This is a genomic window from Priestia sp. VA7 (genome assembly GCF_055710015.1).
Genome location: NZ_JBVQPN010000001.1, coordinates 576,218 through 691,560, shown reverse-complemented (window position 1 = coordinate 691,560; position 115,343 = coordinate 576,218). Strand labels below are relative to the sequence as shown.

Genomic DNA, 115,343 nt, shown 5'->3' with positions numbered 1-115,343 from the left:
TACACCATTGTTTTGACTTTTATTGATTTCGGAGTGTAAGAGGGACGAAAAAGAAGGCGAACGATCAGACTGCATGACAACCATTTTTCTTTTATAAGGCTGCCACTCACCATTAACGTACGTCCCTCTTGTCGTTTCAGCATTCGCCATATTAGATGAAACAACGTCCATCCTTAAACGATTGGCAGTTAAAGCTGAAGATGTAATATTCATATTTTGAAAAATAGTCAAACTTATTTACCTCCTCTAATGACTGTTTGAAGAGAATTAAATTTTCCATTTAAACGATCTACTAGCGCCTCATAGTAAATTTGATTTTCAGCCATATCCGCCATCTCTTTATCCATATCCACATTATTTCCGTTTGCTTGATAAGAAGTGTTTCCTTGCTGGGTAATCATCCTCTGGGATGAATTGGAAAATGGGATATGTTTTGAATCAGTCTGATATGCTTCTAACTCGTTATGTAATAAATCTCGAAATTCACTCGTACGCGTTACTGTTTTCGATTTATAATTTGGAGTATCAACGTTTGCGATATTTTGTGCAATCGTCTGCTGCTTTTGTGACGCGTAGCTAATTCCATTTTCAATTGTTTGAAAAGTAGTTGAAAACAAACTCAATTCTTACACCTGCTTATCTATTCTATTTTTCTCAAAATGAGACAAATTTCGACTTTAGTACCATAGAACTTATTGTAAGAAAAACTTCATGCAATGTCTATCCTTTTTTAAGAACTTTTGGACTATAAACCAAAATTTTCATTCATTTTCCAAGCATATTTTAACATCAATGCTATACTTTAGCTCTATTTTTTTAATTTAAAATCAAAATATATACCATAAGTCCTGAACAATATGTAATAAAAGTAACGATTTGTAATCAACTAGTATCTTTTTACTATTTAAAGATTCTATAATATAATTTTTAGATTTTTATATGAAGCTTGTTAAAGTTTTATAAAAATAGTGAACGAATCGTCTTAACCCACAGCGAATCTTTTTGTACTGAGAGCATACAAAAAAGCACACGGGCTTTGCCCGTGTGCTTTTTTGTTCATAAACTTAGTTAGATTTTAATTTTTCAAGCTCTACTAAGAATTTGTTGTTAAGAACTTTAATGTAAGTTCCTTTCATTCCTAAAGAACGTGATTCGATAACGCCAGCACTTTCTAATTTACGTAGCGCATTTACGATTACTGAACGTGTAATTCCAACGCGGTCAGCAATTTTACTTGCTACTAATAGTCCTTCATTTCCATTTAACTCTTCAAAGATGTGCTCAATAGCTTCTAACTCACTGTATGATAATGAGCTAATTGCCATTTGTACAACAGCTTTGCTACGTGCTTCTTCTTCAATTTCTTCTGCTTTTTCACGAAGAATTTCCATACCTACTACCGTTGCCCCGTATTCAGCAAGGATTAAATCATCGTCTTCGAACTGACGGTCTAAACGAGATAGTACAAGCGTACCTAGACGCTCTCCGCCTCCGATAATTGGAACGATTGTTGTTAGTCCTGCATCAAATAAGTCTTTATTTTCAACTGGGAAAGCTGTATATTGACTTTCAATGTTTAAGTTAGAAGATGTTTCTTGAATGTTAAATAAGCTTTGAGTATATTCTTCTGGGAACTGGCGTGCTTCTAACATATCTTTCATGCGCGCATTCTCAATTTGCTGTTTAACAGCGATTCCTAATAATTTACCGCGACGGCTTACTACGAATACGTTTGATTCGATCACTTCGCAAAGTGTTTCAGCCATTTCTTTAAAGTTTACTGGTTTACCAGCTGCTTTTTGTAGCATTGCATTAATCTTTCTAGTTTTCCCTAATAAATCCATTAGTACTCTTCCTCCTGCGATTTCAGTTCTATAAAATAAATTGACTCAAATCTTTGTTTTTAGCGATTTTTTCTAATTTTTCTTCCACGTACTGCGGAGTAATCACAATTTTCTCTAATGTTACTTCTGGTGCTTCAAACGATAAATCCTCTAGCAAACGTTCTAAAATCGTATGAAGTCTTCTTGCACCAATATTATCTGTATCTTGATTTACCTGATATGCAATTTCTGCAATCTTACGTATAGCATCGTCAGAAAATTCAATTTGTATACCTTCAGTTTCCAATAATGCCGCATATTGCTTTAATAACGCATTATCTGGCTCTACTAAAATGTTTATAAAATCTTCAACGGTTAGCTTCGTTAATTCAACGCGAATTGGGAATCGACCTTGCAATTCTGGAATTAGATCTGACGGTTTTGATACATGGAAAGCACCGGCTGCTACAAATAAAACATGATCAGTTTTGACTGCGCCATATTTTGTAACAATCGTTGACCCTTCTACAATTGGTAAAATATCTCGCTGTACGCCTTCACGTGAAACATCAGCGGAAGATGAATTACCACTTTTCTGAGCAATTTTATCAATTTCGTCAATGAAAATAATTCCGTATTGTTCTGCACGATTCACAGCTTCTTGCGTCACTTCATCCATATCAATCAATTTTTGCGCTTCTTCATTTGTTAATACTTTTCGTGCATCTTTAACAGTAAGTTTGCGCTTTTTTTGTTTTTTAGGCATAAAATTGCTTAAGGCATCCTGCATGTTCATGCCCATTTGTTCCATACCCGAACCTTGTAACATATCAAACATAGAAGGCTGTTGCTCTTCTACTTCAATTGTGACATAATGATTTTCAAGCTCTCCTAAAGCAAGCTGATGAGCAATCTGCTTGCGCTTCGTTGCAATATTCGTTTCCTCATCTTGATCAGGATCCGCATCGCTTGACTGTGTACCGTTTGAAAAAATCATTTCAAACGGATTTTTAAACGATTGCTGCTTCTTTTTGCTCGGAACAAGAAGCTCTACTATCCGCTTGTTTGCATTTTCTTCTGCGCGATCACGCACGCCGTTCATTTTTTCTTCTTTCACAAGTCGAACTGACGTTTCCACTAAATCACGAACCATTGATTCTACATCGCGCCCTACATACCCAACTTCCGTAAATTTTGTTGCCTCAACCTTAATAAAAGGTGCACCGACAAGCTTAGCTAAGCGGCGTGCAATCTCGGTTTTACCCACACCTGTAGGACCAATCATTAAAATGTTTTTCGGCACAACTTCATCACGTAAAGATTCGTCTAGCAGACCGCGTCGATAGCGATTTCGCAGCGCAACAGCGACCGCTTTCTTTGCCTTCGTTTGACCAATAATATACTGATCGAGCTTTTCTACAATTTGTCGAGGTGTTAAATGAGAATTCATAAAAAAATCCCCTTTCCTACAGTTCTTCTACAATAATATGATCATTTGTATAAACACATATCTCACTTGCTACATCTAAAGCTGCTTTTGCAATTTCTTTAGCTGTTAAATGTTCGCCTGCATGTTGTTTTAATGCACGTCCCGCTGATAAAGCATAATTTCCGCCTGATCCAATTGCTAAAATGCCGTCGTCCGGTTCAATAACTTCACCCGTTCCTGATACTAACAGTAAGTTATCTTTGTTCATAACAATAAGCATTGCTTCTAACTTTCGCAATACTTTGTCACTTCTCCATTGTTTAGCAAGCTCAACGGCTGCACGCTGAAGATTTCCGTTATACTCTTCGAGCTTCGTTTCAAATAATTCAAAAAGAGTGAATGCATCAGCTACTGAACCTGCAAAGCCGGCAAGTACTTGCCCTTGAAATAGACGTCTTACTTTTCGAGCAGTATGTTTCATCACAACAGCATTACCGAACGTTACTTGTCCGTCCCCAGACATGGCACATTGACCGTTATGCTGAACCGCAAAAATCGTAGTAGCATGGAAAGTAGACAAATTAACTCCTCCTTTTATGCGCGAGGATGGTGATTCATGTAAACTGCCTTTAAACGATCCTTCGTCACATGTGTGTATATTTGAGTGGTTGATAAATGTTCATGACCTAGCATTTCTTGAACTGTACGTAAATCTGCCCCTTCATTTAACATATGAGTCGCAAAAGTATGTCGCAAAACGTGTGGACTAATATGTATATTCTCAGCGGTCTTCTTTACTAACTGATCAATGACTAAGCGTATGCCTCGGTCTGTCAACGGTGTCCCTTTATAATTTAAAAAGAGTGAATGAGTATCAGAAGGAGCCTTTTTTAAAAGAAGCTTTCTTCCATTATCTATATATACTCTAAGAGCGTCCTTGGCATAACAGCCAAATGGCACGTACCGTTGTTTTTTCCCTTTGCCATATACGAGCAAAGTTTGAAGTGAAAAATCTATATCGCTAAGCTTAATAGATGCACATTCACTCACCCGTATTCCGGTGGCATACAGCAATTCTAATAGAGACTGATTACGCTGTCCTAACGAAGTTGTTAAGTCATTCATTTGAAATAATTTCACAATCTCCTCTTCATAAAGGAAGCGAGGATTTCTCTCTTCCTTTTTAGGAAGGGTAACGAGCGCAAATGGATTATCTTCTACTAATTCTTCTCTATTTAAGTAACGATAAAACGTTCTCAAACAAGAAATTTTGCGTGACATCGATCTTTTTGAATACTGCTTTTCATATAGGCGTGTTAAAAACAGCCTTGCATCAGCATATGTAACACTTTGTAGGTTTTGTATTTGCTCTTCCTGCATAAAAGACATGAAGATACCTATGTCTTTTTCATAGCAGTCAACTGTATATTTTGAATAGTTTTTCTCAATTTGTAAATATTCTAGAAAGGAATTTAATACATCTTTAACAAATTCCAATGTTATCACCTCACAAGGGCTACTAAATATTATCACAATTAAGTAGCCCTTGCAAACAATTTTGATTATTTTGTTGTAAAATTCTGAATAGTTTCCAATGCTCGTTTAGCAAGCGTTTCATTTCGTTCTTGTTTGTTTTTGATTCGCACTTCCAATTCTTTGAATAAGCCAAAGTTGGCATTCATCGGCTGGAAGTTTTTAGCGCTTGTATGTGTGATATAGTGAGCCATACTGCCAATCGCCGTTTCCTGCGGCATTACAACCAATTCTTCACCAAGCACAAGTCGAGCTGCGTTCATTCCTGCCATTAATCCGCTCGCAGCTGATTCTACATATCCTTCTACTCCCGTCATTTGTCCAGCAAAGAATAAGTCATCACGCTCACGATATTGATACGTAGGCTTTAACAATTTAGGAGAATTAATAAACGTATTTCTATGCATAACTCCGTAGCGTACTACTTCTGCATTTTCTAAACCTGGGATTAAGCTTAATACTTCTTTTTGTGCTCCCCATTTTAAATGTGTTTGGAAACCTACGATATTATATAGTGTACCTGCTGCATCATCTTGACGAAGCTGAACAACTGCATAAGGTCGCTTTCCTGTTTTCGGATCTTCTAACCCAACTGGTTTCATTGGTCCAAAAAGCATTGTTTTTTCTCCGCGTGAAGCCATTACTTCAATGGGCATACATCCTTCAAAATAAATTTCTTTCTCAAATTCTTTTAAAGGAACCGTCTCTGCATTGATTAATGCTTCATGAAAACGGTGGAATTCTTCTTTTGTCATCGGACAGTTTAAATAGGCAGCTTCCCCTTTGTCATAGCGAGATTTAAGATATACTTTATCCATATCAATGCTGTCTTTTTCAATAATAGGTGCAGCCGCATCGTAAAAATATAAATAATCTTCACTTGTTAACGCGCGCAGCTGTTCTGATAAATCTTTTGACGTTAACGGACCTGTTGCAATAACAGTTGGTCCTTGTGGAATTTCCGTAATCTCTTCATTAACAACCGTTACGTTCGGATGGTTTTTAACACTTTCCGTTACACGAGCGGCAAATTCGTGACGATCAACAGCCAGTGCTCCACCTGCTGGAACCGCACACTCGTCTGCTGAACGAATAATTACAGAGTCTAATAATCGCATTTCTTCTTTTAAAACACCCACTGCATTTGTTAATGTATTCGCACGCAGTGAATTACTACATACTAATTCAGCAAATTTGTCCGTATGATGAGCAGGTGTTTGCTTCACTGGTCTCATCTCATAAAGACGGACTTTCAAACCGCGCTTTGCGATTTGCCAAGCTGCTTCACTTCCAGCAAGACCTGCTCCGATAACATTAATTACTTGTTCATTCATTGTAAATCCTCCAACTTCATTTCTATCTTTTCTATCATTTTCCTTATTCATTCACTTGTCTTTTCTTTTTTAACGGGACAAAGAAAATGCGACATTACTCAATGTCGCTAATAACGTTTCCATTTTAGCACATGAAGCAATGTCGCCGCATCTTATATAACTGCTATTTTTTAATTTAAAGTGTGGGAATTCATCCCATTCTCTTTTACTGCTGAGCTTCCTCTTTATAATCACAACTTGTACAGACGACTTGAGTTCCTTTTTTCTGTTTCTTCTCCACAAGCAGATTTTCACATTTCGGACATTTTCTTGCAATCGGCTTATCCCAAGATACGAAATCACAGCCCGGGAATCGATCACAGCCATAAAATGTACGCTTTTTCTTCGATTTTCGCTCAACGATATTTCCTTCTTCACATTTCGGACACTTTACACCAATCTCTTTTACAATTGGCTTTGTGTTGCGGCAGTCAGGGAAATTAGAGCATGCCATAAATTTTCCGTAGCGTCCCATTTTGTATACCATAGGTGAACCGCATTCTTCACAATCTTCTCCGGCAGGTTCATCTTTAATCTCCACTTCGCGCATTTCTTTTTCAGCATGTTCTAAGCGTTTTTCAAAATCACTGTAAAATTCGTCAATAACATGCACCCATTGAACATTACCATCTTCCACTTCATCCAGATCGTTTTCCATTTTAGCTGTAAACTCTACATCTAAAATTTCCGGGAAAAACTCCAATACAAGCTCCAGTACAATTTCTCCAAGTTCTGTTGGAACAAAACGCTTGTTATCGAGCGCTACGTACCCGCGCTTTTGAATCGTGTCAAGTGTTGGAGCATATGTAGACGGTCGTCCAATGCCTAGCTCTTCTAATGTCTTGACTAAACGAGCTTCAGTATATCTTGGCGGCGGCTGTGTGAAGTGCTGCTTTTCATCGATGTCCTTAGAATAAGCTACTTCTCCTTCTTCTAAATCTGGAAGAAGATTTTCTTTTTCCTCCACTTGATCATCATTGCCTTCAACATACACTTTCATAAAGCCTGGAAATTTAACTTTCGAGCCGTTTGCTCTAAATGTTACGTCCCCATTTTTCAAATCTACAGCCATTGTATCCATAATTGCAGGTGCCATTTGACTAGCAACGAAGCGCTCCCATACTAACTTATACAGTCGATACTGATCACGCGATAAGAACTCTTTTACCTCTCCTGGTTTACGAAGAGCTGAAGTTGGACGAATCGCTTCGTGGGCATCTTGCGCGTTCGAATTTTTCTTTTCTTTGCGCTTTTCCGTTGCCACAAACTGATTTCCGTATGCGTTCGTAATGTAATCTCTAGCTTCTGTTTGAGCTGTTTCTGAAATACGAGTAGAATCGGTACGCATATACGTGATAAGACCTACTGTACCTTCTTTTCCTAAATCAATTCCTTCATATAATTGCTGCGCAATCATCATTGTTTTCTTCGCTCGGAAGTTCAGTTTCCGCGCTGCCTCTTGCTGTAATGAAGACGTGGTAAAAGAAGGAGCCGCATTACGCTTTCGCTCACGTTTTGTTACTTTAGAAATTGAAAATTCATTTCCATCTAATTGTTTAACAATGTTGGTTACATCATTTTCATTCGATAGCTCTACTTTTTTCCCTTGATATTCGATCAACTGGCCTTCAAATTGGTCGTTTCCTTTTTGAAAAGTTGCTTTTACCGTCCAGTATTCTTCTGGGATAAACTTTGCAATTTCTTTTTCACGATCAATAATTAACCGCACTGCAATTGATTGAACCCTTCCGGCACTTAATCCTTTTTTCACTTTTTTCCACAGCAATGGACTGATGTTGTAGCCAACCAGTCTGTCAAGAATACGGCGTGCTTGCTGAGCATCTACTAAATCCATATTAATTGCTCGTGGATGTTTAAAAGATTCTTTAATCGCTTCTTTTGTAATCTCGTTAAATACTACGCGGCAGTCCGATGCAATGTCTACATCCAAACTGTGCGCCAAGTGCCATGCAATCGCTTCTCCTTCACGGTCTGGATCGGCTGCTAGGTAAATCTTTTTTGCTTTTTTAGCCGCTGTTTTTAGTTCTTTTAAAACCGGGCCTTTCCCGCGAATTGTAATATATTTCGGATTGTAATCCTGTTCAATATCAATTCCCATTTGACTTTTAGGTAAATCGCGAACATGTCCCATCGATGCTTTTACTTTATATTTCTTTCCTAAATAACGTTCAATTGTTTTAGCCTTTGCAGGCGATTCTACAATTACTAGGTAGTCAGACATCTATTTGTTCCTCCTCAAGAGGTAGAATAAAATCTTCATTATTATTAAATATTTGGTTCTTGTTTGTCAAATGTCCAAAAGATAAGTCATACGATTTTACTACGTATCTCACTAGTATTTCATACCATGCAAGATTATGACTGCTTTGAAACATTCATCTTATATACATCATTTCATCTGTAATATCAGCAGCGCTTTGCACAAGTTTTGCCCCTAATTGGATTAACTTATTCGTTCCACATGATGTTTCTTCAAAAATAGAACCCGGTATGGCAAATACTTCTCTTCCTTGCTGAAGCGCCTGGTCGGCGGTAATAAAAGATCCACTTCTTTCTTTTGCTTGCACCACCAACGTGCCTCCTGTTAATCCGCTAATGATTCTGTTTCTGCGAGGGAAAAACCATTTCGTCGGCTTCATAAACGGGGCATATTCAGAAAGCAGCAAATGATGCTGCGCAATTTCTCTTGCTAAATTTTGGTTTACTCTTGGGTAAATATTATAAAACCCTCCGCCTAAAACTGCAATCGTTTTAGCTTTTTCAGCGATAGCCAGTTCATGAGCAGCCTGGTCAATCCCTAAAGCTAGTCCACTTACAACGACAAATTCTTCATGCAGCATCGGCTTAACAATATGAGTCAGAGCTGCAGTTCCATATGAAGTGGGGTTCCTTGTTCCTACAATGCTTAAGCTTTCTGGAGCGTGTAGAAGAGAAACCTTTCCTTTTGCAAATAATACCCAAGGCGGATCATAAATATGGCGCAAAAGTTCAGGATATTCATCATCTAGGATGGTGACACATTGAATATTCTCAGCGTCATATTTATCTAGAATATCTCGTATTGGAATAGTTTGCAAATCTTTTTTTATTTGATTAGCACGTTCAATCGAGAGAGTCAATAGTTTTTGAAGCTGTGATGGAGAGTACTCGTAGAGATTTTGTAATGAAGAATTCTGTTGAAGTAGCGTAAAAATTTGTTTCCAATTAACAGATGGACAATGTGCTAAATGAATTAATTTTTCCCGTAAATCAGACATTCTACAATCTCCTTTTTAAATGGACAAAATAGCCCCCGGTCAAAGGAGGCTATATGTCTTCTATTAATGAGTCTTACACTGCTCGTAAATGCCTTGTTCTTTTAACACTTTAATAAGTGTTTCTCCCATAACAGATGGTGTTTCAGCTACTTGAATACCGCACTCATTCATTGTTTTAATCTTTTCAGACGCTGTCCCTTTACCACCTGAAATAATAGCACCAGCATGGCCCATACGTTTTCCTGGAGGTGCTGTTTGACCACCAATGAAGCCGACCACAGGTTTTGTCATATTTGCTTTTACCCATTCTGCCGCTTCTTCTTCTGCTGTACCGCCGATTTCACCAATCATAATTACTGCATACGTATCTTCATCTTCATTAAATGCTTGTAATACATCGATAAAGTTCGTGCCGTTCACTGGGTCACCACCGATACCAACAGCTGTTGATTGGCCAATGCCAGCTTCAGAAAGTTGATGAACAGCTTCATATGTTAATGTACCAGAACGTGAAACTACACCTACATGACCTTTTTTGTGAATGTACCCTGGCATAATTCCAATTTTACATTCTTCCGGTGTAATAACACCTGGGCAGTTAGGTCCCACAAGGCGCGTACGTTTTCCTTCCATATAACGCTTTACTTTTACCATATCTAATACTGGAATACCTTCCGTAATACAAATAACTAAATCTAAATCTGCGTCAACTGCTTCAATAATGGAGTCAGCTGCGAATGCTGGCGGAACATATACAACAGAAGCCGTTGCACCTGTTTTTTCTTTTGCCTCGGCAACCGTATTAAATACCGGAACACCTTCTACTTCTAAGCCGCCTTTACCTGGCGTTACGCCACCAACAATTTTCGTTCCATATTCTAACATTTGCTGTGTATGAAAAAGGCCAACTCCGCCTGTAATTCCTTGTACAATTACTTTTGTATCTTGATTAATAAATACGCTCATTCCTATCCCCCAGCCTTTCTATTTCACTAGTGAAACGATTTTTTGTGCGCCGTCTGCCATAGATTCAGCAGCTGTGATATTTAAGCCTGATTTTTGTAAAATTTCTTTTCCAAGTTCAACGTTTGTTCCTTCTAAACGAACAACTAATGGAAGGCTTAATCCCACTTGTTTCGTTGCTTCAACAACACCTGTTGCAATAACATCACATTTCATAATCCCGCCGAAAATATTAACAAAAATACCTTTTACATTTTGGTCAGATAAAATAATTTTGAATGCTTCTGTTACTTTTTCAGCAGTTGCGCCGCCCCCAACATCCAGGAAGTTAGCAGGGTCGCCTCCGTAATGTTTAATAATATCCATCGTTGCCATTGCTAAACCTGCACCGTTTACCATACAACCGATATTACCGTCTAGTGAAATGTAGCTTAAGTCGTATTTAGATGCTTCAATTTCTTTAGCATCTTCCTCTTCAAGGTCACGATATTCAAGAATATCTTTTTGACGATACAGCGCATTTGAATCAAAGTTTAACTTCGCATCCAATGCCATAACGTCTCCGTCACCTGTTACAACTAGAGGATTAATCTCTGCGATTGAGCAGTCTTTTTCAACAAATACTGTATATAAACCTGTCATGAACTTAACTGCTTTTCCAACTAATTCTTTTGGAATATTAATATTAAATGCAAGTCTGCGAGCTTGGAATGCTTGTAAACCAATCGCAGGATCTACATATTCTTTAAAGATTTTTTCAGGCGTTTTTTCCGCCACTTCTTCAATTTCAGTTCCACCTTCTTCAGAACCCATCAATACAACTTGAGACGTTGCACGATCAAGAACTAAACCGATGTAGTATTCTTTCTTAATATCGCATCCCTCTTCAACTAACAAGCGCTTAACTTCTTTTCCTTCAGGGCCTGTTTGGTGTGTTACGAGGGTCTTTCCTAAAATATCTTGTGCATATGTACGAACTTCATCTAAGTTTTTTGCTACTTTGACACCGCCCGCTTTACCGCGTCCACCAGCATGGATTTGTGCTTTCACCACTGATACTTGTGAACCTAATTCCTTTGCTGCTTCAACTGCTTCTTCAACAGTAAAAGCTACTCGACCGTTTGGTACTGCAACCCCATATTTTCTGAGTAGTTCTTTTCCTTGATACTCATGGATATTCATTTCCCATCCTCCTAACATAATCAACCACAAAACTATACTGCACAAAATAGACTGCGCTTTCATTGTATAAAAATAATTGTCTAATTGTCTACTATTCTAGTGAAAAATATTGAAATAATAAGAAAATTGATATTTTTATGGAGATAGTACTTAACCATACCTTATGAAGTCGATGAGGCTCTGCGGACGTTAAACGTATGGTTGATCATGTAAATCAACCTTCACAACTGAAGCGAACTGAAAGGAAAATAATTTACGAACTTCACCCGTAGCAATACCTCCACTTAAATAGGCTATATTCTTTTTGAACCTAAAATCCCGCATGTGAAACATGCGCTAAAAAGCAGGGATATGCTCGGGTATCATGTTCTAGTTTACTTGGTTTTTTATCGGTGCAAAAGATCGGCGGTGTTCTGGCAAAATTCCATATTGTTGGATTGCTTCTAAATGTTGTTTTGTTCCATATCCCATATGTTTTTCGAATCCGTATGCAGGATAGCGTTCACCAAGTTCTTTCATCATTCGATCTCGCGTCACTTTTGCAATAACAGAACTTGCAGCAATCGAAATGCTTGTAGCATCGCCTTTGATGATTGATTGCTGCGAAATAGGCACCGGCAGCTTCATCGCATCAATAAGCAGTTCATCAGGCTGAACAGCTAGAAGTTCAATTGCTTCAGTCATTGCCTTTTTTGTTGCTTCATAAATATTAATAGAATCAATGACCTCTGCGTCTATAATACCTATACCGATAGCGACAGCGCTTTTACAAATTTCTTCATAAAATTCTTCTCGCTTTGCCTCTGATAACTTCTTTGAATCCGTCAAACCAGGGAGAAAAAAATCCGGCGGCAAAATAACAGCAGCAGCTACTACCGGTCCTGCTAACGGTCCTCTTCCTACTTCATCTACTCCGGCAATATAGGTTGCTCCCTGATTGTATAATTCGTTTTCATATGCCATCATTTCATCAAACTGTTTCTTCAAGCGCTCAGCGGCTTCAAATTGCCTTTGTTTTTGAATAATAACCTGTTGCACACCTTTACGCTCATCTTGCGCATATACCTTAAATAAAGCATCTTCCGGGCTTCTCACTTGCTTTAGTTCTTCTTTTATTTCTTTAATACTCTTTTTCATTAGCTCCACCTTCTTTATATCAACATTTTCACGCGGCACTTTTACATAAAAAACGCCTCATGCTAAAAAGGCAGAGGCGTTTTTTGTTTCAGTTCGCAATGTATTGCTTACAGCTGCTGTTCAGCTTCACTTGGATCATCAAATGTAAAGGTGCCAATTTTATCCGTTCGAATTTCTCGAAGAACAAGCTCAGCCGTTTTATCGTAATCCACCATGCCGCCACCCATTAAACAGCCGCGGCGCGACCCAATTGCATCAAAAAGCTCTACAATGTCTTCAGGGATTTCATTTAAATCATAACGCTGCTTTAATTGTTCTGGGTAATGGCTAGTTAAGAAGCGCAGCGCATAAACAGCGACATCTTGCATATTTAAAATGGTATCTTTGATAGCACCCGTTGTCGCAAGCTTATATCCAACTGTTTCATCTTCAAACTTAGGCCACAAAATACCTGGCGTATCAAGTAGCTCCAGCTCATTTCCTACCTTAATCCACTGCTGTGCTTGCGTCACACCTGGACGATCTCCGGTCTTGGCGATTTTTTTGCTGGCAAGGCGATTAATCAGCGTTGATTTACCGACGTTAGGAATCCCTACAATCATCGCACGGATAGCGCGGGGTTTTTTAACTCCTTTTGCGCGCATGCGGTCAAACTTCTCTTGAAGAAGTTCTTTGGAAGACGAAACAATTTGTTTCATTCCTTTACCTGCTTGTGCGTCAATAGCTAAGGCATAAATACCTTGTTCTTTGTAATAATCTAGCCACTGCTGAGTAACGCGCGGATCAGCTTTATCCACTTTATTCAGCAATACGATTCTCGGCTTGTTCACGATAATCTCATCAATCATTGGATTTCGCGATGATTGCGGAATGCGTGCATCAACCAGTTCGTATACAATATCAATCAATTTTAGCTTTTCAGTTACTTGTCTTCTGGCCTTGGCCATATGGCCAGGAAACCATTGAATTGTCATATTTTACTCACCTTTTATATTTTACTTTGCAAAACGCGCTTCTTTAATCGGCCAGTATACGGCACTCGTTTTACCAAGCACCTTGTCCATGCTCACAAAGCCAATCTGACGGCTGTCTTTACTGTAGCGTCGATTGTCTCCCATCACGAACAAATATCCTTCTGGCACGGTCTTTTTACCCGTTACGTCTTCTAGCTTAAAGTCTTCGGTTAAATTACCGTCAATCACTTCTTTTTTATACTGATCTAAATAGGGCTCTTTATAAGCTTTTCCATTTACATATAGCGTATCATTTCGATACTCAATATGATCACCCGGCAGTCCAATAATACGTTTTATGTAATCTTTTTCCGCTGTAGCATGAAAAACAATAATATCAAAGCGATCAGGATCACCAATCTTATAGGAGAACTTATTTACAATCATTCGATTTTGGTCATGCAGCGTAGGCATCATAGAAAGTCCATCTACTACAATCGGTGCAAACAAGAAATAGCGAATTACAACAGCTAACAGTACGGCAATGGCGATTGCTTTTATCCATTCCCACAGTTCATTTTTCTTTCGAGCCATCTTCAGTCCTCCAACTCTTATGTCATACCTTTATTTTAAACGATAATGTTTGAAACGCCTAATAAATAAATAGAATAAAAAAATGATGACTTGTACGTCTATTTTTTACTGTCAGAGAACGAATCGTTCTAAAAAAACATTTGAAAAAAGGAGCTTGTATAAACAAGCTCCCCTTTACTATTATCGAATTTCTTTAATACGCGCAGCTTTACCACGTAATTCACGTAGGTAATAAAGTTTCGCACGGCGTACTTTACCGCGGCGCATTACTTCGATTTTTGCAATTTTTGGCGTATGAAGTGGGAATGTACGCTCTACACCTACACCGTAAGAAATCTTACGTACTGTAAATGTTTCGCTGATACCACCGCCACGACGCTTAATAACAACACCTTCAAATACCTGAACACGTTCACGAGTACCCTCAACGATATTTACGTGTACACGTACAGTATCACCAGGACGGAACGTAGGAAGATCTGTTTTTAATTGTTCTTTTGTAATCTCTTCGATTAATTTTTGCATCGCGTGTTTCAACTCCTTCCAACAGACGCTCATACCAATGCTTTTCAATCATTGCAGCGGAACATCGTTATAGGTGACCAGACATCTGCCCAAGCCACAAAATCTATCTTAGCACACTCTTATACCGTATGCAACAGAGTTTATGCATAAATTTTATGGATTTATGAAAGCTGATTTTCTTCTTTTAATTGAGCTACTAGTTTCTTTTGCTCTTCTGTTAGCTCCATCTTTTCAAGCATATCCGGTCTTCGAAGCAGCGTGCGCTTTAAAGACTCTTTTTGGCGCCACTGTTCAATTTTTTTATGATTTCCTGACATAAGTACTTCAGGAACCGTTAAGCCTCTAAAATCAGCAGGACGCGTATAGTGGGGGTGCTCTAGTAAACCTGTACTGTGTGAGTCCTGTACAGCTGAATGATTATTGCCAAGCACATCGGGAAGCAGGCGAACAACGCTATCGATCACAACCATTGCACCAAGCTCTCCTCCAGTTAATACATAGTCACCAATTGAAATTTCATCAGTTACCAACTGCTCACGAATGCGTTCATCATATCCTTCGTAATGACCGCAAATAAAAATTAAATGCTCTTCTGCTGCTAGCTCTTCTGCTTTTGCCTGTGTATAGCGTTCGCCCTGCGGACAAAGCAAAACTACCCGGGGCTTCTCAGCTGTTTCAGTCAGCTTTTCTACAGCGTCAAAAATAGGCTGAGGCGTCAATACCATTCCAGCACCTCCGCCGTAAGGATAATCGTCCACATTTTGATGTTTGTTCGTAGAATATTCTCGGAAATTAACTACATTCAGTTCAACCGCATTTTTTTCCTGTGCTTTTTTCAAAATTGATTCACCAAAAACACCGTCAAACATAGAAGGAAATAGCGACAGTACATCAATTTTCATTAGTCCAATAACCCTTCCATTACTGTAATAACAATCTCTTTTTCATCTATATCAATAGATTGTACAACGTCGTCGATGTAAGGAATAAGAACTTCTTTTCCGCCTTTTTTAACAACCCACACATCATTAGCTCCCGGCGTTAAAATTTCTTTGACCGTTCCTACCTCTACTCCGTCTTCTGTTTTTACTGTACAGCCAATAATTTCGTGGAAATAGAATTCACCGTCTTCTAAATCCGTTAGCTGCTCCTCAGGAATTTTCACTTCGCAGTTTTTATACTGCTCAACATCATTTACGTTTTGATAGCCTTCGAATGTAAGCAAATCAAAATTTTTATGCCTGCGGTGGCTTGCTACCGTTACTTCTACCGGCTCGCTTTGCTTTTCTTTGAAGATATAAAGTTTATTTCCTTTTTCATAGCGCTCGTCAGCAAAATCCGTAGTTGATACAATACGAACTTCTCCTTTTACGCCATGGGTATTCACAATTTTTCCAACCTTAAACCATTTCATACTTCTTCACCTCTATCTAATCTCAACAACTTTGCTATCTTTTATAATAATTGTTTTACTTTCTTTTATCTTTTCCCAATCATCGCCGATTTTTACCTCTACTAAGGCATCAAGTTCCGTTTCAACGAGTTCGCTCCCTAAAGGAAGCTTTTCTAATTGCGTCAGCTGAAAGTTCAACACTTCAATTTTTTCAAGGCGAGCGGATTTTTCTTTTTCAAACTGACTATGTAATAAAGAAGAACCTTTATTGGCTTTTTCCATATGCTTTAACTGAAATTTCAGCTGTTCCATTTCTTTTTCAAGCGCCTGCTTGCGGTTTATAAAACGATTTTCAAGATCTTGTTTGCTTGCTTCAGTTAACACTTGTTTCACAACCACTTTTTGAATAATGTTCAAAACGTTCCCTCCGCTCCCAATATAGTGACCTTGTGCTTTTTACATGCATATTGAAATAGCTGCTTCTGCTCGCAAAAGACTTACTGTGATCAAAACGTTCATCTTATCATAACATAAAAAAAGGGCGAGGTTATCCCTCTCCCTTTTGATTACTCTTGAATTTTCACATACACTTTTTTACCTTGCTGTGATGCTGCTGCATTCACAACAGTTCGAATCGCTTTTGCAACGCGGCCTTGTTTGCCGATTACTTTGCCGACATCTTCTTGGTGAACAGTAAGGGTGTACGTCACTTGACGTTCATCTTCTTGTTCCTCCACTTTAACATCAGCTGGGTAATCAACAAGCGGCTTTACAATTGTTTCGATTAGTGATGTCATCTCGAGTGAAATTATTTTCCTAATTTAGCATTATGGAATTTTTCCATGATGCCTTCGTTAGAGAAAAGGTTACGTACTGTATCAGATGGTTTAGCACCATTTTGTAACCATTTAAGAGCTAGCTCTTCATCGATTTTAACTTCAGCTGGTTGAACTACAGGATTGTAAGTTCCAACTACTTCGATGTAACGTCCATCACGTGGTGAACGAGAGTCTGCTGCTACGATACGATAGAAAGGAGATTTTTTAGCTCCCATACGTTTTAAACGAATTTTTACTGCCATTTTATAAAGCACCTCCGAATATGTTTCAACAAGATAATATAATATCAAATAGGTAAAATGTTTGTAAAGGTTTTTTTCTTAACACTAGAAAAATATTTTATTTTCTTTGATTTTTCAGTCCGAATCAAGCGTTTTATCATGAAAAGAATGGAAGTTTCATACCCTTTTTCTTGCCTTTTGACATATTTGTCATTTGTTTCATCATTTTTTTCATGTCTTCAAATTGTTTAAGCAAACGGTTGACTTCTTGTACAGAACGTCCGCTTCCTTTTGCAATACGCTTTCTTCGACTTGCATTAATGATTTCAGGGTTTGTTTTTTCCGCTTTCGTCATAGAACGAATGATTGCTTCTACATGATTAATTTGCTTTTCATCCACCTGCAGGTTTTTGAGCCCCTTTACTTTATTGGCGCCCGGAAGCATACCAATTAGCTCATCAAGCGGTCCCATTTGACGCACCTGAGCAAGTTGATCTAAAAAGTCATCAAATGTAAATGACTGCGTGCGCAGCTTAGCTTCAAGCTCTTTTGCTTTTTCAGCATCTACATTTGCCTGAGCCTTTTCGATAAGCGTCAGCACATCACCCATACCTAAGATACGGGAAGCCATACGCTCTGGATGGAATGCTTCAATAGCATCCATTTTTTCTCCAAGACCGACAAACTTAATTGGTGTATCGGTTACTGCACGAATAGAAAGCGCTGCACCACCGCGCGTATCGCCGTCTAGTTTCGTTAATACAACTCCAGTTAATCCTAATTGCTTATTAAAGCTATCCGCAACGTTTACTGCATCTTGACCCGTCATCGCATCGACAACAAGGAAAATTTCGTCTGGGTTAGAAAGCTCTTTGATCTGTTCTAACTCCTCCATTAAATTTTCATCAACATGCAAACGTCCCGCTGTATCAATTAATACATAATCGTGATGCTCTTCTTTCGCATGAGCAATAGCTTGTTTCGCAATCTCCACAGGACTTACTTGATCACCTAATGAAAAAACAGACATGCTAAGCTGTTTTCCTAGTGTTTCAAGCTGTTTAATAGCTGCCGGACGATAAATATCTGCTGCTACAAGCAATGGATTACGGTTATATTTTTTACGTAATAAATTGGCAAGTTTACCGGTTGTTGTTGTTTTACCTGCACCTTGAAGTCCAACCATCATAATTACAGTTGGAGCTTTTGGAGCTACTGCAATCTTGCTTTGCTCTCCGCCCATAAGTACAGTTAATTCTTCTTGTACAACCTTAATAACTTGTTGTCCAGGCGTTAAGCTCTTAAGAACGTCTTGACCTACAGCACGTTCGCTTACGCGCTTAACAAAGTCTTTTACTACTTTAAAGTTTACATCGGCTTCTAAAAGGGCAAGTCTAACTTCACGCATCATTTCTTTAACATCAGCTTCGTTAACTTTTCCTTTTCCTTTTAACTTTTGCAGTGTGCTTTGCAAACGGTCGGCTAATCCTTCAAATGCCATATACGCCGCCCCCTAATCTAATTTCTCGAGCGAATCAAGAAGAGAAGAAAGCTTACTATTCTTGTGTAAGTCGGCTGCAAGTTCGTCTTTCAGTTGTTGAACAATTGATTGACGCTCTTGAAACCGTTGAAATAACAATAGCTTTTCCTCATATTGTTCAAGCATTTGCTCTGTACGTTTTATATTATCATAAACTGCTTGACGACTCACATCAAATTCTTCCGCTATTTCACCGAGGGAATAATCATCCAAGTAATAAAGTGACATATAACTTCTTTGTTTGGGCGTCAACAGCGCCTGATAGAAGTCAAATAAGTAATTCATTCTTGTTGTTTTTTCGAGCATATGCACGCTCTTTTCAACCATCTGACCGCCCCCTTGTTAAGTGAAAAGCCTTTACATGTTATTAGTTTAACTAGGCGAGGTTTGAATGTCAAGTTTTTTCCTTAACACCTCACATTTTCCCACTTAAAAGAGATGGAAACATAACTAAATTACTTCAATTTAAAAACGAATAAATATGAAACCTGCGTCCCCCCTACTAATAAAAAAATCCGAACGATTAATCGTTCGGATCTCCCTTCAACTAAGATACTTATATCCCAGCCTCTTTTTAGATTACGCCTCTTTTTCTGTTTCTTCTTCTACAGCATTGGCAAATAACCCATAGATATATTGCTCCGTGTCAAACGGCTGAAGGTCGTCCACTTTTTCTCCAAGGCCAACGAATTTAACAGGAAGCTTCAGTTCGTTTCGAATGGCAAGAACAATTCCGCCTTTAGCCGTACCATCTAGTTTTGTTAACACAATTCCCGTCACGTTCGTTGCTTCTGAGAATGTTTTAGCCTGACTTAAAGCGTTTTGACCCGTCGTCGCATCAAGTACAAGAAGTACCTCATGAGGAGCACCAGGAATTTCTCGCTCAATAACACGCTTTACTTTCTCTAATTCTTTCATTAAATTTACTTTATTTTGAAGGCGCCCTGCTGTATCACATAATAAAACATCTGCTTTTCGAGCCTTAGCTGACTGAACAGCGTCATACATGACAGCGGCAGGGTCAGAGCCTGCAGATTGCTTAATAACATCCACACCAACGCGTTCTCCCCATACTTCTAACTGCTCAATCGCACCGGCACGGAACGTATCTCCTGCTGCCATTACGACTTTTTTGCCTTCTTGTTTGAATTTATGCGCAATCTTCCCAATGGTTGTTGTTTTTCCAACACCGTTTACTCCTACAAACAAAATCACCGTTAAATCATTTTGCTGCATATTCAGTTCACCAATCTGCTCTTCACCAGATTCATAAATATCAATTAATTTCTCAGAGATGACTGCCTGTACATCTTGAGGATCCTTAATATTACGGCGTTTCACTTCCGATTTTAAGTCATCAATTAAATCCAACACGGTAGCCACACCAACATCAGCACTGATTAAAATTTCTTCTAATTCCTCAAAAAACTCTTCGTCTACTTGACGATAGCGAGACACTAGATCATTCACGCGTTCTGAAAAAGAATTGCGCGTTTTTGATAAGCCATCTTTAAATTTTTGGGTAACAGAATCGGTTTGCATTGTAATTTTTTCTTTTAGTTTCTTAAAAAAGCTCATTCGTACCACCCTTTCATTCTATGAGTTAAACATATTGCTTTGATTCTTCTAAACGAACAGAGACTAATTTCGATACGCCAGATTCTTGCATCGTCACACCGTACAGTACATCAGCTTCTTCCATTGTACCTTTTCGGTGAGTAATAACAATGAACTGTGTTTGAGTACTAAATTTGCGTAAATACGTAGCAAAGCGATGAACGTTTGCTTCATCAAGCGCCGCTTCCACTTCATCTAGCACACAAAACGGCACCGGACGTACTTTCAAAATAGAAAACAGGAGGGCAATGGCTGTTAACGAACGCTCGCCGCCTGACAGCAACCCTAGATTCTGCAGTTTTTTCCCAGGAGGCTGGGCAACAATTTCCACACCTGTATTTAATAAATCTTTCGGATCTGTTAATTTCAAATCCGCTTTTCCTCCTCCGAATAGGGAAGAGAACACTGTACCAAATTCATTGCGGATACGAGTGAACGTATCAGAAAAACGTTTCTTCATTTCCTCGTCCATTTCTTCAATCACTTGATACAGGGTATTTTTCGCTTCGTCAAGGTCCGCTCGCTGCGTATTTAAAAATTCATAGCGCTCTGAAACGCGTTCGTATTGTTCAATAGAACCTAAGTTTACGGTTCCTAATTCATCAATTGCCAGCTTAATGAGCTTGATTTTTTTCCTCGCTTCTTGAATATCTAATGTTAAAGGATAATTTTCTTTTGCTGCTTCAAAGCTAATTTCGTACTCTTCTGTCAGCTGCTGCAGACGGCTGTCTAGCTCTACATCAATTCGATTGATTTTGACTTCTTCATCTTTTAAAGCATCCGCAATTTGTTTGTACTGACGCTGCAGCTCTTTTACAATCCTCTCTTCGTCTTCAAGTTTATTCTGGGCTTTCAACCGCTCTGATCTGGAGTCATCCATTAATTTTAACGTTTCTGTCTTTTCTTTTATTCGCTCATGCGCTGCTTCTTCGAGCTGAAGTTCACCCGAGTCGTTGCTCGTGATTTCACTCGTTAAAAGAGAAAGATCATCTGTAGTTTCAGATAAACGCTGAATGGTTTGATCAAGCTCAAAACACACTCTTTCATATTTTTCTTGCTGATTTGTGAGGAACTGTTCTTTTTTCGCAAGAAGCACTTTTACTTCTGTAAGCTCATGTTGAACCGTTTCTTTAGACGTTTGCTGTGTATGCTTGCGTGCAGCTAACTCTTCAATGTTTTTCTCTAATACATTTGCCTGCTGCTGATTTCCTTGCAAACTTGTATGCAGCTCATCAATTCGAGCGGACAAGCTCGTTTGATCTTGTCTAAAGCTAGCAATATCATGATCGTACATGGTTAAGCGGTCATTCACTGCTTTCTCTTCGATGTCAATTTGCTTTACTTCTCGGTCAGATTCCTGCTCTTTATCTTTCAAGCGTTCCACAAATGCCTGCTGTTTATTAATTTCCTGCTGAAGCTCCTCAATCTGTGACTTTTTATCTTTCACATCTTGCTCGAGCACAAGCGTCTTTTGTTCCATCTCTTCTATTTTTGCCGTAATGGCTTCCACTTCACGCTGACGGCCTAACAAAGAGTTAGACTTTTGCTTCATTGAACCGCCTGTCATCGAACCACCGGGGTTGACGACATCTCCTTTAACGGTCACAAAACGATAGCGGTGCTGCACAAGACGGGCAAGTTCATTTGCACCTTTTAAATCATTGACTACAATAACGGTTCCAAGCAAATTTTTAATAACTCGGTCGTAGGTAGCTTCGTACTTAACAAGAGATGAAGCGATTCCTACATACGCTTCATGGCTCTCTAGCATAGAAATAGTTTGAGCGGGAACATAACGGTCTTTTACAGACGTCAGTGGTAAAAATGTAGCTCTCCCGTAACCATTTTGTTTCAAAAAGCCAATTGCCTGACGTGCACTTTGTTCGTCTTGAACGACAATATGCTGAGCTGCTCCTCCAAGGGCAATTTCAAGCGCTGTTTCATACTCTTTTGGGACATTAATTAGCTCAGCAATCGCGCCTTTGATACCTGCAAGCTTCTCATCACGCGCTTTTAATACTTCTTTTACACCGTGAAAATAACCTTCATAGTCTTCTTGCATCTCTTCAAGCATTTCTTTTCGTGATTTTGTCTGCTGCACGTACTGATAAGCTTGATAAAGCGTAGACTCTTGTTTGCGATAGGCTTGCCTTAATGACTCAAGCTTCTCTCCTTGCTGCTTATACACTTGTACAGCTTGCTGAAGCTCTTGACGAAACTGAGCAAGCCTTTTGATCGCCGCTTCTTTTCGCTGCGTTAATTCACGGCGCTGTTCTACGTATTGCTCGTTGGATTTTGTTAAACGCTGCTCTTTTTCAAACGTTTGCATTTTTTGCTGCTCTAAAAATGAAATTTCATTTCGGGCGGATGTTTGAGCGTTCGCTAATTCAAAATACTCGCTTTTCATCTGTTCAAGTTTTTCTTCTAGATTCTCGCTGTACTGCCTGAACAGCTGTTCCTGCTCAGTAAGCTTCAGGCGTATCTCTTGTACTTCTTTTTGAGATTGCTCAAGATCTTTTCCTTCGCTGTCTTTTGCTTTACTTAGCTCTTGATGCTTATGAGTATACTCTTTTACTAAACGTTCCAGCTGCTCTTTATTTTGAAAGGCATTTTTCTTACGCTCTTTTAATACTTCTTTTTTGCCTTCTAGCTTTTCTACTTCTTCACTTACATATAGTAGTTTTTTATGTAAAGAGTCTAGTTGTTCATCTATTTGCTGAATGTGCAAACGAAGGGTCTGGATTTCTCCTTCACGCGTGCGAATATTCGTCGCGAGAGATTCTTCAAGCTGCTCGTGCTGAGCCATTTCAGCTTTTAATTTTTCCCATTTCTGATGAAGATCTTCAACTTCAAATACCGTAACAGCCACATCAATATGCTCTAATTCTTCTTTTTTCTGCAAATAATCTTTTGCAATAGACGATTGAATCTGTAAAGGCTCTAACTGACCTTCAATTTCATGAAGAATATCTACCACTCGATTTAAATTTTCTTGCGTTTCGAGAAGTCGAAGCTCCGCTTTTCGTTTACGCGTTTTGTATTTTAATACACCTGCAGCTTCTTCAAAGATTTTACGGCGCTCGTCAGATTTACTGCTTAGTACTTCTTCTACTTTTCCTTGACTGATAATCGAAAAAGCTTCTCTTCCAAGTCCTGAATCCATAAATAAATCGACAATATCTTTCAAGCGGCACGGCTGGTTGTTAATAAAAAATTCACTGTCTCCTGAGCGGTACACGCGCCTTGTAATACTAACTTCATGGTAGTCAAGCGGGAGAAACTGGTCATCATTTTCCAACGTCAGCGTTACGTCAGCCACGTTTACCGCACGGCGTGATTCGCTTCCCGCAAAAATAATGTCCTCCATTTTCCCTCCACGAAGCGATTTGGCTGACTGTTCTCCAAGCACCCAGCGTATGGCATCCGTAATGTTGCTTTTTCCGCTTCCATTCGGTCCTACTACCGCCGTTACACCTGGAACAAAATCTATCGATACTTTTTCTGCAAACGATTTGAACCCTGCAATATCTAATCGTTTGAGGAACATAGAAATCCCCCCTCACACTTGTAATCTTTTCATAGCAAATCCCCCTTTATAACGAATACGTTAAGAGGGGGATCATTTTATTTCGTTTGACTCGCTCTAATTTTCGTAATAGCTACTTGAGCTGCTTTTTGCTCTGCTTCTTTTTTCGAACGGCCTACACCAACGCCGAGCTCTTCACCATTTAACGATACGCGAGATAAGAATTCGCGATTATGCGCTGGACCTTTTTCTTGCAAAACTTTGTATTCTAACTGTCCAACTCCATCACGCTGAATCACTTCTTGAAGCTGGCTTTTGAAATCCATCACATGAGAAAAAGCACCTTCATTAATTTTTGGAAAGACAACTTTTTTTAGAATCGTTACTACCGTATCAAGCCCTTGGTCTAAATAAAGAGCTCCGATAAATGCTTCAAACACATCGGCCAGTAAAGCCGGTCTAGATCGGCCGCCTGTCATCTCTTCACCTTTTCCAAGTAACACTAGTTTACCAAAATCCATTTCATTTGCAAAAGTAACAAGCGACGGTTCGCACACAACTGCTGCACGAAGCTTTGTTAACTCACCTTCACTCATCGTTGGATATTTTTTAAATAAAAATTGTGATACGGTTAGCTCTAATACGGCATCTCCTAAAAACTCAAGACGCTCGTTGTCTTCATACGGTCTTCTGCGATGCTCATTCACATAGGATGAATGTGTAAATGCTTGAAAAAGAAGCGCTTCATTTGTAAACTGAATACCAATTTCCTTTTGAAACTCTGCAAAATTTTGCTTGAATTTCACGTTCATCTTTCGATCTCGATTTGAATATTGTTTAGGCATAAAATACCTCCGCTTACCTGCTTCAATTGTTTCGTAGTTTTTTCCTAACATCTCTCATTATAAAACGAGGTATCCTAAAAGATACACTACCTTTTCAAAAAAAGAGGTCTTTTTTTGAAATTCTTAAAAAGAAGAGAAAGCCCCGCTGTTTAACGGGGCTTTTCATACATATACTACAGATTAAATTTGGCTCTGTATGTAATTAACTGCATCTCCTACAGTTGAAATTTTTTCAGCTTCTTCGTCAGAAATTTCGATATCAAATTCCTCTTCAAGCTCCATTACAAATTCAACTACGTCTAGAGAGTCAGCACCTAAGTCTTCTTTGAAACTAGATTCTAGTTTCACTTCACTTTTGTCTACACCAAGACGATCAACAATGATTGTTGTTACGCGTTCTAGTACCTCTGCCATTGTTCTTCACCTCCCCTCAAGTCATTATAGATGATTTCCATCTAAAATACTATGGTTGAATAATAAAGTTTATCGGTCGCCTAGTAAACGTCCCTTTGTACTTTATCACCAAATTACACTTTTCGTAAAGTGCATTTTTTACATCACCATTCCACCGTCAACGTGAATCGTTTGACCCGTAATATAACGGCTTGCATCTGATGCTAAAAACGCAACTGCGTTCGCAACATCCTCAGGCTGGCCGAAGCTTGCAAGAGGGATTTGCTTTAACATTTCCGCCTGCACTTCTTCATTCAATTTATCCGTCATGTCTGTTGCAATGAAACCAGGAGCAACTGCATTCACTGTAATATTGCGGCTTGCTAATTCTTTGGCAGTTGTTTTTGTTAAACCAATTACGCCTGATTTTGCTGCTACATAATTTGCTTGTCCAGCATTACCGCTGACGCCGACAATTGATGAAATATTAATGATACGTCCTGCGCGCTGCTTCATCATTTGACGAGTAACCGCTTTTGTACACAAAAATACGCCTTTTAAGTTTGTATTAATAACATCATCCCATTCGTCTTCTTTCATACGCATAAGAAGATTATCACGTGTGATTCCCGCGTTGTTCACTAAAATATCTACTGAACCAAATGTAGAAATCGCTTCTTTTATCATTGCTTGTACAGAATCACTTTCTGCCACATTTGCTTGTACAGCAATTGCATCCGTTCCTAATCCTTTAATTTCATCCACAACTTCAAGAGCTTTCGCTTCGCTGCCAGAATAGTTTACAACTACTTTAGCACCAAGCTTTCCCAGCTCAATTGCAACGGCACGACCAATTCCGCGAGAAGCGCCTGTTACAACCGCAACTTTCCCTTGTAACATGTTATTCTCCCCCTTTTAGTGCGTCAATCGTTGATTTTAATGATGTAAGATCATTAACAGCATACACAGCCGCACGGCGATTTACTTTTTTCACAAGACCTGATAATACTTTTCCTGGTCCAATTTCAACAAATGTATCTACACCTTCTGCAAGAAGTGTTTCAACTGTTTCTTCCCATCTCACTGGAGAATACAGTTGTTCCACTAGCTTGTTTTGAATATCTTGACTGTCAGTAACCGGCTTTGCTGTTACGTTTGCTATAACTGGAACCTTCGCATCGCTAAAGCCCACTGTTTCTAGCGTATCACGTAGTTTTTCAGCAGCTGGCTTCATTAAACTAGAGTGGAACGGACCGCTTACCACTAGAGGAATCACGCGTTTTGCCCCTTTTTCTTTGGCAAGAGCTCCAGCTTTTTCTACGCCATTTACCGTACCTGAAATAACAATTTGACCCGGACAGTTAATATTTGCAAGCTGAACAGCGTCGCCTTCGCTTGTAATTTGAGCGGTAACGGCTTCTAAATCTTCCGCTGACATGCCAAGCACTGCTGCCATTGTACCTTGACCTGCTGGTACAGCTTCGTCCATATAGCGACCTCTTTTGTGAACAGCAATCACGGCATCTTTAAACGATAAAACCTCAGCAGCCACAAGCGCACTGTATTCTCCTAGACTGTGACCCGCAACAAAATCGGGTGTAATTCCGCTCGTTTTAAATGCTTCAAGCAGCATTGTACTCGTTGCTAAAAGAGCAGGTTGAGCGTGATAAGTTAAAGTCAATTCTTCTTGAGGCCCTTCAAAAATAATGTTTGAAAGACTGAATCCTAAAGCTTCGTCAGCCATATGAATCAGCTTTTTCGCTTCTTCTGTTCCATCATATAAATCTTTTCCCATACCAACAGTTTGTGACCCTTGGCCTGGAAAGATAAAAGCAATTTTCCCCATTTCTTATCTCTCCTTTTCTTCATTAGCAGTTTGTTCGATTGCTTTTTGAATAGTGGAAGACACATTGTTTTCCACCATATTCACAGCTTGCTTAATCGCGCTAAATACTGCATTCGCATCCGACGAACCGTGCGCTTTGATAACAGGCGCATGCAATCCAAACAGCCCTGCGCCTCCATATTCACTGTAATCCATTTTCGCTTTTAACCCCTGCAGCTGAGGCTTTAGCACTGCTGCAGCTAACTTGCTTTTTAACGTGCTCATTAATTCTTGTTTAATCATAGAAAACAAGGAAAGCGCCGTTCCTTCAATGCTCTTAAGAGTCATATTCCCTGTAAAACCATCTGTTACAACCACATCCGCTACGCCGTTTAGCAAATCACGGGATTCCACGTTGCCTACAAAATTAAGATCAGCATTTTTTAGTAGCTGAAAGGCTTGCTTTGTTAAATCGTTTCCTTTTTTATCCTCAGTTCCAATGTTCAGCAGTCCCACTCTAGGAGCTTGAATGCCGCGTACTTTTTCAGCATACACAGACCCCATCACAGCGTACTGGAGCAAATGTTCAGGCTTGGCATCAACGTTTGCACCAACGTCTAGCATTAAAAACCCTTTTCCATCTAGTGTCGGAAGCGTCGGAGCAAGTGCTGGACGTTCAATGCCTTTGATGCGACCTACAATAAAAAGTCCCGCTGTCATTAACGCCCCTGTATTTCCTGCTGAAATACAAGCGTCAGCACGACCTTCGGCTACTTCATTTGCCATTAATACCATAGATGCTTGTTTTTTGCGGCGCACAGCTCGCACTGGCTCATCAGTTGCATCAATGGTTTCTTCTGTATGAATAATCGAAATACGATCTGAATTTGTTAAATACTTTTTTATTTCTGTTTCGTTTCCAATTAACGTAATATGTAATTCTTTAAATTGAGCAGTAGCTTTTTCTACACCTTCAATAATGGCTTTCGGTGCATGATCTCCGCCCATTGCATCAATAGCTAGTTTCATGTTGCGTCTCATCCTTTTTATTATTTATCCTTTGTAGAACGATACATTTTAAAAGTGCCAGAGAACACTTGCTCTTGCCCTACATAGCTGTTTACCTCAACGGTGGTTCGCACTTCACTAGTTGACAGAACTTTCGCTTTTGCTATCACTCGTTCATGAAGCTTAACAGGGCGATGATAACGGATCGACGCATCTGCTGTGAGCGCTAGTTCATTGTTAATAACAGCGACAGCTAACGAATTAGCTTGCGCAAAAAGGTGGTGACCACGAGCGATTTGATTACGCTGAAACACATGCTCTGTTTTCACATCAAAAATAGATATCGCTGATTGATCTAGTTCAATGTCGATAACTTCTCCAATTACTTCTTCAATCGGAAGCGAACGCACTTCCTCGTCTAGTTGTTTTGAAGCTACATGCTTAATACGTTCTCGCAGTTCAGGAATCGACAACTCTAGGCGGTCTAATCGAATTGTTTGAACGCTCACTGAAAAACGGTCTGCTAGTTCTTCATCCGTAATAAATGGGTTTTCTTCAATTGTCGTTTTTAATAGATGCTGTCTTTCTTTTTTACTGCGCTTCATTGTCCACCATCCGAACTTTTAATACTAGGTACTAATAGCAGTATATAATCATTGCCTTCTAATTGCAACATTTTTCACATGCTGTATTCTGTGCATTGACGTCGTATTAATGGCCACCAGCCGCTAACTCTTTCACACTAAGCCGCTTTTTATCTTTATAGACGAAAAGAGATTGAGACATAACTAGATCACTTCAATCTAAAGATGAACAAATGGGATAAAGGAGCTCGTATAGATTGCTTGTTACACCGCTGCTGATTTCCGTGCAAGACTTCGCTTTCCGTGGCCGGCCCGTGATCCTCCTTGTTCCTTACGCTTCTGTGGGGTCTCATCTATTCCGCTTTCCCCGCAGGAGTGCCTTGCCCTTCACTTAACAGTTAGAAGCACCTACATACCCATCACATACATGAAATCTACGTTCATCATCACAATGAAAAAAATCCGAACGATTGATCGTTCGGATTTTCCTTCAACTAAACTACTTTGTTTCAGTCTCTTTTACTAATCAAATTTTTCTCCAGTCAATACGCCCGTTGCTTCTAATTGTATTCTCAGCAGTGCAAACTGATCTTCTGTCCAAAAGCTGTCGGAATTTACAAGCTTAGCAGCATCTTCTCGAGCTACTTCAAGCGCACGGTAATCGTGCACCATATCGGCTACTTTAAACTCAGGCATCCCGCTTTGTTTTCTACCAAAGAAATCACCAGGCCCACGAAGCTCTAAGTCTCTTTCTGATAATACAAATCCATCGTTTGTTTCCGTCATAATGGTCATTCGTTCTTTTCCAACTTCTGATTTCGGATCTGCGAGCAGAATACAATACGACTGTGCATCTCCTCGCCCTACGCGTCCTCTTAGCTGATGAAGCTGAGATAACCCAAAGCGCTCTGCATCATAAATGACCATCACGGTTGCATTCGGAACGTTCACTCCTACTTCTACAACCGTTGTTGATACTAAAATCTGCACGTCATTTACGCTAAACTGTTTCATCACTTCTTCTTTTTCATCAGCTGACAACCTTCCGTGCATGAGACCAACGCTTGCTTTTCCATTAAAATAGTGAGCGAGTGTTGCATGCACATCAATTGCATTTTGAACATCCAGCTTGTCCGATTCTTCAATCAACGGACAAATAACGTAAGCTTGTCTGCCGTCATGTATTTCTTTTTCAACGAAATGTAAAATACGTTCAAGCATATCATGTTTTACCCAGTATGTTTCAATTGCCTTACGTCCTGCTGGCATTTCATCGATAATGGACACATCCATTTCTCCAAATACCGTAATAGCAAGGGTTCTTGGAATAGGAGTCGCCGTCATAAACAGTACATCCGGACTCTCACCTTTTTCACGTAAAACCCGGCGCTGCCCAACTCCAAAGCGGTGCTGTTCATCCGTAATGACGAGCCCTAAACTACTATATATAACTTCGTCTTGAATTAAGGCATGTGTACCTACTAATACATGAACATCTCCGTTTTTCACTCGCTGAAGCAGCTCTCTTCTTGCTTTTCCTTTAACAGACCCTGTTAGCAAGCCTACGCTGATGCCTACCTTTTCAAGCATCGCAGTCAATGACTCAGCATGCTGTTCAGCTAAAATTTCAGTCGGTACCATTAAAGCACCTTGATGCCCTGCTAAAACAGTGGCGTATAAAGCAACCGCTGCTACGACTGTTTTACCTGAGCCTACATCACCTTGCAGCAAGCGATTCATGCGATAAGGCGATTTCATATCGTGCGTAATTTCGTTTACTACACGTTTTTGAGCGTTTGTTAACGGAAACGGCAGCAGGTTCGTGAAGTTTACCAGCTCAGTTGAATCAAATGCTTGCTTCATTCCAGGCGTTTCTTCTCTTTCGCGCTTTCTAAGCGCCTGCATTTTTAATTGAAAAAGTAGAAATTCTTCATAGACAAATCGACGTCTTGCTTGTTTTAAATCTTCATGATCACGAGGTAAGTGAATACTTCTAACCGCTTCTTCACGCGTTACTAGTTTGTATCTAGAACGAATAGAGGCCGGGAGCATATCCTGAATGCTACTGCCATAATTCTTCAACGCAAGAGAGACGAACTTCCGCATTCCTTTGACCGTTAAGCTGCCTTTAACCGAGTAAACAGGCTCAATCGTTTGATTTTTAACAAACGGAGAAAATTGAAGCTCCTGCAAGTTAAGCGTTTGCCGGTGCTGATCCCATTTCCCCGTAACCGTAACAGTTTGATCGATTTCTAACTTTGATTTATAGTATGGGCGATTAAAACAAGTAACCGTAATCAAATAGCGGTTTACTAGCAGCCGAAACGTAAGGCGCGAACGCTTTTTTCCGTAATACGTAAGCGAGGGGACGCTGTGAACCTTTCCTTCTACGGTGACCTTTTCGTCGTGCTTTGCTTCAGCCAAATCTTTTAACTCATAATCTTCATAGCGGTATGGGAAATGTTCTAACAAGTCATGCACACTATGAATATGCATATCCTCTAATGCTTGTGCTGTTTCCTCTCCAATACCTTTAATGGTTTTAATTGAAATAGTTGTTAGTTCATTCACTTTTATTTAATGCAATACCAAAGATCTTCGCTTCAAGCTCGCGACCTGTTGGTGTTGCCGCTAAGCCTCCTTGTGCAGTTTCTCGTAATGCAACCGGCATTGTTTGACCAATTTTATACATAGCATCAATGACTTCATCACATGGAATACGACTTGTAATGCCTGCTAAGGCCATATCTGCTGCAATCATTGCATTCGCCGCTCCCATTGCGTTTCGTTTCACACATGGAACTTCTACTAGCCCCGCTACTGGGTCACATACTAATCCTAGCATATTTTTGAGAGTAATTGCCATTGCTTCAGCTGCCTGACTCGGTGTACCTCCTGCCATTTCAACAATCGCTGCCGCTGCCATACCTGAAGCTGAACCAACTTCTGCTTGACATCCACCTGCTGCTCCTGAAATAGACGCATTATTGGCTACAACAAACCCAAAAGCACCTGATGTAAATAGAAATTCAATCATTTCTTTACGAGTTGGGTTTAGCTTATGTTGCACTGCAAACAGCGTTCCTGGCACTACTCCAGCAGATCCAGCAGTAGGTGTTGCACAGATTGTCCCCATTGCCGCATTTACTTCGTTTGTCGCTACAGCTTTGCTGACTGCATCTAAAATTAAATTTCCAGATAAAGATTTTCCACTTTGAATATAGTTTTGAAGCAGCACTGCATCTCCGCCTGTTAAACCTGTAACAGACTGTACCCCTTTTAAACCGCGTTCAACCGCTTCTTCCATAACCGTTAAGTTCCGGTCCATTTTTTCCATGATTTCTTCACGAGTAACTCCCGTGATATCTATTTCCTGTTGAATCATAATCTCTGCAATTTTTACATTTTGACTTTCTGCTAATTCTACTAGTTCTGCTACGTTTCGAAACATATAGTAACCTCCGCTATCATTCTGTCTTATTTTCACTTTAGAATCATCTATAATCACTCGGCTCCAGTTATTCTCTCAAGCCGGTCCTATTCGCTCTATCCTACTCAACCATTCTTGTTACTTGAATAATGTGAGGCAATGTTTTTAACTCTTCAATTACATCATCTTCAATATTCGTATCCATTTCAATTGCCATGAGCGCTACTTCTCCGCGCTCTTTGCGAGATACTTCCATATGTCCGATATTAATTGAGTGTTTCATCAAAATATTCGTAACGGTCGCAATGGCACCAAATCGGTCATTATGCACAACGAGAATAGCTGGATTCATGCCTGATAAATTTAATTCAAATCCGTTCAGCTCCGTAATTTGAATTTTTCCTCCACCAATTGAAATTCCAACAACTTCAATTTCCTTTAATCCGTCGCTCATTTTGATGCGAGCAGTATTCGGATGATCTGTGATTGCCGCTTCCTCAACAAATGTGACGTCCATTCCTTCTTTTTTAGCTAAGTCCAAAGATTGCGGAATACGCTGGTCGAACGTATCAAAATCTAAAATACCGCCAATCAGCGCTACGTCTGTTCCGTGCCCTTTATACGTTTGAGCAAAAGAACCGTACAGTGAAACCACAACTTTTGTGGGCTGCTTGCCAAAAAGCGTTCGTGCAACGCGTCCAATACGCGCTGCACCAGCTGTATGTGAGCTAGATGGTCCAATCATTACCGGACCAATAATATCAAAGACAGATTTATATTTCATAAGGATTTTCCCCCTGCTATTTAGACATTGTTATTACTTATATGTTACTTGAGCTTTTGACTTTTTGGAAGCTTTGTTTCACGCTCTTAAAAAATTTAAAAATTCTCATTTTTATTAGGGACTCACGTACAAAAAAAGCGGTGTATTTATCCATAAAAATAAGATAAGCACACCGCTTTTTTTACTATATTATGCAGGAAAAGATGAATTACTTAAGCTGCTTCTTGCTCGGAAGCTACATCGTCTACTGTTTTAATTTTAAAGTTTTTAAAAACAACTGAACCTATAAACCCAGCTAATGCTCCCGCTAGTGCGCAAAGTACTGCACAAATTGTGACCTTCATAGGGTCATTAAACCCAAACATCACTGCAAGTCCTGCGATTGGCGTTGCCGTGCCTGCAGCATCATTTACCAATCCGAACAGAGCCACAACCACACCGGCTAGTGCACCTCCAACAAAGTTTGTAATGTAGATAGGAATCGGATTTGCTGAAATAATATTCGCTTGTGTTAAAGGTTCAACTGCAACTGAAATGGTTGTACGACGATCCCCAATTTTTAATCGATCAAACAGCACATAGTTCATGAAAGAAGAACCAAACACAGCAAGAGCTCCAATCGCCATAGGCAATCCCGTTAACCCTAGCATAGCCGTTAAAGCCATTGAGCTAAGCGGAGCCGTTGCTACTACTGTGATAACTCCGCCTAAAATAATTCCCATTAAAATAGGGCTAGCACTTGTTGTGTCTTTGATAATTCCTCCAATATTTAAAAGCGTCGCATCTACAATAGGTGAGAATGCATTACCAATTAATCTTGTTAAAGGTGCTGCAATTAAGATGTTCCCTAATAAGTCTAGACCAGCAGGTGCCTTTTTCTCAATAAATTTCACTACAAATGCCATGAGGTATCCCGCAAAAAATCCAGGGAGCAAGCCTAGCCCTGAACACACCACCCCCATCATAAGAGCATATACAGGAGATACGCCTAACGCCAAAGCAACTAATGCTGCCGCCGCAACTCCTCCCATTCCTCCTGCAGCCTTTCCAACTTCACCCAGGAATGAAATACCTAGTAAATCTCCTCCTACATATGACTGAAAGGCCTCTACGAGAAACGCAGCTACCGCTCCGCTTGCCAGCGCCCCCATTGCTTTCATGCCATAAGGTGCCTTGTTGCTAAACAACCAAAATAAAAATAAAACTAATAATAATAAACCTGTTCCTTTTAAAATATCCACTGTTGTCTCTCCTCTCATGCTGTTTTCTTTCACATTTGACTTAATCAGTTTTCAAAACTACCATATAAACGGGTTCTTTTCAACTAATATACCTAATATACCGAACAATTACAACAATTAATAATAAAATAGTTCGTATTCAACTTAAAAAACACCAAAAAAGAAGCGCCCCTCGGGAGGGATGCTTCTTTTTTGGCTATTCAATTGCAAAAATGTAAGAATATAAAGGTTGATCTCCTTTATGAAGCTCTACCTCAACTTCTTCAAACGTTTCTTCTACAAAAGATGTTAGCGCTTCAGCTTCATCGTCTGAGACATCCTCTCCTTGAAGAATCGTAAGGATTTCCGCTTCGTCATCAATCATATAAGTCAATAGCTTTTTTGCTGCTTCTAATTTCTCTGAATCTTTTACAACGATTTTCTTTTCGGCAATACCCATAAAATCGCCTTTAGCTAATTCAAGACCATCAATATTTGTATCGCGAACTGCATACGTTACTTGTCCTGTTTTCACGTGCTGTAGAGCTTCAGTCATTACTTCCTCGTTTTCTTTTAAGCTTTGCTGAGGATTAAATGATAGCAGCGCTGTCATTCCTTGAGGAACCGTTTTAGACGGGACAACCGAAACGTGACTGCCGGCAACAGCAGCCGCTTGGTTAGCAGCCATCACAATATTTCCGTTATTAGGTAAAATCAGTACCTGTTCAGCATTTGTTTCTTCAATCGCTTTGACAATATCCTCCGTACTTGGATTCATTGTTTGTCCGCCTTCAATAACAACCGTTGCCCCAAGGCTCTTGAACAATTCAGCAATTCCTTTTCCCATTGACACAGTAACAGTGCCAAAGGGCTGTTTTTCAGCATTTTTTACTGCAGGCTTTTCTTCACCTGAAACAATGCTGCTATGCTGTTCTCTCATGTTTTCAATCTTCATTTTAATTAAACTTCCGTACTGCTGCCCGTAGTTTAACACTTCTCCAGGATGCTCAGCGTGAATATGAACTTTCACGATTTCATTATCAGATACTACAAGCAATGAGTCGCCCCATTTGCTTAAGTCTTGACGAAACGTTTCTTCAGAAAATGTTTTAGCTGCAGGCTTATCCTCTTCCAGCCTTACCATAAATTCTGTACAATAGCCAAATTCAATATCTTCTGTATTCATATAGCTTTGTGCATGCTTATGATGCTCAGCATTTACGAGTTCATTCATCGAAGGAGCTGACATGGGTACACCCGGAAGTTTTTCACCTTTTAATTCAGCTAAAAACCCTTCATAAATTAAAACAAGCCCTTGACCTCCGCTATCCACTACGCCTACTTCTTTTAACACGGGTAAAAGATCTGGCGTGCGATTTAACGAAGCATTAGCTTCCTTAAGTACTTCTTCCATGAACAGAATCATATCAGGTTGCTTTTTAGCAACAGCCGCTGCTTTTTTAGCAGTATCCTTAGCTACTGTTAAAATGGTTCCTTCGATTGGTTTCATAACAGCTTTATAAGCAGTTTCTACCCCAAGCTCAAGAGCTTCAGCAAACTCAACTGTTGTAATCGCTGACTTTTGCTCAACCGATTTCGCAAAACCGCGGAATAATTGAGATAAAATAACTCCTGAATTACCGCGCGCCCCCATCAATAAGCCCTTAGACAAAGCTTGACTCACTTGGCCGATGTGATCAGATAGTTTATTTTTTACTTCTTTAGCACCAGACGTAATCGATAAGTTCATATTTGTTCCAGTATCACCATCTGGTACAGGAAAAACGTTCAGCGCATCTACATAATCTGCATTGTTAGATAGATGCTGGGCTCCTTGAAGCACCATTTCTCTAAACCGCTTTCCGTCCAACGTTGTCATTGACACGAATCTTCCTCCTTAATTAAACGTTCGTTACACGAACACCCTGCACATAAATATTTACTGAATCAACCGTTAAACCAACCGTTTGTTCCAGTGTGTATTTTACTTTTGTTTGCACATTATGAGCAATTTCAGAAATTTTTGTTCCATAGCTTACGATAATGTACATGTCGATATGTACGTCATCCTCTTCTTGTCTTACCACAATACCTCGTGTAAAGTTTTCTTTGCGAAGAATTTCTGTAAGACCATCTTTAAGCTGATTTTTTGAAGCCATTCCCACAATCCCGTAACAATCAACAGCTGCTCCTCCAGCAATTGTTGCAATTACATCTGTAGAGATATCAATTTGACCATACTTCGTTTTCATTTCGATGGACATACTCGTTCCCCTTTCTACTTTCATAGGTTATAAATATTCTACTATAATCAATCTCGTTTTAAAAGAGGCGTCCAGCTTGTCCCTTTTAAAGATGACAGTATTAGGTATCAACTTGTCTTAAAATGAGTAATAGCCCAAGTTATACCTATTTCTACTCTCTATATTATTGAACATAGATTCATTTTATATGTCAAGGAAAATTTCTTGAAAGCTTTTCTCCAGAACTATTGCATTCTCTGTAAGGCTGTGATAAATTAATATAGTATTTCTCAAAACAGAATTGAGTAGTTTTTTTGGTGTTAGGAGGGAAAATCATGGCACGCAAATGTGTAGTAACTGGTAGAAAAGCTCGTTCAGGTAACGCACGTTCTCACGCAATGAACGCTACTAAGCGTAAATGGGGTGCTAACGTTCAAAAAGTACGTATCTTAGTGAACGGTAAACCAAAACGTGTGTACGTTTCAGCTAGAGCCCTTAAGTCTGGTAAAGTTCAACGCGTTTAATCTTTATAATGAAAAAGCACCATATTTTATGGTGCTTCTTTTATTATTCCAGCGTTGTTAATCTTTTTTGAACGAATTAAGCATGACCTTTACGATGCCACCTAAAAACTTTGGAAGTTTGATTGTATAGAATTTCATACTGTCCCTCCTAACCGTCTCCACACTTTATCTCCTTTTAAAGAAAGCCCTATGTCCTGCTCTCATTTTCCATACTTCATCACAAGCAACGTTTATCATTGCTTCTTACCATCATTAATATGCCTTTTGTAAATGAAAAAGTACCTCTTTGTTGAATAAGTTCATTGCTAATACATAAAGTTGAGCCGAGTTCTACTTCATGCTTATTGAGCGGATATTTGAAACCTTCTAGCGTAAGCTCTTTTACACCGCCTGCAAAAGGAACGAATGAAATATAGTGAAACTCCTTTAAACGATCAACATGATAAGTGCCTGGTTCAAACAATTGAATGATATTTTGATTGTCAATCATTTGTACATTCGCTTTCTCTTTTAACCCTTTGTACAGGAGCTGAATGCTTCCAAACATGTGGTCAAGCCTTCCACCTGTTGCTCCAAAGATACAAATACTTTCCGGTTTTTGCCCTATTGCCCACTCAAAAGCAAGTTCCAAATCCGTTGCATCTTTTTCTGCAGGATACAATTCAACATCTTGTAATGCTTCTCTCACTAGCTTAAGCTGTGCATTTGTAATGGAATCAAAATCTCCAAATGCTTTTACGGGCAAAATGTCTTGCTGAAGAAGAAGGAATACGCCGCGGTCTACTCCTACCCACTTTACATCGTTTGACTGGTGCAGGGGCGGCATATGTTCATCCGGTCCCCCTGCTAGAATATGAATTTTCATTATGTATATGCTCCTTTTCTATTAAAAAATGAACGAAATAAATATGTTTTCTTTATCCTAAAAGAAAAAGCTGCTGTGTACAAGTTCTACTCGTTGTACACAGCAGCTTTTATTACTTACGCTTGAACAGTTGTGCGAATTTGACTAATTGCGCCAGCTCGGTCTTCTTGGTTATAAATAGCTGAGCCAGCCACTAAGACATTTGCTCCTGCTTCCACACATTTTCTTGCTGTTTCTTCATTAATTCCTCCATCAACCTCTACTTCAATAGAAAGGTGACGAATTTCAATAAGCTGAGAGATTTGCTCAATTTTCGGCAGTACATTTGGAATGAAGTTTTGCCCTCCAAAGCCTGGGTTCACCGTCATTAATAAAATAAGATCGATATCTTCTAAGATATGCTTTACCACGTCAATTGGCGTTGCAGGATTTAAAGCAACGCCTGCTTTCATGCCGTGTTCTTTGATTAATTGAATGGTGCGGTGCAAATGAGTACACGCTTCAGCATGTACCGTTAAAATATCAGCACCTGCCTTTGCAAACATTGGAACGTATTGATCTGGGTTTTCAATCATTAAATGCACATCTAATGGCAGTGTTGTGACAGGGCGTACAGCCTCAACGATAAGCGGTCCAATTGTAATATTAGGAACAAAATGGCCATCCATAACGTCGATATGGATGTAGTCTGCTCCACCTGCTTCAACTTCACGAATTTCTTCAGCAAGCTTTGAAAAATTGGCAGATAAAATGGAAGGTGCGATTTTTGTCATTTTTAATACCTCGGCTTTCTTTGCTTAATTTCCTCAATAAATTGCAAGTAATGTTCGTAGCGATAACTCGGAATTTCTTTTTGTTCGTATGCTTCTTTCACCGCACATTTCGGTTCTTTCACATGCAAACAACCTCGAAATTTACACTGTTCACTCAAACGCGACATTTCAGGAAAACAATGGGTTAACTCTTCTACTTCTAACGTTAAAAATTCCAGTGAGCTAAAGCCTGGCGTATCGGCTACTAAACCTTCACCAAACGAAATCAGTTCTACATGACGTGTTGTATGCTTTCCTCTTCCAAGTGACATTGAAATATCATTTGTCTTTAACTCAAGCTCTGGTTTAAGTGTATTTAACAATGAAGATTTACCTACACCTGACTGTCCGGCAATAACCGTTACGCGATCTTCAAATAACGGCTGAATTTGTTCCATGCCTTTTTCTGTGACTGTCGACGTTAAAATGACCTCATATCCTATTTTACGATATTCTTCGGCATATTGCTCGATTTCTTGCTTTTGCTGCTGTGATAAAAGATCTACTTTTGAAATACAAATAATAGGTTCAATATGATTAGACTCCACTAACACTAAAAATCGGTCAAGAAGCATCGTGCTAAAATCAGGTTCAATCGCTGAAAAAACAAGCAGCGCCTGATCAACATTTGAAATTGGGGGACGAACTAATTCATTTTTACGTTCTTTAATTTCAAGTATATATCCTTCAAGCTTATTTTCTGCCTGAAATACTACATTGTCACCGACTAAAGGCGTTACTTTCTTTTTACGAAAAACACCTCGTCCTCGACATTGCGTTACTTGTCCGTCATGAAGAACATAATAAAATCCGCTAAGGGATTTAATAATTCTTCCTTCTGGCATAACCTCACTCCTATCACTCTGGATATTCAACGTCTTTTTCTTCAATAACTTCCCCGTCTCGGACAATTTTATAAGACGCTTTTTCATTTTCATCAACTAAAACATCGAACGATTCTTTTGTTGTTTCAGTAATCGTTAGTTCTTTAGCAGGAACGGACATATCGTTATCTGCATCTTCGATATAAATTTGTACTTTTTGCGGCTTTGGCTTTTCCTCTTCTGTTCCGATGGCATCGCCTGTTTCCGTTGCGTCGCCTTGTTCCGTGCTTGCTTCGGTGTCAGTCTCTTCTTTATACGGAATAGTCACATCCACTGATACCGTTTGAGGAGCTTTTGGCTCCTTGCCCATTGAGACCGTAATGGTGAGCTTATCACCTTGCTCGATACTCTGCTCCGCTGCAGGCTTTTGAGACATCACAAGACCTTTTTCAACAGTGTCGGAATACGCTGTTTTTACATCCACTTCAATATCTTCATCTGATGCATAATCTTTTACGCTTTTTTCCGTCCAGCCCGAGAAATCCTTTAATGTAATCTTCGGCGGCCCCTTACTTACCCATAGCGTAACCGTTGTATCCTCCGGCACGACTTGTTCGGTTTCTTTAGGCGTCTGATCTGTAATATTGCCTTTTGGTTCTGTGCTTTCAACTTCGATGGATTGGATATCTTTATAATTCTGCTTTTCTAACAGACTTTTTACTTCCGTAAAGCTTCTTCCAATGTACCGGTTAAATGCTTCTTTTTTCTTTCCTGTACTTCGATAAATAATGACATTAGATCCTTCTTTGATAACGTCTCCCGCTTCTGGCATCGTTTTAACCACGTCGCCTTCTTCCACCTCATTATCGGATATATCTTTAGGATTCTTCACTTTAAAGCCTAAAGAAACTAAATCGGTTACTGCTGATTCATAATCTTGATTATGTAAATCAGGAACCTTTACGTCTTTTGGCAGTAATAAAGCCGGAATAAATGTAACGGCGGCTACGCTAGCAGCTGCCAGCAGCAAAAAAATTAAAACAAGCGTTACAATCAGCTTGCTTTTGCCTTTTTTCTTTTTCTTCTTTTTTTTCTTCGGCTTTAACTCTTCTTCCTCTTGTTCTTCGCGCTCTAAGTGAGGAGGTTTTCTCACAGGTACGTGCGTTTCTTCGGATTCAACAAAATCCTCCTTAATAACTGGAATGGCTTTTGTCACTTCTTCATCATCAGGCACCGTAAACCTTTGTTCATTATAACGATTTGGATGAACAGCAGACTGTAAATCCGCTTCGAGTTCTTCGACGGAACTGTATCGGTAAAATGGATCTTTAGTTGTTGCTTTTAATACAACATTCTCCACGCTTTGAGGGATAGATGGATTCCATCTTTTTGGAGAAGGTGTTTCTGTCTGTAAATGTTTTAATGCAATTGACACAGCCGATTCCCCAGAAAAAGGGACTCGACCCGTTAGCAATTCAAATAGGACGATGCCAAGCGAATAGATATCAGAACGCTTATTCGCAAGCCCTCCCCGTGCCTGTTCAGGAGATAAATAATGAACAGAGCCCAAAACAGAATTAGTATGCGTAATGGTTGTAGAACTTAGTGCTACGGCAATGCCGAAGTCAGTAACTTTAATGGTATCATCATGATCAATTAAAATATTTTGAGGCTTAATATCCCGATGAATAATTCCGTACTGATGAGCATGGGCAATAGCTGATGTAATCTGCGTCATAATATGTATGGCTTTATCAAGAGATAGTGGTGATTCTTGCAGAATGTATTGCTTTAATGTCATACCCGGTACATATTCCATGATGATATAATAAATATCTTCTTCTTCTCCAACATCATAAATACTGACAATATTAGGATGAGCAATACTCGTAGCAGATTGTGCTTCTCGATGGAAACGCTTTATAAACGCATCGTCACTTGCAAAGTCTAAACGAAGCACTTTAATTGCCACATCACGATCCAAAATCATGTCGCGACCTAAATAGACGTTTGCCATTCCGCCTCCACCAATTACTTGCAATACCTTATAACGGTCGTTTAGCCGTCTACCTATTAGCAACACTCTCACCCACTTTCAGATGTAAAGTCCACAATTGCAAGTGTAATATTGTCTTCTCCACCAAGCTCATTTGCTAATTGAATCAGGCTCGTACCCTTTTCGTGAAGTGATGAACTTGTTGATAACGTTTCGTTCAGCTTTTGTTCCGTTACCTTATTTGTCAGTCCATCTGAACATAATAATAATCGATCTTCTTTTTCCACTTCAATTGTTTTTACATCTAAACTAACATTTTCTTCGGTACCTAGTGCTCGCAATAAGATATTTTTTCGTGGATGATGCTCGGCATCTTCTTTTGTGATTTGACCATTTTTTACGAGTTCATTCACAAGGGAATGATCTTCTGTTACTTGTTGAAATCCATATTCATTGGAAATATAGCATCTGCTGTCTCCTATATTACCAATCGCACAAAACGTATCGGCGCATAAAGCAAGTACAACTGTTGTACCCATCCCTTTACACTCTTCATGCTCCTGAGCATACTGATAAATATCTTGATTAATTTGCGAAACATGCGTACGAATCCACTGCGTCGCCTCATCAGGAGACGTTACTTTGTCCGCTTCTGCCCACGCTATTTGCAATTTTTGAACCGCCATCTCACTGGCGACGTCGCCAGCTCGATGACCTCCCATACCATCAGCCACAATTGCAAGCAGCTGATTGTGTTGGTTCAAAAACACCCCTCCGTTATCTTCATTGTGTTGTCTAACTCTCCCTCGGTCTGTCATGAAGACAGTTGCCATACAATCACCTCGTCTCTTCTTTACGCTCCTTCGCACGTAATTGGCCACAAGCTGCATCGATATCATGACCTTGCTCACGTCGAATAGTCACGTTAACGCCACGCTTTTTAAGCGTACGTTCAAATGCAAAAATCTGTTCACGTGGTGTACGAACATAATCACGCTCAGGCACATAGTTTACCGGAATCAAGTTCACGTGGCATTTCACGTCTTTAATCAAATCCGCTAATTCCTCGGCATGCTCTACTTGATCGTTTACTCCTCCGAATAGACCATACTCAAAGCTAATACGTCTTCCCGTTTTATCCGTATAATATTTAATGGCTTCCATCAAATCAGGAAGTTTGTACGCACGGTTAATCGGCATTAAGCGTGAGCGGATGTCATTGTTTGGAGCGTGAAGTGAAATCGCAAAATTGATTTGCATTTTTTCATCAGCAAACTTATAGATTTTCGGAATGATTCCACTTGTCGATACTGTGATATGACGTGCACCAATATTTAATCCATCATCACTGTTAATTGTTTTTAAGAAGCGCATCATTTCATCATAGTTATCAAATGGCTCCCCAATACCCATAATTACGACAGAGCTCACGCGTTCTCCTTGTTCATCTAGCGCTTTTTGTACTTTTACTACTTGCGCTACGATTTCTCCAGCTTCTAAGTTACGCTTTAAACCGCCAAGAGTAGACGCACAGAACGTACAGCCAATGCGACATCCAACTTGAGTCGTTACGCAGACAGAATTTCCGTATTCATGACGCATAAGCACTGTTTCAATCGTATAACCGTCATGGAGTTCGAATAAAAACTTCATCGTGCCGTCCCCAGACGTTTGCTGAACGACTGTTTTTAATGTCGTTAATGCAAATTTGTCTTTTAATTGTTCACGTAACCCTTTAGATAAGTTTGACATATCGTCAAAGTCCGTTACGCGTTTAACATATAACCAGTCAAAAATTTGTTTAGCACGGAACTTCTTATCTCCGTGTTCTACTAACCAATTTTCTAGGTCGTTCATTTCTAATGAATAAATAGATGGTTTTTGCGCTTTTTCTTCTGCTTTTGCTTTTCTTTTAGCTACTTCTTCCATTTTTACACCTTCTTCTGTAAACATGCAATATAAAACCCATCGCTTTGTGCATCTGGCAGCAATTGAATTTCACCATGTTTTACGTTTTGTTTAAGCTTTTGCGGCATGCGTGCAGCGAGTGTTTCATCTTTTTGAAAATCAGCATGATCTGCTAAAAATGCTGCTACAACATCCCCATTTTCATCCCGGTCAATTGTACATGTACTATATACAAGGGTCCCACCTTTTTTTAATAAAGGCGCAACCGCATTTAAAATATCTTGTTGAATACGCGCCAGCTGCTTTACATCTTGCTCAGTTTTTGTATATTTCAAATCAGGTTTACGTCTCATTACACCAAAACCTGAGCACGGAGCATCTACTAAGATGCGGTCAAACATTTCTTTATCAAACTGTTCGCCTGCTTTGCGGCTGTCTTGAACCGTCGGCTCAATATTGGTAAGGTGCAGACGCTCTGCCTGTTGGGCAATCAGCTTTACTTTATGGTCATGAATGTCCAAGGAAATAACTTTACCACTGTTTCTAAGCTGCTCTGCAATATGAGTTGATTTTCCTCCCGGTGCAGCACAGCTATCTAAAATTAGCTCTTCTGCCTCTGCACCGAGCGCATGAGCCACTAACATAGAGCTTTCATCTTGAACGGTAAACATTCCTTCACGAAATGCTTGTGTATGAGCTGCATTTCCTTTTTGAACTTCTAGCGCTTCTTCTACAAAATGGCCTGGTTCTACAACAATACCTTCTTTTTCTAGCGCTTCTTTTACTTCATTTTGCGTAAAGCGTGCACTGTTTACTCGGATTGTTTGTTTAGGGGCCATTAAATTAGCTAAACAGATTCCGCGTGTTTTGTCCAATCCATATTGTTCCACCCAGCGTTTTACAAGCCACAATGGATGACTCGTTTCAATCGCCAAGCGCTCCACAGGATTTTGTATTTCATCTAAAGAAGGCGTGCCGCTGCGCTGGATATTTCGTAAAACGCCGTTTACCATTGAGGCAATTCCTTTGTGACCGCGTTTTTTGGCAATTTCTACTGCTTCATGGAGGATTGCCCGGTCAGGCACTCGGTCTAAATATACCATTTGGTAAAGTGATAAACGAAGCAGCACTCGCACCCAAGGCTGAAGCTTTTTTGGATTTTTCAAGAAAGGCGCTAACCCGTAATCTAACGTATCACGTCTTTGAATCGTTCCATACACAATTTCCGTTAACAACCCTGCATCTTTTCCTTGAATACCCCGTTTTTGTATGCTGTTATTTAACAATAGATTGCTGAATGCCTGATTTTTTTCAATAGCTAGTAAAATATCTAAAGCTATGTCTCGAACGTTATACTTACTCATTGACATCCCCTAATACTGTTCCGACTTCCACGGATGTACCTCGTAAATACTGCGCTGCATCCATACGTTTTTTTCCAGCCGGCTGAAGTTCCGTCACTTTAATAGCTGTTTCATTTCCAGTTGCTACTATAAATCCGTCCTCTTCAAGTGATAAAACGGTACCCGGTTTGCCTGATGCGGATACTTTTTCTCCCCACCAAATTTTCATGACCTGACCGTCTGCTGTTGTATAAGCAACGGGCCAAGGATGAAGTCCGCGGATATGGTTATAAATTTCTTCTCCTGTACGGGCCCAATCAATTTTCTCTTGTTCACGCTTAATGTTAGAAGCAAATGTCGCTTCGTCATCGTTTTGTTTAACCGGCGTAATTTCACCTTTTAAAAGAGAAGGAATGGTTTCTGAAAGCAATTTTGCACCAGCAGCGCTGAGTTTATCATGAAGTGTGCCAACGTGATCACGTTCTTCAATCGGAACTTCTACTTGTGTTAAGATATCACCTGCATCTAATTTTTCTACCATATACATAATTGTAACACCAGTTTTCGGCTTACCTTGTAGAATTGAATAATGAATCGGCGCGCCTCCGCGCAGTTCAGGTAACAGAGAAGCATGCACGTTAATACAGCCGTATTTAGGCGCTTCTAAAATAGGGGTTGGTAAAATTTGACCAAAAGCCGCTGTTACAATTAGGTCAGGCTCATACGCTAACACTTGCTGATATTCTTCTTCTAAACGAATCTTTTCTGGCTGCAGTACAGGTATTTCATGCTTTAACGCCTCAACTTTTACAGGAGGAGGTGTTAATACGCGCTTGCGTCCTTTTGGTCGGTCCGGCTGTGTAACCACTGCGACCACTTCATATCCATCTTTAAGTAATGTTTGTAAAACCGGCACTGAAAAATCCGGCGTTCCCATAAATACGACTTTCATCGTGTAAAACCTACCCTTCTAGTTCATCCTCTTCGTAATACTTTGTTACTTTTTCCGTGAACAATACACCGTGTAAATGATCAATTTCATGTTGAATTGCTCGTGCTAAAAAACCTTTTGCCTCTATAAAATAAGGTTTTCCTTTACGATTTTGCGCACGTACTTTCACATAATCAGCTCGAGCCACGTCACCAAAAAGGCCCGGAAAACTTAGGCAGCCTTCTGGACCGATTTGTTCGCCTCGTTGCTCAATAATTACCGGATTAATTAGTTCAATTTTACCGTGTCGGTCATCCACGTCTACCACTGCCACTTGCTGCAGAACTCCTACTTGAGGAGCAGCTAGACCCACACCGTCTGCTTCAAGCATTAAATCATACATGCCGTTTAGTAATTTCGCTAATTTATTATCAAAGTTTTTAACGACTTCACATTCTTGTTCAAGTACTTCATTAGGATGGTAAACAAGCTTAAGCTTAGCCAAATAGGCACCTCCTTTATCCTTTCTATTTATATCCAAAAAGCTTCTTCTTTAACGCCATCAAGACGACTAGTTACATCATCGAGTATGGATTCAAATCAATAGTGATCGTTAAATTCTCCTTCTGCATTTCCGCTTGATAACGTTCTAATATATATTTCAACAGCGGAATCAGGCTTGGTTCCAGCTTGTATTTTAACATGCATTGATAGCGATATCTATCTTTTATCTTAGCAATCGGAGATGCGACTGGCCCTAAGATCGTTGTTTGCGGCGAAAGTTTCTGACGCAGATACTGCGAAATTTTGTCTGTAACAGACACCACTTTTGCAATATTTTCATGAGATACCGTTACAAGCGCCAAGTAAAAGAAAGGGGGGTATTTGTGCATTTTACGAATTTCCATCTCGTGCTTATAAAACGCATCGTAATCATGCTGACTCGCAAGTTGAATGCTGTAGTGTTCAGGCGTGTACGTTTGAATCACTACTTCTCCTGGAAGTTTGTGGCGTCCTGCTCTTCCGCTTACTTGTGTTAAAAGCTGAAACGTTTTTTCAGATGCACGAAAGTCAGGTAAATTCAGCATCGTATCTGCTGTTAAAACGCCTACAAGCGTGACGTTTGGAAAGTCTAGTCCTTTCGCAATCATCTGCGTCCCTAGTAAAATTTGCGCTTCTCCACTTGCAAACTTGTTCAGGAGCTTTTCATGGGCGCCTTTTCGGCTTGTCGTATCAACATCCATTCGAACAACTCTAGCCTCGGGCAGCACTTTTGTTAATTCTTCTTCCACTTTTTGTGTACCAGACCCGAAAAAGCGGATATGTTCGCTGTGGCATTCTGGGCACTCAGTGTGCACATGTTCTTCGTGTCCGCAATAATGGCATTTTAATTTATTTTGATAGCGGTGATACGTTAGTGAAATTTCACAGTGCTCACATGTCGGAACGTAACCGCAGTCTCTGCACATAACAAAAGAAGAATGACCTCTTTTATTTAAAAATAAAACGATTTGCTCCCCTTTTTCCAAACGGTCTTTCATCTTTTCAAACAGCATAGTTGAAAACATAGAGCGGTTGCCGCTGCGAAGCTCTTCTCTCATATCAACGATATCCACCGAAGGCATTGATGACTTATTCATTCTTTGCTTTAACGTCAGTAGCTTATACACACCTTTTTGCGCTCTTGCAAAGGACTCAAGCGTTGGTGTTGCACTTCCTAAAATGACTGGACACTGATGATGCTGCCCTCGGTAAATAGCTACATCTCTTGCATGATAACGGGGGTTTTCTTCTTGTTTATAACTCGTCTCATGTTCTTCATCGATAATAAGAAGGCCCAAATTTTCAAATGGAGCAAATACAGCAGAGCGGGCCCCTACTACAACGGATACTTCTTTTCGCTGAATTTTTCGCCATTCATCGTATTTTTCCCCAGTAGACAAGCCGCTATGAAGTACAGCAACTTTTGAGCCGAATCGCTCTTTAAAACGCTTGACCATCTGAGGGGTAAGTGAAATCTCCGGAACAAGCATAATCGCTTCTTTCCCTTTTTTTAGCACTTGATCAATTGATTGGAGATACACTTCTGTTTTTCCGCTTCCGGTTACTCCGTACATTAAAAACACATCGTGAAGATTTTCTTCGATGTCCTGCAGAATCGGTGCGATTGCCTCAGCTTGTTCATCGGTCAATTGAAACGGCTTTGATGGTGTAAAGTATCGATCTTGATAAGGATCACGGTATATTTCAATTTCCGTTTCCGCTAAGAGTCCTTTGTTAATCAGCGCTTTTATAGGAGCGGGGGTAATCTGCAAATCTTCCGCTATTTCTTTTATAGCTACTTCTTCATTTCGATTCAACATAAAAGACAGCACTTGTTTTTGCTTTTCTGCCTGCTTATTTAACTCGCTCATAAACTGCTGAATTTCTTCAAGGCTTTGATTCAGTTTTACGCCTTTTGCCGTTTTTTTGTTTCCTTTGTTTTTCACGACGTAGACGACTTCAATTAGACCTTTTTGAATATCACGGTGAAAAGCAGGAGCAGCGGCTGTTTTTTCTACTTCACTCCACTTCAGCGAGGATCTTGACTGAAAAAACGGCTTTACTTGCTCATGAAGCTGTTCGTATGCCTCTTTTGAAAGGAGTGACAGTTCTTTATCATATTTTGCTTTCATCGCCGCAGGCAGCATGACTTGAAAAGCCGATATCATAAAACAAAGCGTTTTTTCGGTTAGCCAGTGCCCAATCTCTAACAGTTCGGGAGTCAGAACCGGCGTTAAATCAAGCAAGTCAGCGATTGGTTTAACACGCTTAACTTCAGCCTCTTCTTTAAGAGCCACCACAAACCCTTGAACTTTTCTAGGACCAAACGGAACGACAACTCGCATACCTGGAACAATAATCCCTTTCCATTTGTCGGGAATAGCGTAGTCAAAAGCTCGATCTGTTTGCTTAGCAGCCACGTCCACAATTACACTAGCTACATTCATTTTTTCAGCCCTTCTAACATTTCCTTCACTTCTTTTAACACCTCGGTAGCTACATCGTGTTTTGAAAGAATGGGAAGTTCTTTAGACTCTCCGCTTCGCTTATAGAGCGTTACAATATTTGTATCCGTCCCAAAACCTGCTCCTTCTGTCGTCACGTTATTGGCTACAATCATATCCAAGTTTTTAGATGCAAGTTTCTTTTGTGCATATTCATCCACTTGTTCTGTTTCTGCTGCAAAGCCGACTAAAAGCTGGTGTTCTTTTCGCTCTCCAAGCGTGCGTAAAATATCTGTTGTTCTCTCTAGCTCTAGTACTGCTTCACCAGGCTGCTTTTTCATCTTTTGATCAAACACATGCTTTGGTCGATAATCTGCCACTGCGGCTGATTTAATGACAACATCTGCTTCATGATAGCGCTGCATAACAGCTTCAAGCATCTGCTGCGCACTTTCAATTTGAACAACCTGAACCCCTTTTGGATACTCTAAATTCGTCGGTCCCGTTACAAGTGTTACCGATGCACCTAACTTAGCAGCTTGTTCTGCAAGGGCATAGCCCATTTTCCCGGTAGAGCGATTGGTGAAAAATCGGACGGGATCAATGCGTTCTACCGTAGGTCCTGCTGTAACTAATACATTAATACCTTCAAGGATCTTTTGTGTATCTGATACTTTGGAAAAATAAGAGCTGATTAGTGAAACAATTGTTTCTGGCTCTTCAAGGCGACCTTTTCCTACATAACCGCATGCCAAATACCCTTCTCCTGGTTCTACAAATGAGTAACCAAATGATGAAAGAGTGCTCATATTTTTTTTAACAGCGGGATGATCGTACATATGAACATTCATTGCAGGCGCAATCCACACAGGTGCAGTAGCGGCCAGCAGCGTTGTGGAAATCATATCATCTGCAAGACCATTTGCTATTTTCCCTATCATATTTGCCGTAGCAGGAGCTACTAAAATTAAATCAGGCCAATCTGCTAAATCAATATGTGCAATTACAGATGGATCTTTTTCATCAAACGTATCTGTATAAACTGGGTTTCGAGACAGAGCTTGAAACGTAAGCGGCGTTACGAACTCGCATGCTGAAGCAGTCATCATTACTTTAACTTCCGCTCCCGCTTGTACTAATTTACTTGTTAAAGCTGCGGCTTTATATACGGCGATTCCGCCGCTAACACATAATAAAATTCGTTTTCCCTTCATCATTATGCCCCCATCTATTTATCCCGCTCAACCAGCATCCGCTTGTTTAATCGGGTAACTATCTAAAGCTTTTCAATTCAATTATTATACCATTTTTGTAGTGAGACATTCACTATCCTGCTTGAACAGAGATAAAAGCATCAAAAAAATAACAACCTATGAAGTAGGTTGTTATTTTTTCACTTACTGATGTTTAGAATCTTCTTCTGCTACACCTTGCTTATAGCTTAATTGTTCAGCATTAATTTCTTCTAGAGCACAGCCTACAAACTTATAAGAAACCGGCTTTTCAATCGGCGTATCGTTGTGAAGCTGTAATTGACGTGCACGTTTTGCAGCTACTGTCACAAGCGTGTACTTAGAATCTAATTTTTCCATTAGAGAATCAATTGATGGATAAAGCATGTTTATTCTACCTCCAGCATTCTTTTATAGCGCGCAGAAATACGATCACGACGGCAGTGTTCAGCCGTTACGATAGCACGGATGCGAGCACAAGCATTTTCTACTTTGTCATTTTCTACAACATAATCGTAGGCGTCCATAAGTTCAATTTCTTCTTTTGCCACGCGCATACGGTTATTGATTAAATCTTCTGTTTCAGTACCGCGGTTTACGATACGACTTTTAAGCTCTGATAAACTCGGCGGTGCCAAGAAGATGAACAAACCTTCTGGAAATGCTTCTTTCACTTGAAGAGCACCTTGTACTTCAATTTCTAGAAATACGTCTTTTCCTTCAGATAACGTTTGTTCTACATAATCAACCGGGGTACCGTAGTAGTTACCTACGTATTCAGCCCACTCTAATAACTTCTTGTTTTCAATCATGCGCTCAAACTCTTCGCGTGGTTTGAAGAAATAGTCAACGCCGTCTACTTCACCTTCGCGGGGCTTTCTTGTTGTTGCAGAGATAGAATACTGCAATTTAATGTCTTCTTGCTCAAACAATGCTTTTCGTACCGTTCCTTTTCCAACACCTGATGGTCCGGAAAGAACAATTAATAAACCTCTTTCAATCATCGGTTCAAGTGACCTACCCTTCTAATAATTCTTCTTTGTTTATAAGTCGCTGTGACACAGTTTCTGGCTGTACAGGAGCTAAAATAACATGATCGCTATCCATAACAATAACAGATCGTGTTTTACGTCCTTGCGTTGCATCTATTAAAGAGCCTCGATCTTTTGCATCTTGAATAATGCGTTTGATTGGAGCTGATTCAGGATGAACGACAGAGATTATACGATTAGAAGAAATAAAATTTCCAAATCCAACGTTCACTAATTTACCGCTCATAAGAAGCCTCCTGCTATACCAATATAATCTTTATCTTACACGAAGGCTATTCAATATTTTGAACCTGCTCTTTTATGCGTTCTAATTGTGCTTTCATACTAATAACATACTGAGCAATAGTACCATTGTTTGCCTTCGCACCAATTGTATTCATTTCACGATTCAGCTCTTGAACAAGAAAATCCAGCTTGCGTCCTACTGAATCAGGTGTATTTAATGCTTGAATAAATTGTGAAACATGGCTTTGAATTCGCGTAAGTTCTTCGCTAATATCTGCTTTTTCAGCAAAAATAGCTACTTCAGTCAGCACTCGCTGCTCATCGAAAGTACCTTCTAAATAGTCGCTCAGCTTTCTTTTAATACGCTCGCGATATTGTTCAGCAACTTCAGGAGCAAGCTGTGTAATTTTTTCGCGAATGTCTTGAATGTCCTGTAAGTACCCCATTAAATCGTGATACAGCTCTGATCCCTCTCGTTTCCGCATATCCACTAACTGATGCACAGCAGCTTCAACAGCTTCAAAGATTGCACCATGAATACTCGTCTGATCAGCTTCTTCTTCATAAGTTGTCATCACTTCAGGCATGTGTAAAATGTCTTGAATTTGAACAGATTGTGACAGTCCATGCTTTTCTTTTACTTGCTGCAACGCATGCATGTATTCATCAAGCAGCTGCCAATCCGTCTGGAGTTTCTTTTTTGCCATTTCTTCACCTGAAATAGTAACAAATACTTCTACTCTACCACGTTTTATGTATGTTTGAACGATTTTTTTTATTTTATCTTCAATTTCAATTAATTGTCTTGGCATACGAATAACAATTTCACAAAAACGATGATTAACAGACTTCATTTCGACTGTTACTGATCGATTTTCCACTTCCGCTTTTCCGCGGCCAAAACCAGTCATACTTTTTATCATTATCATCACATCCACTATGTACATCTTACATAAAAAGTATCATAAAAGAAAGTGTTAGCAAAAAAAAGAAATCTCTCTTCTTTATTCAACCTGTAAAGGCTGCCTTCATGAGTTTTCTCATTTGGGACAGCCTGTATTAAAGTATAGCACAATTTATGAAGGTTTTCTTGTTAAAAGTGAACCGGCAAGTAAAAAAGTTGGAAGACTTGCAAGTCCTAAAATAACGAGCCATTCCCGCGGTGCAATGGCCATTGTATGGAAAATAGGCTGCAGGGGCGGATAGTAGATAGCCACCAGCATAAGGATAATAGATGAAATAACGGCTCCTACAAGATATAGGTTCTGAAATGGATTGCGATCAAAGATTGATTTTTCACTTCGGCAGTCAAATACGTGAATAAGCTGTGCCATAACAAGCGTGGCAAATGCAATCGTCTGAGCATACTGCAGACGATCTGGTTCATTGTCGTAGACAATCATGAATGCAGCAAGTGTAGCAGCTCCAATTAAAAATCCGCGGCTGACTACTTTCCACCCTAATCCTCTTGCAAAAATACCTTCGCGCGGATGCCTTGGATGACGCTTCATCACGTTGTCCTCCGGCTGGTCTAAGCCAAGAGCCATCGCAGGCAAACCGTCTGTTACTAAGTTTACCCATAGTATTTGAATTGGCACTAGCGGAAGCGGAAGTGCTAAAATCATTGCAAAGAGCATAACTAAAATTTCTCCTACATTTGATGCAAGCAAGTAACGGATAAACTTTCGAATATTTTCATAGATGTTTCGTCCTTCTTTGATCGCTGATTTAATAGTAGCAAAATTATCATCAAGCAAAACGAGCGAAGACGCTTCTTTTGCTACGTCTGTCCCGGTGATGCCCATCGCGATGCCTATGTCTGCTGCTTTAATAGCCGGTGCATCATTTACGCCGTCGCCCGTCATAGCTACAATGTGATCTTTTGCTTGAAGAGCTTTAACAATTTTAAGTTTATGTTCAGGCGATACCCTGGCATATACGTAAACATCATCCACTACTTCTTCTAGCTCTTCCTGCGTCATTTTGGATAAATCCGTTCCTTCCAAGACTTGACCGTTTTTCGGTAGAATGCCTAGCTGTTTTGCAATCGCCTGTGCTGTAATAACGTGGTCACCTGTAATCATAACGGTTTTGATTCCTGCGTCTCGGCATTCTTTGACCGCTTGCTTGACTTCTGGTCTTGGCGGATCAATCATTCCTTGAAGCCCGAGGAAAGTAAGGTCTTTTTCCGCTTCGTTCTCTGTATGAACGCTCTCATGGTCTCCTAACGGCCGATAAGCAATCGCAATGGTTCGAAGCGCTTGGCTAGCTAACTGATCAATCGCTCCTTTTACTTCATTATGAACCGTTACAGACAGCGTTTGTTGTCTGCTTTCCCACAAAATATTTTTGCTGTTTACAAGCAGCACATCAGGAGCACCTTTTGTTATGACATAGCGCTTATTAGATGCGTCTTCAATGACTACACTCATCATTTTACGCGTTGAATCAAATGGAAACTCTTCAATAATCGTAAACTGCTTTTGAATGTTTTCTTTTGTCAGCCCCGCTTTCATCGCGGCCACAAGCAAAGCCGCTTCAGTAGGATCCCCGTCGATGACATATTCTTTATCTTTTCTCGAAATAGACGTTTGATTGCAAAGCAGACCAAACACCAAAAGCTGCTGAAGCGGTTTTTCACTCCGTGTATCAACTTCTCTTTCCTCTCGCGAAAATACGCCCGTAGGTTCATACCCTGTCCCTGATACCCTCCACGTCATTCCTCCTGACCAGAGGTGAGTAACCGTCATTTTATTTTGCGTTAATGTGCCCGTTTTGTCTGAGCAAATGACTGATGCGCATCCTAGTGTTTCAACAGCAGGAAGTTTGCGAACAATGGATCTTTGCTTAATCATGCGCTGTACACCAAGAGATAGCGCTACGGTTACGATGGCAGGAAGACCTTCGGGTATGGCAGCAACAGCTAAGGAAACTCCCGCTAAGAACATACTGTATAAATCATGACCTTGCAGCACACCAATCCCGACAACTAATACAGTAAGTGCAAGAGCTACAACGATTAAAATTTTACCTAATTGCTCTAACTTCCGTTGAAGAGGAGTAATCATGGCTTCAGCATTTTGAAGCAAATCAGCAATTTGTCCCATCGCTGTTTTCATTCCAATCCCTACAACGATACCTGTTCCGCTTCCTCGCGTCACAAGCGTACCCATAAACGCCATATTGTCCTGATCTCCAAGCGGCACTTCATCTCCTGGCAAAGCTTTTATTTGCTTGGCAACAGGCAAAGACTCTCCCGTAAGCGCTGATTCTTCAATTTCTAGACTTTTAGCTTCCATAATTCGAAGGTCAGCCCCGATACGGTCTCCGCTCGAAAACTTTACAACGTCTCCTACTACCAGCTCTTTAGATGGTAACTTAACCCATTTCCCTTCACGCATAGCTGCTACTTGAGGAGCAGAAAGCTCTTTTAATGCATGAAGAGATTTCTCGGCTTTTCTTTCTTGAAAAAAACCTAGAAATCCATTAATTACTACAATGGCAATAATAGCAACCGCATCGATGTATTCGCCTAAAAGCCCTGAAATAAGCGTGGCAGCTAGTAAAACCAGTACCATAAAATCTTTAAACTGCTCTAGAAACACAAGAATGGCCGGTTTTTTCTCACCTTCAGTCAATTCATTAAATCCTTGCTGCTGCTGACGTGCTTTTACTTCTTTGTGTGTAAGACCATGCTGCCTATCTGTTTTTGTTACTTCTACTATTGCTTTTTCACCTAATTCATACCATTTCATTGCATCTTTTCACACCCTTTTATTTGTAAATGCACCTATTAGATTGTTACAATCTTATATCGTATGCTTATTCAGACTCGTCCTAAAAAATGCTATACTTTTCTATAGGACAATTTTCAATTACTTAAGGATGTGAGCACTATGTCATTTGATGGTATTTTTACATATGGCATTTTACAAGAATTATCTGAGACCTTGGTTTCAGGACGAATTTCAAAAATATATCAGCCGTTTCCAAACGAGTTGATTTTACAAGTACGCGCTAAAGGTGAAAACCGCAAACTTTTAATCTCAGCTCACCCTAACTATTCACGCGTTCATTTTACAAATGAGCCCTATGAAAATCCATCTGAGCCTCCTATGTTTTGTATGCTGCTTCGCAAACATTTAGAAGGAAGCATTATTGAACACGTGTATCAGCTTGGATTGGACCGCATTTTAGTCATTGAAACAAAAGGACGAAATGAAATTGGCGACGTGACGTACAAGCAGCTTATTATTGAAATCATGGGAAGACATAGTAATGTTGTGCTTGTAGATAAAGAAAAACAAACGATTATCGACAGCATTAAACACGTTCCAATGGCCTTGAACAGGCACCGTACGCTTCTACCCGGAGCACCTTACGTACTGCCTCCTAGTCAAGATAAGCTTCATCCATTTGAAGCCGATGAAGAAACCGTGGTTAAAAAAATTGATTTTAATAGCGGAAAGTTAGCCACCCAGCTAGTGCAAACCTTCTCGGGGCTTTCTCCTTTAATTGCAAATGAAGTGGTGTTTCGCTCTGGCTTAGCGAATCGTTCTACCCTTCCAAAATCATTCGTCGAAACGATGACTCTGATCAAAGAAGGTCAGTTTACACCGACTCTGACAACCGTTAATCAAAAAGACTACTTTTATTTACTGGAATTAACGCATTTAGAGGGTACGAAAAAAACGTATGCAACCATCAGCGAGCTTCTTGACCGCTATTACTACGGGAAAGCAGAGCGAGATCGTGTAAAGCAGCAAGCGCATGATTTAGTACAGTTTATTTCTACCGAGAAAAAGAAAAATGAGAAAAAAATAAAAAAACTTGAGCAAACGCTGCAAAATGCAGAAAAAGCATCTGATTATCAGCTAGCCGGTGAACTCCTTACCGCAAATTTACACCTTGTCAAAAAAGGAGATGCGAAAGTGGATGTTATTAATTATTATGATGAAAATAGCGGTACACTTACGATTTCATTAGATCCGCAAAAATCACCGTCTCAAAATGCTCAAAGCTATTTCACAAAGTATCAAAAAGCGAAAAATTCCGTTTCGATTGTAATCGAACAAATTGAAAAAGCAAACGAAGAAGTACAGTATTTTGAATCACTTATTCAGCAAATGGATACTGCTACTCACAAAGACATTGCAGAAATTCGTGAAGAGCTTGTGGAAGAAGGATATTTGCGCAACCGTCAGCAAAAACAAGCGAAAAAACAAAAAAACACCACGCCTACACTTGAACAATACGTTTCAAGCGACGGCACGACGATTTTAGTTGGAAAAAACAATAAGCAAAATGAGTATTTAACAAATCGCCTTGCTGCTAGGGATGACGTTTGGTTTCATACAAAAGATATACCGGGTTCTCACGTTGTTATCCGCAGCCAAGAGCCTTCAGAAGAAACAATTTTAGAAGCGGCTCATCTTGCTGCTTACTTTAGTAAAGCTAAAAATTCAAGTTCGGTACCCGTGGACTATACAAAAATTCGCCACGTAAAAAAACCAAGCGGTGCCAAGCCTGGTTTTGTGACGTACGATAACCAGCAAACGGTGTACGTAACGCCTAGCGAAGAACTTGTACTGAAGCTGCGTCAGTCATAATAAAACCCCCCCTTTCTATATAGAAAGGGGGGGTTTTATTATGACCTAGTTTAGTTCATCCATGAAGGGTCTGAAGGGTTTTCACGCCATTTAAATAGCTTGTCCATCGCTTCTTCTTCAATGTATCCCGCTTCGTTTGCCGCTTCTACTAGCGTAGAGTAGTCTGTTAGCGAATAAACTTGAAGTTCTTTTTCTTTAAACAGCTGACGCGCTTTTTCCAGCTCATATGTAAAGATAGACACAACTCCCAGCACTTCACACCCCTGCGCTTTTAATGCATCGACTGCGGTAAACACACTTCCTCCAGTTGAAATCAAATCTTCAATCACAACTACTTTTTGACCTTTTGTTACTTTTCCTTCGATTTGATTTCCTTGGCCATGTTCTTTTGCTTTGCTTCGCACATAGCACATTGGAAGCTCTAGCGCTTCACTTACCCATGCTGCATGAGGGATACCAGCTGTAGCGGTACCAGCAATCACTTCTGCATTGGCAAAATACGTTTTAATTAAATGCTGCAGACCTTTTGCAATTTCTTTTCGCACTTTTGGGTAGCTAAGCGTTAGACGGTTGTCACAATAAATAGGCGACTTAATTCCAGAGGCCCACGTAAACGGATCGTTCGGTTGAAGGCTTACTGCCTCAATATCAATTAATTGTTTTGCAATTTCTTTTCGTAGTTTTGTCATCGCGTAATACGCTCCCCTTTCCACTGCTGTAACATCTCATAATATGCTTTAAGCGGGTCTTTTGCTTTAGTAATAGAACGTCCAACAACAATGGCACTTGAGCCATAGTCTCTCGCCAGCTGAGGTGTTGCTACGCGAACTTGGTCATCTACTGAATCTGTGCCCATACGAATACCCGGCGTTACGGTCAAAAAGTCCTCTCCTGCTGCTTTTCGAATCGAAGGCACTTCATGAGTAGAACATACAACGCCGTCTAGTCCGCTTTTTTTAGCAAGCGCTGCATAATGCGTAACCACTTCTTGCATCGAGTGCGTAATGAGCTGCTGCTCTTTTAGCATTTCATCCGATGTACTCGTTAGCTGAGTAACCGCAATACAATCCGGACGCTTTTTGCCAGCAGCGGTTCCTAAGTCAAGTCCTTCAATGGCTGCTTGCATCATATTCGTTCCGCCGGCTGCGTGAACGTTAACCAAATCCACTTCAAGAGAAGCCAAAGACTTCATTCCTTGCTTTACCGTATTTGGAATATCATGAAGCTTTAAGTCTAAGAAAATCTGGTGGTTTTGCTCTTTTAATGCAGAAATAATGGATAGCCCTTCTTTATAAAACAGTTCCATGCCTACTTTCACAAATAATGATTCTTGTTGAAAAGGCATTAAAAACTGCTGTACATCGTTAATTGATGAAAAATCAAGAGCAATGATTAACGGTTGCTTCACGCTTTTTCCAGCTCCTTCCGATACATTCTGAAACATGCTCGTATCCTAATGATGTTAATAGCCTTGGCAGTTCGTCAATGATGGTTGGACATACATACGGGTCAACAAAGTTTGCTGTACCAACCGCCACTGCACTTGCACCTGCATATAGGAACTCGAGTGCATCTTCAGCAGTCGTCACTCCGCCCATACCGATAATTGGAATGTTCACTTTTTGACTCACTTCATATACCATTCGAATCGCTACCGGTTTAATGGATGGGCCTGACAGTCCGCCTGTGCCGTTCGCTAAAACCGGCTGAGCTGTTTTCAAATCCAGACGCATCCCGAGAAGCGTATTGATCATCGTTAAGCCATCCGCGCCGGCTTCTTCAACAGCCATCGCCATGTCTACAATATTTGATACGTTTGGTGATAGTTTAACATAAACTGGAACATTTGAAACATCTTTTACTGCTTTCGTTAAACGAGCAGCAATGACAGGATCTACGCCAAACGCAATTCCGCCTTCTTTTACGTTAGGACATGAAATATTCAATTCAAGTGCTTTTACATTTGATACGGTTGAAATTTCTTTTGCCACGTGCACATATTCTTCAATTGAAGCACCGGCTACGTTCGCGATAATCGGCACATCATATTGCTGAAGCCAAACGAGCTCTTCGTTCATTACTTTTTCTAACCCAGGATTTTGTAATCCAATCGCATTTAACATTCCTGCAGATGTTTCTGCTACGCGAGGAGTTGGATTGCCAAAACGAGTGTCCGCAGTAGTCGCTTTAATCATAATGGCTCCAAGTGCATCAAGTGAATAAAATTGAGCATACTCACGCCCAAATCCAAAACAGCCGGATGCGGGCATAATTGGATTTTTCAAATCTAATCCTGGCAATGTCGTTTTTAGCATACTCATAGAAGCACCTCCCCTGCTTGAAAGACGGGACCGTCGCTGCAGATTTTTTTATACGCCGTAGAATCTTCACTTTCTCTGCATACACATGCAAAACAAGCACCGATTCCACAACCCATTCTTTCTTCTAAAGAAATGTAAAGCGGCTTGTTTGTATAATTATTTTCTAGTGCTTTTAACATCGGAGTTGGACCGCATGAAAACATAACGTCATATGAAAACTGCTGCTCGTCAATCACCGTTGTGACAAAACCTTTTGTTCCGTAAGAGCCGTCTACCGTTGCAATATATGTTTCTCCTAAAGCTAAAAACTCTCGCTCGTAAAATACGTCTGCTTTTGATTGAAAGCCTAAGACGTGAATAACCTGCACGCCTTTTTCACGAAGTCTTTTTGAAAGCTCATAGAGCGGAGGCACTCCAATGCCTCCCCCTACTAATAAAGCCGTTTGACCTGACTCTATCGCTTCCAATGGAAAACCGTGGCCAAGCGGACCTAACACGTCAATCGACTGTCCGGCTTGTTTTTCGGCAAGCAGCGATGTTCCCGCCCCTTCTGCACGGTAAATCATCGTAAATTGCTCGTGCGTTTGGTCAATTTCTGCAATACTGATTGGTCTGCGAAGCAGTGGCAAATAGTCGTTGTTGACGCGGATATGCACAAACTGCCCCGGCTCATTCATGAAACGAACAAGCTCGCCTTGAAGGGTTAATTCATATACATTGTGTGTTAACGGTCGCTGACTGACGACTTGCATCATTTCATGTTTGATCATACGGTTGTCACCTCTTTAGTTGGACGAACTTTTTTCATTGGTGTTGTATGGAAGCTGATCGTTTCAAGCACTCGTAAAATCGCTTCTGCTGTATCAAGTGATGTTAAGCAAGGTACACCATTTTCAACTGCTTCACGGCGAATTTTAAATCCGTCACGCGCAGGCTGTTTTCCTTTTGTTAGCGTGTTGATGACAAGCTGCGCTTCACCTTTTCGTATCACATCTAAAAGATTGTGATCTTCATGATGAATTTTATTTACTACTTTTACGCGAATGTCTTCTTTTGTAAACGTTGAAGCTGTTCCTTCCGTTGCAATCACCTGGTAGCCGTTGTTAGCAAAACGCTTCGCAAGCGCTGTTGCCTCTTCTTTGTCTTTATCCGCTACTGTCATAAGTACTGAACCGTACGGCTTAATGGACATACCTGACGCAATTAGTCCTTTATATAATGCTTTTTCGTACGTTGAATCTTGCCCCATTACTTCTCCAGTAGATTTCATTTCAGGTCCAAGCGTAATATCTACGCGACGCAGCTTTGCAAATGAGAAGACCGGCACTTTTACGTAGACACCTTCTTCTTCAGGGTGCATGCCTGATTCATAACCAAGCTCTCGCAAACTTGTTCCTAAAATAACTTTTGTTGCGACATTCGCCATCGGAATACGCGTAATTTTACTTAAGAACGGCACCGTACGGCTTGAACGAGGATTTACTTCAAGAACAAACACTTCTCCTTTTGATAAGACGAACTGAATGTTGAGCAGTCCAATAATGTTTAAGCCTTTTGCAATACGTGTTGTGTAATCAATGATTGTATCTTTTACATCCTGTGACAGAGTTTGCGGTGGATATACAGCAATGGAGTCACCTGAGTGTACACCCGCGCGCTCTACATGTTCCATAATCCCTGGAATAACCACTGTTTCACCGTCTGAAATGGCATCGACTTCAATTTCTTTTCCAGTTAAGTAGCGGTCGATTAACACAGGGTGATCAGCGTGTACTTTTACCGCGTGTTCCATATAGTGAAGCAGTTCTTCTTCTTTATACACAATTTCCATTGCGCGTCCGCCTAGTACATATGAAGGTCGTACAAGCACCGGATAACCAATTTCTTTTGCCACAACCACTGCTTCTTCTACGGATGTAACTGTCTTTCCAAGAGGCTGAGGTACTTCTAAACGCGCTAGTGTCGCTTCGAATTTTTTACGGTCTTCCGCTGCATCTAAGCTTTCAAGCGACGTTCCTAAAATCTTGACCCCTCTTGCTTCTAGCTCGTCTGCTAAGTTGATTGCTGTTTGACCACCGAACTGTACAACCACACCTTCTGGTTTTTCTAAATCGATGATATGCATCACATCTTCAATAGTCAGCGGCTCGAAGTATAATTTATCTGAAATACTGAAGTCAGTTGATACTGTTTCTGGATTGTTATTGACAATAATCGCCTCGTATCCAGCTTCTTTAATCGCCCACACGGAGTGAACTGTTGCATAGTCAAACTCAATTCCTTGCCCGATGCGGATTGGTCCTGATCCTAACACTACAACGCTTTTACGATCTGTAACAATCGATTCGTTTTCATCTTCAAACGTGCCGTAGAAATATGGTGTTGTAGATTCAAATTCAGCTGCACATGTATCTACCGTTTTGTATACTGGCATCACGCCATTTTGTTTGCGGAAGTCATATACTTCACGCTCTGTTTGATTCCACAGCTTAGCAATCGTGCAGTCTGCAAATCCCATTTCTTTTGCTTCCTGTAAAACTTCTACGTTATGAATCTCTTCTTTTAACACATTTTCAAAAGCAATCACTTTTTCAAGTTTTACTAAGAAGAAGAGATCGATTTTGCTCCAGTCATGAATTTGCTGAATTGTTACGCCGCGGCGAATCGCTTCTGCGATGTAGAATAATCGCTCATCACCAGCTTTGCGAATACGTTTTTCAATAATGGCATCATCAAATTCATGCGCATCTTTCAGCTCTAAGTGATGAACGTTTGACTCAAGTGAGCGTACAGCTTTTAAAATTGACTCTTCGAACGTGCGGCCAATTGCCATTACTTCCCCTGTTGCTTTCATCTGTGTACCCAGTTTACGGTTAGCTGATTCAAATTTATCAAACGGCCAGCGTGGAATTTTAGATACGATGTAATCTAGTGCTGGTTCGAAACATGCGTATGTCTTCCCAGTTACCGGGTTCATCATTTCATCTAATGTTAAGCCTACCGCAATTTTCGCTGCTAATTTTGCAATTGGATACCCTGTTGCTTTTGATGCTAAAGCCGACGAGCGGCTTACACGAGGGTTTACTTCAATTACGTAATACTGGAAGCTTTCTGGATCTAGTGCTAGCTGAACGTTACATCCGCCTTCAATTTTAAGCGCTCGGATAATTGTTAGTGACGCATTTCTAAGCAGCTGATACTCACGGTCGCTTAGCGTTTGGCTTGGTGCTACAACAATTGAATCTCCTGTATGAATACCGACCGGATCAAAGTTTTCCATATTACATACTACAATCGCATTATCGTTTGCGTCGCGCATTACTTCATATTCAATTTCTTTAAAGCCTGCAATGCTTTTCTCAAGTAAGCACTGTGTTACAGGACTGTGTTTTAATCCACTTGTTACAATTTCAATCAACTCTTGCTCGTTGTTACAAATTCCGCCTCCCGTACCGCCAAGCGTATAAGCAGGACGCACGATTACCGGATAGTTTACTTGTTCAACAAACGCATACGCTTCGTCTAGCGAATGAATGATTTCACTTGCTGGGACAGGCTGATTTAGTTCATTCATTAGTGAACGGAACTGCTCACGATCTTCAGCTTGTTCAATCGCCGATAATTTTGTCCCGAGAATTTCTACATTAAATTCTTCTAAAATACCCGTTTCGTGTAATTCTACCGCTAAGTTCAGTCCCGTTTGACCGCCAAGTGTTGGAAGCAGTGCATCCGGGCGTTCTTTACGAATAATTGAGCTTACAAATTCAACCGTTAGAGGTTCAATATATACTTTATCTGCCATTTCTGAGTCTGTCATGATTGTTGCAGGATTGGAGTTCACAAGAATAACTTTGTATCCTTCTTCTTTTAGCGCAATACACGCTTGCGCTCCTGCATAGTCAAACTCTGCCGCCTGTCCGATGACGATTGGTCCTGATCCGATTACGAGAATTGTGTTAATATCTTGACGTTTTGGCATTAGCAATTACCTACTTTCTGATTGTTTTTCATAAGATCCATAAATTCGTTGAACAATCCGTTTGCATCTTCAGGTCCCGGTGATGCTTCAGGGTGATATTGAACCGTAAATGCCGGATATTCTTTATGCTTTACTCCTTCAACTGTTCCATCGTTAAGCGCAACATGCGTCACTTCTAATGGCGTGTTGACAAGAGATGGCTCACATACTGTATAGCCGTGGTTTTGAGATGTAAGAGCTACTTTATTGGTTTTTAGATCCTTTACAGGATGGTTGGATCCACGATGACCAAATTTCATTTTTTCTGTATCTGCTCCGCATGCTAGCGCAAACAGCTGATGTCCTAAACAAATTCCGAAAAGAGGAACCTTTCCTAAAACCCCTTGAATCATCTCGATTGCTTCAGGTACGTCTTTTGGGTCTCCAGGTCCGTTGCTCAACATGATGCCATCTGGATTTAATTGAAGAATTTCTTGCGCAGTTACGTTATAAGGAACCACAATCACGTCGCATTGACGAGCTGTTAATTCGCGTAAAATTCCGTGTTTCATTCCAAAGTCAACGAGTACCACTTTTTTACCTCTGCCTGGGCTTGGGTAAGGCTTCACTGTTGATACTTTTTTTACTGAATCAGTCGGAAGTTCATGATTTTGAAGCTGTGCTACCACTTCTTCTACATTGACTTCCATATTGCACACGCGTCCGCGAAGCGCACCGTGCTGACGAATTTTTCTCGTTAATTTTCTCGTGTCGATTCCAGCTAATCCTGGAATATCTTTTTGTTTTAAAAATTCATCTACTGATAGTTCGCTTCTGAAGTTTGAAGGAGCATCACAAATTTCTTTTACAATCAAACCGTGTACAGCTGGTTTAATCGACTCAAAGTCATCGCGGTTAATACCGTAGTTTCCGATTAAAGGATATGTTAATGTCACAATTTGTGCACAGTATGATGGATCAGATAGAATTTCTTGATATCCTGTCATTCCCGTGTTGAAAACAACTTCTCCTATCATTTCTTTGTCGCTGCCGAATCCTTTTCCGATAAATACTGTTCCATCTTCTAAAATTAGTTGACGTTGCATGCTTTAACATCCTCCCATACTCGTTTACCTTCTACTAATGTCATTACCGGCCAACCTTTGCATACCCAGTTAGCAAACGGCGTATTTTTACCTTTTGATACAAATTCTTCTGGATTAATTGCTTTTTCTGTTTCAAGATCAATGATAGTTAAATCTGCTGGTTTCCCTACTTCGATGGTGCCATAAGGAAGGTTGAACGTGTCAGCAGGCTTGTTTGTTAAATATGATACTAGCTGCTCTAGCGTCATTACTTCTTTTAATACCAAGTTTGTATAAAGAAGCGGGAAAGCTGTTTCAAGTCCCACAATCCCAAACGGCGCAAGCTCCATGCCTTCTGCTTTTTCGTCCGCTGTGTGCGGTGCATGATCAGTGGCGATAAAATCAAGCGTTCCGTCTAATAAAGCTTCAATTAATGCCTGTTGATCATCTTTTCCTCGAAGCGGTGGATTCATTTTAAAATTTGAATCAAGCTCAGGGATGTCTTCCTCATTTAGCAGTAAATGATGAGGCGTTACTTCTGCGGTTACGCGAATGCCTGCTTTTTTTGCATCCCGAATGGCCCGAATGGATTCTTTTGTACTTACGTGACACACATGGTAGTGACAGTTTGCTGCTTCAGCAAGCAGGACATCTCGTGCAATTTGAACGGCTTCACAGATAGAAGGAATACCGTTTAGTCCATGTTCTTTTGCAAATTTTCCGTCGTGGACGCAGCCTTTGTTGATTAAATCATTATCTTCACAGTGTGCAACGATTGCTTTATTTAATGAAGCGGCTTTCTTCATCGCTTCTAGCATCATTCCTGTTGACTGAACGCCTACTCCATCATCTGTAAAAGCAAATGCGCCCGCTTCTTTTAAGCCTTCAAAGTCCGTTAGTTCTTTTCCTAATTGGCGGGTGGTAATCGATGCGTATGGCAATACGCGAACATGTGCTGTTTTTTCAATACGCTTGTTTACCCACTCCATTTGTTCAACAGTATCCGGAACTGGACGCGTATTTGGCATTGCAGCAATTGCTGTAAAACCGCCCTTTGCCGCTGCTAGAGTACCCGTTTCAATCGTTTCTTTCTTTTCTCCTCCTGGCTCGCGCAAGTGAACGTGGACATCGATTAAACCCGGTGATAAGAAGTTTCCGCCTGCATCAATGACTTCTTCATTCTTTACGTCGATGTGTGAAGCTATTTCAGCAATTACACCATTTTCAATTTTCAGTTCGACTTGTTCAATTTTCCCTTCATTTAACCATGTAGCATTTTTGATAATTGTTGTCATTATTAAGTCCCCTTTCAATTGGTTGTAGCGCTCTTGCTAATACTGCCATACGAATGTACACGCCATTTTGCATTTGTTTAAAAATTCTTGAGCGTTCACATTCAACGAGCTCATCTGCAATTTCGACTCCTCTGTTTACAGGAGCTGGATGAAGGATAATGCTATGTGATTTCATTTTCCGCTCTCGTTCAACGGTCAATCCGAAGCGGCTGTGGTAGTTCTGTGCAAGCTCTGAAGTGTTCTCTTCATGCCTTTCAAATTGAATACGCAGCAGCATCACAACATCGACCGTTTCGATTGCTTCATCGATATCAAGATATGTACCGTGTCTGTTCTCTTCATCTTTCCATTCTTCAGGTCCCGCAAAATATACGGTCGCCCCTAGTTTTGTCAGCATTTCAGCATTCGATCTCGCTACGCGGCTATGTCGCAAATCTCCGACTATTGCGACTTTTAATCCTTTAAACGAGCCGAACTCTTGGCGAATCGTCAGTAGATCAAGCAGACACTGAGTTGGATGCTGACCGCATCCGTCTCCTGCATTAATGATGGGAATCGATACTTTTTCCTGCAGTGCTTCATAATAACGATCTTGCGGGTGGCGAATAACAACTGACTGAACGCCGATTGAAGCTAATGTTTCAATCGTGTCATAAAGCGTTTCTCCTTTTTGGACGCTTGAAGTTGTTACTTCAAACGGAATTGTTGTTAATCCTAGCTGCTGTTCTGCCATTTCAAAGCTGCATCGAGTACGCGTGCTCGCTTCAAAAAATAAGTTGGCAACAAACATTTTCTCTTCCGGTTTCCAGCCTTGTTTATTCGTTCGATAGTTTTCAGCGCTGTCTAAAATCTCTAGAATTTCATTTGTTTCTAGTGTTGAGACTGTCACTAAATGTTTCATATCGATTCCCTCCATTTTTGCTTTCCTCGCATTTCTTTATAAAAAACACCCTTTCTAACTTAGAAAGGGTGTAAGAAAACAAGCTTCGTCTATAACGCGCTTTTCACACACCCTTAGAAACCTCTCTGGATTTCAATTAAAAGGCGTTCTATGAAATTTTTCGTGCTGACGTTTGTTGAACGTTTTCTGCTTCTTTTATCTTCTCTTTCGGCAGAACTAGATTCAGCAGAACTCCCATGATAGCAGACAGTGCCATGCTATCAACCTTTACATGTTCTGAGATATCTAAGTGTGCTCCTCCGATTCCTAACACTAAGATAATCGAAGCAATCATTAGGTTTCGTTTTGATCCAAGGTCTACCTTTGCATCCACCATCATGCGCAAGCCTGATGAAGCAATGATTCCGAATAAGAGAATTGAAATCCCGCCCATGACCGGCGTTGGTATACTTGAAATAAGAGCGTTGATTTTGCCGACAAACCCGAACAAAATCGCGAAGACTGCTGCTCCTGCTATCACAAATACGCTAAGCACCTTTGTGATGGCTAACACTCCGATGTTCTCACCGTATGTTGTATTTGGCGGTCCGCCGATCAGCGCAGCAAGCATAGTTGCTACTCCGTCTCCTAAAATCGATCTGTGCAGCCCTGGCTTTTCAATATAGTTTCGATCCACAATCTTATTTAAGACAAGAATGTGGCCGATATGTTCTGAGAGTGTTACGACTGCTACAGGTACCATTATAAGCACAATCCCTAATGAAATGGACGGCGTGTATGTGACGAACGGCACGTAGAAGTGAGGTACTTCAATCCACTCCGCTTTCACTACCTTTGAAAAGTCTACCAATCCTTGTGTATAAGCGAAGATGTATCCGCCGATAATTCCCATCAGTACCGGAATCAGGCTGATAATGTTTTTAAAGAAGATTGAGCAAGCAACTGTTATCGCTAGTGTCACAAGCGCAACCATCAGGTAAGTTAAGCTGTAATTTCCTTTTGCATCGTTCATAGCCATGCCTACTGCTGTATTAGCCAGTCCTAAGCCTATAACCATAATAACTGGTCCTACTACAACCGGAGGAAGCAGCTTCATAATCCAATTGATTCCTGTTCCTTTTATAATCAAAGCAACGATTCCATAAACAAGTCCGGCTAAGAAACAACCAACCATCGTTTCTTCAGGTCCAAACGAAGCTTTAGCGAAAATGATTGGCGTGATGAACGCGAACGATGAACCAAGATAAGAAGGAATTTGACCTCTTGTAATGAGCAGGAAAGCAAGCGTTCCTACCCCGCTTGAAATCAAAGCAATTGCCGGGCTGAACCCGACTAGGAACGGCACTAACACCGTCGACCCAAACATTGCAAACAAATGCTGTAGACTCAATGTTAACCAATTTACTGCTTTTGGTTTATCATGTATATCAAGTACAAAATCTCGTTGTTGACTCATATGTTTTTCCTCCTATCACTATTAAAAAACCTCTTTACGCAGAGGCAAAGAGGTTTTCAGCATACAAGGAAGACGCTATACCGCAGTATAGTTTTCCTTGTATAGTGACCCCCCTTTTGCAGCCTCACGGGACTACCATTTAAAAGGGTATATAATTTATTTTTCGTAAATAGACACTTGGTCTTTTTCGTCTACTTCCATTAAATGCACCGCAATTTTTTCACTTTTAGCTGTCGGTACATTTTTACCAACATAGTCTGCTCGAATCGGTAGCTCGCGGTGCCCTCTATCCACTAAGACAGCCAGCTGAATGAGTTCAGGTCGGCCGATATCAATCAGTGCATCAAGTGCTGCTCGAACTGTACGGCCCGTATATAACACATCATCTACTAAGATGACGTTCTTATTTGCAATATCTGTCGGAATATCTGATCCTTTTACAAGAGGCTCATCATTGCTTGTCACTTTCGATAAATCATCTCGGTAAAGCGTGATGTCTAGTTCTCCGACTGGCAATGTATTTCCTTCAATTTGTGCAATTCGTTCTGCTAAACGTTTTGCGATATAAATACCTCGCGTTTTAATCCCCACTAGCACACAATTTTCGATTCCTTTATTCTTTTCAATAATCTCATGTGCAATTCGAGTTAAAGCGCGGCGTATAGCCTGTTCATCAAGTACGGTAGCTTTTACGTTCACTGTTTTCACCCCAAGTTGTTGACATAAAAAAAATCCTCTTGCCTTGAGGCAAGAGGATTTGGTTTTAAACATATTTCTTCAAAAAGGCTATAAATATGCCTTTTCTGCACCGTTTCCTTCTCAGCCTCTCTGGACTGTTCTTAAAGGTTCTTATTAAGTTAATACAAGTATGCCATCACTTATGGCAGTTGTCAACTTCTTTTTTCAATAAGCTCTAGCATCTCATTAAACTCTTTTGGAGCCGGTGCTTCAAATTCCATATATTCATTTGTACGAGGGTGAATAAAGCCTAATACACCTGCATGAAGCGCTTGTCCGTCAATCGGAAGCGTTTTTTTCGGTCCGTACTTCGGATCCCCGGCAAGCGGAAAACCAATATACTTCATATGAACGCGAATTTGGTGTGTTCGCCCCGTTTCTAGCTTACATTCGACTAGTGAAAAATCTTTAAAACGCTGCAATACAGTAAAGTGCGTCACTGCATCACGACTGTTTTCATCAGTCACGGTCATGCTTTGACGATCTTGTTTATCTCGGCCGATTGGCGCATCAATTGTACCGTGATCGTGCGCAATTACTCCGTGAACGATAGCTTTATAACGACGCGTTACTGTTTTAGCTACAAGCTGACTAACTAGTGATTCATGAGCTAAATCATTTTTTGCAACCATAAGTAAACCGGATGTATCTTTATCAATTCGATGAACGATACCAGGGCGCATAACGCCGTTAATACCGGATAAATCTTTACAGTGAGCCATTAGGCCGTTTACAAGCGTGCCGCTATGATGACCAGGAGCTGGATGTACAACCATGCCGCGAGGTTTATTTACAACAAGCACATCTTGATCTTCATAATAAATATCTAAATCCATTTCTTCCGCTACCACATCAAGCTCTTCTAGTTCCGGCACTTCGATAATAATAGCGTCTCCTGTTTTACATTTATAGTTTCCTTTAACGGTTTTATCGTTCACTTTTGCGTGACCTTCTTTAATCCATTGCTGCACTTGTGAACGTGACCATTCTGCATTTACAGTCGAAAGTACTTTATCAATACGTTCTCCCGCTTGTTCTTCATTTATAACTGTTTCAATTACATTCATTCTTTGTGCTCCTTCTTCATTTTCCCTTCAAACAGCGTCATAATAAACATGATGATTACTCCGACGACAAGTGCCGAATCAGCTACGTTAAAAATCGGAAAATCATACGTAAAGATGTATGTATTTACGAAATCAACTACTTCTTTACGGACCACTCGATCAATAAAGTTTCCAATGGCGCCGCCTAACATTAATGCTAGCGCAATACCGAACCATTTATCTTGTTTTTTGAGCTTTTGAATATAAATTATTAAACCGACTACCACAACCACCGTAATCAGATAAAAGAACCACATCTGTCCTTGTAAAATCCCCCACGCGGCTCCTCTGTTACGATGAGAGGTAATGTAAAGAAAGTTTTCAATCACGGTGATGCTTTGTCCATAATACATTTCTTTTACAATCATCCATTTTGTTACCTGATCAATAAGTATAACAGCTAAAGCGATAAGATAATAAAACACACACGTTTTCCTCCCGCAATAAAATCAAACGAATCCATACTAAAGCATTTTAGCACATAATTCATTTTTTTTCTCGCTTCTCACCATAAAACAAATAAATCTTCATTTGTGCGGGCCGTCGGCATTACTTTTAATTTATGAATAGACATCACTTCGCCAGTTAGTTCATCAATTCCGAACGCACCAACGTCAAGCTTTGCTAACGCGTGTTCTACATCTTTTAAATCGGCTTTAATCATTTCTATTACGTAACGTTCCTTTTCATCTATATAACCAGATTGTTCTGTAGCATATCTCAATAGGCGATCTTGTAATTCTTCTTTAATAAGAGCTAATTCCTGTCCAATGGAAAGATAATTTTCATACATTCAAACGCCTCCTGTGCTGATAAGATGAAGTATTAATGATGTTAGGTTTACCGAGTTTTCCATCGAATCTACAACACAAGTTTTTCCTAAGGCTTTAAATGCTTTATACCATTGTATTTGGGAATTTCGTACAGCAAAAAACACGCCCAAAAAGGACGTGTTTTTGTTAATTACTGCTGAACGTAGTGATTTTTTACAACATCCGCACAGCGTGTACATAAAGTCGGGTGATCTTGATCTTCGCCAACTGTTGGTGATACAACCCAGCAGCGCTCACACTTCTCACCTTCTGCTTTACTTACAACAATTGAAGCATAGCTGAATTTTTGTGCTTCAGCAGGTGCTTCACCTTTTGCTACCTCAAGATCTGAAACGATGAAGAGTTGACCTACATTTTCAGAAATAGATGCTAACAGTTCTTTCGTATCTGCTGTTGGATATAGCGTTAATTTTGCTTCTAAAGACTTACCGATTACTTTTTCATTACGAGCCTGTTCTAGCGCTTTTAATACTTCATCACGAAGCTCCATGAATGCATCCCATTTCTCTACTAATTGATCTGCTCCTTCGATTTCTTGAACCTCTGGCATATCAACTAGCTGCACGCTTTCTTCCGTTACATTTGGAATGTGAACCCATACTTCGTCTGCTGTATGAGAAAGAATTGGAGACACTAATTTCGTTAACGATAATAACGTTTCATAAAGGACCGTTTGAATGCTGCGGCGCTCTACATTATTTTCTGCTTCGATGTACAATACATCTTTTGCAAAGTCTAAGTAGAATGAACTCATATCAATTGTACAGAAATTATGCACTGCGTGATAAATGCTTGAGAATTCATATGAATCATAAGATTTTTTCACTTTATCAATTAATTTGTTCAACTTCACAAGCATGTAGCGGTCTACTTCACGAAGGTCTTCAACAGCTACAGCATCAGTTGTTGGATTAAAGTCCGCTAAGTTTCCTAGTAAGAAACGGAACGTGTTGCGGATTTTACGATATACTTCTGCTACTTGTTTTAAAATATTATCAGATACACGAACATCAGCTTGGTAATCTACAGAAGCTACCCATAAACGTAAAATATCTGCACCTAGTTGTTTCATTACTTTTTCTGGAATTACAACGTTTCCTAATGACTTACTCATTTTGCGACCTTCACCGTCTAAAGCAAATCCGTGGCTAAGTACCCCTTTATAAGGTGCTTCACCCGTTACAGCTACGCTTGTAGAAAGACTTGAATTAAACCAGCCGCGGTATTGGTCAGAACCTTCTAAATACAAATCAGCCGGACGCTGTAAGTCTTCACGTTCTTCAAGAACAGCTTGATGTGAAGAACCAGAGTCAAACCATACGTCCATGATGTCTGTTTCTTTTGTGAAGCGGCCATTTGGGCTTCCTTCATGAGTAAAGCCTTCCGGAAGCAAGTCTTTTGCTTCACGCTCAAACCATACGTTTGATCCATGTTCTCTAAATAGATTTGATACGTGTTCGATTGTTTCGTCCGTAATGATTGGCTCCTCATTTTCAGCATAAAATACCGGAATCGGAACGCCCCATGCACGTTGGCGAGAAATACACCAGTCGCCGCGGTCACGCACCATGTTATAAAGTCGCGTTTCACCCCAAGTAGGCACCCATTTTGTTTTTTCTACTGCTTTTAATAAATCTTCACGGAAATCTTTAATAGACGCAAACCACTGTGCTGTTGCACGGAAAATTGTTGGTTTCTTTGTACGCCAGTCATGTGGGTATGAGTGGGTAATGAAACTTAATTTTAACAGCGCGCCTTCTTCTTCTAGTTTGTCTGTAATCGGCTTATTCGCTTTATCATAGAATAACCCTTCAAATCCTGGTGCTTCATTCGTCATATGACCCTTACTGTCGACTGGACAAAGAACTTCCAAACCGTATTTTTGACCAACGATAAAGTCGTCTTCCCCGTGTCCCGGTGCTGTATGAACACACCCAGTACCAGCATCCGTTGTTACGTGATCGCCAAGAACAACTAATGAATCACGCTTGTAGATTGGATGCTCAGCTACTACACGCTCAAGTTCTGAACCTTTTACTGTACGAAGCGTCTTATAGTCAGCCCATTCAATTTCTTTAGCAACTGTTTCAATCAGTTCAGTTGCCACTACATATTTTGCTCCATCTGCTTCAACTACGCTGTACTGAAGCTCAGGATTGACAGCAATCCCTTGGTTAGCTGGCATTGTCCATGGTGTTGTCGTCCAAATGATGAATTTTTCATCTTGTTCAAGCACACCTTTACCATCTTTTACGTTAAACGCTACGTAAATAGAAGCTGACCGCTTATCATAGTACTCAATTTCCGCTTCTGCTAAAGCAGATTCACTTGAAGGGGACCAGTACACAGGTTTTAACCCTTTGTAGATGTAGCCTTTTTTCGCCATGTCACCAAACACTTTGATTTGCTGCGCTTCGTACTGCGGCTGAAGCGTTACATATGGATTATCCCAATCTCCGCGTACACCTAAACGCTTAAACTGCTCACGCTGGCCGTTTACTTGTTCCCAAGCATACTGTTCGCAAAGCTTACGGAACTCAGCTACCGTCATTTCTTTGCGGTTTACTTTTTTATTTTTTGTTAAAGCTGTTTCAATTGGCAAACCGTGTGTATCCCAGCCTGGTACATAAGGTGCGCAGAAGCCTGACATCGACTTATAGCGAACGATAAAATCTTTTAAAATTTTATTTAATGCATGTCCCATGTGAATATCGCCATTCGCATATGGAGGTCCATCATGCAGGACAAATAGCGGACGGCCTTCCGTACGTTTTTGTACTTTTTCATAAATATTCATTTCAGCCCACTGTTCTTGCATTTTAGGCTCGCGGTTCGGTAAATTTCCACGCATTGGAAATTCAGTTTTTGGCATCAATAATGTATCTTTATATTCCATGTTTTACCCTCCAAAAAAAACGTAAATTTCATATCTTTTTGTACCATAACAAAAAGACCTCCTCATCCCAAAAAGGGACGAGAAGGCCTCCCGCGGTACCACCCTAGTAGATTTGCTGTACGCAAATCCTCTTTGCATTCGTAACGTGAATAAACCGCCACTGCTTACTATCATCAGTTCAGCAATGGTACTCTAGGGTGATTTTCACTTTTTTGTTTGTTATCGAGCTCACACCATCCTCGATTCGCTTTGACAAACTAAAAAAGCTACTGTCCCTGTCTCCGTACTGTTTGATATGAAATTTCATCTGTTACCAAATTATATGACAACAAAACGTGAGAAGTCAAGATGATGTCTGGACTAGTCAATTTTTTCTTCTAGCGCTGGCATCTCATAATCCATCAACTGATCCCAGTCGTCGCTGTTTAACATTTCAAGCTGTGCTTCGATTAACATTTTGAAACGAGTTCTAAATACTTTAGACTGCTTTTTCGTCTCCTCAATGTCCATCGCAATTTTACGAGACTTAGACAGTGCTTCATTAATAATACGGTCCGCATTTTTTTCTGCTTCTTTTATAATGAGCTTCGCTTCTTTTTCAGCGTTTCGCTTCACATCTTCCGCTGCTTCTTGAGCAATTAAAATTGATTTATTTAACGTTTCTTCGATGTTAGTAAAATGTCCAAGACGATCTGTTAATTCAGATACTCTTCCTTCTAACTCCTTTTTATCACGCATGACCAGCTCATAGTCTTTAATTACTTGGTCAAGAAACTCATTTACTTCATCTTCATCATATCCGCGAAATCCGCGATTAAACTCTTTGTTATGAATATCCAAAGGGGTTAAAGGCATCTAGGCCACCTCCGTGTTGTCTCATTACGTCATTAGTAATGGTTTATTCGACATATTTTTAAAATTTCCTGCTAGTAGATTTCTTTATTTCTGCTTTCCTACAACAATTCGCCATTTTTCTTTTTTGGTTTTGCCTTCAAGTGAAACGATACGACTTCTGCCGTGACCACGAAGTGACAAAATATCACCTTCATGACATTCAAAAGAAGGCTGTTCAATGACTTTAAAATTTACTTTTACCGCTCCATTTGCAATAAACGGCTGGACTTTTTGTCTTGATAAATTGTGAATGGTCGACAGCAAAACATCAAGCCTCATTGAAGAAACTGTATAAACGTGTTCAACCAGCTCTTCTTTTACAACATGCAGCTGCTCTCTTTGAATAGAAGAAAGTGAAACTTTGGCTTTTCCAATTGATGTTAAATTCATCTCAATATAAGAAGAAATTTCCTCTGCAACTACGAGCTGAATATCGTCTCCCGCGACCAAAATATCGCCAAATTTTGAACGGCGCAGTCCTAAGGACATCGCCGAACCAAGAACTTGAGGATGTTCAATCTTCACAAACTTTTTAGGATAATTGAGCTCGTACATATGCAACTGAAAATCTTCACTTTCAGGTACATAGTAATCCGGGTATAGCAGCGCGCGCTTGCGTTCAGCAAACGGTTGTCCACCATCAAATGAAACTTGAACCTCTCCTTCAGTCCCGACAATAGCCGTCACAATATGCTGCTCTCTTGGATCTAAAAAGTCCGTTAGCTTTGGGCTGTATTGATGTAGGACATCTTCTTTCCACTGAAGAACCTGGTCAATAAATCCATGTTCTTCTTGCCTAAAATGTTCATAAATAGACATATTATTACTCCTACTATTGGTATGTAAAAAAGGAATCCAGCGATTCCTTTTTAAATAAATCCAACCATACTGTGAAGTGAACGTACACCTGCTTGTGCAAATCGTAGTAAAAAGATTGCGACAAGAGGTGAAATATCAATCATGCCAATAGGCGGAATGATTTTACGAAAAGGCTCTAAGTAAGGCTCACAAATGCTACCAAGCAACTGACCAAACTTAGACGCCCTTACATCGGGTACCCAAGACATCAAAATGTAAATAATCAGTGCCCATGAGTAAAGACCAATCAATTGTCCAAGAATCCCAAAAACGATGTCCAAAAACTACCACCTCTTTACGTTTGTTGTATCATGTTCTCCCATCATATCTGAAATGCTTCCGCTTACGTCTACATTATCAGGTGTACATAAAAAGATGTCGGTTCCAATTTTTTGAATGTCCCCGCCTAAAGCATAAACTGTACCACTTAAAAAGTCGACAATTCTTACCGCTTGATCTCGTTGAATGCGCTGTAAATTCACAACTACGACTTTACGATTTTTTAAATGATCCGTAATTTCTTGTGCTTCGGCATAGACGCGAGGTTCACAAAGCATCATTTTTGATGATTTTTGAACGCTTTGCAAGCTAATCACGTTTTGCTGCTGATTCGGCTGCTGACTAGCTTTCGCTGGTCTCGACTGCTGTACAGGCTCTTCTACCGACTCTTCTTCTTCGTAATGTTCTTCTACATATTCAGTATCGTCATCAAGAGCAAAAAAACTTCTAAAGCGATTTTTCATACTCATCTTGAATTACACCTCCTTAACGTTCATTCCCAACTAACGTGGTTCCTAGTCGAATGAATGTTGCTCCTTCTTCAATTGCAATTGCATAATCGTTTGACATTCCCATTGATAGCTCTGTACACGGTGCATATGGCAAATTTAGTTCTTGTATACGACTCTGCAATTTTTTTAGACCTTGAAAACAGCTGCGAAGCGTAGACTCTTCATCTGTGTGAGGAGCCATGGTCATCAATCCGACCACTTGGATATTTGCAAATGCTTCAAGAGATTGAATAAATGGAATTACATCTTCTACAGCAAGGCCATGCTTTGATTGTTCTTCGGCAACATTAACTTGTACAAAACATTTTATACGATGTTCTGCACGTTTATCAATTTCTTTTGCTAAAGATAATCGGTCTAGTGAATGAATATAGTCAACTTTATCAATCACATTTTTTACTTTTCTTGTTTGTAAGCTTCCGATAAAATGCCAGGTCGCTTTCTCACCGATTGATTCATACTTTTCTAGAAGACCTTCATCCCTGTTTTCTCCGAGATGTAAAATGCCGGCATCCACTGCTTCTGCTGCTCGTTTTGTGGAAACGTATTTTGTTACAGCAATCAGCTCTACATCTTCTCGATTTCGATTAACTTTTTTACACGCTTCAGCAATTGTTTGTTGAACTGCTTCTAGATTTTCACTTACGCTAGCTGTCACTATGTAATTACTCCTCCTTAAAGCCTATGAAGTTAAACATGCGTCCTGTTTTCCCTTGGTCGCGGCGATGTGAGAAGAACAGGTCATCTTCACAGCTTGTACAATACGACGATGTTAAAATTCGTTCCGGCAATACGCCTGCGTTTTGAATCAGCAGCTTATTGACTTTTTTTAAATTAAGCGCGTATTGTCCAGGACTTACTTCTTGATATCCATTTTGGCCAACTACTTCGTTTACTTGTGTAATGACGCGGTTATCGACGACATAACAGCAATCTTCAATCGAAGGGCCAATCGCCACGTAAATATCTTCAACCGGGACATTTTCTTGCTCTACCCAACGTCGAATCATATTTCCTGCAATATCTTTCACTGTTCCTTTCCACCCAGCATGAGCTAGACCTACTAAATGGTGATCAGGCGCATAGAAGTAAAGCGGAACACAATCTGCATAACATAAAGCTAACAAAATATCAGATTCATTTGTATAAATGCCATCCGTTGCTTTTATGCCCTCTTCATACTTGTAGAGTCCTTTTGCACAGTCGGCTTTTGTTACTTTTTGAACAGTTGCTTCATGTACTTGTTCAGCACATACAAAGCTTTCAAAAGACATGTCTAGTTCGGCTGCTAAAATTTTTCTATTTGTAATAACATCTTCTACGTTATCGTTTACGTGAAGCCCTAGGTTAAAAGAAGCAAATGGAGGTTTACTCACGCCACCATTTTTTGTGGTAAAACCTGCAACAAGTATATCATTCTTTTCTACCCAAGGGCTCAGCCACATAAACGACTCGTGATGGCTTTTTTTTAATGGCTCAGGATTCATGTATGTGACACATCCCTTGTTTCATTTGTTCTCACATATTGTACCACAGATTGCTAGGTGCTGTTGACAAAAAACTAATTCTCTTCAGGCTGAAATGCGTCTTTATAACGTACTAAAATGACATCAGAACCGATTTTCACAATATTTTTCCATGGAATCACAATTTCATCATCTTTTCCAAAGAAGCCCAATACACGAGAGCCTCCGATAATGACGGCCTGTATTTTTCCCGTTGTTAAGTCAATATCAATATCCCCTACATTTCCAAGTTTTTTGCCATCAGCTACATTCACTACATCTTTCAGCTGGAATTCTGAAATCTTTAACATGCTCTCTCCTCCTATAGCCAACTTTATTCCTTAGCCTATATATATTTTCAAATTTTCATTTCATGAAGGAAAAGCTTATTTTTTCTCTGCCATTCTCGTTCTATAGGCATTTTGTCCACTAATTACACATTTTTTCATCAAAAGACATTCTCAACGAGTAGCTAGAAGTCCTCACAGCAATAGGAAACCGGATATGAATATCTTTTGGTCATGTATTATACATTGATATATACAAAATAAGCACCGTGTCTGTTTTTATAGACACGATGCTTATTAAGTTGAACATCAAATAAAGTGAATGGTATTAATTGTATGAACGCGAGCAGCTGCCAGTTTAGATAGCTTTTGTTAACTTTGAATATTTTTATTCATCTGTTTAATAGCAGCTTTTTCTAAACGAGAAACCTGCGCTTGAGAAATACCAATTTCTTCAGCAACTTCCATCTGTGTTTTACCTTGGAAAAAGCGCTTTCGTAAAATTAGTTTTTCTCGCTCGTTCAATCTTCTCATACCTTCTTGCAAAGCAATTTCTTCAATCCAAGTTGAATCACGATTGCGTTCATCGCTTAGCTGATCCATGACATAGATTGGGTCTCCACCATCATTGTAAATAGGTTCAAATAGAGAAACCGGATCTTGGATAGCATCTAAAGCAAACACAATTTCTTCATGCGGCACTTCTAGGACTTTTGAAATTTCCTCAGCTGTAGGTTCCTTGGATGTTTCACTCATAAGCCTTTCACGAACTTGAAGAGCTTTATAAGCAATATCACGAAGGGAACGAGAAACACGGATTGGATTATTGTCACGTAAATAGCGGCGAATTTCCCCTATAATCATTGGGACAGCATATGTAGAAAACTTCACGTTTTGACTTAAATCAAAATTGTCAATGGATTTCATTAATCCAATACATCCAACCTGAAATAAGTCATCAACAAATTCTCCACGATTGTTAAAACGTTGGATCACGCTGAGTACGAGACGTAAATTTCCGCTTACTAGCTTTTCTCTTGCTGTTCCATCTCCAGCCTGCATTTGTTTAAACAACTTTCGCATTTCTTCATTTTTTAATACGGGAAGTTTCGAAGTATCTACTCCACAAATTTCTACTTTATTTCTTGTCAACTCTTTCCCTCCTAACAGGAGATGATGTTCTGAATTCAGTATCTCCTCAGAAGGAAAAAATATGCACTTTTACAATTCTGACAATTCCACGCTAAAAAAGCTGATTGTGTAAGATGCTTCTCAGCCCTTATACAATCAGCTTTTTTACTTAAACCATTTTATTAAATTCTTTTCGCAGCCGTTTAATAATTCGTTTTTCAAGCCTTGAAATATAAGACTGAGAAATGCCTAGCATATCAGCTACATCTTTTTGCGTTTTTTCTTCTCCGCCGGCTAGCCCAAAGCGCAGCTCCATAATTTGCTTTTCACGATCATTTAATTGGTGCAGTGCTTTCAACAAAAGTTTTCGATCCACATTCGCTTCTAGGTCTTTTGTGATGATATCTTCTTCGGTTCCCATCACGTCAGATAATAGCAGTTCGTTTCCATCCCAATCAATATTTAACGGCTCATCAAATGAAACTTCAGATCGAATTTTGTTGTTGCGGCGCAAATACATTAAAATTTCATTTTCAATACAGCGAGAGGCGTACGTCGCTAGCTTAATTTTCTTTTCAGGATTAAACGTGTTTACTGCTTTAATTAAACCGATGGTGCCAATGCTAATTAAATCCTCAATATTGATTCCCGTATTTTCAAACTTGCGGGCAATATAAACAACAAGTCGCAAATTACGCTCAATCAACAGCGAACGTGCTGCTTCATCTCCTGATGGAAGTTTTTTCAAGAGCACTTCTTCTTCATCTTTTGTTAAAGGGGGTGGAAGAGCTTCACTTCCTCCTATATAGTACACTTCATCTGTTTTTAGCTTAAGTTTAATTAATAATTTGTACCACCATAATTGAAATCGAATTCGATATGTAGCCATTTTGTATCCTCCTTTATTTGTTCACACCTTTTACGATGCGGAACTTACTTCTCCAATAACAATAAGCTTCGGATGAACAATACACTCATATTGCTTCTCCACTGAAAGCGTTGTATGACTAATACCTACTAATACTTTAGTGACTTCAATCGTGTTGGACTGATGCACCAGCCTTACCATATCTGGCTTTAGAGCAAGCAGCAACTGGTTGGCTTGGCCTACGCTTCGATAAGGGACAAAGCGGACTTTTGAATACCACTCTTGATCAATATCTTCGCTGTGTGAAAAGGATTGGACATTTTTGCTTAATTCCATTAAGCCTTCAGGCAATATTTCCTTTAAAGAATCTGCTGTAACAATCATAACCGGGGTTTTCGTCAGCGGATCTACAAGCTGGTTTCCACTATCAATAAGTCCTTTCATCGACAGCGTCTGTTCGTTTAAAATAACTTCCACATCTACCAGCTGATCAAATGTAATATTTTTCATTCGCAAATCATCAACTCGTGCTTTTGAAAAATAAGATAATAGCGGAAAACCGATAAGAACAAATATCCAGCTAATAGGATCACCAAACTGTGGAGATTTCGTATCAACCATTTGATTAAGAACAAGGAACTGATCTTGAAATAAAAAGTGAACGCCCATTAATCCTCCACCAACAACAAAGGTTGCAAAATAAAACGTTAATAAATTCTCAAAGAAAAAGCGCAGTCGTTTATAACCAAACGTCATCAATACCATAAAAAAAGAGAATAAAATTTTAATAGCAGGGTGAACCATAAGATGAGAAAAAGGCGTAAACATAAGAAGGACAATCAATGAACCGATAAAGCCGCCAAGCAAAAGCCTCCACCACTTGTAATTCCGTTTAAGTACAACTGCACATAACATTAGTAAAATCGTATCTAATCCAAAATTCAGCATCCATATTAAATCTAAATAGATTGGCAATGTTTATAACCTCTCCATTCTTTCTGAATTTTTCTGTTAAAAATTAGTATATAGTACATCCTATTAGAAAGTCTGTCAGTTCATGCCGAGAAACAAGCAGTATTTTTGAGGAAATCATTCGATATTTGTCACACCACTTTTAGAAAGAAAACACAAACCCTTTGAAGGCATCATATTGACCATGTCGAATGCTTTTTATATCCTTTTGGAGTTTTCTAGCTTCATGGCATAAAAAAAGACCTCTGTATAAAACAGAGGTCTTGGCTTTTTATTTTATTAGCGTCTACGATTACGGTTTCGTAAGAATGTTGGAATATCTAGCGCATCTTCAGACTGTGGCTGAGATGGACGCGTATATTCTTGCTGTACAGGTTCTTCACGCTTTACTTCACGCTTCGGCTGTGGAGCCGGCTGCTGTGTCGATTGCTGCATGCGATTCGCCGATAACGAAGGACGACCTGGTTTTGGCTGTGATAAATCTTGGTCACTAAAGCCAGTTGCAATAACTGTAACAACAATCTCGTCTTTTAGGTTTTCGTTAATAACAGATCCAAAGATCATGTTCACTTCTTGGTCAGAAGCCGAAGCAACGATATCTGCAGCTTCTTGTACTTCGTAAAGACTTAGGTTTGTACCGCCTGTGATGTTCATTAATACACCCTGAGCTCCATCGATAGATGTTTCAAGAAGTGGACTTGAAATAGCTTTTTTAGCCGCTTCAGCAGCGCGGTTTTCACCAGTTGCAATACCGATACCCATAAGGGCAGATCCTTTGTTAGACATAATTGTTTTCACGTCAGCGAAGTCTAAGTTAATTAATCCAGGAACTGCGATTAAATCTGAAATACCTTGCACACCTTGTCGCAATACGTTATCCGCTTCACGGAACGCTTCTAGCATTGGCGTGTTTTTATCAACGATTTCCAATAAGCGATCATTTGGAATAACAATCAGCGTGTCCACTGCTTCTTTCATTGACGCAATGCCGCCTGCCGCTTGAGTAGAACGCTTACGACCTTCGAACGTAAACGGACGAGTAACAACACCTACCGTTAGTGCTCCTAGCTCACGAGCAATTTGGGCAATGACTGGAGCTGCACCAGTTCCAGTTCCTCCACCCATACCAGCTGTTACGAAAACCATATCTGCACCTTTTAGGGCTTCTTGGATTTGTTCCTTACTTTCTTCAGCTGCTTTTTTACCAACTTCTGGATTAGCACCTGCACCTAATCCTCTTGTTAATTTAGCGCCGATTTGCATTTTTGTTTCGGCTTTTGATAAATTTAATGCTTGTGCATCTGTATTAACTGCAATAAATTCTACACCTTGGACGCCATGTTCAATCATTCGGTTAACCGCGTTGTTACCGCCGCCTCCGACACCGATTACTTTAATCGTCGCTAATTGGTCTACACTTGTATCAAACTCCAACATGATAGTTCCTCCTAATTCTTCGAAATTACCAATCCGTAACGTTAATCAAAGAAGTATCCAAAAAACTTCTTCATTAAATTTTGGTCATTTTTCTTTTTCGGCTGCTCAGCTGATTGTTGCGGCTGCTGTGGTTTCGGGCTAGGTTTGATCATTTCTTGCTCAATCGGCTCTTCTTCCACAACTGGCGCTCCAATTTCCCGGCCTTGTATTTTAGCATTTTTGTATGCAAATTTTATTAATCCTACGCCTGTTGTATAATGCGGCTCACGTACTCCAATATAATCAGGCACTGCTATGCGCACGTTATTCTTTAAAATCACTTGAGCTAGCTCAAGAATACCAGGCATCGCTACTACTCCGCCTGTTAAAACAAATCCTCCTGGAATATCTTTGTATCCTAGGCGATTTACCTCTTGCGTAATCATATCTAAAATCTCTTCTAGTCTAGCTTCAATAATATCAGAGATTTCGAGCTGATTAAACTGCTGATGCTGATCGCTTCCAATGATCGGTACACTAAATACTTCTTCTTCAGAAGCATGATCGTAGAAAGCATGTCCATGCTTTATCTTAATATTTTCCGCATCTTCAGTCGATGTGCGAAGGCCAATCGATAAATCCTTGGTAATGTGCTCTCCGCCAACAGCTAGTACATTTGTTACTTTCAAATGTCCTTGGTCAAAGATCGCAACCGTTGTTGAACCTCCACCGATATCTACCAGTGCGACACCTAAGTTTTTTTCATCACGAGATAATGCAATTGAACCAGCGGCTAGAGGCTGTAAACAAATATCACTGATTTCTAAACCAGCTCTTTCTACACAGCGTAATAAGTTATGTAAAACCGTTCTAGATCCTGTTATGATCGTGCCTTCCATTTCTAAACGTACCCCAATCATACCTCTAGGATCATTAATACCTTCTAAGCCATCTACAATAAATTGCTTTGGAATAACATCAATGATTTCACGATCTGGCGGGATAGACATGACTTGAGCAGCATCAATTACTCGATGAATATCTTCGTTTGTAATTTCACGATTCTCGCTTGACACGGCTACTACTCCGTGACAATCCTGTAAAAATACATGATTTCCGCTTATGCCCACTACAACCTTTTTAATTGTAATGCCTACCATTCGTTCAGCTTGTTCTACTGCTTTTCTAATAGATTGAACTGTTGCATCTATATCAACGATAGAACCTTTTTTTAGTCCGTGTGATTTAACATTCCCTACACCAATGATATTCAATGAATCGTTACTCATCTCTCCGATGATTACTTTCACACTGGATGTACCGATGTCTAAACTAACGTATATTTCATTGCTGTTCATTCTTTGGCACCTCCTTTTTCTTTCTGCACATGTCATCTTAATAAATTAAGAAGAACAACAATATTAATTTTTTATTATATGAAAATATTCAACAAATACATCTGTTTCCCTTTTGTAAAATCAATTTTTTTCAAGTTTTTCACAGACTTTATCTCTTTCAAAGAACAAAACGTTCTGGTTTTGACTTTTTTTTAGATTTAAGCCTAAAATTCACTGAAAAAAGCTATTTAACTACAAGTCTACACTAAGATGTACACTGAGAAAAGCGAAACTTACCTAGAACAAATATTACATTTCCATTTCACAGCAACGGAGAAGAAAATCATATGTATGCAGAATACTTGCATGTGATTATACAATGTACGAGGGCTAGTTTGCCAGTCTCAACTCATCTATTTCCTTTAATTAACACTTATAAAAAATAATTACTGCTTGCTCTTTTTATAAGGTTTAAATGCATATCCTTCTTCTAAATCAATAATACCTTTTTGATCATCACTCAATTTACTTGCAATAGCCGGGTAATGAACAATTTTATCAGAGAAGTTGCTAATTTTCCCGCTTACTTCACGCGTATCATTCATAAACACCTCGATGTGAAGAGGTTCTGATTTTGTCGGCGCGTAGTAAATCTCAGAAATAGCCCCTTTTATGCTCTTAGGCGTTTTAGCTAATTCTTGAACCATGCTTTGTATAGCGTCTCCGTCTTTCCAGTCAATTAGCAGCGGAGCGTCGGATGACACTTTCTTAGCACTTACTTCTTTTAGAACTTTCCCATTTTCATTCACAGGGAAATATTTATTCCCCGAGGTTACATATGCAATTCTTGCGTACTCTTTTACGTCGATTACGACCTTATTAGGAAATGTTTTGTGAATGACAGCTTCCTTTACCTCAGGGTTTTTTTCGACTTTTTCTTGAATTTGATCAGCATCAGCTTTCCAGTAGCTGGTTTTTTTGGACAGACCACTCGCTTTGACAATATCCTTATCACTTACATGTTTATTCCCTTGTACTTCAATGTTAGAAACATTACTCAGAGAAGATTGAGAATATACAATAAATAAAATAAGGATGAAAAAGAGTGATAAATACAAAATCAGCCGTCTATTTGCTTTTTGCTTTCGCTGTTCTTGCAGCTTCGGTACCCGATCTTCTAAAACAATTAACTTACCTTTTTCCATTTTTTTCACCCTTATCCATTTGAGAAAATAAACGAGGAATTACCATCTATTTATTTCCAATCTTTGCTTCATGAGAATATCCCCATTATAGCATAGAATAAACACATAAAAGCTACCTTTTCACGCATAACCATACAGCCACGGGCTGGGTAATTAGCGACCGATAATCTCAACTTCTGTATGAATATCAATATCGAATTTCTCTTTAATTGTTTTCTTAACATGAGCAATTAAATTCAGCACATCTGAAGCCGTTGCATCTCCTGTGTTGACAATGAAGTTCGCATGCTGTTCACTAATTTGCGCCCCGCCTACTGAAAAACCTTTTAAGTTGGACTTTTCAATTAAGTCTCCTGCATAATTTGGAAGCGGATTTCTAAAAATACTGCCTGCACAAGGGAAATTCCAAGGCTGTGTTTCGCGGCGATAGTCTTTATTTTTCTGCATGACCGCCACAATATCATCTTTCGTTCCCTTTTTCAAACGCAGCACGGCTTCTACACATACTCCAGGACGGTCTTTTTGTAGAATTGAATGACGATACGAAAATTGAAGCTCTTCATTTGTCAGCCACTCAAGAGTGCCATCTTCAAATAAAATAAGCGCTTTTTCGACTACATGAGACATATCAGAACCATGGGCACCTGCATTCATATAAACAGCGCCTCCCACAGATCCAGGAATTCCACTTGAAAACTCCAGCCCAGACAGACCTTGTTTTGTAATAACTGTTGCAAGCTTGATGCTAGGGTATCCTCCACCTACAGTAACCGTCTCTCCATCTACTGTTAAATCATCTAATCCGGCTCCGAGCTTAATGACCACACCTTCAATTCCCTTATCAGAAACAAGAAGATTAGATCCTCGACCAATCGCTCTCCATTTCACGCCGTGTTTTTTAATAATATCCATTGTAACTTTTAAGTGATCAACAGAATCAGGTTCTACAAGCACATCTGCTGGACCACCAATTTTCATTGTTGTATGTTTTGCTAGCGGTTCATTTTCACGAACCTTTCCAATATTCGCTTCGACTAACTCTTTTACTAACGCTTCCATAAGAACCTCCTAAAACCCTCTTTGCTGTTATAAAACTTTCATGTCAATGCGCCCTTACTTCTAATGCATAAGAATAATAAGAACAGATTCATAACTAAGCAGCAGCACCTTGTAAGATACCTTTTTTCTACCAAGGCACTCTATTCTGTTGTCAATTTCATCATTTTTATTTATCGTATGACATTCACCCATAGAATGTACGTTCATCTGCTATATAAAGTAATTTTGATTGTTTTTTTATCGTTTTTCATTTAGAAGTTAAACACATGCTGACAGTCATAAAAAAACGCTACGCTCATAAGTGCACATACGTTCACCTAATCACTAAGATAAAACATTTAACCTTACACATCATACCATAGTTGGACTCAAAATTGGTTATCACAACATTACATTTTAAAAACATTTCATACAAAAATATCATCTACCTGTAAAAAATCGAAAATAAACCGCCAACAAAATCCGGCGTGCACTTGGATTTAAGATGACGGTTTACTTCAGTAGACCATTGCCTACTTGACATTATACAATTTTTTTCAATTAATAGCGAGAATATCTACTAACATTTAACAAAACTCCAACTGCTGCCAGCATGAGCGTCAGTGATGATCCGCCGTAACTTAAAAATGGAAGCGTAATTCCCGTAACAGGCATAAGACCTGTTACCACGCCTATATTAATCATGACTTGAATCGCAACCATTGAAATAATTCCTAAGGCTAAAAACGTTCCGTAAAGATCAGGAGCTCCGAGCGCTACTTTAATTCCTCTCCAAAGCAATAAGCTAAACAAAAGAAGAACAAGCGTTCCGCCAATGAAACCGAGCTCTTCTGCCAGAATAGCAAAAATAAAATCAGTTTGAGGCTCCGGCAAATAAAAGAACTTTTGTCTGCTTTGCCCTAACCCTAATCCAAGCAATCCCCCTGGCCCAATTGCATAAAGAGATTGAATGATTTGAAACCCGCTTCCAAGCGGATCTTCCCAAGGATTTAAAAATGAAGTGATGCGTTTAATCCGATAAGGAGCCGATAAAACAAGCCCTACAAAACCGGCAACGCCAAGCAACCCAAGACCTGCAAAGTGACTTACTTTTGCTCCTGAAACAAAAATCATGACTAAACAAGTTCCAACAAGCACCGTTCCCGTTCCTAAATCCGGCTGCATCATAATAATGCCAAACGGTAAGAAAACCAGTAATAACGCCGGTAACATGCCTTTTCTAAAAGATGTAATCTTCTTCTGGTTTTCTGATAAATATTTCGCTAAAAATATAATCATAGCAAACTTCATAAATTCTGAAGGCTGAATCGAAAACGCTCCAACTCCTATCCAACTTTGCGACCCATTCCGTACTAGCCCTACTCCCGGAATCAATACAAGTACCAGCATAACAAAGCAAATGATTACAATTGGCTTCGCCCACGTACGCCACATCCAATAATCAATATTCATGATGACAAACATCGCGCATACTCCAAGCCCTGCAAATAAGAGCTGGCGTTTAGCAAAGAAAAAAGAATCATTAAACTTGTATGTAGCCCATACCGCACTTGCGCTGTATACCATGATAAGGCCGATGGTTAGCAAGGAAAGCGTAACGATTATGAGAAAAAAATCTGGGGTAGACCTTTTTGTCGACACTGTCACACACCTCTAAAAATAGATTAGGGCTAGTGTATTTTCTAGGTGTTTAGACAAGCCCTTATTTCAGTTTATGCACAGATTCAATAAAGATGTCACCACGTTCTTCAAAAGTTTTAAATTGATCCCAGCTTGCACAAGCAGGAGATAATAAAATAACATCTTCTTCATCTGAACAAGCATATGCTTCTGAAACTGCTTGTTTAACATTATCGACACGTTTTACAATTTGTATTCCCGCTTCTTTTGCTACGCGTTCAATTTTAGGAGCCGTTTCACCAAACGTAATCACAGCTTTCACATTTTTAAACTCTTCTTTTAAATCATCAAACTCATTGCCGCGATCGAGTCCACCTGCAAGTAAAATCGTCGGCTGCGAAAAAGCGGAAAGAGCTACTTTTGTAGCAAGCATATTCGTAGCTTTAGAGTCATTATAAAACTTGCGTTTGTTGATTGTTGTGACATATTGAACGCGGTGTTTAACACCAGCAAACGTTGTGAGCACTCGGTAGATAGCTTCATTTGAACAACCGTACAGCTTCACAACGGATACAGCTGCTAAAATGTTTTCTTGATTATGTTTGCCTGGCAGCACCACATCTTTTAAAGACATCACTTCTTCATCTTTAAAGAAAATGGTTTCGTTTTTAATATACGCTCCTTCTGTCGTTTGAGCTGTAACAGAAAAAGGTACTTTTGTCGCTTTAACATCTGCACTAGCTTTCATCACTAGCTCATCATCCGCATTAATAACGGCAAAGTCTTCACTTGTTTGATTGTTAAAGAGATTTGCTTTCGCTTTGATATATTCCTCTTTTGTGCCATGATAGTCTAAGTGGGCATCAAACAAATTCAATAATAAAGAGATTTTCGGACGGAATTTTTCAATTCCCATCAGCTGAAAAGAAGAAAGCTCCGTTACAATTACATTGTCCTTTGTTGCTTTTTGCGCCACTTCACAAGCTACTGTTCCAATATTTCCAGCAATCAACGGCTGCTTTTGATCTTCTTCTAACATTTTATAAATTAGCGTTGTTGTTGTTGTCTTCCCATTGCTTCCTGTAATTCCGATAAAAGGAGCTTCGCTAATTTCATAAGCCAATTCTACCTCTGTTAAAATCGGAATATTTCGCTTTAATGCTTCTTGCAATAGAACATTTGAATACGGAATCCCAGGGTTTTTTACAATAACATCCGCTTTGTCTAAAAGCTCAAGCGGATGATGTCCACACACAACTTCAATGCCCGTTTTTTCTAATTCCTGTGCTGCTGCGTTCTCTTCGTACGGTTTTTGATCATTAACGACTACTTTAGCACCAAGCTGTTTAACTAACTGAGCGGCTGCTAAACCGCTCTTGGCTAACCCTAAAATAAGTACTTGTTTACCTTGATACGTATTGACTGATTTCATTTAAATCCACACCTCGATATAAATTCCAAGCATTGCAAATAATAGTCCTACAGCCCAAAAAGTCATAACTACGCGCCATTCCGACCAGCCGCTTAGCTCGTAATGGTGATGAAGCGGGCTCATTTTAAACACACGTTTTCCTGTTGTTTTGAAAGATGCGACTTGAATAATAACAGATAGTGTTTCAATAACAAACACACCACCGATAATAACAAGCAAGAATTCCATTTTCATTAAAACAGCCACCGTAGCGATAGCTCCTCCTAGCGCTAAAGAACCCGTATCTCCCATAAATACTTTTGCAGGATGGGCATTAAAAACTAAAAATCCTAACACAGCTCCTACTACAGCAACTGAGAAAATAGATAATTCAAACTGCTCTGCATTCCAAGCAAGAACTGCAAATGCACCAAAAGCAATCGCACTTGTACCAGATACAAGTCCGTCTAATCCATCCGTCAAGTTAACCGCGTTTGAAAAACCAACAAGCCAGATGATGAGGAAAACAACATAAAACCAACCTAAATCGATTGGGTCTTTAATTCCAGGAATCGTCACTTCAGTTGAAAACTCAAACTGTCTTGCAATAAAGTAAAAAATAATTGAAATGACAACCTGACCTAAAAACTTTTGTTTAGATGTTAATCCAAGGTTACGCTTTAACACTACTTTTATAAAATCATCTAAAAATCCTAATAAACCAAATCCGATTGTGACAAATAATAATAGAAACGTCTTATATGTAAGTTCTGCATACTGATTGACCATAATAAGAGTTGCCACAATAATAGATAATAAAATCATGATACCGCCCATTGTAGGTGTACCTGATTTTTTCTGGTGAGATTTCGGGCCTTCATCACGAATACTTTGACCAAACTTTAATCTTCTTAAGAAGGGAATAAAAATCGGCGACAATACAACCGTAATCAAAAAGGCTACGCCGATTGTCAATAAAATTGATTGTTCTAGCACGATGTTCCCTCCTTAACTTCCAACTCATTCCGACTCATTTTGTTCTCTACCCATTTCATTACTACTTTCGCTCCTCAATCATTTTGCGTGCTACTTCTCGATCGTCAAAATCGAATACTTTTTTACCAATAATTTGATAGGTCTCGTGCCCTTTTCCAGCAATGACAATAACATCATCTGCATGCGCTGTTTCCACTGCATAGCGAATAGCTTCTGCACGATCAGCAATCGTCACATAGTTATCTGTATCCAAACCTTCTTCCATATCTTTTAAAATAGCCAATGGATCTTCACTTCGTGGATTATCAGATGTCAAAATAGCTTGTGTACTGTATTCAGCTGCAATTCGAGCCATGATTGGTCGTTTTGTACGATCTCGATCTCCGCCACAACCAACAATAACATATATATTGCGTTTTGCGAATTCTTTTACAGTTTTTAACACGTTCTCTAAGCTGTCCGGCGTATGGGCATAATCAACGATAACCGTAAAATCTTGCTCCGCATCAACCACTTCAAAACGCCCAGACACGCCTTCTAACACTTTTATTTCCTCGACAATAACTGACAGAGGGATACCTGATACTAAACATGAAGCCGTAGCCGCTAATACGTTGTAGACGCTGAATTTCCCAATAAGCTTCATCTCTACACGAACCGTTTCTGTCGGTGTTGTTAAGTCGAACGTTGTGCCGCTGTTTGTAATTTGAATATTGGTTGCACGAATATCACTTTCACGGTCAATACCATAGGTAATCACTGTAGCAGCCGTGTTTTTAATATATTCCTCGGTTGCCGCATCATCAGCATTAAGAACAGCAAATTTAGGACGATCATGGTTATAAGCGTTTCCTAACTGTGCAAATAGCAACCCTTTCGCACGACGATAATCTTCCATTGTATGATGATAGTCCAGGTGATCTTGCGTTAAGTTACTAAATACCGCAACATCAAAGTCGCACCCGTGTACGCGTCCTAAGTCAAGTGCATGAGATGATACTTCCATCATCGCTACTTCTACATTCTCCTCCACCATTTGGTGAAATGTTTTTTGGAGCGTCAGCGATTCAGGCGTTGTGTTTTTCACATCATAAGACGTATCACCAATACGAATTTCAATCGTTCCAATTAGACCCGTCTTTTTATGTTGTGATTTAAAGATATGCTCAATTAAATGTGTAATCGTTGTTTTTCCATTTGTGCCTGTTACACCAATTAAATGCATTTTTTGTGTGGGCTGATTGTAAAAAGCATCCGCTAGCACTGCCATTGCTCGTTTTGTACTCTTCACACGTACAACAGGCACTTCTACATCCACAGGCTTTTCTGCTAAGATTGCTACTGCCCCTTTTTCCACAGCCATCTGTGCAAAGCTATGGCCATCAACCGTATAGCCGTCTATACAAATGAACAATGCTCCCGGCTTAACTTCTCTTGAATCCATTTCAATTGACGTAATATCAATATTCTGTTCAGGAAGCTGAACAAAATCATGTAAATGTGTTAGTAGTTCTCGTAAATCCATTCCTACCATGTCCTCTCTATTTGTAAAGTGAAACGTTTGTTATAAGACGCTATGGCAACTATTCTTCTTTTTCTAGCACCTAACCTATTACATTTTACAGAAAAAGAAGCCCGGAGGGAACACCCCCAAGGCTTATTTGTTGATTTCATGTTCACACGCAGAGTAACCTGCTGATTATCATGCAAGGAAGAATAATGGTTTATAGAGATTTTTATTTTCCCATATAAATTCTAACCGTTTCGCCTTCTTTAACTTTCGTTCCGGCTGCAGGAGACTGCTTGACCACTTTATCTCCTTCGCCACTCACATCTAATTTTAAATTAAGTAGCTGTTCTTGTAACTCTTTTTTTGACATTCCTACGACATTTGGTACTTTTATCATTGGTGTGTCCAGCCACGTTAACTCTTTTTCAATTTGTCCTTTACGCGGTTTAACGTCCATCACACGCAAGCTGTCTTCAATCATTTTACCTACAATCGGAGCTGCTACAACTCCACCAAACTGAATGGTGCCTTTTGGATTATCAACCGCAACATACACGACAATTTCAGGGTTATCTGCTGGTGCAACACCGATAAAAGAAACGATGTGATTATTTTTTAAATACTTTCCATTTTGAGCTTTCTGCGCCGTACCCGTCTTTCCTCCAACGCGGTACCCTTCCACAAAAGCTCCTTTTCCGCTTCCTTGTGCTACTACACTTTCAAGAGCAAAACGCACTTGCTTAGACGTTTCCTCGGAAATAACTTTTCGCTTAGCAACCGGCTTATGACTGCTTACAACCTTTCCGGTAGTTGGATCCACCCACTCTTTGGCAATATAAGGTTCATAAAGCGTTCCACCGTTTACGGCTGCAGAAACAGCAGCTACTTGTTGAATAGGCGTAACAGCAACCCCTTGCCCAAAAGCTGTTGTAGCTTGTTCAACCGGCCCTACGCGCTCAAGTGGGAACAAAATTCCTTTTGCTTCCCCTTGTAAATCAATACCTGTTTTTTGACCAAAGCCAAATTCTTTAATGTATTTGAACAATTTCTCTTTTCCTAAACGTTCCCCAAGCTCCACAAAACCAGGGTTACATGAGTTCTGTACAACTTCTAAAAAAGACTGCTGTCCATGTCCGCCTTTTTTCCAGCAGCGAAGTCTCGCTCCGCCAACTTCCGCGGCTCCATCATCGTAAAATTGATCTTTTAGTAAATCCACTTTCTTTTCTTCAAGAGCAGCTGCCAGTGTAATAATCTTAAACGTCGATCCGGGCTCATATACGCTCCAGATTGGAAGATTGCGATTATACACCTCAGGCTTCACATTTTTAAAATCCGTAGGATCAAAGCCCGGACGACTAGACATACCTAAGATTTCACCATTTTTAGGATTCATGGCAATGGCAATCATACCATCTGGATTATAAGCTGTCTGAGCATTATCCAACTCACGCTCCATGATCGTTTGCACACGTGAATCAATGGTCAATCTCAAATCCAGCCCGTCCACAGGTGCTGTGTAGTCATCGGCTATATTGGGCATCTTTTTACCTTTAGCATCCGAATACAGTTTAACTGAACCTTTTTGTCCTTTTAGCTCTTTATCATAATATAATTCAAGGCCTGTTAACCCTTGATTATCTACTCCCGCAAAGCCTAATACATGCGACAAATAACTTCCAAACGGATAGTACCGCTTCGAATCCTCAGCTATATATACGCCTTTTAAATTTAAATTTCGCACTTCATTTGCTTTCGCATGTGAAATTTTTCTTCCTTCAGGACGCAAATACACGCTAGAAGAAGCTTTTGTTATTTGCTCATATACTTTTTCTTTTGATGCTCCCAGCACTTTTGCTAACTTTTCAGCTGTAACAGCTGGATTTTCAACTTGTCTTGGCATAACTAAAACGGTCGGTGCACTTTTATTTGTAGCAAGTGCCACATCATTGCGATCTAGTATCTTTCCTCTTTCAGGTTCAAAAGGAATATTCCGACTCCATAAGTCTTTGGCTTTTTCAGTTAGCGTATCCCCAGTCAGCAACTGTACATATCCAAGCCTTGTATCAATAATCAAAAACACAATAAAACCGACAAACAAAACAATGGCTAGCCTTTTACGAACTGTGACTCCTGATACCCGCATATATTAGAACCTCCTCTGAATCGGCTCGTTCCAATATATGCTTGTACAGGATTCACTAGAACTTAATTTCTAGTCAAGTTGCTTATCGTCTTTTTTACTATCAGACTCACTTTTTTCCGTTTCTTTTAACTTATTTAACGTGCTTGAAAATTCTTTAGGCGTTTCAAGTTCTACTTTCAGGTACGTTCCTGCTTTTAACGGATCGCCTGCTTTAATACTTTGACTTACAACATAACCATTTTCAAGTGCGCTAGGTCGAACGTTGACAAATTCACTAAAGCGTATAACATCACGATGTGAAAAACCTGTTAAATCAGGCATTGTGGCTTTTCCATTTGTCTTAATAAACACGCGTTGACCAGTGACAATGGTATCAGAAGTCGGTGATTGGCTTTCTACCGTATCTCCTTTACCTATTACAACAGGAACAAGTCCTTTTTGTTTTAAGTCTTTCACGGCACTATCAACTGATTCGTTAACGTAAGACTTAAGCGTAATTTCTGAATCTACTTTTTTATCTTCTGTTTTCTTTCCGTCTTCGTCTGTTTTTTCAGGCTCCACCCCTAAGTACTGCAGGCTGTTTTTCATCACCGGATTAAATACGGCTGTAAGCGGCGCAGTACCCGTCTCTTGAGGCGTGAGAGTTGGATTTTTAACGGCTACATAGACAAGCAGCTTTGGATCTTTAGCAGGTGCAAAGCCCATAAAGGAAATGAAATTTTTCCCGTGTCCATGCAAGTAGCCTCCGGTAGGACCAGGAATTTGAGCTGTTCCCGTCTTTCCAGCGACATCGTATCCTTCAATCGCGTAAGGTTTCCCTGTTCCGTCATCAGAAGAAACAACGGTTTCTAAAATATCTAGCGTTTCGTTCGCTGCTTTTTTAGAAATAGGTTGTCCTACTACGGTAGGTTTTGTTTTCTTAATCGTTTTCTTATTTGTTTCATCGACTACTTGTTTAATCACGTAAGGCTTCATCATTTTCCCGTCATTTGCAATCGCAGTAGCCGCTTGAATTTCTTGAATAGGCGTAAAAGCGGACGCCTGTCCAAATGCAGTAGTTACGCGGTCTCTCGGGTACTTCGTTACTAACTTGCTAGAAGCTTCGTTTGGCAAGTCAATTCCCGTTTTATCCATAAAGCCAAACTTGTCCAAGTATTTATACAAACGGTCGGTGCCCAATTTTTCGTTGGCTAAAATGGCTACCGCTACATTTGAAGACCTTTGAATTCCTTCATTAAATGTAATAGCTCCCCAGCCGACTCCGCCGTTGTGATCGTTAATTGGAACGCTGTTTTTCGTTACTTTATAAGATCCCGACTGATAGCGGTCTTCGCCGTTATAGACGCCTGCATCAATCGCGGCTGCTAGCGTAAAGATTTTCATCGTTGAACCAAGTTCATAGCTGTTTTCAACAAACGGATTACGGTAAGAAGTGATATCACGAATATTCGGGTCAAATGAAGGACGGTTTGACATCGCCAAAATTTCACCGGTTTTCGGATTCACTACCGTTGCCATTAGCTCTTCTGGTTTATATTCTTTAGCAGCAGCTGTCATTGCATCCTCTAAAAACGTTTGAATTTTTTCATCAATCGTAAGCGTGACGCTGTCTCCATTTTTCGGAGCTACAATTGACTCTTTTGGATCCGGAAGCTTAATTCCATTTTTAGCAGCTTCGTATTTTACATATCCATCTTCTTCAGAAAGCTGCTTATCAAATACTTTTTCAATTCCCATTTTCCCTACGATTTTACCCGTATCATCTTTTTGTGCGTACCCTAAAATACTTGAGGCGAATACACCGTTTGGATAGAAGCGCTTCGAATCGCGTAAAAACGTGATGCCTGGGAGATTTAGTTTTTCAATTTTTTGCTTTAGCACGTTATCAATGTCACGGCCTCCGGGACCAAGTTCGACTTGGAATGCTCCCCTTTTAATTCCTCTTGTTAACATGCTGTCAATTTTTGATTCGTCCATCTTTAATAATGGGGCTAATTTTTCAGCCGTCTTTTCTGGGTCTACCACGTGCTGTGGATGATCTTTATCTTCTGATTGCGATTCCTTCAAAATCGCCACAACCGTATAAGCACCTGTGTCTTGGGCGATTGCTTCTCCGTTTCGATCGTAAATCGTACCGCGCTGTCCTTCAATTTTAGACGTTCGCGTATGCTGTTTTTGTGCAATTTCGGCTAAAGCTTCTCCGTCTGCTTTGCCCGTCGCTTGGATGTAAAAGAACCTGATGGCTAATACAAAAAAGAGCAATGCAAATATTAAAATTAATATTGCTGCTCCTGTACTAATATTGCTATTTTTTCTTGGCGTAGTCATCGCAATTAATCGTTAACGACTTTTACGTTATTTTCATTCAATTTTAGTCCAAGTTCTTTTGCTTTTGTCCAAATACGATCGTATGCACTTAACTCTGTTACCTGTAATTTTAACTCATTGTTTTTTGCTTCTTGCTTGTCAATCTTTCCATCGAGTGATTGCACTTCTTCACTGATGCTATAAAGCGAAGATTGATTTGAAATGATTTGCACAGACCCAAACAGCATGAGTGCGACAAATCCAGAATACACAATTTTTTCACCAACCGTGATTTTTCTTTTTGTCTTCCGAACAACTTGACGTACCGTCTTTTGCTGCTTCTGCTGCTGATCTTGCTCTCTTACTTTGTATGCTACATTGTTCATTCTCGTCCCCTCCTCTTTGATAAAACCCTTTAATTACACTAATTTCTCAACAATTCGAAGCTTTGCCGAACGCGCGCGCTTATTTTCTTCTATCTCTTCTTCTGAAGGTAAAATAGGTTTTCTTGTAATAACTTTCATTTTAGGTTTAAATTCTTCTGGAATAATCGGCAGTCCATGCGGAAGCTGCGGAACCGTGCTTGCATTTTTAAACGCCACTTTACAAATTCGATCTTCAAGTGAGTGGAAGGTAATAACACTTACACGTCCACCTTTTTTGATCACATCCATAGCCTGTTCAATTGCATCTTCAAATACTTGGAGCTCATCATTTACAGCAATTCGAATAGCCTGGAAAATTCGTTTTGCGGGATGTCCACCCGTTCGTCTAGCTGGCGCTGGAATACCATCTTTAATAAGATCAACAAGCTCTAGCGTTGTTTCAATTGGTTTAGACTCTCGATATGCTTCAATTTTGCGGGCAATTTGTTTTGAAAACTTTTCTTCTCCGTATTGGAAAAAGATTTTCACAAGTTTTTCATAAGGCCATTCATTTACTACGTTGTACGCAGAAAACATTGAGTTTTGATCCATGCGCATATCAAGCGGGGCATCATGATGAAAGCTGAACCCTCGCTCTGGTGTATCCAACTGAGGAGACGAGACTCCGAGGTCAAACAATACTCCGTCTACTTCTTCAATTCCGTGTTCCATTAGCTGCTCTTTTAAATAGCGAAAATTACTTTTGATTAGAATAACTCTGTCTAGATACGGGGCCAATTTCTCTTTTGCATTTGCAAGAGCGACATCGTCTTGATCAAACGCAATTAATTTCCCTTTTTCTGATAGCTGTTTTACGATATATTCACTATGACCTGCTCCGCCAAGCGTGCAGTCGACATATACTCCATCCGGCTTAATATTTAAGCCTTCCGCTGCTTCTTTAAGCAAAACAGTTGTGTGATTAAACATTATGACACCTACTTCTTTCTAAACTACTTAGTTATGTATACAAAAAGCAAAAAACGGTGTTTTTCTTTGATATATATACACGTTTATATTATATATCAAAGTTCAACATTATTTCAGCTATTTATATAAGAATTAAGTAGAATTTTGTCTTTTTGTCACAAATAGTGTCATTTTGTTAAAAGTAGGACATATTCGTAGAATAAAATGTAAGGAATATAAGGTTTTTTTACACAATTAGAAATAAATACCTTATAAGGATTCAATTGGTTAACATTCACCTTGTAGACTTTTTCTCTTTTCCAAAATAAAAATCCTGCTTTTCAGCAGGATTTTATTAGACATAACAGACTTTTAACTGGTGATTTAATTCGACTTCAGCACTTAGTAAATCTGACACAAATTGCATACCATAACCATTTAAATAATACATAATATTCCACATGCGTTCTTGTGGAGCATTGTAGGGACGAAGAGCAAGTTCAATTTGAGCATATTTTGAATGCTTCACATCGTGCTTAATTAGCTGTTTGGATTCGACAATCTTTTGAATGGTTTCAAACTGCTTTTGAATAATCGCTCGATTTTTAAGCATGACTTCATCAAATGTTTTGTCTTCTTTTTGAATATTTTCACGAAGAGTTTTATGAATTTTTTCGAAATCTTCTTTCGCTTTTTCAAAATACATTTCGTATGGGTTGTGAACTTCTGTCTTAAGCCAGTGCTCCCTCTCTGCATCTACACCTTCGTTCACTACGTTCGAAAGGTCTAACTGAAGTTCATCCATATACTTCTCGATATGTCTTTCTACGATTGCATAGGATAACCTAGGGACCACGGGAGGCATTTTAAAGCTAAATAAAGAAAATGCTTTTTCAAGCTCTGCCCAATACGCTACTTCCCCCGGACCTGCAATAAATGCAAGGGTAGGAAGTAAGTACTCCTGCATAAGGGGTCTAGTCACAACGTTGTTACTAAGAAGCTCAGGCGTTTGTTTAGCAATTTGAACCAGCTCTTCTTTAGACAGCGCGAGTTCATTTTGCTTTCCAACAAACTGCTCTTGTTCTGCATCTCTTTCTAAAAGTACTCTGTTTTCATTGTGTGAATAAAAGAGATGAGCCGTTTCTTCTCCCACTTCAATCATTCGTCCGTATTGTTTTTGAATCTCTGTTTGCTGTTCCATAACGGCTGACGATAATTTGTCATTTTGTTCAATTAACGTCACAAAGAAAGAAGATTCAATGTTGCGCACTTCTTTAGAAGCTGCATCCATTAAAATAAGACCTGACTCTGCGAACATTGTGGTAACCAAATGAGCAAAGAAATCGACATAGGTACGTGATTTATCTAACGCTTCTAAAACAAAGTGTAATACCTGGTTTGTATGCGCCGTTTCGTTAAACGTTTGAAATACATCACGAACCCAGCTTCTACAGGCCTCATGGTCTAGGTCAATTTGAGAAACCATTTGCTTTTTCTTTAAAGAATGCTTTAGCGTTTTCTTTAAAAGCTGGTTTTTATGCTCTGTGTATACATGGTTGGTCTCAGCAAAATCATGATCTTCTCCAGCAATCCAAAATACCGGAAGCACGGGCACGTTTAAAGCTTCCTCTTGTTGTTTAGCTAGGAGCACAATTGAAATCACTTTATGAATGGTGTACAAAGGACCGGTAAGCAGCCCCGCTTGCTGACCTCCAACGACCACTACGCTGTTAGGATCTTTTAGCTTTTCAATATTTTCAATCGTCTTAGAAGATGCTCCGTAGCGCTTATTAAAATCAAGCAGATACTCAGCAAGCTGTTCTCTTGGATAAGACTGCTTTTGAACATCCGCTAAACGTTTTTCATATACGTCTTTTTCGTGTATATTATAATGAAAAAAGGAAAGTGCTTGCTTTTCACCTTTTATGTAATCGTTCGTTAGTTTGTTTCCCGCCTTTAAAGAGACGTCTGTAATCTCCATGAAAGAACTTCCTTTCTTTTCCTAATACTTATATTCTCTACATATAGCTTCATTATCCATAATGTAACTGCCCACGTCTAGTAACATGCTTTACAGAGAGGAAATACGAAAAGCGATTCCACCTATATTTAATACAATATGTGCAATAAGAAACAAAACAAAATTCATCCGAAAGAACCCTTTCGCGATAAGCTTCATTTCTAAGTCATGTTTGACTTTCCAATGTACAAACATCATAATCATTGCTACAACTAAAAGGACTAACGCAATCAACCACAAAAAAGAGTGCCCGAAAATTTCCACAGCTGCATAATGCACGGAAAAAATAAGAAAAACCGTAGTAACGTACGTTGCTATGTGGACAGATTTCCTTTTATTTTTCGTCAGTTTGCGTAAAAGCATGTATAGAATAAAAAAACCAACGAGCGGCAGAGTGACAAACGTCGCAAAAACTCCAGCAATAAAACTTCCCATGTTAATCACCCTTTTCTTCTTCGATTCCTTTTATTGACCCATATAAAAAGTCAACAATAGGCGTCGACGTTCTTTTTTCAGCAGCTTGTGTTTGAATATAGCCTAAAATAGCATCAATTTCTGTTTGCCGCCCCTCCTGTATATCTTTTAGCATAGAAGATTGATTTGTACTCGTGCGCGAACAAACCCCCAGCGCATTTTCCCAATAATTAAAAGCTGAATCCAGTTTTAACACAGCCGCAATCTCTTCAAACAATAGACGCATCGTTTTATAAAAGTAGCTGTTGTGAATCAGCTGCCCATTTTTTACCCGATACAGCGCCGTAAGAGGATTGATAAGCGCATTTACAACTAATTTCTTCACCAGCATCGCATACCAATCTGTTTCAATCACCCAAGGAAAATTCACAATTGGCAAGATAGACTCCATTTCTCCTCTGTACGAAGCAATACGAGTTGTTCCTATTCCTGTATGATGGACGCTATCCATATTTGTACGCATTGCCCCGTGTTCAACTGTACCCAAATAGAGAGTGCTCTGGGGGAGATTTTTAAGAATTTCAATATGGCTCATACCGTTTTGGATAAACAAAAGGGGAGTATGTATAGTAAGGGTTTTGATAAAAGGAATAATCTCTTTTAAATGATACTGTTTTACAGTAACAATGATTAAATCTGCTTCTTTTATGTTTTTTTCTAGAGGGATAGCACTGACTTTTTTAGTGTGATGTTCCCCTTGTCTATGTAAGGTAATTCCATTTTCGTTAATACACTTTGCTTGAGTTTTTGTTTTCGTATACAAGGTTACATCATAACAATCTGATAAATACGCGCTAAACAACAGACCTAATGATCCGCCTCCAATAATACCTATAGTTTTCATCGTATTTTTTGTTCCTCTTTCTATTATTGAGTTTCATTTTAGCAAAAAAATGCTTTGAATTAAATGCATTCTTAAAATTTTACCTATTCATATAGCCCGTGTGATTAAAAATCACCGGGCTTGTTATAAATTATTTAGAGTGATCCCGTTTTTTTCTATTATACGGGATACACCGGATGTTTACGACGGCTAAAGGTCACATTCTTTGTTTCATATAATCGAAAGCGGTCAATTAAAGTTCGACGCAGTTCGTTAGCAGGAACGATGTCGTCAATAATAAGTTCAGAAGCCAGCGTATAGATATCAATGTGTTCTTTATACTCCTGCTGTTTCTGTTTAACAAACATAAACCGCTCTTTCGGATCTTCAATTTCATTAATTTTATTAGAATAGACGGCATTTACTGCCGCTTCAGGACCCATTACGGCAATTTGAGCAGTAGGTAATGCAAGGCAGCAATCCGGTTCAAAAGCTGGACCAGCCATAGCGTAAAGCCCTGCGCCATAAGCTTTGCGCATAACTACGGAAATTTTAGGAACTGTAGCTGAACTCATCGCTGCAATCAATTTTGCTCCATGTCTAATGATGCCTGCTCTTTCTACTTTGGTTCCAATCATAAATCCAGGTACATCCGCTAAAAATAGCAAAGGAATATGGAAGGCATCGCACAGTTGAATAAATTTTGCGCCTTTATCTGCTGAATCTACAAACAGCACTCCTCCTTTGACCTTCGGCTGATTGGCAATAATCCCTACTACTTTTCCATCTATTCGTGCAAGCCCTGTTACCAATTCGGCGGCAAACAGTTTTTTCACTTCAAAGAAGCTCCCTTCGTCAATAAGGGTATCAATTGCTTCATAGATATCAAATGGAACATTTTGATTCTCTGGAATTAGTTCTACTAAACCCTTTGTCTGCTTAGGCTCTTTAGCTTTTTGTACTTTAGGCTTCTCTTGATAGTTTTGTGGAAAGTAGGTTAAATAAGATTTGGCATACGAAATAGCTTCTTCTTCAGAATAAGCTAACACATCTCCACATCCGCTAACGCTGCAGTGCATATGTGCTCCTCCCATTTCCTCTAGCGTAACCTTTTCTCCAATAACAGCTTCGGCCATACGTGGCGAACCTAAGTACATAGAAGCGTTTCCATCTACCATCACAACAATATCACAAAATGCAGGGATATATGCTCCTCCAGCTGCTGACGGACCGAAGAGCAAACAAATTTGAGGAATGACGCCGGAAAGTTTTACTTGATTGTGAAAGATCCGTCCAGCGCCTCGACGGTTTGGAAACATATCTAATTGATCCGTAATACGTGCTCCTGCAGAATCCACTAGGTACAGCAAAGGCACATGCAGTTTTTCTGCTACTTCTTGAATACGAATAATTTTCTCTACTGTTCTGGCCCCCCAAGACCCTGCTTTTACAGTAGAGTCATTAGCCATTACACAAACTGTTTCACCGTTTACTTTTCCAATTGCGGTTACAACACCGTCTGCCGGCAACCCTTCGGCTTTATTATTTGCAAACATGCCGTCTTCTTCATATTTCCCGTCATCAAATAAAAGCGCTAAACGATCTCTTACAAAAAGCTTCTGTTGTTTTGCAAGTTTCTCTTTGTACTTCTCCGCGTTGCCACGCTCTACTTTTTGACGATTTTCATCATATTTTTTCTGAGATTCACCTGTATGTATCATGATATCTCTCCTTTATGAGTTATGAAATAGTCACCAAAACGTCGCCTTCGTTCACAAAATCCCCCACGGCTATATGGACAGTCTCTGCAATACCAGCTTGATCGCTTTCAATAGGAATTTCCATTTTCATAGATTCTAATACAACAACAACTTCTCCTTTGGCTACACTTGCACCTTGCTGAACAAACACATTAAATACCATGCCTGCCATTGTCGCTTTAATTTCACTCATTGTGGTGCTCCTCCTTTATTTAATACGGTTGATAATAACGATGTGTTATAGGTGCCTTTTTCATATAACTCTTCATTTAACAACTGCTTAAATAGAGGAATATTCGTTTTGATTCCCTCTACAACAGCTTCCGTAAAATATGATTTAGCTAGTTCAATTGCATTTGAACGCGTACGACCAGTAATGATAACTTTTGCAATCATTGGATCATAAAAAGGTGTAACCGCATTCATATCACTGTAGCCACTGTCTACGCGCGCATAGGTTCGCTCCGGCAAGTGATAACCCGTAATTTTTCCCGGAGCCGGTAAAAAAGTAAACGGATCTTCTGCATAAATTCGAAATTCAATGGCATAGTTATTTGCTGCTATTTCCTCTTGCAGACGAGGAAGCTTTTCTCCGCGCGCAGCTAAGATCTGCCACTTAACTAAATCGACCCCTGCAATTTGCTCGGTGATCGGATGCTCAACTTGCAGCCGCGTGTTCATTTCAAGAAAATAAAAATTTTCGTCTTCATCCACGATAAACTCCACCGTACCTGCATTATAATATCCGATTGCTTTAGCCGCTTGAACGGCTTGGTTTTGCATGGCTTGTCGCGTACTTTCTTTTAAAGAAAGCGCAGGGGCTTCTTCAATCACTTTCTGATTTCTTCTTTGTACGGAACAATCGCGTTCAAAAAGATGAACGACATTACCATGCTGATCTCCAAACACCTGTACTTCGATATGTTTTGCATTTGTGATAAGCTTTTCAATAAACATTCCTTCTTGACCAAAATATGCTTTTGCTCTTGCTTTTGTTGAGGCATACACTTGTTTTACTGCTTCTTCGTTATCGCAGCGCACCATCCCAATTCCTCCGCCGCCTCCGCTTGCTTTTAACATAATGGGATATCCAATTAGACTCGCTACTTTACAAGCCTCTTCAACTGACGTCACATCGCCTTCGCTGCCGGGGACAACAGGTACACCCGCTTCTTTCATCGCGGCACGAGCAGCAATTTTGTCGCCCATCATCGAAATGATTTCGGGAGAAGGACCGATAAAACAAAAACCTTCATCAATCGCTCTTTTAGCAAATGCACTATTTTCCGATAAAAATCCATACCCAGGATGAATGGCATCTACTTTTTCTTCATGACTAATTCGCAGCAATTCTTCTACATTCAAATATGACTTTTGCACAGGAGGCTCTCCAATTCGACGTGCTTTTGTAGCTGCTTGAACATAAGGAAGCTCTACATCTGCATCGGAATAGACAGCCACCGTTTCAATGCCCATTTGTTTGCATGTATGAATAATACGAAGAGCAATTTCTCCTCGATTTGCAATCAGTATTTTTTTCACCTTTCTCTCCCCTTTCCTCAAATTTCTACTTTCCCCCATATAATTCTACAATAATTTTAAAACTCCTCTACAATTTTTGAAAACGCTTTCTATTTGAGTCTCACTTTCCTTTTGCTTCCTTTCTAAAAAGTGATGCTTATAGTAATGTATTCTTCGTATTTAACTGAAAGAATTCATTTTTCCTCATGCGCATTGAATATTCGTTCACCAATCACGAAAACAGAATATTTTGTGTTTTTGTTATATAATATTAGATGAACGAACCAAGCCAGTTCGTTTGTCTAGCAAGGAGACATAACAAGGGGGATATGGGATGAATTACGAAGTGAAGCATTTAAAAATTAATTTTAAAACGCTAGAAGAGTTCAAGAAATTCAAAGAATATGGCATTCAAGAACTTTCAATGCTAGAAGAATTACATGCCAAAATTTCCGATAATGAAATAAATTCTCCGTTTTACGGTATTTATTTTGGAAATAGCTTAGTGGCTCGGATGAGTCTCTATAAGCGAAACAAACAGTACGATCAATATTTCGAGCCGCCTCAAACGTATATTGAAGTGTGGAAACTCGAAGTGCTCAGCGATTTTCAGCGCAAAGGATTGGGTCAAACGCTCGTTGAATACGCCAAATCCTTTCAATTACCTATCAAAACAAGCCCACGAGTAAAATCGAGTGATTTTTGGTCAAAAATGGGGTTCGTACCTGTAACGTATGATATCGATCGTGATTTGGGAGAAAACCCTCTTATTTGGCTACCAAACGGTGTAAGCGAACAAAAATAAACAGCTGATTTCCAGCTGTTTATTTTATATCTATGTGGTATATATGATCAACATGAAGTAGGGAGCATTCAAACTGTCGCTTTACTTTTGAACTTTTTCTAAATTTAAATTTTTATCCACTTGAAATTTCACTTTTCTACTTTTTTCATCCTCTTTTAATACAACCATTTTACGAGCCCTCTCCATAATTTCAATAAGAGCTTTATAGTCATCTTCTACAATTAACAAGTTGTTTTGCAAAGCTTTTTTTTCTTTTTCCAAAATCGTTACTTTCTCTTGTAAACGTTCAATCTTTTGCTGCAGTTCTTCATTAGCTTCGAGAAGCTCTGACGAGTGCCTTTGCCCTTGATCTACATTTTCTAAATATTTAATTACCTCATTAAGCGAAATATGTTTCTCTGCTTCCATATATGATAAGCGTGCAGGCTGCTCGTCATCTTTTGAAACAGTTCTTGCTTTTAATTCTTTTCTCTGTTTTTTCGCAAGATCAATACCAGTCTTGTATTGTTTGCGCACAAAAGAATTCCAGCGGAAGCCACAAGCTGCTGATGTTCGTGTAAGTTTCTTCCCCACTTCTTCAAATGCAGCTAGCTGAGTGCCACCTTCACGTATATGACGCAGTACAATTTCTGCGAGTAATAAATCTTCATCATGAGTCCATGCATCTTGACGAGAAGAAGTCATTTTTCTATCCCTCCTTATCCGTACTTATTAAATGAATATGCACCTACTAGATAAGATAGACTATTGTTCCTCTTCTCAATCAAGAAAATCTTTCATATACTTGGAAGCAAAATGGGAAACCCGTGATTCTTTCATCTTTCGCTTATTCACTATATTGCTATGGAAATGCAGTTCATAACTATGTTTTTTTAACGATGACCTTTTGAACCGCTTCTTCATGCTCAGGCGACTCCCACAATATCGAACAGCGATGAATTTCTTGTTCCATCCGATTCCAAACCCGGCTTTGCTCCCATTTCTCAATAGCGATTTCTTTGTAAGCTTGCAATACCTGGGTCGGTTTATGAGTGATAGGCGCTAACCACTCCTCACACCTCATAGTTAGCTCTTTAAACGACGTGACATAGGAAAGAAATCCAATTTGCTTTGCTCGTTCTACTCCATACAGCTGAGCACTGTAGATCATTTCCATCGCCTCTTGATAACGCAGCTTTTCAAGAAGAATGGTTCCTCCTCCCCAGCCTGTTGTAATTCCTAAATTCCCTTGAATAAAGCCCATTTCGCTATGTGTTGCACTTATACGGAAGTCACATGCAATCGCAAGCTCACATCCTCCTCCAACCGATGTTCCATTCAAAAGAGCAACTGTTGGTTTTGGGAGTGTTAAAATCTCATAAAGAATTTTCCCCATTTTCGTTAACATTTGAGACGCCTCTTTCGAAGTCTTTAGCTCATGAAATACGCTTAAATCTCCTCCGCTGCAAAATGCGTCTGAACCAGCACCTGTAATTACAAAAGCTTTTACTAACTGATCATGTTTCACATAATCTACAGCTTGCTGCAGTTCATTCATAACATCATAATCAATAGCATTACGCTTTTCAGGACGATTAATCACAAACGTAGCAATGCCTTGGCTTGTAGTAAACAGCTCGCTTTTTTTCATGCTTTTTCCTCCTTATAGAAAAGATATAAATCCTTTTACAACAGTAATTGTTTATTTAAAAAGAGTTCTTGTTCTATAAAAAAAATCCTTCTCTTCCAAAGGACAGAGAAGGAAAAAAGGCAAAAAAAAATAAAAGACCCTTAAGAGGGTCTTTTATTTAAATAAGCAATTATTTGCTTACTACGTCATTTCCTTTGTAAGTACCACAAGCTTTACATACGCGGTGTGATAGTTTCATTTCACCACAATTTGGGCACTCTACCATACCAGGAACTTGTAATTTAAAGTGCGTACGACGCGTTCTTTTCTTCATTTTAGATGTTCTTCTAAAAGGTACAGCCATTATTCCCACCTCCTTAAAAGAATTTTAAAATCATATGAAGGCCCGAAAGCCGGATCTTCGCATTTTTATTTCTTTTTGTCTTTAAAGAAATTTTCGAGTACGGCTAAGCGGGGATCTACTTTTTCCTGCTTTTCTTCTTCGGTAACAACTTCCCAGTCTTTTCCTGACTGTGGAGCTGCTCCTGCCGCTTGCTGATTTTCACTAAATACCTGCAGAGGAATTTCAACAATAATTAACTCTTGAATCAAAGGTTGTAAATCAACCGTTTCTCCCTCTACAATGCGTACTTCAGCATCTTCTTCATAATCAGCATTCACATTCAATAAAAACGTTTCAGTTGCGTTAATTTCAAACGGATACGGAACGTCAACTAATGTACGAGCACAAGGCAACGTCATTTTTCCTGAAATTTTAAGGTGAAACGTTACTTTCGAAGAACTAATGTCGGCTCTTCCTTTCACGTTTACATCTGACATTCTACGAATTTGAGGATCAGCATTCATAAACTCTTTGCCGTCAATCACTTCGTCAAATGTTAGACCTTTATTTTGCAACTGATACAATTGATGTATTGTCCATTTCATTGTTAATCACCTCAAGGCAACAAAGGTTATTATAGCTTTCACAAGATTATTTGTCAATATTTTTTCTTTACACTATAATGTACTTAAATATGCTTTTTTGTAAAAATTTCTTACTTTCATAAAAAAATGTTTTTAAAACAAAGAGCTAGACTAAAAATAATAAATTAAAAGGAGACATTATGCAAGCAGTTGGAATAATTGTCGAATATAATCCTTTTCATAACGGACACGCTTATCATTTGCAGCAAGCGAAACAACAAACCGGAGCAGATTGTGTGATTGCTGTGATGAGCGGGCACTTTTTGCAGCGCGGAGAGCCTGCTCTTGTATCAAAATGGTCCCGCACAAGAATGGCTTTAGCCGCTGGTGCAGACTTAGTCGTTGAATTACCCTATGCTTTTTCTACTCAGAAAGCTGAAACATTCGCAAGCGGCGCTATTTCTATTTTAGAATCCCTTCGCGCTGACTTTATATGCTTTGGCAGCGAAAATGGCAATATTGACTCATTTACCCGCACCGCTGATTTGCTCGAAGCTCATGAATCAGAACTATCCGCTTTAATTCAACAAGAGATGAAAAAAGGGAACAGTTATCCAAAAGCAGCTTCCAATGCTTTCTTACAGCTTTTCACGAAGGCTCCTATTGATCTATCTCAGCCAAATAATGTGCTTGGAATGAGCTATGTAGCTGCCATTAAAAAACAGCATGCATCTATTAAACCATATACAATCACTCGAATTCAATCACATTATCACGATGATTCCCTGTCTTCCTCTTTTATTTCAAGTGCTACAAGCATACGTAAAGCTATTTTTGACAGCAGCAGCCATGGGGACCTGAGCAAGCACATGCCAGTTAGTACGGCAAATGAATTAACAGCTTACAAGCAAGCACACGGACAGTTTCATCATTGGGAGCATTATTTCCCATTTTTGAAATACAAATTATTAACTACTCCACTTTATGACTTACAGCGTATTTATGAAATAGAAGAAGGTATTGAACATCGGCTCCTATCTTATATTTCTTCAGCTACTTCATTTGAAGATTTTTTAACAAATGTTAAAACGAAGCGATATACGAGAACCCGTTTACAGCGCATGTGCGTTCACCTTTTAACCAATACAACAAAAAGTGAGATGCAACAAGCTGATCCTTATATTCGCTTATTGGGAATGTCAAAGACAGGACAAGGCTATTTAAAAACGATTAAGAAAAAGCTGTCCCTTCCTATTGTATCCACTGTATCGCAATGTAAACTAAAAGAAATTGATACCGATATTAAAGCGACACATGTTTATAGTATGCCGTTTCAAGAGCCTCTGCGCTCTCAATTTATGAAACAAGAATACACGCAGCCTCCTATCATTTGGCCATAAAAAAATCGTCTGCAAGAGACGATTTTTTATGGTTTCAGCTTTTCCAAATACGTTACGGCGTCCGAAAATGAATCTACGGGTACAATTTTCATATCACTGTCTATTTTTTTAGCTGTCTTCACTGCTTCTCGGTAGTTAGAGCCCGCAGCCCCTTTTTCATTTGGTGCAAAGAAAATCTCTGCTCCTTCTTTATCTGCGGCTACAATTTTTTGCGAAATACCTCCGATTGGTCCTACCTCTCCTTTATCATTGATAGTCCCTGTACCTGCAACGCGATGGCCTTTTGTCATGTCCTCTTTAACAAGCTGATTATAAATTTCAAGCGAGAACATCAGTCCAGCTGAAGGCCCTCCTATTTTTTCAGTATCAATATGTATATCGGGCTTAACTTTTAGTTCTTGGTTCGTTTCTAAGGCAATTCCTAGGCCTACTCGTTTCGGCTCGTCAGGGAATGCTTTAACTTTTAGAGTATGTTTGCTTTCTTTGCCATCTCTTTTTACATAAATTGATACTGAATCTCCTGCTTTTTTAGTCGATACGTAGTTGATTAAGTCCTCAGCAGTTTGAATTTTTTCCCCGTCTACTTTCGTCACTACGTCTCCAACATGAAGTTTTCCATGTGCAGGCATATTTTCTACGACATATGTAACATATACGCCTTTATTGAGATAGGAAACGCTCTTTCCAGCTGCTTCGTATGCTACTGAAATAGCAGCATTTTTTGACGTATCCATCATATGTAATTGCCTTGTCGAGTAATCTTCATCGCTTTCACCTTGCTGCAAAATTTGCTTTGTAGGGAAAATTTCATGAAAGTCCTGTATTTTCGCAAGACCATATGAAAGAGGAGTTGCTCTGCCCATTCTTACAGTTGTCAGCATAAACGTCCCTTTTTCATGGTATCCATCTTCTACCTTAATAATAGGCGCAAGTTCTTCTGCCATTCCAGGCTTTGTAATGTAGTACGGCAAAGGATAAAAACAAAGCATTGCCACCACTGCAATAACAGCCAAATATGCCAAAATTCTAATTCTAGATTTCACTTTTTCTGTTCTCCTTCCAATGATCAATTGCTTGCAGGATAGAAGGCAACTGCTCATGTGCTGCTTGTTCACCAATTGAAATCATTTCTTGAATGTTTGTAAACGCTCTGGAACTAAAAGTATCGAGATTAGGACGAATCATAATGTCTGAAGCAATGGTCCGATGAGCTACTAGCTCATCTTGCAAAATATCTAAACTTTGCATAATGACATCAAAAATAGAGCTGATTTCTGCATTCACTTTCGCTTTTGATACATCGACTCCAATGACAATATCAGATCCCATTTCTTTTACAACCGATACAGGAATACGGTCCACTACCCCGCCGTCTACAAGCAATCGTCCATCAATTACTTCGGGAGCAAAGATTCCTGGAATTGAAATACTTGCTCTCACCGCTTCAGCGATAGGTCCTTTTTTAAACACCACTTTCTCTCCTGTTTTCAAATCTGTCGCTACAATGGCAAACGGTACAGATAGCTGTTCAATGGTTCTATTTTGCGTAAAGGTGCGAACCAACGATTTTACTCTGTTTCCCGTAATAAATCCCATTTTAGGCACGGTAAAATCCAAATAATACTTTCGTTTGAACGTTAGCGCCATTTTATAAAGAGTTGCCAGTTCAATACCTGACGCATATAGTGCACCAACTAAAGCTCCCATGCTGCTGCCAGCTAGAAAATCAATAGGAATGTTATTTTCTGTTAGCGTTTTGATTACTCCTAAATGTGCAAAACCTCTAGCTCCACCTGAGCCTAACGCAACTCCTATTTTTGGGCTTTCCACTTTACCTGCCCCCTCGTTTTACCTTATAGACTTCTAAAAATGTAAAAACATTTGATGAGCTTCTCTATCATTGTTGCCCTGTATTCGGTAGGACTATTCTTCATTTTCTATTTGTTCATTTAGTATGAAGCTAAAGATATGTTTTGCTCAATACACGGTGGTTATTAAGCATTATACTATACTGAAGGTTGTTTTAAGAAATTCTTACTCTTCGCTTGCTGCATATACGTTTTTTTACTCCTTGACTATCCTAGGAGTGCATTGATTTATGTATATGAATTGTATTTCCAAATGTGACAAGACGCCTTTTTATTCAATATGAATTTATTTTCTCCTTACTCATAGGCATAAAGTCGATGCATAGCTTCGTATATTGATATATAGAAGAACTTGTACATTCGCCTAAAACTCCTCATTTCATTCATATCAAGATGACGTGAGCTTAGAAAAGGAGATGAATCGTTCGTTGAATAAATCAATGGTGAAAACACTTCTGCTCGGGACGAGCGTAACGCTTCTCGCTATTGCGCTTATTGTATATCCAAAAGAAGCGCTAGAAGGTTCAGTAAGAGGTCTCAACACATGGTGGAAGGTCGTCTTTCCTTCTCTGCTGCCCTTTTTTATTGTTTCAGAAATGCTTATTGGGTTTGGCGTAGTGAAGTTCATTGGGATCTTATTAGAGCCGTTTATGAGGCCTTTATTCCGAGTACCTGGAGTAGGGGGTTTTGCTTTAGCAATGGGCATGGCTTCTGGGTTTCCTTCAGGTGCAAAAATCACTTCCCGGCTGCGTCAAGAAAAGCAGCTAACAGCTATCGAAGCTGAAAGACTCGTATCATTTACTAACTCATCTAACCCTATTTTTATTTTTGGAGCTGTGGCAGTTGGCTTTTTCCACAATCCAGCTGTCGGTATCATATTAGCTCTCTCACATTACATAGGGAATATTTGTGTAGGATTGGTGATGCGGTTTTATGGATCAGCAAAACCGAAAGGACAAGTAACTCAAAAACCTTCTTTATCGTTAGCTTTTCATGAAATGCATAAAACGCGTTTAAAAGATAAGCGTCCTATCGGGAAGCTTCTAGGAGATGCGGTTACTTCTGCTGTTCAATCTCTCTTAATGATTGGCGGTTTTATCATTTTATTTTCTGTATTAAACAAACTTTTATATGTTACTCATATCACGGCCGTTTTAAGCAGCGGTCTAGCTTATTTATTTTCCCTGTGTCATATAGGGCCTGAACTGAGCCTTCCCTTTATTTCAGGGCTTTTTGAAATCACACTAGGAAGCCGTCTAGCAAGTGAAGCACCAGACACGCTGCTGTTTCATCAAATTATCATCGTTAGTTTTGTATTAGGCTTCAGCGGTTTCTCCGTTCAAGCACAAGTGGCTAGCATACTCGCCGAAACAGATATTCGATTTTTCCCGTTTTTTATTGCACGCATTTTTCACGGCTGTTTTGCGGTAGTATTCACTATCTTTCTATGGGGTCCTCTTCGAGAATCCATTACTACTTTTCAAGCATCTGAAGGAGCACTGCCGGTTTTTTCTCACTTGGAGTCCGTTACGATTCTATCGCAGTGGCTAAACGTGTACGGTCCGCTTTTAACGATTTTTACGCTGTGCTGCTATATTTATATATATTCAAAACGAACGTTTCTTCATCGTTCCCAGTAAAAAAAGAACGCGACGTTTTCTTATCGGCAAAGAAAACGTCACGTTCTTTTTTATCTTATTTTTGAGACAGCTGTTCAAATTTTTCCGCAAGCGCTTCTCTAACAGGAGGAGGAACTAATTCAGAAATATTCCCCCCATATTTAGCTACTTCTTTTACAATACTAGAACTTAAAAACGAGTATTGATTATTTGTCATCATAAATAACGTTTCGATTTCTTTATCTAATACGCGATTTACAGATGTAATTTGCATTTCGTACTCAAAATCCGATACTGCACGTAAACCTCTTAAAATGGTCTTTGCCTGCTTTTCTTTTGCATATTCCATTAATAATCCGCTGTACGACTCTACTACCACATTAGGAAGTGATTTTGTTACTTCTTTCAGCAAAGCTACTCGCTCTTCCCCTGTAAATAGAGGACTTTTTGAAGAATTATTTAAAACAACCACATAAATCGTATCAAATACATTTGCGCCTCGTTTAATAATATCAAAATGCCCATTTGTAACTGGATCAAAGCTTCCTGGACAAACAGCTATACTGCCCATACGTATCCCCTTTCTACATCTAACAGCTCATTGATTTATTCAACTGATTCTTCTTTTTTGTATGTATAAATAGAAACACCAATGATACCGTACGTTTCGCTTTTTATTTTTTCAAATAAACCAATCTCATTATCCAAATGTATATCATGAGAATGCTCCGCTACAATAATTCCTGTTTTTGCTAGAAGGTTTTCTTCACTTACCGTTTCGATAAGCGCTTTCAACTTTTGTGCTTTATACGGTGGATCAAGCAAAAGTAAATCGACAGTCAGTTCCCTTTTCTTTATCGCTTTCAGTGCACGTTCTGCATCATTTCGATACACTTCAGCGCGGTCTTCTAACCGGCAAGATGCTAAGTTTGCTTTAATCGTCTGAATCGCTTTGCCATCCCGATCCACAAAAATGACTTTATCTATTCCTCGGCTTAGAGCTTCAATTCCCAAGCCACCGCTTCCACCGAACAAATCAAGAGCTGTTCCACCTTCAAAAAACGGTCCAATCATATTAAAAATAGCTTCTTTCACCTTATCTGTTGTAGGGCGGGTTGAGTATCCTGGAACCGCCTTTAACGCATGGCCTTTATATAAACCTGCTACTACTCTCATCCTTATCACTACCTTACTTTTACTTCCTTATTCTTCATTATCCTAACATATTTTGAATTACAAAGACTAGCAAAAATCCTCAATTTATTCAATGCTGTATACATTCTGTGCAATAACCCAGCAGCTTGCTTTTATGCTGGACTTTTACAGCCGTGTCCTTAGATACACTGATTCTTTTCTAAAAGATACACCTATGAAGATTATTCGGCATTTCGTTCATAGAAGAATTCCTTTACTTTAATATGTCATAACAAACGTAAATTTACCCTTTTTCTCTGTTATGTTATCAGTCTTTTATGTATTAAAAAGTGAATTTCACGAGACAGGTATATGAACATTTAAAACGGACATACTGACTAGTAACAACATCATCTAACCGATGTTGTTGCCAACCGCGGAGAAGACTTACGTTTCCCCATAAGTTCTTCCTCCGGTTTCTCCTCTCCCTTTGCCTTCATCAAGGTGCTTGTAATCGCAGAGGTGATTATACCCCTTTATTGAAGGGCCCTACAATGAGTAGTTGTAGGGATTTTTTTATTTACTCTTAAAATATTCAGTGATACATTAAACTACGTGAGTTTGCTTTTTTAATACATAAAGGGGGAAATACATATGATTCAGCGTTTTATTGAGCTCGGAGAAGGGTATTCAGATATTTATGAGCTGTTAGAGATTGTCAAAAGCAACAAACACCGTCTTGCTCATCTTATTATGCTGCGAACAGTAAAAGAAGATCGACAAGTAGCTTCTTTTGTCGCTGTCTTGCACCCAACAGCTGAAGGGAATTTCCAACCGCTTTACGTTTGCCGAGAAGGAATTGTTTTAAAACAAAACGACAGCAAGCGCGTTGAGTTATTTAAACGAGCTGCTGAGGAAGCGGGAAAAGAAATTGTGGTACTCGATGTCAAACCATCTACTACATTTCCAGAAACAGCACTCTACTATCAGCACCTTATTGGCATTTTGCGAATGAACCGCTTTATTCCGCCAATGCAATAATCTCATCTGATCCCTGGCTATTCGTTTACGAAGGGCAAGTAAAATAAAAAAAGGAATGTAAATAACATTCCTTTTTTGTTTAAATTCCTATCTTATAGTCATATTCCTTCGCCTTATCCGGCTTTGAATTTTCGAATTCTGTTTTTAAAAACGGCCGATAAGAAGGATCTACTTTCTTCACAAAAGGTAGAGACTGAAGTTTATGGATTGTTTTTTCAATGCCATCTTGGTTGCAATATAAGACAACATACTTTAATTCTTTAGATACGTAATGTACATTTCCGTACTTTCGCAATGCTTTTGCTTGCTTAACAGAATGCACATACGCCACAATTCCTTGACGTTCAACAAACATATTTAGTTCCCCTTTTGCATACGTTATATTGGTTTTCTTTATCATAAATTCTTTTATATGAAGTAGGTGCTTTATGTATGAATTTAGATGATATCTGGATGTTCTTTCTTACTCATTTTAACGAGCAGAGAGCTATTGAACAAGTCATTTTCAAAAAAATCACAAATATACCCTTTTTGTATATAAACACATCAATTAAGCGTAGAAAAATAGATGAGCTTCTAGAAGCTTCATCTATTTTTGCTACATCCAATACAAATGCTACGTGGCGCTCAACTTTTGTCAGAAGTCAGCATCTTACTTATGTTTATCAGCACAGGTTTTACGTTCCACAGCGTAAAATGGCCTGCTGCGGAAATTCCTGTGCTGATTGCGTTCGATTTATACAGTGAACGGCTTATGCGCTGCACCCACAGCTTCCACCAGATCCGCAGCCACCGCCGCAGCTGCTTCCCGTATCAAAAAACGGATTTCCCGTTGGTACTTTCACATGCTCTGAAACAGCTTGACCAAGGATAACGCTAATTTCATCAAGCAGCTTTTGTAATTCACTTTCTGCTTTTTTGAACGCAGCGATTGTCGCGTGTAAATCAACTTGACGCTTTACATCACGTACTTGTCTCGTAATGGTTTTATAATCAGGATGATATTTTCCAAATCGCTGAACATCCTCATACTGTTCCTTTATTTTCACAAATTCAGCAATTAATGCCTGTGCATGTGAATCTTTATTTAATCTATATAAACATTGACGATAGTTCTCGGCTACGTCTGATTGTAGCACCATGTTCGCTACGTGATCAGACTCATCGAGTAATTCAACAGTTCTCATTGTTGTCAGCATGGCTGTGCACCTCCGTTTTTATCTTATCACGTTTTGGATCTAAAGAAAAAGAACTTGCTAAAACAGCTTACACTGATTTACTACAAGTTCTACTTTTTAACTATATAATTTCAACCGTAAAGGTATTCCTCACTTGATAACTTTCTTCTTTAGATTTCATCAGTTCAATCGTAACAGTATGAGATCCTTTTGAAAGATCACTTAAAACAAAGGCTGCTTGCTTCATTTCTTTAAATGGTTTTCCATCTACTGTAATTTGAAGGAATCCACTCTCTGTTGAAAATGAAAACCCGCTTAGAATACATTCGACGTATACATTCTGTCCTTTCACATGCTGGTGTACC

113 protein-coding genes and 1 other annotated feature (2 of these 114 running past the window's edge) are annotated in these 115,343 nt (G+C 39.6%); of the genes, 7 read left to right on the top strand and 106 right to left on the bottom strand.

Annotated features, from left to right (window positions below; translation table 11 throughout):
• The 36 genes from flgC to AC0C45_RS03470 form a co-directional block, all read right to left on the bottom strand.
• Window positions 1-231 carry the 5' portion of a flagellar basal body rod protein FlgC gene (gene flgC, locus AC0C45_RS03645; RefSeq protein ID WP_014458431.1) on the bottom strand. Its footprint begins 219 nt before the window's first position, so only the first 231 of its 450 coding nucleotides appear in the window; it begins with the start codon at window positions 229-231; the stop codon falls past the left edge of the window.
• Between the two features lie 2 nt (window positions 232-233).
• On the bottom strand, window positions 234-623 hold the full coding sequence (gene flgB / locus AC0C45_RS03640; protein ID WP_016765406.1) for a flagellar basal body rod protein FlgB: 390 nt from the start codon (window positions 621-623) through the stop codon (window positions 234-236).
• A gap of 441 nt (window positions 624-1,064) precedes the next feature.
• Entirely contained in the window at window positions 1,065-1,844 is a 780-nt protein-coding gene (gene codY / locus AC0C45_RS03635; RefSeq protein ID WP_013058882.1) for a GTP-sensing pleiotropic transcriptional regulator CodY, read from the bottom strand.
• A gap of 28 nt (window positions 1,845-1,872) precedes the next feature.
• On the bottom strand, window positions 1,873-3,273 hold the full coding sequence (hslU, locus tag AC0C45_RS03630; protein WP_013084801.1) for an HslU--HslV peptidase ATPase subunit: 1,401 nt from the start codon (window positions 3,271-3,273) through the stop codon (window positions 1,873-1,875).
• Between the two features lie 16 nt (window positions 3,274-3,289).
• Entirely contained in the window at window positions 3,290-3,832 is a 543-nt protein-coding gene (gene hslV / locus AC0C45_RS03625) for an ATP-dependent protease subunit HslV (protein WP_013058884.1), read from the bottom strand.
• Between the two features lie 14 nt (window positions 3,833-3,846).
• On the bottom strand, window positions 3,847-4,749 hold the full coding sequence (xerC, locus tag AC0C45_RS03620; RefSeq protein WP_047930786.1) for a tyrosine recombinase XerC: 903 nt from the start codon (window positions 4,747-4,749) through the stop codon (window positions 3,847-3,849).
• Between the two features lie 65 nt (window positions 4,750-4,814).
• Window positions 4,815-6,119, bottom strand: coding sequence for an FADH(2)-oxidizing methylenetetrahydrofolate--tRNA-(uracil(54)-C(5))-methyltransferase TrmFO (trmFO, locus tag AC0C45_RS03615; protein ID WP_034649198.1), 1,305 nt, complete (start codon window positions 6,117-6,119; stop codon window positions 4,815-4,817).
• 205 nt (window positions 6,120-6,324) lie between these two features.
• On the bottom strand, window positions 6,325-8,400 hold the full coding sequence (topA, locus tag AC0C45_RS03610) for a type I DNA topoisomerase (RefSeq protein ID WP_016765407.1): 2,076 nt from the start codon (window positions 8,398-8,400) through the stop codon (window positions 6,325-6,327).
• Between the two features lie 154 nt (window positions 8,401-8,554).
• Window positions 8,555-9,436, bottom strand: a complete 882-nt coding sequence (dprA, locus tag AC0C45_RS03605; protein ID WP_047930787.1) for a DNA-processing protein DprA — start codon at window positions 9,434-9,436, stop codon at window positions 8,555-8,557.
• A 63-nt stretch (window positions 9,437-9,499) separates the two neighbouring features.
• Window positions 9,500-10,402, bottom strand: coding sequence for a succinate--CoA ligase subunit alpha (gene sucD, locus AC0C45_RS03600; RefSeq protein WP_016765409.1), 903 nt, complete (start codon window positions 10,400-10,402; stop codon window positions 9,500-9,502).
• 18 nt (window positions 10,403-10,420) lie between these two features.
• Complete coding sequence (sucC, locus tag AC0C45_RS03595) at window positions 10,421-11,581, bottom strand: ADP-forming succinate--CoA ligase subunit beta (protein WP_013058890.1); 1,161 nt, start codon at window positions 11,579-11,581, stop codon at window positions 10,421-10,423.
• A 369-nt stretch (window positions 11,582-11,950) separates the two neighbouring features.
• Window positions 11,951-12,718, bottom strand: a complete 768-nt coding sequence (locus AC0C45_RS03590; RefSeq protein WP_016765410.1) for a ribonuclease HII — start codon at window positions 12,716-12,718, stop codon at window positions 11,951-11,953.
• Between the two features lie 107 nt (window positions 12,719-12,825).
• Window positions 12,826-13,692 carry a ribosome biogenesis GTPase YlqF gene (gene ylqF / locus AC0C45_RS03585; RefSeq protein ID WP_025750333.1) on the bottom strand — a complete coding sequence of 289 codons (867 nt, stop codon included), beginning with the start codon at window positions 13,690-13,692 and terminating at the stop codon, window positions 12,826-12,828.
• 21 nt (window positions 13,693-13,713) lie between these two features.
• Window positions 13,714-14,265, bottom strand: a complete 552-nt coding sequence (gene lepB, locus AC0C45_RS03580; protein WP_013058893.1) for a signal peptidase I — start codon at window positions 14,263-14,265, stop codon at window positions 13,714-13,716.
• A gap of 180 nt (window positions 14,266-14,445) precedes the next feature.
• Window positions 14,446-14,790, bottom strand: coding sequence for a 50S ribosomal protein L19 (rplS, locus tag AC0C45_RS03575; RefSeq protein ID WP_013084808.1), 345 nt, complete (start codon window positions 14,788-14,790; stop codon window positions 14,446-14,448).
• A gap of 161 nt (window positions 14,791-14,951) precedes the next feature.
• Complete coding sequence (gene trmD / locus AC0C45_RS03570) at window positions 14,952-15,692, bottom strand: tRNA (guanosine(37)-N1)-methyltransferase TrmD (protein WP_016765413.1); 741 nt, start codon at window positions 15,690-15,692, stop codon at window positions 14,952-14,954.
• Entirely contained in the window at window positions 15,692-16,204 is a 513-nt protein-coding gene (rimM, locus tag AC0C45_RS03565) for a ribosome maturation factor RimM (RefSeq protein ID WP_013058896.1), read from the bottom strand. Before rimM ends, trmD begins: the two co-directional genes overlap by 1 nt.
• A gap of 12 nt (window positions 16,205-16,216) precedes the next feature.
• A complete protein-coding gene (locus tag AC0C45_RS03560) occupies window positions 16,217-16,600 on the bottom strand; it encodes a YlqD family protein (RefSeq protein ID WP_013058897.1) in 384 nt (127 codons plus the stop codon).
• 149 nt (window positions 16,601-16,749) lie between these two features.
• Window positions 16,750-16,980 carry a KH domain-containing protein gene (locus AC0C45_RS03555; RefSeq protein ID WP_047930789.1) on the bottom strand — a complete coding sequence of 77 codons (231 nt, stop codon included), beginning with the start codon at window positions 16,978-16,980 and terminating at the stop codon, window positions 16,750-16,752.
• Window positions 16,981-16,991: 11 nt separating this feature from the next.
• Complete coding sequence (gene rpsP, locus AC0C45_RS03550; RefSeq protein WP_013058899.1) at window positions 16,992-17,264, bottom strand: 30S ribosomal protein S16; 273 nt, start codon at window positions 17,262-17,264, stop codon at window positions 16,992-16,994.
• Between the two features lie 136 nt (window positions 17,265-17,400).
• Window positions 17,401-18,744, bottom strand: coding sequence for a signal recognition particle protein (ffh, locus tag AC0C45_RS03545; RefSeq protein ID WP_034649192.1), 1,344 nt, complete (start codon window positions 18,742-18,744; stop codon window positions 17,401-17,403).
• A 12-nt stretch (window positions 18,745-18,756) separates the two neighbouring features.
• The gene (locus tag AC0C45_RS03540; RefSeq protein WP_025750337.1) at window positions 18,757-19,089 is read right to left on the bottom strand and encodes a putative DNA-binding protein; all 333 of its coding nucleotides are present in this window, start codon (window positions 19,087-19,089) and stop codon (window positions 18,757-18,759) included.
• A gap of 273 nt (window positions 19,090-19,362) precedes the next feature.
• A complete protein-coding gene (ftsY, locus tag AC0C45_RS03535) occupies window positions 19,363-20,361 on the bottom strand; it encodes a signal recognition particle-docking protein FtsY (RefSeq protein WP_013058902.1) in 999 nt (332 codons plus the stop codon).
• Window positions 20,362-20,386: 25 nt separating this feature from the next.
• A complete protein-coding gene (gene smc / locus AC0C45_RS03530; protein ID WP_171776651.1) occupies window positions 20,387-23,947 on the bottom strand; it encodes a chromosome segregation protein SMC in 3,561 nt (1,186 codons plus the stop codon).
• Window positions 23,948-24,024: 77 nt separating this feature from the next.
• Window positions 24,025-24,771, bottom strand: a complete 747-nt coding sequence (gene rnc, locus AC0C45_RS03525; protein WP_013058904.1) for a ribonuclease III — start codon at window positions 24,769-24,771, stop codon at window positions 24,025-24,027.
• A gap of 180 nt (window positions 24,772-24,951) precedes the next feature.
• Window positions 24,952-25,185 (bottom strand): acyl carrier protein, encoded by a 234-nt coding sequence (gene acpP / locus AC0C45_RS03520; protein WP_013058905.1) that lies wholly within the window; start codon window positions 25,183-25,185, stop codon window positions 24,952-24,954.
• Between the two features lie 138 nt (window positions 25,186-25,323).
• Complete coding sequence (fabG, locus tag AC0C45_RS03515; RefSeq protein WP_013058906.1) at window positions 25,324-26,064, bottom strand: 3-oxoacyl-[acyl-carrier-protein] reductase; 741 nt, start codon at window positions 26,062-26,064, stop codon at window positions 25,324-25,326.
• A 1-nt stretch (window position 26,065) separates the two neighbouring features.
• Window positions 26,066-27,010, bottom strand: coding sequence for an ACP S-malonyltransferase (gene fabD, locus AC0C45_RS03510; protein ID WP_237892915.1), 945 nt, complete (start codon window positions 27,008-27,010; stop codon window positions 26,066-26,068).
• Window positions 27,011-27,013: 3 nt separating this feature from the next.
• Complete coding sequence (gene plsX, locus AC0C45_RS03505) at window positions 27,014-28,018, bottom strand: phosphate acyltransferase PlsX (RefSeq protein WP_016765417.1); 1,005 nt, start codon at window positions 28,016-28,018, stop codon at window positions 27,014-27,016.
• 20 nt (window positions 28,019-28,038) lie between these two features.
• Complete coding sequence (gene fapR, locus AC0C45_RS03500) at window positions 28,039-28,602, bottom strand: transcription factor FapR (RefSeq protein WP_013084815.1); 564 nt, start codon at window positions 28,600-28,602, stop codon at window positions 28,039-28,041.
• A 501-nt stretch (window positions 28,603-29,103) separates the two neighbouring features.
• Window positions 29,104-31,152: an ATP-dependent DNA helicase RecG gene (gene recG, locus AC0C45_RS03495; protein ID WP_034649187.1), complete on the bottom strand. Its 2,049-nt coding sequence runs from the start codon at window positions 31,150-31,152 to the stop codon at window positions 29,104-29,106.
• Complete coding sequence (gene sdaAA / locus AC0C45_RS03490) at window positions 31,145-32,032, bottom strand: L-serine ammonia-lyase, iron-sulfur-dependent, subunit alpha (RefSeq protein ID WP_013084817.1); 888 nt, start codon at window positions 32,030-32,032, stop codon at window positions 31,145-31,147. The genes recG and sdaAA overlap by 8 nt, the downstream gene beginning before the upstream one ends.
• Before the next feature lie 100 nt (window positions 32,033-32,132).
• Window positions 32,133-32,795 (bottom strand): L-serine ammonia-lyase, iron-sulfur-dependent subunit beta, encoded by a 663-nt coding sequence (sdaAB, locus tag AC0C45_RS03485; RefSeq protein WP_013058911.1) that lies wholly within the window; start codon window positions 32,793-32,795, stop codon window positions 32,133-32,135.
• A gap of 212 nt (window positions 32,796-33,007) precedes the next feature.
• Window positions 33,008-34,036: a PTS sugar transporter subunit IIC gene (locus AC0C45_RS03480; RefSeq protein ID WP_016765419.1), complete on the bottom strand. Its 1,029-nt coding sequence runs from the start codon at window positions 34,034-34,036 to the stop codon at window positions 33,008-33,010.
• A 196-nt stretch (window positions 34,037-34,232) separates the two neighbouring features.
• Window positions 34,233-35,900, bottom strand: a complete 1,668-nt coding sequence (locus AC0C45_RS03475; protein WP_472927901.1) for a DAK2 domain-containing protein — start codon at window positions 35,898-35,900, stop codon at window positions 34,233-34,235.
• Between the two features lie 16 nt (window positions 35,901-35,916).
• A complete protein-coding gene (locus tag AC0C45_RS03470) occupies window positions 35,917-36,279 on the bottom strand; it encodes an Asp23/Gls24 family envelope stress response protein (RefSeq protein WP_013058913.1) in 363 nt (120 codons plus the stop codon).
• Window positions 36,280-36,593: 314 nt separating this feature from the next.
• Here AC0C45_RS03470 and rpmB point away from each other — a divergent pair, with 314 nt between their 5' ends.
• Window positions 36,594-36,782 carry a 50S ribosomal protein L28 gene (rpmB, locus tag AC0C45_RS03465; protein WP_013058914.1) on the top strand — a complete coding sequence of 63 codons (189 nt, stop codon included), beginning with the start codon at window positions 36,594-36,596 and terminating at the stop codon, window positions 36,780-36,782.
• A gap of 57 nt (window positions 36,783-36,839) precedes the next feature.
• On the opposite strand, the gene spoVM is transcribed toward rpmB, so the two are convergent.
• From spoVM to AC0C45_RS03380, 17 genes are all read right to left on the bottom strand, one after another.
• The gene (gene spoVM / locus AC0C45_RS03460; RefSeq protein ID WP_016765421.1) at window positions 36,840-36,920 is read right to left on the bottom strand and encodes a stage V sporulation protein SpoVM; all 81 of its coding nucleotides are present in this window, start codon (window positions 36,918-36,920) and stop codon (window positions 36,840-36,842) included.
• A 79-nt stretch (window positions 36,921-36,999) separates the two neighbouring features.
• Window positions 37,000-37,647, bottom strand: a complete 648-nt coding sequence (locus AC0C45_RS03455) for a thiamine diphosphokinase (RefSeq protein ID WP_016765422.1) — start codon at window positions 37,645-37,647, stop codon at window positions 37,000-37,002.
• A 116-nt stretch (window positions 37,648-37,763) separates the two neighbouring features.
• The gene (rpe, locus tag AC0C45_RS03450) at window positions 37,764-38,420 is read right to left on the bottom strand and encodes a ribulose-phosphate 3-epimerase (protein ID WP_013084822.1); all 657 of its coding nucleotides are present in this window, start codon (window positions 38,418-38,420) and stop codon (window positions 37,764-37,766) included.
• A gap of 2 nt (window positions 38,421-38,422) precedes the next feature.
• Complete coding sequence (gene rsgA, locus AC0C45_RS03445; RefSeq protein WP_013084823.1) at window positions 38,423-39,304, bottom strand: ribosome small subunit-dependent GTPase A; 882 nt, start codon at window positions 39,302-39,304, stop codon at window positions 38,423-38,425.
• A 13-nt stretch (window positions 39,305-39,317) separates the two neighbouring features.
• A complete protein-coding gene (gene pknB, locus AC0C45_RS03440; RefSeq protein ID WP_472927977.1) occupies window positions 39,318-41,363 on the bottom strand; it encodes a Stk1 family PASTA domain-containing Ser/Thr kinase in 2,046 nt (681 codons plus the stop codon).
• A 5-nt stretch (window positions 41,364-41,368) separates the two neighbouring features.
• Complete coding sequence (locus tag AC0C45_RS03435; protein WP_034649180.1) at window positions 41,369-42,112, bottom strand: Stp1/IreP family PP2C-type Ser/Thr phosphatase; 744 nt, start codon at window positions 42,110-42,112, stop codon at window positions 41,369-41,371.
• Between the two features lie 4 nt (window positions 42,113-42,116).
• On the bottom strand, window positions 42,117-43,208 hold the full coding sequence (gene rlmN / locus AC0C45_RS03430; RefSeq protein WP_034649178.1) for a dual-specificity RNA methyltransferase RlmN: 1,092 nt from the start codon (window positions 43,206-43,208) through the stop codon (window positions 42,117-42,119).
• Window positions 43,209-43,210: 2 nt separating this feature from the next.
• Window positions 43,211-44,551, bottom strand: a complete 1,341-nt coding sequence (rsmB, locus tag AC0C45_RS03425) for a 16S rRNA (cytosine(967)-C(5))-methyltransferase RsmB (RefSeq protein ID WP_171776648.1) — start codon at window positions 44,549-44,551, stop codon at window positions 43,211-43,213.
• On the bottom strand, window positions 44,544-45,482 hold the full coding sequence (fmt, locus tag AC0C45_RS03420; RefSeq protein WP_047930795.1) for a methionyl-tRNA formyltransferase: 939 nt from the start codon (window positions 45,480-45,482) through the stop codon (window positions 44,544-44,546). The genes rsmB and fmt overlap by 8 nt, the downstream gene beginning before the upstream one ends.
• A gap of 10 nt (window positions 45,483-45,492) precedes the next feature.
• Window positions 45,493-45,966 carry a peptide deformylase gene (def, locus tag AC0C45_RS03415; RefSeq protein ID WP_013084828.1) on the bottom strand — a complete coding sequence of 158 codons (474 nt, stop codon included), beginning with the start codon at window positions 45,964-45,966 and terminating at the stop codon, window positions 45,493-45,495.
• A 70-nt stretch (window positions 45,967-46,036) separates the two neighbouring features.
• Entirely contained in the window at window positions 46,037-48,451 is a 2,415-nt protein-coding gene (priA, locus tag AC0C45_RS03410) for a primosomal protein N' (RefSeq protein ID WP_237892917.1), read from the bottom strand.
• Window positions 48,448-49,665, bottom strand: a complete 1,218-nt coding sequence (gene coaBC, locus AC0C45_RS03405) for a bifunctional phosphopantothenoylcysteine decarboxylase/phosphopantothenate--cysteine ligase CoaBC (RefSeq protein ID WP_047930797.1) — start codon at window positions 49,663-49,665, stop codon at window positions 48,448-48,450. The genes priA and coaBC overlap by 4 nt, the downstream gene beginning before the upstream one ends.
• A gap of 180 nt (window positions 49,666-49,845) precedes the next feature.
• Window positions 49,846-50,067 carry a DNA-directed RNA polymerase subunit omega gene (rpoZ, locus tag AC0C45_RS03400; RefSeq protein ID WP_013058926.1) on the bottom strand — a complete coding sequence of 74 codons (222 nt, stop codon included), beginning with the start codon at window positions 50,065-50,067 and terminating at the stop codon, window positions 49,846-49,848.
• A 2-nt stretch (window positions 50,068-50,069) separates the two neighbouring features.
• The gene (gene gmk / locus AC0C45_RS03395; RefSeq protein WP_013058927.1) at window positions 50,070-50,684 is read right to left on the bottom strand and encodes a guanylate kinase; all 615 of its coding nucleotides are present in this window, start codon (window positions 50,682-50,684) and stop codon (window positions 50,070-50,072) included.
• A 13-nt stretch (window positions 50,685-50,697) separates the two neighbouring features.
• Window positions 50,698-50,958, bottom strand: coding sequence for a DUF370 domain-containing protein (locus AC0C45_RS03390; protein ID WP_013084831.1), 261 nt, complete (start codon window positions 50,956-50,958; stop codon window positions 50,698-50,700).
• A 46-nt stretch (window positions 50,959-51,004) separates the two neighbouring features.
• Window positions 51,005-51,880, bottom strand: a complete 876-nt coding sequence (locus tag AC0C45_RS03385) for a YicC/YloC family endoribonuclease (protein ID WP_016765431.1) — start codon at window positions 51,878-51,880, stop codon at window positions 51,005-51,007.
• A 153-nt stretch (window positions 51,881-52,033) separates the two neighbouring features.
• Complete coding sequence (locus tag AC0C45_RS03380; protein WP_047930798.1) at window positions 52,034-54,712, bottom strand: calcium-translocating P-type ATPase, SERCA-type; 2,679 nt, start codon at window positions 54,710-54,712, stop codon at window positions 52,034-52,036.
• A 141-nt stretch (window positions 54,713-54,853) separates the two neighbouring features.
• On the opposite strand from AC0C45_RS03380, the gene AC0C45_RS03375 reads away from it, so the two are divergent.
• Window positions 54,854-56,566 carry an Rqc2 family fibronectin-binding protein gene (locus AC0C45_RS03375; RefSeq protein ID WP_034649169.1) on the top strand — a complete coding sequence of 571 codons (1,713 nt, stop codon included), beginning with the start codon at window positions 54,854-54,856 and terminating at the stop codon, window positions 56,564-56,566.
• Window positions 56,567-56,616: 50 nt separating this feature from the next.
• Here AC0C45_RS03375 and pyrE read toward each other — a convergent pair whose 3' ends face one another.
• The 42 genes from pyrE to AC0C45_RS03165 all read right to left on the bottom strand — a co-directional run bounded on the left by pyrE (window position 56,617) and on the right by AC0C45_RS03165 (window position 103,418).
• Window positions 56,617-57,255 (bottom strand): orotate phosphoribosyltransferase, encoded by a 639-nt coding sequence (pyrE, locus tag AC0C45_RS03370; RefSeq protein ID WP_013084835.1) that lies wholly within the window; start codon window positions 57,253-57,255, stop codon window positions 56,617-56,619.
• Window positions 57,252-57,974 carry an orotidine-5'-phosphate decarboxylase gene (gene pyrF, locus AC0C45_RS03365; protein ID WP_016765434.1) on the bottom strand — a complete coding sequence of 241 codons (723 nt, stop codon included), beginning with the start codon at window positions 57,972-57,974 and terminating at the stop codon, window positions 57,252-57,254. The genes pyrE and pyrF overlap by 4 nt, the downstream gene beginning before the upstream one ends.
• Complete coding sequence (locus AC0C45_RS03360) at window positions 57,946-58,887, bottom strand: dihydroorotate dehydrogenase (RefSeq protein WP_016765435.1); 942 nt, start codon at window positions 58,885-58,887, stop codon at window positions 57,946-57,948. The genes pyrF and AC0C45_RS03360 overlap by 29 nt, the downstream gene beginning before the upstream one ends.
• Window positions 58,884-59,657: a dihydroorotate dehydrogenase electron transfer subunit gene (locus AC0C45_RS03355; RefSeq protein WP_013084838.1), complete on the bottom strand. Its 774-nt coding sequence runs from the start codon at window positions 59,655-59,657 to the stop codon at window positions 58,884-58,886. Before AC0C45_RS03355 ends, AC0C45_RS03360 begins: the two co-directional genes overlap by 4 nt.
• Window positions 59,654-62,866, bottom strand: a complete 3,213-nt coding sequence (gene carB, locus AC0C45_RS03350) for a carbamoyl-phosphate synthase large subunit (RefSeq protein ID WP_472927900.1) — start codon at window positions 62,864-62,866, stop codon at window positions 59,654-59,656. Before carB ends, AC0C45_RS03355 begins: the two co-directional genes overlap by 4 nt.
• On the bottom strand, window positions 62,866-63,951 hold the full coding sequence (locus AC0C45_RS03345) for a carbamoyl phosphate synthase small subunit (RefSeq protein WP_472927899.1): 1,086 nt from the start codon (window positions 63,949-63,951) through the stop codon (window positions 62,866-62,868). The genes carB and AC0C45_RS03345 overlap by 1 nt, the downstream gene beginning before the upstream one ends.
• Entirely contained in the window at window positions 63,936-65,225 is a 1,290-nt protein-coding gene (locus tag AC0C45_RS03340; protein WP_034649165.1) for a dihydroorotase, read from the bottom strand. Before AC0C45_RS03340 ends, AC0C45_RS03345 begins: the two co-directional genes overlap by 16 nt.
• Window positions 65,188-66,126 carry an aspartate carbamoyltransferase catalytic subunit gene (locus AC0C45_RS03335; protein ID WP_013058938.1) on the bottom strand — a complete coding sequence of 313 codons (939 nt, stop codon included), beginning with the start codon at window positions 66,124-66,126 and terminating at the stop codon, window positions 65,188-65,190. The genes AC0C45_RS03340 and AC0C45_RS03335 overlap by 38 nt, the downstream gene beginning before the upstream one ends.
• A gap of 148 nt (window positions 66,127-66,274) precedes the next feature.
• Entirely contained in the window at window positions 66,275-67,582 is a 1,308-nt protein-coding gene (locus tag AC0C45_RS03330) for a uracil-xanthine permease family protein (RefSeq protein ID WP_034649161.1), read from the bottom strand.
• A gap of 156 nt (window positions 67,583-67,738) precedes the next feature.
• Entirely contained in the window at window positions 67,739-68,281 is a 543-nt protein-coding gene (pyrR, locus tag AC0C45_RS03325; protein ID WP_047930801.1) for a bifunctional pyr operon transcriptional regulator/uracil phosphoribosyltransferase PyrR, read from the bottom strand.
• 191 nt (window positions 68,282-68,472) lie between these two features.
• On the bottom strand, window positions 68,473-69,387 hold the full coding sequence (locus AC0C45_RS03320; protein WP_013058941.1) for an RluA family pseudouridine synthase: 915 nt from the start codon (window positions 69,385-69,387) through the stop codon (window positions 68,473-68,475).
• Window positions 69,384-69,851, bottom strand: a complete 468-nt coding sequence (gene lspA, locus AC0C45_RS03315; RefSeq protein WP_013084844.1) for a signal peptidase II — start codon at window positions 69,849-69,851, stop codon at window positions 69,384-69,386. Before lspA ends, AC0C45_RS03320 begins: the two co-directional genes overlap by 4 nt.
• A gap of 80 nt (window positions 69,852-69,931) precedes the next feature.
• Window positions 69,932-70,219, bottom strand: a complete 288-nt coding sequence (locus tag AC0C45_RS03310) for a conjugal transfer protein TraR (protein ID WP_013084845.1) — start codon at window positions 70,217-70,219, stop codon at window positions 69,932-69,934.
• Window positions 70,220-70,389: 170 nt separating this feature from the next.
• On the bottom strand, window positions 70,390-73,155 hold the full coding sequence (ileS, locus tag AC0C45_RS03305; protein ID WP_472927898.1) for an isoleucine--tRNA ligase: 2,766 nt from the start codon (window positions 73,153-73,155) through the stop codon (window positions 70,390-70,392).
• 70 nt (window positions 73,156-73,225) lie between these two features.
• Window positions 73,226-73,446, bottom strand: a binding site (T-box leader).
• Window positions 73,447-73,515: 69 nt separating this feature from the next.
• Window positions 73,516-74,010 (bottom strand): DivIVA domain-containing protein, encoded by a 495-nt coding sequence (locus tag AC0C45_RS03300; RefSeq protein WP_013058945.1) that lies wholly within the window; start codon window positions 74,008-74,010, stop codon window positions 73,516-73,518.
• Between the two features lie 84 nt (window positions 74,011-74,094).
• Window positions 74,095-74,868, bottom strand: a complete 774-nt coding sequence (locus tag AC0C45_RS03295) for a YlmH family RNA-binding protein (RefSeq protein ID WP_034649154.1) — start codon at window positions 74,866-74,868, stop codon at window positions 74,095-74,097.
• Between the two features lie 50 nt (window positions 74,869-74,918).
• The gene (locus AC0C45_RS03290) at window positions 74,919-75,188 is read right to left on the bottom strand and encodes a YggT family protein (protein ID WP_014458382.1); all 270 of its coding nucleotides are present in this window, start codon (window positions 75,186-75,188) and stop codon (window positions 74,919-74,921) included.
• A 3-nt stretch (window positions 75,189-75,191) separates the two neighbouring features.
• Window positions 75,192-75,656: a cell division protein SepF gene (locus AC0C45_RS03285; protein WP_013058948.1), complete on the bottom strand. Its 465-nt coding sequence runs from the start codon at window positions 75,654-75,656 to the stop codon at window positions 75,192-75,194.
• A 16-nt stretch (window positions 75,657-75,672) separates the two neighbouring features.
• Window positions 75,673-76,356: a YggS family pyridoxal phosphate-dependent enzyme gene (locus tag AC0C45_RS03280; RefSeq protein WP_016765443.1), complete on the bottom strand. Its 684-nt coding sequence runs from the start codon at window positions 76,354-76,356 to the stop codon at window positions 75,673-75,675.
• 7 nt (window positions 76,357-76,363) lie between these two features.
• Window positions 76,364-77,185, bottom strand: a complete 822-nt coding sequence (pgeF, locus tag AC0C45_RS03275) for a peptidoglycan editing factor PgeF (RefSeq protein ID WP_034649149.1) — start codon at window positions 77,183-77,185, stop codon at window positions 76,364-76,366.
• 74 nt (window positions 77,186-77,259) lie between these two features.
• Window positions 77,260-77,514: a YlmC/YmxH family sporulation protein gene (locus AC0C45_RS03270; protein ID WP_013058951.1), complete on the bottom strand. Its 255-nt coding sequence runs from the start codon at window positions 77,512-77,514 to the stop codon at window positions 77,260-77,262.
• Between the two features lie 348 nt (window positions 77,515-77,862).
• Window positions 77,863-78,642: an RNA polymerase sporulation sigma factor SigG gene (gene sigG, locus AC0C45_RS03265; protein ID WP_013058952.1), complete on the bottom strand. Its 780-nt coding sequence runs from the start codon at window positions 78,640-78,642 to the stop codon at window positions 77,863-77,865.
• A gap of 148 nt (window positions 78,643-78,790) precedes the next feature.
• Window positions 78,791-79,510: an RNA polymerase sporulation sigma factor SigE gene (gene sigE, locus AC0C45_RS03260; protein ID WP_013058953.1), complete on the bottom strand. Its 720-nt coding sequence runs from the start codon at window positions 79,508-79,510 to the stop codon at window positions 78,791-78,793.
• 30 nt (window positions 79,511-79,540) lie between these two features.
• A complete protein-coding gene (gene spoIIGA / locus AC0C45_RS03255) occupies window positions 79,541-80,464 on the bottom strand; it encodes a sigma-E processing peptidase SpoIIGA (RefSeq protein ID WP_013084851.1) in 924 nt (307 codons plus the stop codon).
• A gap of 276 nt (window positions 80,465-80,740) precedes the next feature.
• A complete protein-coding gene (ftsZ, locus tag AC0C45_RS03250; protein ID WP_013058955.1) occupies window positions 80,741-81,898 on the bottom strand; it encodes a cell division protein FtsZ in 1,158 nt (385 codons plus the stop codon).
• A gap of 41 nt (window positions 81,899-81,939) precedes the next feature.
• Window positions 81,940-83,235 (bottom strand): cell division protein FtsA, encoded by a 1,296-nt coding sequence (gene ftsA, locus AC0C45_RS03245; protein WP_013058956.1) that lies wholly within the window; start codon window positions 83,233-83,235, stop codon window positions 81,940-81,942.
• Window positions 83,236-83,660: 425 nt separating this feature from the next.
• Window positions 83,661-84,419: a cell division protein FtsQ/DivIB gene (locus AC0C45_RS03240; RefSeq protein WP_016765445.1), complete on the bottom strand. Its 759-nt coding sequence runs from the start codon at window positions 84,417-84,419 to the stop codon at window positions 83,661-83,663.
• Window positions 84,420-84,572: 153 nt separating this feature from the next.
• Window positions 84,573-85,478 (bottom strand): UDP-N-acetylmuramate dehydrogenase, encoded by a 906-nt coding sequence (gene murB / locus AC0C45_RS03235; protein ID WP_013058958.1) that lies wholly within the window; start codon window positions 85,476-85,478, stop codon window positions 84,573-84,575.
• A 540-nt stretch (window positions 85,479-86,018) separates the two neighbouring features.
• The gene (spoVE, locus tag AC0C45_RS03230) at window positions 86,019-87,119 is read right to left on the bottom strand and encodes a stage V sporulation protein E (RefSeq protein ID WP_013058959.1); all 1,101 of its coding nucleotides are present in this window, start codon (window positions 87,117-87,119) and stop codon (window positions 86,019-86,021) included.
• 61 nt (window positions 87,120-87,180) lie between these two features.
• A complete protein-coding gene (murD, locus tag AC0C45_RS03225; protein WP_034649143.1) occupies window positions 87,181-88,530 on the bottom strand; it encodes a UDP-N-acetylmuramoyl-L-alanine--D-glutamate ligase in 1,350 nt (449 codons plus the stop codon).
• Window positions 88,531-89,505, bottom strand: coding sequence for a phospho-N-acetylmuramoyl-pentapeptide-transferase (gene mraY / locus AC0C45_RS03220; RefSeq protein ID WP_013058961.1), 975 nt, complete (start codon window positions 89,503-89,505; stop codon window positions 88,531-88,533). It lies immediately after the preceding gene.
• Window positions 89,506-89,566: 61 nt separating this feature from the next.
• Window positions 89,567-91,030, bottom strand: a complete 1,464-nt coding sequence (locus tag AC0C45_RS03215) for a UDP-N-acetylmuramoyl-L-alanyl-D-glutamate--2,6-diaminopimelate ligase (RefSeq protein ID WP_047930803.1) — start codon at window positions 91,028-91,030, stop codon at window positions 89,567-89,569.
• Between the two features lie 211 nt (window positions 91,031-91,241).
• Entirely contained in the window at window positions 91,242-93,158 is a 1,917-nt protein-coding gene (locus tag AC0C45_RS03210) for a stage V sporulation protein D (protein WP_013084856.1), read from the bottom strand.
• A gap of 69 nt (window positions 93,159-93,227) precedes the next feature.
• Complete coding sequence (locus AC0C45_RS03205; RefSeq protein WP_034649138.1) at window positions 93,228-95,486, bottom strand: penicillin-binding protein; 2,259 nt, start codon at window positions 95,484-95,486, stop codon at window positions 93,228-93,230.
• Between the two features lie 5 nt (window positions 95,487-95,491).
• Window positions 95,492-95,851: a cell division protein FtsL gene (ftsL, locus tag AC0C45_RS03200; protein ID WP_013058965.1), complete on the bottom strand. Its 360-nt coding sequence runs from the start codon at window positions 95,849-95,851 to the stop codon at window positions 95,492-95,494.
• Between the two features lie 33 nt (window positions 95,852-95,884).
• Window positions 95,885-96,820 carry a 16S rRNA (cytosine(1402)-N(4))-methyltransferase RsmH gene (gene rsmH / locus AC0C45_RS03195; protein ID WP_013084858.1) on the bottom strand — a complete coding sequence of 312 codons (936 nt, stop codon included), beginning with the start codon at window positions 96,818-96,820 and terminating at the stop codon, window positions 95,885-95,887.
• Between the two features lie 334 nt (window positions 96,821-97,154).
• Complete coding sequence (gene bshC, locus AC0C45_RS03190) at window positions 97,155-98,780, bottom strand: bacillithiol biosynthesis cysteine-adding enzyme BshC (RefSeq protein ID WP_472927897.1); 1,626 nt, start codon at window positions 98,778-98,780, stop codon at window positions 97,155-97,157.
• A 90-nt stretch (window positions 98,781-98,870) separates the two neighbouring features.
• Entirely contained in the window at window positions 98,871-99,254 is a 384-nt protein-coding gene (locus tag AC0C45_RS03185) for a DUF3397 domain-containing protein (protein ID WP_034649135.1), read from the bottom strand.
• A 1-nt stretch (window position 99,255) separates the two neighbouring features.
• A complete protein-coding gene (locus AC0C45_RS03180) occupies window positions 99,256-100,137 on the bottom strand; it encodes a 2-dehydropantoate 2-reductase (RefSeq protein ID WP_237892921.1) in 882 nt (293 codons plus the stop codon).
• Between the two features lie 158 nt (window positions 100,138-100,295).
• On the bottom strand, window positions 100,296-101,837 hold the full coding sequence (locus AC0C45_RS03175) for an acyl-CoA carboxylase subunit beta (RefSeq protein WP_472927896.1): 1,542 nt from the start codon (window positions 101,835-101,837) through the stop codon (window positions 100,296-100,298).
• A 19-nt stretch (window positions 101,838-101,856) separates the two neighbouring features.
• Window positions 101,857-102,069 (bottom strand): biotin/lipoyl-containing protein, encoded by a 213-nt coding sequence (locus AC0C45_RS03170; RefSeq protein WP_013058971.1) that lies wholly within the window; start codon window positions 102,067-102,069, stop codon window positions 101,857-101,859.
• Window positions 102,066-103,418, bottom strand: coding sequence for an acetyl-CoA carboxylase biotin carboxylase subunit (locus tag AC0C45_RS03165; protein WP_237892923.1), 1,353 nt, complete (start codon window positions 103,416-103,418; stop codon window positions 102,066-102,068). The genes AC0C45_RS03170 and AC0C45_RS03165 overlap by 4 nt, the downstream gene beginning before the upstream one ends.
• Window positions 103,419-103,731: 313 nt before the next feature.
• Here AC0C45_RS03165 and AC0C45_RS03160 point away from each other — a divergent pair, with 313 nt between their 5' ends.
• Window positions 103,732-104,202, top strand: coding sequence for an N-acetyltransferase (locus tag AC0C45_RS03160; protein WP_013058973.1), 471 nt, complete (start codon window positions 103,732-103,734; stop codon window positions 104,200-104,202).
• A gap of 81 nt (window positions 104,203-104,283) precedes the next feature.
• Here AC0C45_RS03160 and AC0C45_RS03155 read toward each other — a convergent pair whose 3' ends face one another.
• The 4 genes from AC0C45_RS03155 to AC0C45_RS03140 all read right to left on the bottom strand — a co-directional run bounded on the left by AC0C45_RS03155 (window position 104,284) and on the right by AC0C45_RS03140 (window position 106,759).
• Window positions 104,284-104,886 carry an RsfA family transcriptional regulator gene (locus AC0C45_RS03155; RefSeq protein ID WP_013058974.1) on the bottom strand — a complete coding sequence of 201 codons (603 nt, stop codon included), beginning with the start codon at window positions 104,884-104,886 and terminating at the stop codon, window positions 104,284-104,286.
• Window positions 104,887-105,064: 178 nt separating this feature from the next.
• Window positions 105,065-105,832 carry an enoyl-CoA hydratase/isomerase family protein gene (locus tag AC0C45_RS03150; protein ID WP_013084864.1) on the bottom strand — a complete coding sequence of 256 codons (768 nt, stop codon included), beginning with the start codon at window positions 105,830-105,832 and terminating at the stop codon, window positions 105,065-105,067.
• 169 nt (window positions 105,833-106,001) lie between these two features.
• On the bottom strand, window positions 106,002-106,175 hold the full coding sequence (gene rpmF / locus AC0C45_RS03145; RefSeq protein WP_013058976.1) for a 50S ribosomal protein L32: 174 nt from the start codon (window positions 106,173-106,175) through the stop codon (window positions 106,002-106,004).
• 65 nt (window positions 106,176-106,240) lie between these two features.
• Window positions 106,241-106,759, bottom strand: a complete 519-nt coding sequence (locus AC0C45_RS03140; protein ID WP_013084865.1) for a YceD family protein — start codon at window positions 106,757-106,759, stop codon at window positions 106,241-106,243.
• Between the two features lie 179 nt (window positions 106,760-106,938).
• On the opposite strand from AC0C45_RS03140, the gene AC0C45_RS03135 reads away from it, so the two are divergent.
• Window positions 106,939-108,138 carry a nucleotidyltransferase gene (locus AC0C45_RS03135; protein WP_016765452.1) on the top strand — a complete coding sequence of 400 codons (1,200 nt, stop codon included), beginning with the start codon at window positions 106,939-106,941 and terminating at the stop codon, window positions 108,136-108,138.
• Window positions 108,139-108,164: 26 nt separating this feature from the next.
• Here the strand turns inward: AC0C45_RS03135 and AC0C45_RS03130 are convergent, their stop codons facing one another.
• Together AC0C45_RS03130 and AC0C45_RS03125 are read right to left on the bottom strand one after the other, a co-directional pair.
• Window positions 108,165-109,181 carry a SepM family pheromone-processing serine protease gene (locus AC0C45_RS03130; protein ID WP_280168708.1) on the bottom strand — a complete coding sequence of 339 codons (1,017 nt, stop codon included), beginning with the start codon at window positions 109,179-109,181 and terminating at the stop codon, window positions 108,165-108,167.
• Window positions 109,171-109,968, bottom strand: coding sequence for a patatin-like phospholipase family protein (locus AC0C45_RS03125; protein WP_047930807.1), 798 nt, complete (start codon window positions 109,966-109,968; stop codon window positions 109,171-109,173). Before AC0C45_RS03125 ends, AC0C45_RS03130 begins: the two co-directional genes overlap by 11 nt.
• Window positions 109,969-110,434: 466 nt before the next feature.
• Here AC0C45_RS03125 and ylbJ point away from each other — a divergent pair, with 466 nt between their 5' ends.
• Window positions 110,435-111,646, top strand: coding sequence for a sporulation integral membrane protein YlbJ (gene ylbJ / locus AC0C45_RS03120; protein ID WP_034649115.1), 1,212 nt, complete (start codon window positions 110,435-110,437; stop codon window positions 111,644-111,646).
• A 55-nt stretch (window positions 111,647-111,701) separates the two neighbouring features.
• On the opposite strand, the gene coaD is transcribed toward ylbJ, so the two are convergent.
• Window positions 111,702-112,196, bottom strand: a complete 495-nt coding sequence (gene coaD, locus AC0C45_RS03115; RefSeq protein WP_013058982.1) for a pantetheine-phosphate adenylyltransferase — start codon at window positions 112,194-112,196, stop codon at window positions 111,702-111,704.
• Window positions 112,197-112,231: 35 nt separating this feature from the next.
• The gene (gene rsmD / locus AC0C45_RS03110; protein WP_016765455.1) at window positions 112,232-112,801 is read right to left on the bottom strand and encodes a 16S rRNA (guanine(966)-N(2))-methyltransferase RsmD; all 570 of its coding nucleotides are present in this window, start codon (window positions 112,799-112,801) and stop codon (window positions 112,232-112,234) included.
• Window positions 112,802-113,413: 612 nt separating this feature from the next.
• Here rsmD and AC0C45_RS03105 point away from each other — a divergent pair.
• Window positions 113,414-113,800 (top strand): DUF7147 family protein, encoded by a 387-nt coding sequence (locus AC0C45_RS03105; RefSeq protein WP_013084871.1) that lies wholly within the window; start codon window positions 113,414-113,416, stop codon window positions 113,798-113,800.
• A 79-nt stretch (window positions 113,801-113,879) separates the two neighbouring features.
• Here the strand turns inward: AC0C45_RS03105 and AC0C45_RS03100 are convergent, their stop codons facing one another.
• Entirely contained in the window at window positions 113,880-114,155 is a 276-nt protein-coding gene (locus AC0C45_RS03100) for a YlbG family protein (protein WP_013058985.1), read from the bottom strand.
• Between the two features lie 77 nt (window positions 114,156-114,232).
• Here AC0C45_RS03100 and AC0C45_RS03095 point away from each other — a divergent pair, with 77 nt between their 5' ends.
• Window positions 114,233-114,547 carry a hypothetical protein gene (locus AC0C45_RS03095; RefSeq protein WP_237892925.1) on the top strand — a complete coding sequence of 105 codons (315 nt, stop codon included), beginning with the start codon at window positions 114,233-114,235 and terminating at the stop codon, window positions 114,545-114,547.
• A gap of 5 nt (window positions 114,548-114,552) precedes the next feature.
• Here the strand turns inward: AC0C45_RS03095 and AC0C45_RS03090 are convergent, their stop codons facing one another.
• Together AC0C45_RS03090 and AC0C45_RS03085 are read right to left on the bottom strand one after the other, a co-directional pair.
• Window positions 114,553-114,999: a YlbF/YmcA family competence regulator gene (locus AC0C45_RS03090; protein ID WP_016765457.1), complete on the bottom strand. Its 447-nt coding sequence runs from the start codon at window positions 114,997-114,999 to the stop codon at window positions 114,553-114,555.
• Window positions 115,000-115,099: 100 nt separating this feature from the next.
• On the bottom strand, window positions 115,100-115,343 hold the 3' portion of the coding sequence (locus AC0C45_RS03085) for a carbohydrate-binding protein (protein WP_095378770.1). 143 nt of this gene lie beyond the right edge of the window; only the last 244 of its 387 coding nucleotides appear in the window; the start codon falls outside the window, past its right edge; the stop codon is at window positions 115,100-115,102.

Bases quoted from the DNA above. Each gene is read 5' to 3' on its own strand.
- codY (WP_013058882.1), bottom strand. From the start codon at position 1,844: ATGGATTTATTAGGGAAAACTAGAAAGATTAATGCAATGCTACAAAAA.
- hslU (WP_013084801.1), bottom strand. From the start codon at position 3,273: ATGAATTCTCATTTAACACCTCGACAAATTGTAGAAAAGCTCGATCAG.
- trmFO (WP_034649198.1), bottom strand. From the start codon at position 6,119: ATGAATGAACAAGTAATTAATGTTATCGGAGCAGGTCTTGCTGGAAGT.
- topA (WP_016765407.1), bottom strand. From the start codon at position 8,400: ATGTCTGACTACCTAGTAATTGTAGAATCGCCTGCAAAGGCTAAAACA.
- dprA (WP_047930787.1), bottom strand. From the start codon at position 9,436: ATGTCTGATTTACGGGAAAAATTAATTCATTTAGCACATTGTCCATCT.
- sucD (WP_016765409.1), bottom strand. From the start codon at position 10,402: ATGAGCGTATTTATTAATCAAGATACAAAAGTAATTGTACAAGGAATT.
- sucC (WP_013058890.1), bottom strand. From the start codon at position 11,581: ATGAATATCCATGAGTATCAAGGAAAAGAACTACTCAGAAAATATGGG.
- AC0C45_RS03590 (WP_016765410.1), bottom strand. From the start codon at position 12,718: ATGAAAAAGAGTATTAAAGAAATAAAAGAAGAACTAAAGCAAGTGAGA.
- ylqF (WP_025750333.1), bottom strand. From the start codon at position 13,692: ATGACAATTCAATGGTTTCCTGGCCATATGGCCAAGGCCAGAAGACAA.
- lepB (WP_013058893.1), bottom strand. From the start codon at position 14,265: ATGGCTCGAAAGAAAAATGAACTGTGGGAATGGATAAAAGCAATCGCC.
- rplS (WP_013084808.1), bottom strand. From the start codon at position 14,790: ATGCAAAAATTAATCGAAGAGATTACAAAAGAACAATTAAAAACAGAT.
- trmD (WP_016765413.1), bottom strand. From the start codon at position 15,692: ATGAAAATTGATGTACTGTCGCTATTTCCTTCTATGTTTGACGGTGTT.
- rimM (WP_013058896.1), bottom strand. From the start codon at position 16,204: ATGAAATGGTTTAAGGTTGGAAAAATTGTGAATACCCATGGCGTAAAA.
- AC0C45_RS03555 (WP_047930789.1), bottom strand. From the start codon at position 16,980: ATGACATCACTAATCGAAACAATTGTAAAGCCGCTTGTTGATTACCCA.
- rpsP (WP_013058899.1), bottom strand. From the start codon at position 17,264: ATGGCAGTAAAAATTCGTTTAAAACGTATGGGAGCTAAAAAATCTCCT.
- ffh (WP_034649192.1), bottom strand. From the start codon at position 18,744: ATGGCATTTGAAGGATTAGCCGACCGTTTGCAAAGCACACTGCAAAAG.
- AC0C45_RS03540 (WP_025750337.1), bottom strand. From the start codon at position 19,089: ATGCTCGAAAAAACAACAAGAATGAATTACTTATTTGACTTCTATCAG.
- ftsY (WP_013058902.1), bottom strand. From the start codon at position 20,361: ATGAGCTTTTTTAAGAAACTAAAAGAAAAAATTACAATGCAAACCGAT.
- smc (WP_171776651.1), bottom strand. From the start codon at position 23,947: ATGTTCCTCAAACGATTAGATATTGCAGGGTTCAAATCGTTTGCAGAA.
- rnc (WP_013058904.1), bottom strand. From the start codon at position 24,771: ATGCCTAAACAATATTCAAATCGAGATCGAAAGATGAACGTGAAATTC.
- acpP (WP_013058905.1), bottom strand. From the start codon at position 25,185: ATGGCAGAGGTACTAGAACGCGTAACAACAATCATTGTTGATCGTCTT.
- fabG (WP_013058906.1), bottom strand. From the start codon at position 26,064: ATGTTACAAGGGAAAGTTGCGGTTGTAACAGGCGCTTCTCGCGGAATT.
- fabD (WP_237892915.1), bottom strand. From the start codon at position 27,010: ATGGGGAAAATTGCTTTTATCTTTCCAGGCCAAGGGTCACAAACTGTT.
- plsX (WP_016765417.1), bottom strand. From the start codon at position 28,018: ATGAAACTAGCTATTGATGCAATGGGCGGAGATCATGCACCGAAAGCC.
- fapR (WP_013084815.1), bottom strand. From the start codon at position 28,602: ATGAAGCGCAGTAAAAAAGAAAGACAGCATCTATTAAAAACGACAATT.
- sdaAA (WP_013084817.1), bottom strand. From the start codon at position 32,032: ATGTTTCGAAACGTAGCAGAACTAGTAGAATTAGCAGAAAGTCAAAAT.
- sdaAB (WP_013058911.1), bottom strand. From the start codon at position 32,795: ATGAAATATAAATCTGTCTTTGATATTATTGGTCCGGTAATGATTGGA.
- AC0C45_RS03470 (WP_013058913.1), bottom strand. From the start codon at position 36,279: ATGTCCATCGAAATGAAAACGAAGTATGGTCAAATTGATATCTCTACA.
- rpmB (WP_013058914.1), top strand. From the start codon at position 36,594: ATGGCACGCAAATGTGTAGTAACTGGTAGAAAAGCTCGTTCAGGTAAC.
- spoVM (WP_016765421.1), bottom strand. From the start codon at position 36,920: ATGAAATTCTATACAATCAAACTTCCAAAGTTTTTAGGTGGCATCGTA.
- AC0C45_RS03455 (WP_016765422.1), bottom strand. From the start codon at position 37,647: ATGAAAATTCATATTCTAGCAGGGGGACCGGATGAACATATGCCGCCC.
- rpe (WP_013084822.1), bottom strand. From the start codon at position 38,420: ATGACAAAAATCGCACCTTCCATTTTATCTGCCAATTTTTCAAAGCTT.
- rsgA (WP_013084823.1), bottom strand. From the start codon at position 39,304: ATGCCAGAAGGAAGAATTATTAAATCCCTTAGCGGATTTTATTATGTT.
- AC0C45_RS03435 (WP_034649180.1), bottom strand. From the start codon at position 42,112: ATGGCAACTGTCTTCATGACAGACCGAGGGAGAGTTAGACAACACAAT.
- rlmN (WP_034649178.1), bottom strand. From the start codon at position 43,208: ATGGAAGAAGTAGCTAAAAGAAAAGCAAAAGCAGAAGAAAAAGCGCAA.
- rsmB (WP_171776648.1), bottom strand. From the start codon at position 44,551: ATGAGTAAGTATAACGTTCGAGACATAGCTTTAGATATTTTACTAGCT.
- fmt (WP_047930795.1), bottom strand. From the start codon at position 45,482: ATGAAAGTCGTATTTATGGGAACGCCGGATTTTTCAGTGCCGGTTTTA.
- priA (WP_237892917.1), bottom strand. From the start codon at position 48,451: ATGAATGTAGCTAGTGTAATTGTGGACGTGGCTGCTAAGCAAACAGAT.
- coaBC (WP_047930797.1), bottom strand. From the start codon at position 49,665: ATGATGAAGGGAAAACGAATTTTATTATGTGTTAGCGGCGGAATCGCC.
- rpoZ (WP_013058926.1), bottom strand. From the start codon at position 50,067: ATGCTTTATCCATCAATTGATTCTCTAATGGAAAAATTAGATTCTAAG.
- gmk (WP_013058927.1), bottom strand. From the start codon at position 50,684: ATGATTGAAAGAGGTTTATTAATTGTTCTTTCCGGACCATCAGGTGTT.
- AC0C45_RS03390 (WP_013084831.1), bottom strand. From the start codon at position 50,958: ATGAGCGGTAAATTAGTGAACGTTGGATTTGGAAATTTTATTTCTTCT.
- AC0C45_RS03385 (WP_016765431.1), bottom strand. From the start codon at position 51,880: ATGATAAAAAGTATGACTGGTTTTGGCCGCGGAAAAGCGGAAGTGGAA.
- AC0C45_RS03380 (WP_047930798.1), bottom strand. From the start codon at position 54,712: ATGAAATGGTATGAATTAGGTGAAAAAGCAATAGTAGAAGTAACAAAA.
- AC0C45_RS03375 (WP_034649169.1), top strand. From the start codon at position 54,854: ATGTCATTTGATGGTATTTTTACATATGGCATTTTACAAGAATTATCT.
- pyrE (WP_013084835.1), bottom strand. From the start codon at position 57,255: ATGACAAAACTACGAAAAGAAATTGCAAAACAATTAATTGATATTGAG.
- AC0C45_RS03360 (WP_016765435.1), bottom strand. From the start codon at position 58,887: ATGAGTATGCTAAAAACGACATTGCCAGGATTAGATTTGAAAAATCCA.
- AC0C45_RS03355 (WP_013084838.1), bottom strand. From the start codon at position 59,657: ATGATCAAACATGAAATGATGCAAGTCGTCAGTCAGCGACCGTTAACA.
- carB (WP_472927900.1), bottom strand. From the start codon at position 62,866: ATGCCAAAACGTCAAGATATTAACACAATTCTCGTAATCGGATCAGGA.
- AC0C45_RS03345 (WP_472927899.1), bottom strand. From the start codon at position 63,951: ATGCAACGTCAACTAATTTTAGAAGATGGAACAGTATTTATCGGAAAA.
- AC0C45_RS03340 (WP_034649165.1), bottom strand. From the start codon at position 65,225: ATGACAACAATTATCAAAAATGCTACATGGTTAAATGAAGGGAAAATT.
- AC0C45_RS03335 (WP_013058938.1), bottom strand. From the start codon at position 66,126: ATGAAACATTTAGTGACAGTCTCAACACTAGAAACAAATGAAATTCTA.
- AC0C45_RS03330 (WP_034649161.1), bottom strand. From the start codon at position 67,582: ATGAGTCAACAACGAGATTTTGTACTTGATATACATGATAAACCAAAA.
- AC0C45_RS03320 (WP_013058941.1), bottom strand. From the start codon at position 69,387: ATGAATGTAATTGAAACAGTTATAAATGAAGAACAAGCGGGAGAACGT.
- AC0C45_RS03310 (WP_013084845.1), bottom strand. From the start codon at position 70,219: ATGTATGAAAATTATCTTTCCATTGGACAGGAATTAGCTCTTATTAAA.
- ileS (WP_472927898.1), bottom strand. From the start codon at position 73,155: ATGGAATATAAAGATACATTATTGATGCCAAAAACTGAATTTCCAATG.
- AC0C45_RS03300 (WP_013058945.1), bottom strand. From the start codon at position 74,010: ATGCCTTTAACCCCTTTGGATATTCATAACAAAGAGTTTAATCGCGGA.
- AC0C45_RS03295 (WP_034649154.1), bottom strand. From the start codon at position 74,868: ATGTCTATTTATGAACATTTTAGGCAAGAAGAACATGGATTTATTGAC.
- AC0C45_RS03285 (WP_013058948.1), bottom strand. From the start codon at position 75,656: ATGAGTATGAAAAATCGCTTTAGAAGTTTTTTTGCTCTTGATGACGAT.
- pgeF (WP_034649149.1), bottom strand. From the start codon at position 77,185: ATGAATCCTGAGCCATTAAAAAAAAGCCATCACGAGTCGTTTATGTGG.
- AC0C45_RS03270 (WP_013058951.1), bottom strand. From the start codon at position 77,514: ATGTTAAAGATTTCAGAATTCCAGCTGAAAGATGTAGTGAATGTAGCT.
- sigE (WP_013058953.1), bottom strand. From the start codon at position 79,510: ATGGCTACATATCGAATTCGATTTCAATTATGGTGGTACAAATTATTA.
- ftsZ (WP_013058955.1), bottom strand. From the start codon at position 81,898: ATGTTGGAGTTTGATACAAGTGTAGACCAATTAGCGACGATTAAAGTA.
- ftsA (WP_013058956.1), bottom strand. From the start codon at position 83,235: ATGAACAGCAATGAAATATACGTTAGTTTAGACATCGGTACATCCAGT.
- AC0C45_RS03240 (WP_016765445.1), bottom strand. From the start codon at position 84,419: ATGGAAAAAGGTAAGTTAATTGTTTTAGAAGATCGGGTACCGAAGCTG.
- murB (WP_013058958.1), bottom strand. From the start codon at position 85,478: ATGGAAGCGTTAGTAAAAGAGTTAGTCGAAGCGAATATTGGAAAGGTT.
- murD (WP_034649143.1), bottom strand. From the start codon at position 88,530: ATGAAATCAGTCAATACGTATCAAGGTAAACAAGTACTTATTTTAGGG.
- AC0C45_RS03215 (WP_047930803.1), bottom strand. From the start codon at position 91,030: ATGGATTTACGAGAACTACTAACACATTTACATGATTTTGTTCAGCTT.
- AC0C45_RS03210 (WP_013084856.1), bottom strand. From the start codon at position 93,158: ATGCGGGTATCAGGAGTCACAGTTCGTAAAAGGCTAGCCATTGTTTTG.
- AC0C45_RS03205 (WP_034649138.1), bottom strand. From the start codon at position 95,486: ATGACTACGCCAAGAAAAAATAGCAATATTAGTACAGGAGCAGCAATA.
- ftsL (WP_013058965.1), bottom strand. From the start codon at position 95,851: ATGAACAATGTAGCATACAAAGTAAGAGAGCAAGATCAGCAGCAGAAG.
- rsmH (WP_013084858.1), bottom strand. From the start codon at position 96,820: ATGTTTAATCACACAACTGTTTTGCTTAAAGAAGCAGCGGAAGGCTTA.
- bshC (WP_472927897.1), bottom strand. From the start codon at position 98,780: ATGGAGATTACAGACGTCTCTTTAAAGGCGGGAAACAAACTAACGAAC.
- AC0C45_RS03185 (WP_034649135.1), bottom strand. From the start codon at position 99,254: ATGGGAAGTTTTATTGCTGGAGTTTTTGCGACGTTTGTCACTCTGCCG.
- AC0C45_RS03180 (WP_237892921.1), bottom strand. From the start codon at position 100,137: ATGAAAACTATAGGTATTATTGGAGGCGGATCATTAGGTCTGTTGTTT.
- AC0C45_RS03175 (WP_472927896.1), bottom strand. From the start codon at position 101,837: ATGATACATACAGGTGAATCTCAGAAAAAATATGATGAAAATCGTCAA.
- AC0C45_RS03170 (WP_013058971.1), bottom strand. From the start codon at position 102,069: ATGAGTGAAATTAAAGCGACAATGGCAGGCATGGTATTTAATGTGTTT.
- AC0C45_RS03160 (WP_013058973.1), top strand. From the start codon at position 103,732: ATGAATTACGAAGTGAAGCATTTAAAAATTAATTTTAAAACGCTAGAA.
- AC0C45_RS03155 (WP_013058974.1), bottom strand. From the start codon at position 104,886: ATGACTTCTTCTCGTCAAGATGCATGGACTCATGATGAAGATTTATTA.
- AC0C45_RS03150 (WP_013084864.1), bottom strand. From the start codon at position 105,832: ATGAAAAAAAGCGAGCTGTTTACTACAAGCCAAGGCATTGCTACGTTT.
- rpmF (WP_013058976.1), bottom strand. From the start codon at position 106,175: ATGGCTGTACCTTTTAGAAGAACATCTAAAATGAAGAAAAGAACGCGT.
- AC0C45_RS03140 (WP_013084865.1), bottom strand. From the start codon at position 106,759: ATGAAATGGACAATACATCAATTGTATCAGTTGCAAAATAAAGGTCTA.
- AC0C45_RS03135 (WP_016765452.1), top strand. From the start codon at position 106,939: ATGCAAGCAGTTGGAATAATTGTCGAATATAATCCTTTTCATAACGGA.
- coaD (WP_013058982.1), bottom strand. From the start codon at position 112,196: ATGGGCAGTATAGCTGTTTGTCCAGGAAGCTTTGATCCAGTTACAAAT.
- rsmD (WP_016765455.1), bottom strand. From the start codon at position 112,801: ATGAGAGTAGTAGCAGGTTTATATAAAGGCCATGCGTTAAAGGCGGTT.
- AC0C45_RS03105 (WP_013084871.1), top strand. From the start codon at position 113,414: ATGATTCAGCGTTTTATTGAGCTCGGAGAAGGGTATTCAGATATTTAT.
- AC0C45_RS03100 (WP_013058985.1), bottom strand. From the start codon at position 114,155: ATGTTTGTTGAACGTCAAGGAATTGTGGCGTATGTGCATTCTGTTAAG.
- AC0C45_RS03095 (WP_237892925.1), top strand. From the start codon at position 114,233: ATGAATTTAGATGATATCTGGATGTTCTTTCTTACTCATTTTAACGAG.
- AC0C45_RS03090 (WP_016765457.1), bottom strand. From the start codon at position 114,999: ATGCTGACAACAATGAGAACTGTTGAATTACTCGATGAGTCTGATCAC.